This is a genomic window from Acidovorax sp. Root275 (genome assembly GCF_001428965.1).
GTDB lineage: Bacteria > Pseudomonadota > Gammaproteobacteria > Burkholderiales > Burkholderiaceae_C > Acidovorax > Acidovorax radicis.
Genome location: NZ_LMJH01000007.1, coordinates 1 through 115343, shown reverse-complemented (window position 1 = coordinate 115343; position 115343 = coordinate 1). Strand labels below are relative to the sequence as shown.

The 115343-nt window shown below is 64.2% G+C and carries 100 protein-coding genes and 1 riboswitch (1 of these 101 running past the window's edge); of the genes, 27 read left to right on the top strand and 73 right to left on the bottom strand.

Translation table 11 applies throughout. The features are described 5' to 3' along the window. On the top strand, positions 1 to 1326 hold the 3' portion of the coding sequence (locus tag ASE52_RS09890; protein WP_057225761.1) for an MATE family efflux transporter. 42 nt of this gene lie to the left of the window's left edge; only the last 1326 of its 1368 coding nucleotides appear in the window; the start codon falls outside the window, past its left edge; its stop codon occupies positions 1324 to 1326. Here the strand turns inward: ASE52_RS09890 and phoR are convergent. From phoR to pstS, 7 genes are all read right to left on the bottom strand, one after another. Next, positions 1280 to 2626 carry a phosphate regulon sensor histidine kinase PhoR gene (phoR, locus tag ASE52_RS09885; protein WP_057225760.1) on the bottom strand — a complete coding sequence of 449 codons (1347 nt, stop codon included), beginning with the start codon at positions 2624 to 2626 and terminating at the stop codon, positions 1280 to 1282. The two genes, ASE52_RS09890 and phoR, sit on opposite strands and share 47 nt — an antisense overlap. A gap of 116 nt (positions 2627 to 2742) precedes the next feature. Further along, on the bottom strand, positions 2743 to 3450 hold the full coding sequence (gene phoB, locus ASE52_RS09880) for a phosphate regulon transcriptional regulator PhoB (protein WP_029412769.1): 708 nt from the start codon (positions 3448 to 3450) through the stop codon (positions 2743 to 2745). 21 nt (positions 3451 to 3471) lie between these two features. Continuing rightward, positions 3472 to 4173, bottom strand: coding sequence for a phosphate signaling complex protein PhoU (gene phoU / locus ASE52_RS09875; RefSeq protein WP_010457902.1), 702 nt, complete (start codon positions 4171 to 4173; stop codon positions 3472 to 3474). Positions 4174 to 4184: 11 nt separating this feature from the next. Beyond that, positions 4185 to 4967: a phosphate ABC transporter ATP-binding protein PstB gene (gene pstB, locus ASE52_RS09870; protein WP_010457898.1), complete on the bottom strand. Its 783-nt coding sequence runs from the start codon at positions 4965 to 4967 to the stop codon at positions 4185 to 4187. A gap of 60 nt (positions 4968 to 5027) precedes the next feature. Further along, the gene (gene pstA, locus ASE52_RS09865) at positions 5028 to 5882 is read right to left on the bottom strand and encodes a phosphate ABC transporter permease PstA (RefSeq protein ID WP_010457896.1); all 855 of its coding nucleotides are present in this window, start codon (positions 5880 to 5882) and stop codon (positions 5028 to 5030) included. A 42-nt stretch (positions 5883 to 5924) separates the two neighbouring features. Then, positions 5925 to 6914, bottom strand: coding sequence for a phosphate ABC transporter permease subunit PstC (gene pstC, locus ASE52_RS09860; protein WP_241776971.1), 990 nt, complete (start codon positions 6912 to 6914; stop codon positions 5925 to 5927). Positions 6915 to 7025: 111 nt separating this feature from the next. After that, positions 7026 to 8048, bottom strand: coding sequence for a phosphate ABC transporter substrate-binding protein PstS (gene pstS / locus ASE52_RS09855; protein WP_057225758.1), 1023 nt, complete (start codon positions 8046 to 8048; stop codon positions 7026 to 7028). Between the two features lie 278 nt (positions 8049 to 8326). On the opposite strand from pstS, the gene ASE52_RS09850 reads away from it, so the two are divergent. After that, positions 8327 to 9805 carry a Ppx/GppA phosphatase family protein gene (locus ASE52_RS09850; protein WP_057225757.1) on the top strand — a complete coding sequence of 493 codons (1479 nt, stop codon included), beginning with the start codon at positions 8327 to 8329 and terminating at the stop codon, positions 9803 to 9805. A 57-nt stretch (positions 9806 to 9862) separates the two neighbouring features. Next, positions 9863 to 10396 (top strand): hypothetical protein, encoded by a 534-nt coding sequence (locus ASE52_RS09845; protein WP_057225755.1) that lies wholly within the window; start codon positions 9863 to 9865, stop codon positions 10394 to 10396. Positions 10397 to 10440: 44 nt separating this feature from the next. Here ASE52_RS09845 and ASE52_RS09840 read toward each other — a convergent pair whose 3' ends face one another. The 5 genes from ASE52_RS09840 to ASE52_RS09820 all read right to left on the bottom strand — a co-directional run bounded on the left by ASE52_RS09840 (position 10441) and on the right by ASE52_RS09820 (position 15900). Beyond that, on the bottom strand, positions 10441 to 10905 hold the full coding sequence (locus ASE52_RS09840) for a histidine phosphatase family protein (protein WP_029412758.1): 465 nt from the start codon (positions 10903 to 10905) through the stop codon (positions 10441 to 10443). After that, positions 10902 to 12989 carry a polyphosphate kinase 1 gene (gene ppk1 / locus ASE52_RS09835; protein ID WP_277814405.1) on the bottom strand — a complete coding sequence of 696 codons (2088 nt, stop codon included), beginning with the start codon at positions 12987 to 12989 and terminating at the stop codon, positions 10902 to 10904. The genes ASE52_RS09840 and ppk1 overlap by 4 nt, the downstream gene beginning before the upstream one ends. A gap of 120 nt (positions 12990 to 13109) precedes the next feature. Further along, a complete protein-coding gene (locus ASE52_RS09830) occupies positions 13110 to 14198 on the bottom strand; it encodes a glycosyltransferase family 1 protein (protein WP_057225754.1) in 1089 nt (362 codons plus the stop codon). Continuing rightward, positions 14195 to 15064 (bottom strand): UDP-2,3-diacylglucosamine diphosphatase, encoded by an 870-nt coding sequence (locus ASE52_RS09825; protein ID WP_057225753.1) that lies wholly within the window; start codon positions 15062 to 15064, stop codon positions 14195 to 14197. The genes ASE52_RS09830 and ASE52_RS09825 overlap by 4 nt, the downstream gene beginning before the upstream one ends. Continuing rightward, positions 15064 to 15900 carry a GNAT family N-acyltransferase gene (locus tag ASE52_RS09820; RefSeq protein WP_057225752.1) on the bottom strand — a complete coding sequence of 279 codons (837 nt, stop codon included), beginning with the start codon at positions 15898 to 15900 and terminating at the stop codon, positions 15064 to 15066. Before ASE52_RS09820 ends, ASE52_RS09825 begins: the two co-directional genes overlap by 1 nt. Before the next feature lie 243 nt (positions 15901 to 16143). Between ASE52_RS09820 and ASE52_RS09815 the strand changes: the two genes are divergently transcribed. After that, positions 16144 to 19056, top strand: coding sequence for an EAL domain-containing protein (locus ASE52_RS09815; RefSeq protein ID WP_057225750.1), 2913 nt, complete (start codon positions 16144 to 16146; stop codon positions 19054 to 19056). 145 nt (positions 19057 to 19201) lie between these two features. Next, positions 19202 to 21427, top strand: a complete 2226-nt coding sequence (locus tag ASE52_RS09810) for a bifunctional diguanylate cyclase/phosphodiesterase (RefSeq protein WP_010457881.1) — start codon at positions 19202 to 19204, stop codon at positions 21425 to 21427. Positions 21428 to 21662: 235 nt separating this feature from the next. Here ASE52_RS09810 and ASE52_RS09805 read toward each other — a convergent pair whose 3' ends face one another. The 6 genes from ASE52_RS09805 to ASE52_RS09780 form a co-directional block, all read right to left on the bottom strand. Next, positions 21663 to 22703, bottom strand: a complete 1041-nt coding sequence (locus ASE52_RS09805) for an amino acid ABC transporter substrate-binding protein (protein WP_010457880.1) — start codon at positions 22701 to 22703, stop codon at positions 21663 to 21665. Positions 22704 to 22728: 25 nt separating this feature from the next. After that, a complete protein-coding gene (locus tag ASE52_RS09800) occupies positions 22729 to 23289 on the bottom strand; it encodes a GNAT family N-acetyltransferase (protein ID WP_057225749.1) in 561 nt (186 codons plus the stop codon). 82 nt (positions 23290 to 23371) lie between these two features. Next, a complete protein-coding gene (gene glmM, locus ASE52_RS09795) occupies positions 23372 to 24706 on the bottom strand; it encodes a phosphoglucosamine mutase (protein WP_010457877.1) in 1335 nt (444 codons plus the stop codon). A 105-nt stretch (positions 24707 to 24811) separates the two neighbouring features. Then, a complete protein-coding gene (gene folP, locus ASE52_RS09790; protein WP_057225748.1) occupies positions 24812 to 25639 on the bottom strand; it encodes a dihydropteroate synthase in 828 nt (275 codons plus the stop codon). A gap of 116 nt (positions 25640 to 25755) precedes the next feature. After that, positions 25756 to 27678 carry an ATP-dependent zinc metalloprotease FtsH gene (ftsH, locus tag ASE52_RS09785; RefSeq protein ID WP_057225747.1) on the bottom strand — a complete coding sequence of 641 codons (1923 nt, stop codon included), beginning with the start codon at positions 27676 to 27678 and terminating at the stop codon, positions 25756 to 25758. A gap of 175 nt (positions 27679 to 27853) precedes the next feature. Continuing rightward, positions 27854 to 28516 carry an RlmE family RNA methyltransferase gene (locus ASE52_RS09780; protein WP_057225746.1) on the bottom strand — a complete coding sequence of 221 codons (663 nt, stop codon included), beginning with the start codon at positions 28514 to 28516 and terminating at the stop codon, positions 27854 to 27856. Between the two features lie 47 nt (positions 28517 to 28563). On the opposite strand from ASE52_RS09780, the gene ASE52_RS09775 reads away from it, so the two are divergent. Both ASE52_RS09775 and ASE52_RS09770 read left to right on the top strand, forming a co-directional pair. Next, positions 28564 to 29037, top strand: coding sequence for a YhbY family RNA-binding protein (locus ASE52_RS09775; protein WP_010457873.1), 474 nt, complete (start codon positions 28564 to 28566; stop codon positions 29035 to 29037). Continuing rightward, entirely contained in the window at positions 29037 to 29813 is a 777-nt protein-coding gene (locus ASE52_RS09770; protein ID WP_057225745.1) for a hypothetical protein, read from the top strand. Before ASE52_RS09775 ends, ASE52_RS09770 begins: the two co-directional genes overlap by 1 nt. A gap of 36 nt (positions 29814 to 29849) precedes the next feature. Here the strand turns inward: ASE52_RS09770 and ASE52_RS09765 are convergent, their stop codons facing one another. The 5 genes from ASE52_RS09765 to carA all read right to left on the bottom strand — a co-directional run bounded on the left by ASE52_RS09765 (position 29850) and on the right by carA (position 35861). Next, positions 29850 to 30299 carry a DUF4149 domain-containing protein gene (locus tag ASE52_RS09765; protein WP_010457871.1) on the bottom strand — a complete coding sequence of 150 codons (450 nt, stop codon included), beginning with the start codon at positions 30297 to 30299 and terminating at the stop codon, positions 29850 to 29852. Positions 30300 to 30310: 11 nt separating this feature from the next. Further along, positions 30311 to 30787 (bottom strand): transcription elongation factor GreA, encoded by a 477-nt coding sequence (gene greA / locus ASE52_RS09760; protein ID WP_010457870.1) that lies wholly within the window; start codon positions 30785 to 30787, stop codon positions 30311 to 30313. A gap of 181 nt (positions 30788 to 30968) precedes the next feature. Beyond that, positions 30969 to 34235, bottom strand: a complete 3267-nt coding sequence (gene carB, locus ASE52_RS09755) for a carbamoyl-phosphate synthase large subunit (RefSeq protein ID WP_057225744.1) — start codon at positions 34233 to 34235, stop codon at positions 30969 to 30971. Positions 34236 to 34245: 10 nt separating this feature from the next. Further along, on the bottom strand, positions 34246 to 34668 hold the full coding sequence (locus ASE52_RS09750) for a hypothetical protein (RefSeq protein WP_057225743.1): 423 nt from the start codon (positions 34666 to 34668) through the stop codon (positions 34246 to 34248). A 20-nt stretch (positions 34669 to 34688) separates the two neighbouring features. After that, complete coding sequence (carA, locus tag ASE52_RS09745) at positions 34689 to 35861, bottom strand: glutamine-hydrolyzing carbamoyl-phosphate synthase small subunit (RefSeq protein WP_057225741.1); 1173 nt, start codon at positions 35859 to 35861, stop codon at positions 34689 to 34691. Positions 35862 to 36152: 291 nt separating this feature from the next. On the opposite strand from carA, the gene ASE52_RS09740 reads away from it, so the two are divergent. Beyond that, on the top strand, positions 36153 to 36968 hold the full coding sequence (locus tag ASE52_RS09740; protein WP_057225740.1) for a hypothetical protein: 816 nt from the start codon (positions 36153 to 36155) through the stop codon (positions 36966 to 36968). Between the two features lie 59 nt (positions 36969 to 37027). On the opposite strand, the gene ASE52_RS09735 is transcribed toward ASE52_RS09740, so the two are convergent. The 16 genes from ASE52_RS09735 to rpsB all read right to left on the bottom strand — a co-directional run bounded on the left by ASE52_RS09735 (position 37028) and on the right by rpsB (position 52108). Next, positions 37028 to 37801, bottom strand: a complete 774-nt coding sequence (locus tag ASE52_RS09735; RefSeq protein WP_057225739.1) for an RNA methyltransferase — start codon at positions 37799 to 37801, stop codon at positions 37028 to 37030. Between the two features lie 12 nt (positions 37802 to 37813). Further along, positions 37814 to 38440 carry a ribonuclease HII gene (gene rnhB, locus ASE52_RS09730; protein ID WP_029412735.1) on the bottom strand — a complete coding sequence of 209 codons (627 nt, stop codon included), beginning with the start codon at positions 38438 to 38440 and terminating at the stop codon, positions 37814 to 37816. Then, positions 38406 to 39569: a lipid-A-disaccharide synthase gene (lpxB, locus tag ASE52_RS09725; protein ID WP_057225738.1), complete on the bottom strand. Its 1164-nt coding sequence runs from the start codon at positions 39567 to 39569 to the stop codon at positions 38406 to 38408. Before lpxB ends, rnhB begins: the two co-directional genes overlap by 35 nt. Before the next feature lie 10 nt (positions 39570 to 39579). Further along, on the bottom strand, positions 39580 to 40368 hold the full coding sequence (gene lpxA, locus ASE52_RS09720; RefSeq protein ID WP_057225736.1) for an acyl-ACP--UDP-N-acetylglucosamine O-acyltransferase: 789 nt from the start codon (positions 40366 to 40368) through the stop codon (positions 39580 to 39582). Between the two features lie 21 nt (positions 40369 to 40389). Continuing rightward, entirely contained in the window at positions 40390 to 40830 is a 441-nt protein-coding gene (gene fabZ / locus ASE52_RS09715) for a 3-hydroxyacyl-ACP dehydratase FabZ (protein ID WP_010457855.1), read from the bottom strand. A 16-nt stretch (positions 40831 to 40846) separates the two neighbouring features. After that, positions 40847 to 41830 carry a UDP-3-O-(3-hydroxymyristoyl)glucosamine N-acyltransferase gene (gene lpxD / locus ASE52_RS09710; protein WP_057225734.1) on the bottom strand — a complete coding sequence of 328 codons (984 nt, stop codon included), beginning with the start codon at positions 41828 to 41830 and terminating at the stop codon, positions 40847 to 40849. A gap of 24 nt (positions 41831 to 41854) precedes the next feature. Continuing rightward, entirely contained in the window at positions 41855 to 42376 is a 522-nt protein-coding gene (locus ASE52_RS09705; RefSeq protein WP_010457852.1) for an OmpH family outer membrane protein, read from the bottom strand. Beyond that, entirely contained in the window at positions 42376 to 44673 is a 2298-nt protein-coding gene (gene bamA, locus ASE52_RS09700; RefSeq protein ID WP_010457849.1) for an outer membrane protein assembly factor BamA, read from the bottom strand. The genes ASE52_RS09705 and bamA overlap by 1 nt, the downstream gene beginning before the upstream one ends. A 45-nt stretch (positions 44674 to 44718) precedes the next feature. Then, positions 44719 to 46083 (bottom strand): RIP metalloprotease RseP, encoded by a 1365-nt coding sequence (gene rseP, locus ASE52_RS09695; protein WP_057225732.1) that lies wholly within the window; start codon positions 46081 to 46083, stop codon positions 44719 to 44721. A 26-nt stretch (positions 46084 to 46109) separates the two neighbouring features. After that, on the bottom strand, positions 46110 to 47288 hold the full coding sequence (ispC, locus tag ASE52_RS09690) for a 1-deoxy-D-xylulose-5-phosphate reductoisomerase (protein WP_057225730.1): 1179 nt from the start codon (positions 47286 to 47288) through the stop codon (positions 46110 to 46112). Beyond that, positions 47288 to 48142 carry a phosphatidate cytidylyltransferase gene (locus tag ASE52_RS09685; RefSeq protein ID WP_057225728.1) on the bottom strand — a complete coding sequence of 285 codons (855 nt, stop codon included), beginning with the start codon at positions 48140 to 48142 and terminating at the stop codon, positions 47288 to 47290. The genes ispC and ASE52_RS09685 overlap by 1 nt, the downstream gene beginning before the upstream one ends. Before the next feature lie 27 nt (positions 48143 to 48169). After that, entirely contained in the window at positions 48170 to 48901 is a 732-nt protein-coding gene (gene uppS, locus ASE52_RS09680; RefSeq protein WP_057225726.1) for a polyprenyl diphosphate synthase, read from the bottom strand. A 23-nt stretch (positions 48902 to 48924) separates the two neighbouring features. Next, the gene (gene frr, locus ASE52_RS09675) at positions 48925 to 49485 is read right to left on the bottom strand and encodes a ribosome recycling factor (RefSeq protein ID WP_057225725.1); all 561 of its coding nucleotides are present in this window, start codon (positions 49483 to 49485) and stop codon (positions 48925 to 48927) included. A gap of 51 nt (positions 49486 to 49536) precedes the next feature. Continuing rightward, a complete protein-coding gene (pyrH, locus tag ASE52_RS09670) occupies positions 49537 to 50259 on the bottom strand; it encodes a UMP kinase (RefSeq protein ID WP_010457839.1) in 723 nt (240 codons plus the stop codon). A 59-nt stretch (positions 50260 to 50318) separates the two neighbouring features. Beyond that, on the bottom strand, positions 50319 to 51251 hold the full coding sequence (tsf, locus tag ASE52_RS09665) for a translation elongation factor Ts (RefSeq protein WP_057225723.1): 933 nt from the start codon (positions 51249 to 51251) through the stop codon (positions 50319 to 50321). 104 nt (positions 51252 to 51355) lie between these two features. Next, positions 51356 to 52108: a 30S ribosomal protein S2 gene (rpsB, locus tag ASE52_RS09660; protein WP_010457835.1), complete on the bottom strand. Its 753-nt coding sequence runs from the start codon at positions 52106 to 52108 to the stop codon at positions 51356 to 51358. Between the two features lie 194 nt (positions 52109 to 52302). Here rpsB and ASE52_RS09655 point away from each other — a divergent pair, with 194 nt between their 5' ends. The 3 genes from ASE52_RS09655 to ASE52_RS09645 all read left to right on the top strand — a co-directional run bounded on the left by ASE52_RS09655 (position 52303) and on the right by ASE52_RS09645 (position 56545). Further along, positions 52303 to 53661 (top strand): amidase, encoded by a 1359-nt coding sequence (locus ASE52_RS09655; RefSeq protein ID WP_057225721.1) that lies wholly within the window; start codon positions 52303 to 52305, stop codon positions 53659 to 53661. 49 nt (positions 53662 to 53710) lie between these two features. Next, positions 53711 to 54943 (top strand): FAD-dependent oxidoreductase, encoded by a 1233-nt coding sequence (locus ASE52_RS09650; RefSeq protein ID WP_057225720.1) that lies wholly within the window; start codon positions 53711 to 53713, stop codon positions 54941 to 54943. Between the two features lie 75 nt (positions 54944 to 55018). After that, positions 55019 to 56545, top strand: a complete 1527-nt coding sequence (locus ASE52_RS09645; protein WP_057225847.1) for a bifunctional ADP-dependent NAD(P)H-hydrate dehydratase/NAD(P)H-hydrate epimerase — start codon at positions 55019 to 55021, stop codon at positions 56543 to 56545. An 82-nt stretch (positions 56546 to 56627) separates the two neighbouring features. On the opposite strand, the gene ASE52_RS09640 is transcribed toward ASE52_RS09645, so the two are convergent. Further along, a complete protein-coding gene (locus ASE52_RS09640; RefSeq protein WP_057225718.1) occupies positions 56628 to 57368 on the bottom strand; it encodes an AraC family transcriptional regulator in 741 nt (246 codons plus the stop codon). Positions 57369 to 57466: 98 nt separating this feature from the next. Here ASE52_RS09640 and ASE52_RS09635 point away from each other — a divergent pair, with 98 nt between their 5' ends. Further along, positions 57467 to 58474: an alpha/beta fold hydrolase gene (locus ASE52_RS09635; RefSeq protein ID WP_057225845.1), complete on the top strand. Its 1008-nt coding sequence runs from the start codon at positions 57467 to 57469 to the stop codon at positions 58472 to 58474. Between the two features lie 120 nt (positions 58475 to 58594). On the opposite strand, the gene rnr is transcribed toward ASE52_RS09635, so the two are convergent. Next, a complete protein-coding gene (rnr, locus tag ASE52_RS09630; RefSeq protein WP_057225716.1) occupies positions 58595 to 60925 on the bottom strand; it encodes a ribonuclease R in 2331 nt (776 codons plus the stop codon). A 468-nt stretch (positions 60926 to 61393) separates the two neighbouring features. Continuing rightward, on the bottom strand, positions 61394 to 64156 hold the full coding sequence (locus ASE52_RS09625; RefSeq protein WP_057225714.1) for a DUF349 domain-containing protein: 2763 nt from the start codon (positions 64154 to 64156) through the stop codon (positions 61394 to 61396). Positions 64157 to 65103: 947 nt separating this feature from the next. On the opposite strand from ASE52_RS09625, the gene ASE52_RS09620 reads away from it, so the two are divergent. The 4 genes from ASE52_RS09620 to ASE52_RS09605 all read left to right on the top strand — a co-directional run bounded on the left by ASE52_RS09620 (position 65104) and on the right by ASE52_RS09605 (position 69135). Continuing rightward, positions 65104 to 65943 carry a lytic transglycosylase domain-containing protein gene (locus tag ASE52_RS09620; RefSeq protein WP_057225712.1) on the top strand — a complete coding sequence of 280 codons (840 nt, stop codon included), beginning with the start codon at positions 65104 to 65106 and terminating at the stop codon, positions 65941 to 65943. Between the two features lie 90 nt (positions 65944 to 66033). After that, a riboswitch (ZMP/ZTP riboswitch) is annotated at positions 66034 to 66189 on the top strand. Between the two features lie 35 nt (positions 66190 to 66224). Then, positions 66225 to 67469 (top strand): serine hydroxymethyltransferase, encoded by a 1245-nt coding sequence (glyA, locus tag ASE52_RS09615; RefSeq protein ID WP_010457815.1) that lies wholly within the window; start codon positions 66225 to 66227, stop codon positions 67467 to 67469. A gap of 21 nt (positions 67470 to 67490) precedes the next feature. Then, on the top strand, positions 67491 to 67940 hold the full coding sequence (nrdR, locus tag ASE52_RS09610; protein WP_010457813.1) for a transcriptional regulator NrdR: 450 nt from the start codon (positions 67491 to 67493) through the stop codon (positions 67938 to 67940). A gap of 292 nt (positions 67941 to 68232) precedes the next feature. Beyond that, the gene (locus ASE52_RS09605; RefSeq protein WP_010457811.1) at positions 68233 to 69135 is read left to right on the top strand and encodes a DMT family transporter; all 903 of its coding nucleotides are present in this window, start codon (positions 68233 to 68235) and stop codon (positions 69133 to 69135) included. Positions 69136 to 69173: 38 nt separating this feature from the next. Here the strand turns inward: ASE52_RS09605 and ASE52_RS09600 are convergent, their stop codons facing one another. Further along, positions 69174 to 70991, bottom strand: a complete 1818-nt coding sequence (locus ASE52_RS09600; RefSeq protein WP_057225710.1) for a bifunctional metallophosphatase/5'-nucleotidase — start codon at positions 70989 to 70991, stop codon at positions 69174 to 69176. Between the two features lie 193 nt (positions 70992 to 71184). Next, positions 71185 to 72282, bottom strand: coding sequence for a chorismate synthase (gene aroC, locus ASE52_RS09595; RefSeq protein ID WP_057225708.1), 1098 nt, complete (start codon positions 72280 to 72282; stop codon positions 71185 to 71187). A 169-nt stretch (positions 72283 to 72451) separates the two neighbouring features. On the opposite strand from aroC, the gene ASE52_RS09590 reads away from it, so the two are divergent. Then, a complete protein-coding gene (locus tag ASE52_RS09590) occupies positions 72452 to 74686 on the top strand; it encodes an EAL domain-containing protein (RefSeq protein ID WP_082606830.1) in 2235 nt (744 codons plus the stop codon). Between the two features lie 24 nt (positions 74687 to 74710). Here the strand turns inward: ASE52_RS09590 and ASE52_RS09585 are convergent, their stop codons facing one another. Continuing rightward, complete coding sequence (locus ASE52_RS09585) at positions 74711 to 75163, bottom strand: CBS domain-containing protein (RefSeq protein ID WP_057225702.1); 453 nt, start codon at positions 75161 to 75163, stop codon at positions 74711 to 74713. Between the two features lie 110 nt (positions 75164 to 75273). Here ASE52_RS09585 and ASE52_RS09580 point away from each other — a divergent pair, with 110 nt between their 5' ends. Both ASE52_RS09580 and ASE52_RS09575 read left to right on the top strand, forming a co-directional pair. Continuing rightward, complete coding sequence (locus ASE52_RS09580; protein ID WP_057225842.1) at positions 75274 to 76587, top strand: O-acetylhomoserine aminocarboxypropyltransferase; 1314 nt, start codon at positions 75274 to 75276, stop codon at positions 76585 to 76587. Positions 76588 to 76672: 85 nt separating this feature from the next. Beyond that, complete coding sequence (locus ASE52_RS09575; protein ID WP_057225701.1) at positions 76673 to 77491, top strand: alpha/beta hydrolase; 819 nt, start codon at positions 76673 to 76675, stop codon at positions 77489 to 77491. Between the two features lie 43 nt (positions 77492 to 77534). Here the strand turns inward: ASE52_RS09575 and ASE52_RS09570 are convergent, their stop codons facing one another. Beyond that, positions 77535 to 78785 (bottom strand): DUF418 domain-containing protein, encoded by a 1251-nt coding sequence (locus ASE52_RS09570; RefSeq protein ID WP_082606829.1) that lies wholly within the window; start codon positions 78783 to 78785, stop codon positions 77535 to 77537. A gap of 123 nt (positions 78786 to 78908) precedes the next feature. On the opposite strand from ASE52_RS09570, the gene ASE52_RS09565 reads away from it, so the two are divergent. After that, positions 78909 to 79244, top strand: coding sequence for an Mpo1-like protein (locus ASE52_RS09565; RefSeq protein ID WP_010457794.1), 336 nt, complete (start codon positions 78909 to 78911; stop codon positions 79242 to 79244). A gap of 96 nt (positions 79245 to 79340) precedes the next feature. Here ASE52_RS09565 and ASE52_RS09560 read toward each other — a convergent pair whose 3' ends face one another. Further along, entirely contained in the window at positions 79341 to 80636 is a 1296-nt protein-coding gene (locus ASE52_RS09560) for a YihY family inner membrane protein (protein ID WP_035198662.1), read from the bottom strand. A gap of 21 nt (positions 80637 to 80657) precedes the next feature. Between ASE52_RS09560 and ASE52_RS09555 the strand changes: the two genes are divergently transcribed. From ASE52_RS09555 to ASE52_RS09545, 3 genes are all read left to right on the top strand, one after another. Continuing rightward, entirely contained in the window at positions 80658 to 81107 is a 450-nt protein-coding gene (locus tag ASE52_RS09555; RefSeq protein ID WP_198928096.1) for a DUF2069 domain-containing protein, read from the top strand. A gap of 99 nt (positions 81108 to 81206) precedes the next feature. Beyond that, positions 81207 to 82631 carry an FAD-binding oxidoreductase gene (locus ASE52_RS09550; RefSeq protein WP_057225695.1) on the top strand — a complete coding sequence of 475 codons (1425 nt, stop codon included), beginning with the start codon at positions 81207 to 81209 and terminating at the stop codon, positions 82629 to 82631. 93 nt (positions 82632 to 82724) lie between these two features. Next, positions 82725 to 83192: a GNAT family N-acetyltransferase gene (locus ASE52_RS09545; protein WP_057225693.1), complete on the top strand. Its 468-nt coding sequence runs from the start codon at positions 82725 to 82727 to the stop codon at positions 83190 to 83192. A gap of 185 nt (positions 83193 to 83377) precedes the next feature. Here the strand turns inward: ASE52_RS09545 and ASE52_RS09540 are convergent, their stop codons facing one another. From ASE52_RS09540 to ASE52_RS09470, 15 genes are all read right to left on the bottom strand, one after another. Further along, on the bottom strand, positions 83378 to 83866 hold the full coding sequence (locus tag ASE52_RS09540; RefSeq protein WP_057225834.1) for a GNAT family N-acetyltransferase: 489 nt from the start codon (positions 83864 to 83866) through the stop codon (positions 83378 to 83380). Then, positions 83863 to 84141 (bottom strand): hypothetical protein, encoded by a 279-nt coding sequence (locus ASE52_RS09535; RefSeq protein WP_057225832.1) that lies wholly within the window; start codon positions 84139 to 84141, stop codon positions 83863 to 83865. The genes ASE52_RS09540 and ASE52_RS09535 overlap by 4 nt, the downstream gene beginning before the upstream one ends. Positions 84142 to 84213: 72 nt before the next feature. After that, positions 84214 to 85251 carry a PfkB family carbohydrate kinase gene (locus ASE52_RS09530; protein WP_057225692.1) on the bottom strand — a complete coding sequence of 346 codons (1038 nt, stop codon included), beginning with the start codon at positions 85249 to 85251 and terminating at the stop codon, positions 84214 to 84216. Positions 85252 to 85282: 31 nt separating this feature from the next. Next, positions 85283 to 86776, bottom strand: coding sequence for a xylulokinase (gene xylB / locus ASE52_RS09525; protein WP_057225690.1), 1494 nt, complete (start codon positions 86774 to 86776; stop codon positions 85283 to 85285). A gap of 147 nt (positions 86777 to 86923) precedes the next feature. Further along, positions 86924 to 87859, bottom strand: a complete 936-nt coding sequence (locus ASE52_RS09520) for an AraC family transcriptional regulator (protein ID WP_057225687.1) — start codon at positions 87857 to 87859, stop codon at positions 86924 to 86926. A 41-nt stretch (positions 87860 to 87900) separates the two neighbouring features. Next, positions 87901 to 89292, bottom strand: coding sequence for a D-arabinitol 4-dehydrogenase (dalD, locus tag ASE52_RS09515; protein WP_057225686.1), 1392 nt, complete (start codon positions 89290 to 89292; stop codon positions 87901 to 87903). 19 nt (positions 89293 to 89311) lie between these two features. Then, the gene (locus tag ASE52_RS09510; protein ID WP_057225684.1) at positions 89312 to 90046 is read right to left on the bottom strand and encodes an SDR family oxidoreductase; all 735 of its coding nucleotides are present in this window, start codon (positions 90044 to 90046) and stop codon (positions 89312 to 89314) included. Then, positions 90043 to 91095: an ABC transporter ATP-binding protein gene (locus ASE52_RS09505; protein ID WP_057225682.1), complete on the bottom strand. Its 1053-nt coding sequence runs from the start codon at positions 91093 to 91095 to the stop codon at positions 90043 to 90045. Before ASE52_RS09505 ends, ASE52_RS09510 begins: the two co-directional genes overlap by 4 nt. Positions 91096 to 91147: 52 nt before the next feature. Next, positions 91148 to 91996 (bottom strand): carbohydrate ABC transporter permease, encoded by an 849-nt coding sequence (locus tag ASE52_RS09500; protein ID WP_057225680.1) that lies wholly within the window; start codon positions 91994 to 91996, stop codon positions 91148 to 91150. 17 nt (positions 91997 to 92013) lie between these two features. After that, positions 92014 to 92877, bottom strand: a complete 864-nt coding sequence (locus ASE52_RS09495) for a sugar ABC transporter permease (protein WP_057225678.1) — start codon at positions 92875 to 92877, stop codon at positions 92014 to 92016. A gap of 150 nt (positions 92878 to 93027) precedes the next feature. Continuing rightward, complete coding sequence (locus ASE52_RS09490) at positions 93028 to 94359, bottom strand: sugar ABC transporter substrate-binding protein (protein WP_057225677.1); 1332 nt, start codon at positions 94357 to 94359, stop codon at positions 93028 to 93030. A 389-nt stretch (positions 94360 to 94748) separates the two neighbouring features. Continuing rightward, positions 94749 to 97232, bottom strand: coding sequence for a TonB-dependent receptor (locus tag ASE52_RS09485; RefSeq protein ID WP_057225675.1), 2484 nt, complete (start codon positions 97230 to 97232; stop codon positions 94749 to 94751). 306 nt (positions 97233 to 97538) lie between these two features. Further along, on the bottom strand, positions 97539 to 98624 hold the full coding sequence (locus tag ASE52_RS09480; protein ID WP_057225673.1) for a FecR family protein: 1086 nt from the start codon (positions 98622 to 98624) through the stop codon (positions 97539 to 97541). After that, on the bottom strand, positions 98621 to 99133 hold the full coding sequence (locus ASE52_RS09475; RefSeq protein ID WP_057225671.1) for a sigma-70 family RNA polymerase sigma factor: 513 nt from the start codon (positions 99131 to 99133) through the stop codon (positions 98621 to 98623). The genes ASE52_RS09480 and ASE52_RS09475 overlap by 4 nt, the downstream gene beginning before the upstream one ends. Positions 99134 to 99228: 95 nt before the next feature. Further along, a complete protein-coding gene (locus ASE52_RS09470) occupies positions 99229 to 99774 on the bottom strand; it encodes a hypothetical protein (protein WP_241776970.1) in 546 nt (181 codons plus the stop codon). Positions 99775 to 99871: 97 nt separating this feature from the next. Here ASE52_RS09470 and ASE52_RS09465 point away from each other — a divergent pair, with 97 nt between their 5' ends. The 4 genes from ASE52_RS09465 (at position 99872) to xth (ending at position 102784) form a co-directional block, all read left to right on the top strand. Then, positions 99872 to 100711 carry a thymidylate synthase gene (locus ASE52_RS09465; RefSeq protein WP_057225669.1) on the top strand — a complete coding sequence of 280 codons (840 nt, stop codon included), beginning with the start codon at positions 99872 to 99874 and terminating at the stop codon, positions 100709 to 100711. A gap of 103 nt (positions 100712 to 100814) precedes the next feature. Continuing rightward, the gene (locus ASE52_RS09460; RefSeq protein ID WP_010457758.1) at positions 100815 to 101426 is read left to right on the top strand and encodes a DUF4337 domain-containing protein; all 612 of its coding nucleotides are present in this window, start codon (positions 100815 to 100817) and stop codon (positions 101424 to 101426) included. 17 nt (positions 101427 to 101443) lie between these two features. Beyond that, the gene (locus ASE52_RS09455; protein WP_057225667.1) at positions 101444 to 101932 is read left to right on the top strand and encodes a dihydrofolate reductase; all 489 of its coding nucleotides are present in this window, start codon (positions 101444 to 101446) and stop codon (positions 101930 to 101932) included. A gap of 75 nt (positions 101933 to 102007) precedes the next feature. Beyond that, a complete protein-coding gene (gene xth / locus ASE52_RS09450; protein ID WP_010457754.1) occupies positions 102008 to 102784 on the top strand; it encodes an exodeoxyribonuclease III in 777 nt (258 codons plus the stop codon). A 205-nt stretch (positions 102785 to 102989) separates the two neighbouring features. On the opposite strand, the gene ASE52_RS09445 is transcribed toward xth, so the two are convergent. The 11 genes from ASE52_RS09445 to ASE52_RS09395 form a co-directional block, all read right to left on the bottom strand. Then, complete coding sequence (locus ASE52_RS09445) at positions 102990 to 103928, bottom strand: PA2169 family four-helix-bundle protein (protein WP_057225665.1); 939 nt, start codon at positions 103926 to 103928, stop codon at positions 102990 to 102992. Positions 103929 to 104118: 190 nt separating this feature from the next. Next, positions 104119 to 105759: a nitrogen regulation protein NR(I) gene (gene ntrC, locus ASE52_RS09440; RefSeq protein WP_057225663.1), complete on the bottom strand. Its 1641-nt coding sequence runs from the start codon at positions 105757 to 105759 to the stop codon at positions 104119 to 104121. A gap of 323 nt (positions 105760 to 106082) precedes the next feature. Then, positions 106083 to 107105, bottom strand: a complete 1023-nt coding sequence (glnL, locus tag ASE52_RS09435; protein WP_057225662.1) for a nitrogen regulation protein NR(II) — start codon at positions 107103 to 107105, stop codon at positions 106083 to 106085. A gap of 95 nt (positions 107106 to 107200) precedes the next feature. Further along, entirely contained in the window at positions 107201 to 107707 is a 507-nt protein-coding gene (locus ASE52_RS09430) for a hypothetical protein (protein WP_057225660.1), read from the bottom strand. 212 nt (positions 107708 to 107919) lie between these two features. Next, complete coding sequence (gene glnA / locus ASE52_RS09425) at positions 107920 to 109335, bottom strand: type I glutamate--ammonia ligase (RefSeq protein WP_057225658.1); 1416 nt, start codon at positions 109333 to 109335, stop codon at positions 107920 to 107922. Between the two features lie 174 nt (positions 109336 to 109509). Next, complete coding sequence (locus ASE52_RS09420; protein WP_057225656.1) at positions 109510 to 110331, bottom strand: molybdopterin-binding protein; 822 nt, start codon at positions 110329 to 110331, stop codon at positions 109510 to 109512. Next, entirely contained in the window at positions 110328 to 111266 is a 939-nt protein-coding gene (locus ASE52_RS09415; RefSeq protein ID WP_241776969.1) for an EI24 domain-containing protein, read from the bottom strand. Before ASE52_RS09415 ends, ASE52_RS09420 begins: the two co-directional genes overlap by 4 nt. Before the next feature lie 38 nt (positions 111267 to 111304). After that, positions 111305 to 112318, bottom strand: coding sequence for a sterol desaturase family protein (locus ASE52_RS09410; RefSeq protein WP_057225645.1), 1014 nt, complete (start codon positions 112316 to 112318; stop codon positions 111305 to 111307). Positions 112319 to 112396: 78 nt separating this feature from the next. Beyond that, positions 112397 to 113227, bottom strand: a complete 831-nt coding sequence (locus ASE52_RS09405; protein WP_057225829.1) for a polysaccharide deacetylase family protein — start codon at positions 113225 to 113227, stop codon at positions 112397 to 112399. After that, complete coding sequence (locus ASE52_RS09400; protein ID WP_057225644.1) at positions 113227 to 114210, bottom strand: beta-propeller fold lactonase family protein; 984 nt, start codon at positions 114208 to 114210, stop codon at positions 113227 to 113229. Before ASE52_RS09400 ends, ASE52_RS09405 begins: the two co-directional genes overlap by 1 nt. A gap of 241 nt (positions 114211 to 114451) precedes the next feature. After that, a complete protein-coding gene (locus ASE52_RS09395; RefSeq protein ID WP_057225643.1) occupies positions 114452 to 115204 on the bottom strand; it encodes a 16S rRNA pseudouridine(516) synthase in 753 nt (250 codons plus the stop codon). Positions 115205 to 115343: the final 139 nt, after the last annotated feature.

Here is a 115343-nt window from a genome sequence, read left to right as displayed (position 1 = left end):
CTGGCCGGGCAACTGGCTGTGATGGCGTTTGGCGTGACGGACACCATCGTCGCCGGGCGCCATGGAGAAGCCTCGCTCGCCGCATTGTCGGTGGGCAGCGCCATCTTCATCAGCGTGTATGTGGCGCTGATTGGCGTGCTCCAGGCGTTGCTTCCGGTATGGGCCGAGCAGCGTGGCGCCCGACAGACCGATGCCCTGGGCCGGTCTCTGCGGCAGTCGCTTTACCTGTGCGGCGTGGCCTCACTGGTGGGGATGGGCATCCTGCTGTCCCCCGGACCCCTGCTGCGCTGGGCCGAGGTGCCGCCGGCCCTGCGCACCGAGGTGGAAAGCTACCTGGCCGTGCTGGCCCTGGCATTGCCGCCTGCCCTCCTCTTTCGCATCTACAGCACCTTGAACCAGGCCCTGGGGCGCCCCCAACTGGTGACCTGGCTGCAGGTGGGCTCGCTGCTGATCAAGCTGCCCCTGTCGATCTGGTTCACCTTTGGCGGCGCAGGGCTGCCCGCGCAGGGCGTGGTGGGATGCGCCTGGGCCACCCTGGTGGTCAACTGCAGCATGCTCGCGCTGGCGATCTGGCTGCTGCGCACGCGGGAGATATATAGGTCCCTGCACATCTGGCGCCGCATGGAGCCCCCGCACTGGCCCACCATCGGGGGGTTTGCACGGTTGGGCATCCCGGCGGGGCTTGCCGTCATGGTCGAGGTGACGTCGTTCACACTGATGGCGTTGTTCATTGCACGCCAGGGCACCACCGCATCGGCGGCGCACCAGATCGCGGCCAATGTGGCGGCTGTGCTCTACATGGTGCCGCTGTCGCTGGCCATCGCCACCAGCGCCCGCGTCAGCTATTGGCTGGGTGCTGGCGATCCCGCACGGGCGCGCAATGTGGTTTTTATAGGTTTTAGGCTCTCTGCGCTTATTGGCATTGCGCTAGCAGCTATTTTATTGATAGCAAAAAATCACATTGGCGGTGTGTACTCCGCCCACACCGGCGTGGTGGCCCTGACGGGCGGGGTCATGGTGTGGGTCGCGGCGTACCACGCAGCCGATGCACTGCAGACACTGTGCGTGTTCGTGTTGCGCTGCTACCGCATCACCGTGGCGCCGCTGGTGGTGTATTGCGTGCTGCTGTGGGGGGCTGGCTTGGGGGGTGGCTACCTGCTGGCCTACCAGGGCCAGGGGCCCTGGGCAACGGAACCATCGCCCACCCCCTTCTGGGCCGCGAGTGCCGTGGCCTTGTGGGTGACCGCGGCGCTTTTCATGGCCATGCTCTGGACAGCCATCAGTCCGGCAGCAAGAACCCGCGCAGCCGGTTCGCCGGAAAGGTGACCGTGAACACCGAGCCCTTGCCCAGGGTGCTGGCAATGTCCAGCGTGGCACCATGCCGCTGCAGGACATGCTTGACGATGGCCAGCCCCAAGCCTGTGCCGCCGGTCTCGCGGGAGCGGCTGCGGTCCACGCGATAGAAGCGCTCTGTCAGGCGCGGCAGGTGCTCGGGGGCGATACCCGGCCCCGTGTCTTGCACCGAGAAAACTGCGCGGCCATCTTCCATGCGGTGCCACGCCACCGTGATCACCCCGCCCGCAGGTGTGTAGCGCACTGCATTGCTGATGAGATTCGACAACGCGCTTTGCAGCTCGGTGGGCACACCCGCAATGTCGCCTTCGGCCTGCAAGGCTTTCATCGGCGGAAAAACCATGACATGCTGGCGCGGCTGGTTCTGCGTGAGCAGGGACGACAACGCACGCCCCTCCTCTTCGCAGCGCTGCATCAGTGCCTGCACAGGTGTCCACTCTGCCATGCCGGGTGGCGGGCTGCCCTCCAGGCGCGACAGCGTCAAGAGGTCTTGCACCACGCTTTGCATGCGCAGCGCCTGTTGGGCCATCATGCCCAGGTAGCGAGACCGCTCTTCCGCGCTCAAGGGCAGCGTCTGCAGGGTTTCGACAAAACCGGTCAACACGGTCAGGGGCGTGCGGATCTCATGGGACACATTGGCCACGAAGTCACGCCGCATGGCCTCGGCCTGCTCCAGCGCCGTGACATCGCGCGACAGCAGCAGGGTGCGCCCATCGCCATAGGGGTGCAGATGCACCGAGATGCGCACCGGCCGCGAAGGCGTGCTGAAACGCCCCTCCAGCACCACATCGTGGGTGAAGTCCTGGGCGGCAAAGTAGGCGGTGAACTCGGGGTCACGCACCAGGTTGCCGATCGACTGCATCACATCGCGCTGCGCATCAAAGCCGAACTGGCTGGCCGCCATCTGGTTGCACCACTCGATGCGGCCTTGCGCATCCAGCAAGACCACTCCATTGGGCGTGGCCTGCAGCGCGGCCAGGATCTCCTGCAGCCGGTCCTGGCTGTCGCGGATCTGGGCCTCCTGCCTGCGCAAGAGGCGCCGCGCACGGTCTGCCGCCTCGCCCCAGATACCGCGCATGGCCGGGACTTCGGACAGATCCCCCGTGCGCAGCCAGCGCAGCACGCGCGCACCGCGCAGCAGGTCCCAGACAAACCAGGCCCACGCCGCCAGAGCGGCACCCAGGGCTGCGCCCCAAGGGCCGCCACCGTGCCACCACCCCAGCCCACCACCCGCTATCTGCCAGAGCAGGAAATACGAAATACGCCACAGCATGCGGTCAGCAAAGCCTTCTCAGAAAAGCAGGGGCGCATCCTGTGCGCCCCATCGACAACATCAGGCTTGCGCCCTCAGCACCTCTTCTCCCTATTGCAGGGGAAGTGAACAGGCGCTCACGCCTGCAACTGCACCTGGGGCTGTGCCGTGAGCCGGTAGCCCGCGCCACGCACGGTTTCCACCATCACGGAGGCGGCGCCCAGCGCTTCGCGCAGGCGCTTCACATGCACGTCCACCGTGCGCTCCTCGATGAAGACATGGTCGCCCCACACCTTGTCGAGCAGCTGCGAGCGGCTGTGCACACGCTCGGCATGCTTCATCAGGAAGTGCAGCAGCTTGAACTCCGTAGGACCCACCTTGAGCGGCTGGCCCTGGAAGGTCACGCGGTACGTTCCGGCATCGAGCACCAGCTCGCCAATGGTCACGCTGTCGCTGACCTGCTCGGGCGCACGACGGCGCAGCACCGCGCGGATGCGGGCCAGCAGTTCCTGCGTGGAGAACGGCTTGGTGATGTAGTCGTCCGCGCCAGCATCGAGCCCAGCAATCTTGTCGGGCTCATCGCCGCGGGCCGTGAGCATCAGAATCGGGATCGGTTTGGTGCGGCTGTCGGCCCGCCATTTGCGGGCCAGCGACAGGCCGCTTTGCCCGGGCAGCATCCAGTCGAGCAGGATGACGTCGGGCAGCACAGCGTCCAGCTCGCGCTGGGCCGAGTCGCCGTCTTCCGCCCAGAAAGGCTGGAATCCGTTGTGGCGCAGATTGACAGCAATCAGCTCGGCAATCGCGGGTTCGTCCTCCACGATGAGGACGCGTGGGAGCTTTCTCATAAATGTGCCAAAGCCCTTTCGCTACAAGACAGCCGACTCGATCTCGTCGAGGGCAGTGTGGCGCACATCCTTGCCCTTGACCAGATAGATGATGAGCTCGGCCACATTCTTGGAATGGTCACCGATGCGTTCGATCGCCTTGGCCAGGAACAACAGGTCCAGGCTGGGCGAGATGGTGCGGGGGTCTTCCATCATGTACGTGATGAGTTTGCGCACGAAGCCATCGAACTCCTTGTCGATCAGGTCATCCTCCTTGAGGATGGCCACAGCCGCCTTGACGTCCAGCCGCGCAAACGCATCCAGCGTCTTGCGCAACTGGCCGGAGGCCAACTCGGCGGCCACGCGCAAATCGCTGGAGGGAAGTGAACGCGGCGCACCGCCCTCAATGATCGAACGCACCATGCGGGCCATCTTGTTGGCCTCGTCGCCCATGCGCTCGAGGTTGGCCGTAGCCTTGGAGAAAGCCAGCAACAGGCGCAGGTCGCGCGCGGTGGGCTGGCGGCGGGCGATGATGGACGACAGCTCCTGGTCGATTTCGACCTCCATCGCGTTGATGCGGGTTTCCATAGAAGCCACAGTCTCCACGGCCTCCAGGCTGAACTGGGACAGCGCGTACACAGCCTGCCGAATCTGCGATTCCACCAGGCCGCCCATCTCCATGACTCGGGCGGACACGCTGTTGAGTTCGCTGTCGAACTGGGACGAAAGATGTTTATCGGGCATCTGCTGTCTCCTTAGCCGAAACGGCCGGTAATGTAGTCTTCGGTTTCCTTGCGCTCGGGCTTGAAGAAGATCTGTTCGGTGGCGCCGAACTCGATCATCTCGCCCAGGTACATGTAGGCCGTGTAGTCGCTGCAACGGGCTGCCTGCTGCATGTTGTGCGTCACGATGGCAATCGTGTAGTCGTGTTTGAGCTCGTCGATCAGCTCTTCAATCTTGGCGGTGGACAGCGGGTCCAGCGCCGAGGTAGGTTCGTCGAGCAGAAGCACCGAGGGCTTCACCGCCACACTGCGTGCAATGCACAGGCGCTGCTGCTGGCCGCCGGACAGCGACAGACCGCTCTGGTGGAGCTTGTCCTTGACTTCGGTCCACAGGGCGGCCTTGGACAGGGCCCATTCCACGCGGTCATCCATCTCGCTTTTGCTCAGCGTTTCGTAGAGCTTCACGCCGAAGGCAATGTTGTCGTAGATGGACATGGGAAACGGCGTGGGCTTCTGGAACACCATGCCGATGCGCGCACGCAGCAGGTTGATGTCTTGCTTGGCGTCCAGGATGTCCTGGCCGTAGAAGTTGATCGTGCCCTCGGCACGCTGACCCGGGTACAGGCTGTACATGCGGTTGAGGGTGCGCAGCAGGGTGGACTTGCCACAGCCCGAGGGACCGATGAAAGCGGTCACCTTGTGCTCGGCAATGTTGAGGCTGACGTTGCGCAGTCCCTGGAACTTGCCGTAGAAGAAGCTCAGGTTGCGCAGTTCCAGCGCATTTTTGCTGGGGGTGACGGTAGCAGTGGCGTTCATTGTCAAATCCTGAAAATGGAGGCGGTCTTGTCTGTGTGTGCGATGCGAGGGCGGGCAGGATCAGACGCGGTTTTTCTCGCGCAGGAACACCCGTGCCACGACGTTGAGAATGAGCACGGACAGCGTGATGAGCAAGGCACCGCCCCAGGCCAGGCGCACCCAGTTTTCATAGGGACTCAGGGCAAACTGGAAGATGACCACCGGCAGGTTGGCCATGGGCGCATTCATGTTGGTACTGAAGAACTGGTTGTTGAGTGCGGTGAACAACAAAGGCGCCGTCTCGCCGCTGATGCGGGCGACGGCCAGCAGCAGCCCCGTCATCACACCGCTGCGCGCAGCGCGCAGGGTGACCATGGTGGACACCTTCCAACGCGGCGCCCCCAAAGCGAAGGCCGCTTCACGCAGGCTGCCGGGCACTAGGCGCAGCATGTTCTCCGTGGTGCGAACCACCACTGGCACGGCAATGAGCGACAGCGCCAGGCTACCGGCCCAACCCGAGAAGTTGCCGACCGTCGCCACGGCAATGGCATAGACGAACAGGCCCAGCACGATGGAGGGCGCAGACAACATGATGTCGGTCACAAAGCGGGTGAGCTCGGCCGTTTTGCTCTGGTCGCCATATTCCGCCAGGTACACGCCGGCCAGAACACCAATCGGTGTGGATACCAGTACGGTAAAACCCACCATCATGAGACTGCCGACGATGGCGTTGGCCAGGCCCCCGCCTTCCGATCCCGGGGCTGGCGTCGACTGGGTGAACATGTTCCAGTCCAGCGCGGCAAAACCGTTGGAGAGCAGAACGCTCAGGATCCAGAGCAGCACGAACAGGCCCAGCACCATCGCACCCAGGGACAGGGTCAGGCCGATGGCATTGGAGCGCTGGCGCTTTTTGTAGAGTTGTTGGTTGAATTCCATGGAGCTTGTCTCAAAAGAGGTTCATGGTCAGGGCGGGCGGAGTCAAAGGCCCTTGGCCTTTTCGGCGCGCAGCATCATGATCTTGGCCGCCGAAAGCACAACGAAGGTAATCACGAACAGCAGAAAACCCAGCGCGAACAACGTGGAAAGGTGAAAGTCGGCAGCTTCGCCGAACTCATTGGCGAGCGTGGAGGCAATCGAGGTCCCCGGGGAGAACAGCGACGTGGGCATGCGGTTGGCATTGCCGATCACAAAGGTCACCGCCATGGTCTCGCCCAGGGCACGGCCCAGGCCCAGCATCACCCCGCCGATCACCCCCTTTTGCGTGTAGGGCAACACGACGCGGCGCACCACCTCCCAGGTCGTGCAGCCCAGGCCGTAGGCGGACTCGCGCAGGATGGGCGGAACAATCTCGAACACGTCGCGCATCACGGCAGCCACAAAAGGCAGCACCATGAACGCCAGCACAATGCCAGCCGCCAGGATGCCGAACCCGTTTGTGCTGCCGCCAAACAGAAACCCGACCAGTGGCATGGAGCCCAACAGCTTTTGCACCGGCATCTGGAAGTAGTCCGCGAACAGCGGGGCAAACACAAAGAGGCCAAACATGCCGTAGATGATCGAAGGCACCGCCGCAAGCAGCTCCACTGCCGTGCCCAACGGGCGCCGCAGCCACACGGGGCAGGTTTCCGTCAGGAAAAGGGCGATGCCGAAAGCGAGTGGCACTGCGATCAGCAGCGCAATGCCTGCACTGGCCAAGGTGCCGACGATGGCAATCGCGGCGCCGAACTCTTCGTTGATGATGTCCCATTCCACGCGCCAGATGAACTGGGCACCGAATTTGTGAAACGTCGGCCACGCGTAGACAAACAGCGAGACGATGATGCCCAGAAGCGCTACCAGCACCAGCAGCGAAAGACTTTGGGTGAGACGATGGAAAAAGATGTCCTGAAGACGCTGCCGCTTGGCAATCGATACCATCGACTCTGTGGGGGCGTCTGTCTTCTTGACGGACCCGGATTGCGAACTCATGGTGGTTCCCACGCTCATATTGACTCCCATCTGGCTTCTGGAGATCCCCACAAACCAGCACCCATCGGCCAGACCAGCCGGCCAATGGGGGGTATTCTGGGGCAGACTGGCTTATTTCTTGATCTGCGACCAGACTTTGGAGCGGATCTCGGCGGTCAGGGTGTCAGGCAGCGGGACATAGTCCAGATCCGCAGCCATACCCTTGCCGTTCTTGAACGCCCAGTCAAAGAACTTCAGCACTTCAGCCGATTGGGCTTTGTCCGCAGGGTCCTTGTACATCAGGATGAAAGAGGCCGTGCTGACGGGCCAGCTTTCGGCACCCTTGGCATTGACCATCGAGATGCCCATGCCCGGCACGCTGAACCAGTCTGCGCTGGCTGCTGCGGCGGCGAAGGTCTTGTCGTCAGGGCTCACATACTTGCCGTCCGCATTCTGCAGCTGCAGGAAGTTCATGTTGTTCTTCTTGACGTAGGCGTATTCCACGTAGCCCACTGCACCCTTCACCCGGGTCACATTGGCGGCCACGCCTTCATTGCCCTTGCCACCCACGGACGAAGCGGCTGGCCATTTCACGGCAGCGCCCTTGCCCACGGAATCTGCCCATTCCTTGCTGACGGCAGACAGGTAGTCGGTCCAGTTGAACGTGGTGCCCGAACCATCTGCGCGGTGGACCACGGTGATGTTCTGGTCTGGCAAGGTCTTGCCAGCGTTCAGTGCAGCAAGCTTGGCATCATTCCACTTGGCGATCTTGCCCAGAAAGATTTCTGCCAGCACAGGGCCGGTGACGCGCAGTTCGCCAGGCTTGAAGCCTTCCAGGTTGACCACGGGCACCGTGCCACCAATGATGGCGGGGAACTGCACCATGCCGTCCTTCTCCAGATCGGCACCAGAGACCGGCGCATCAGAGGCACCAAAGGCCACGGTCTTGGCGCGAATCTGGCGGATACCGCCGGACGAACCGATGGACTGGTAGTTCAGCCCTGTGCCGGTTTCCTTCTTGTAGGCTTCGGCCCATTTGGCGTACATGGGAAACGGAAAGGTTGCGCCCGCGCCGGTGATGTCAGCAGCAAAGGCACTGCCTACCGCCATGGTGGCGAGTGCTACAGCAACGGTTTTGAGAAATGTGCGTTTCATTATTCAGTACCTTTTGGCTAGGGTTATCAGGAACAGGATGAACTCTAGGGCCCCAAGATGACAATTCAGTGACACACAAACCCTCGTCGTAGCCAACTGCCACACGACCACCCGCCTTTACCCCATGCGGCTTGCATCGTCATGAATTTGTCATGCAAGCGGCAGACACTGGCAAAGATCACAGCCCGCCCTCCCACCGCCCTTGTGGCAACGTGCGTCGCGGGGGGCACACCAGATGGTCGCGGTACCATGCCGAACGAAGCTCCAACCAGAAAAACATGCAGAACGGCACACGCCTCGCCGCAGTCGACCTCGGCTCCAACAGTTTTCGCCTCGAAATCGGGCGCTATGAGTTCGGTCATATCCAGCGGGTGGAATACCTCAAGGAGACCGTGCGCCAGGGCAATGGCCTTGACGAAGATCGCAATTTGACACGCGACGCCATGGAGCGTGGCTGGGCCTGCCTGGCGCGGTTTGGCGAGCGGCTGGCCGGGTTTCCACGCGCCCAGGTTCGCGCCGTGGCCACACAGACGCTGCGCGAAGCACGCAACCGGGAAGAGTTTCTGTTGCGCGGCAGCGAAGTGCTGGGCTATCCCATCGACGTCGTCTCTGGCCCCGAGGAAGCACGGCTGATTTACCAGGGCGTAGCCCGCCTGCTTCCGCAATCCGACGAGCGCCGCTTGGTGGTGGACATCGGTGGGCGTTCCACCGAATTGATTTTGGGCCAGCAGTTCACACCCCACGCCGTGGCTTCGTACCGGGTGGGCAGTGTTGCCTGGTCGCAGCGCTACTTTGCCAACGGCGAGTTCACCGCGCAGGCCTTCCTGGCAGCCGAGATCGCAGCCAAGGCCGTGTTGGACGAAGCGCTGGAGACCTTCCAGCCCGACGCCTGGGAGATAGCCTATGGATCCTCCGGCACCGCCGGAGCCGTTGGCGACGTGCTGACGGCTGCGGGTGGGCCACAAGGCCTCATCACCCGCGAAGGCCTCCATTGGCTGCACGAGCGACTGCTGCGCGCCCAGTCAGCGGACCGCATACGCCTGGAAGGCCTCAAGGAAGAACGGCGCGCCGTCATCGGCGGAGGCATCAGTGTGTTGCGCGCCGTGTTTGACCTGCTGGACATCGAGCAGATGCATGTCGCCCAGGGTGCCTTGCGCCAAGGTGCACTCTACGATCTGCTCGACCGCGAACAACCTGGCACCGACCTGCGGACCACCACCGTAAATGGCCTGATGCAGCGGTTTGGTGTGGATATAGAACACGCGGAGCGTGTCGCACGCACTGCGTGTGCCCTGTTTGATCAGGCCATGCCTTTCGGGAGCGAGCGCGCATCGCGAAAACTCGATTGGGCCGCCCGGCTGCACGAGATTGGCTGCCTGATCTCCCACAGCGACTACCACCGCCACGGCGCTTACATCCTCGACAACACCGACGCCGCTGGATTTGCCGTCCCCGAACTTCACCGCCTCGGGATACTGGTTCAAGGGCAACGCGGCAAGGTGCGCAAACTGGAAGCGGACTTGCAAGACCCCGTCTTCGCGCTTCAGCTGCTCAGCATGCGCCTGGCCGTGGCACTGTGCCACGCCCGCCGCGACCCGGACACGGCCGGTCTTTCGTTGCAAGCAGAAGGCCAGCGTTTCATTCTGAGAGCCCGCGCCGGCTGGGCGGCGATCTTTCCACAATCTGCACACCTGCTGCGCGAGGAAATTCAGGCATGGCTAAAGACACCTTGGGAACTGGTGGTTGACCTACCGTGAGCATCAGGAATAAACTATATAAACTGTTTATACCGTTTATCGAAAAATTCCTTTGTCATGACCACATCCAGCACCACCACTACGCCAGCAGCCCTCGCACCGAACCCCACGCCAGCAACTCCGGCAAAGTCGGTCAAGACCACTGCTGCGGCTACCAAGACCTCGGCCAAAACAGCGGCTGCCGCCAAGCCACCGAAAAAATTGGCGGCAAAGCCCGCCACGGTTCCCAAGAAAAAAGCACCCAGCGCCAAACAGGTGACGCCCAAACAGCCCAAGGCACCCACGCCGGTAGCCACCCGGGACGTTAAGGCCAAGAAGCCCAAGCTGGTGCGCGACAGCTTCACCATTCCCAAAGACGAATACGCAGTCATCGAAACCCTGAAGCAGCGCTCAGCCGCTCTCGCCCAGCCTGTGAAGAAAAGCGAACTGCTGCGCGCGGGCCTCAAGGTCCTGGCAGCGATGTCCGACGCAGCGCTGCGCAGCGCGGTGCAGGCAGTACCTTCCATCAAGACGGGACGCCCGAAGGCAGACGCAGCACCGGCAACACCCGTGCCAGCCACAAAAACGACCGCCAAAGCCACGCGCAAGTAAGCCCACTGTTCTGCGCCGGGTGAGGCTCCTCGGCGCAACCGGCATCAAAGAAACTCGGGAGACTGGACCGTGATCAGCAACGTCTGGCTCTGGTCCAGCCGTTGCCGCTGTCTCAACCACCAGACAGCCCCCTTGCGCACGGCGCACTCCGAAGCCTGGAGCCCCATCAACTGCGCAATGGTCTGGCCCAGCACGGGTTGATGGCCCACCACCAGCACCGTGCCCTTGGCGCGTGGCCATTGCACAAGATCCAGCAGATCCTGCGGAATCGCACCAGGTAACAGCTCAGCGCGCATCTTGAATTTTCGCCCCAGAGCGCTTGCAGTCTGCTCCGTGCGCCGCGACGGACTGGCGAGCACACGCAAACCCTCGGGCAATTGCCGGTCCAGCCAGGCGGCCATGCGTGCAGCCTGCTTCTCCCCACGCGACGTCAAAGCTCTCGCCAGATCGTCCCCCCCCTCTGCAGGCTCTTCCGCCTCCGCATGGCGCCACAAAATGAGGTCCATCATGCCGTCCCCTGATCCACGTGCGCCACCGATGGGGCCGGACCATACCGGACCATCAGAGCGTTCTGTGCGCCCAAACCATCCTGGGGACGAGGAGCCCTGCCGTAGGAGCCATCTGCGTTCAGGGTCCAGGCATCCCGTTCATCATGCAGATAGGCGACCAGGCATTCATCGACAATCTGCTGGCGCAGGCGAGGGTCGGTCACGGGCCAGGCCAGCTCCACCCGCCGCATCATGTTGCGGTTCATCCAGTCGGCACTGGAGAGATACAGGTCTTCCTCATTCCCGCTGCGGAAATAGAAAACGCGCGTGTGTTCCAGAAACCGGCCAATGACCGAGCGCACACGGATGTTGTCGGTCACCCCAGGGACTTGGGCAGCCAACATGCAGGCTCCGCGCACGATGAGGTCAATGCGTGCCCCGCGCTGGCCGGCCGCAATCAGGGCGCGCATCAGGGCCTCGTCCGTCAGGGCATTCATCTTGGCGACGATGCGCGCATCCTCTCCCCTACTGGCGGCCAGCCCCACTTGTTCGATTTTTTCCAGCATGCGCCGGTGCAGATGGAACGGCGCCAGCATCAGCTTGCGCAGCTTGGGCGGACGGTTCTGGCTCGCCAGATGGTTGAACACCCCATCCATGTCAGCAGTGGTTTCCTCATCGGCCGTGAGGTAGCTCAGATCGGTATAGAGCCGCGCAGTACGCACGTTGTAATTGCCGGTGGAAAGGTGCCCATACCGCCGCAGTTTTCGCCCTTCCCTGCGCGTGACGAGCAGCATTTTTGCGTGCGTCTTGAGCCCCACCACACCGTAGACCACCTGCGCACCAATGGACTCCAGGGCCTCGGCCCAGTTGATATTGGCCTCTTCATCAAACCGGGCCTTGAGTTCCACCACGGCCATGACCTCCTTGCCGCGACGCACCGCCTCGGTGAGCAGATCCATGAGTTCGGAGTCCGCCCCGGTTCGGTAGATCGTCTGTTTGATGACGAGCACGTCCGGGTCATTGACGGCTTCGCGCAGAAAAGCGAGTAACCCATCAAAACTTTCGAACGGCTGATGGATCAGCACATCGTGCTTGCGCAGTTGCTCCAGAATGGACACGCCGGACTGCAATTGCCGAGGCCAGGCAGAGTTCCAGGGCGCAAACAGGAGGTCCGGGGCATCCACCAGATCCACGAGTTGTGTCAGTCGCACCAGATTCACGGGACCCTGCACCCGGAACAGGGCAGCTGCCGGCAAGGCAAATTGCGCCAACAGAAAATCCGACAGAAACTGCGAACATCCAGAAGACACCTCCAGCCGCACCGCTTGCCCGTAGTGCCGGTGCTGCAAGCCCTGGCGAAGTGCGGTCCGCAGATTGCGCACGTCCTCCTCGTCCAGTGCCAGGTCTGAATGGCGCGTGACGCGGAACTGCGAGAACTCCGTGACCTCGCGCCCCGGGAACAAATCCTCCAGATGCGCCCGGACAATGCTGGAAAGGCTCACGAAAAGCGCTTCCCCGGGAGCAACGCGGTCAGGCATGCGGATGAGTCTTGGCAGGGCCCGGGGCACCTTGACGATGGCGATCTCGTTCTCGCGGCCAAACGCGTCGTGACCTTTCAACCGGACGATGAAATTCAGCGATTTATTGGCTACCTGTGGAAACGGGTGTGCCGGATCCAAGCCCACCGGAATCAGCAGAGGCCGAACTTCGTCCAAAAAATAATCGTGGACCCACCGCTTTTGCGCGGGAGAACGCTCGCTGTAGCCCACGATGCGAATCCCGTGTGCGGCAAACGCCGGCACCAAGGAATCGTTGTACAGCGTGTACTGCCGCTCCACAAGGCTGTGCACCTTGGCGGCCATGGCTTCGAAGGACGCCGTTGAATAAAGCCCCTTGGTCTCGCCCTTCTGCGCCGCGGTGATGTGTGGCGCAGCGCGCACCTCAAAAAACTCATCGAGATTGGAAGACACGATGCACAGATAGCGCAGCCGCTCCAGCAAGGGGACATCCGTCCGCACGGCCCAGTCAAAAACCCGCTCATTGAAAGCCAGGATGCTGTGATCTCTGTCCAGAAACATCTGAGGAGGGTGGCTGGTGGATTGCACTAACGTACAGCTCGTGCCACTGTCATGCAACAGGGAGGTGGTGGCATGTGTGCCAGCATGATCGAAAGGCAAAGGCAACATGGGTACGCAAACGCGGCAAGTGCAGGATGCCTGCAGTATTTAACGCCCAGATGACAACGATGTGACAGGTTTTGTGACAGTCACACAAGATGCATCCTGCACACGGGCGGGGACCAGGTACTGTTCAAACAGCCGGGCGGCATGAGCCCAGGTGAAATCGAGTGCCCGCGCGCGTGCTTCGGACCGGGGAATCGCCAAGGCCTGCTGGCTTGCCAGGAGCAGATCATCCTGCAACACACCCCCTCTGGGGGCCTGGCCAGCATGCGCTCCCAGCACTTCCATGGGGCCATCCTCGGGATACGCTGCCACAGGCGTCCCGCAGGCCATGGCCTCCAGCATGACCAAACCAAACGTTTCTGACCGGCTTGGAAATACAAACACATCAGCGGCCGCATAGACCTCTGCCAAAGCCGCGCGATCCAGGATGCCCAGCCAACGAACCTGCGGGTACTTCGCCTTGAGACGCGCCTCCAGCGGCCCAACACCACAAACCACCTTGGAGCCCGGCATGTCGAGCCGGAGGAAAGCTTCGATGTTCTTTTCGTACGAAATCCGCCCCACATACAGCGACACCGGGTGCGCCAGAGTGCCCATGAGCGGGCTCTGGGTGGTTGCGCCATGGAACGGAAAAACCCGCGTGTCGACTCCATGGGTCCACGGGCGCAGATTGCGGAAACCCCGACGCTCCAGCATCTGCAGAACGCCTTGCGTGGGCACCATCACTCCCGAGGATGGACGGTGGAAATGCCGGAACAGCGCATACCCCCAACCAAGCGGCACACGCAGCGCCGCATGCAGTATTTCCGGAAAACGTGTGTGGAAAGCCGACGTGAACGCTAGGCCCTTGCGCAGGCAGTAGCGGCGCCCCGCCCAGCCCAGCGGCCCTTCTGTGGCAAGGTGGATGGCATCGGGCTGCATGGCGTCCAGTACCTCTGCCACGCGCTTTATCGGCCGCACGGCCAGGTCGATGCCGGGATAGCCAGGGCAGGGACGGGTTGCAAATTGACCGGGGTGCAGCACTTGCACCTCGTGCCCGGCAGTTTCAAGCGCCTGCACCAGTTCCAGCAGGGTGGTAACCACCCCATTCACCTGGGGAAGCCAGGCATCGGTCAACAAGGCAATTTTCATAACACAACAGCGGCCTCGGCCTGGGGGATATTTGCGAGCGGAGAAGCCGACCACTGCAGCAGTTCCAGTCGGCCGTCCATGTGCTCGACCAGGGCGGTGTGGCTTTCCACCCAGTCGCCGTCATTGCAATACAGGGTCCCGCCGATCTCCCGCATCTCAGCACGGTGGATATGGCCACACACCACGCCATCATGTCCCCTGCGGCGCGCTTCGGCTGCAACGGCCACTTCAAAATCAGTGACGTAGTTCAGTGCTTTCTTGACCTTGCCCTTCAGGTACGCCGACAGGGACCAGTAGGGCAACCCCACGCGGGCACGCAGGGTGTTGAGGTGCCGGTTGAGTTTGAGGGTGAACTCATACAGGTTGTCGCCCAGATACGCCAGCCACTTGGCACACTGAATGACCCCATCAAAATGATCTCCGTGCGTGACCCAGAGGCTGCGACCATCGGCCGTCGTGTGAACCGCATCGGCCCGCACCTCGATGCCACCAAAAGAGTGGCCTACGAACGCACGGGCGAATTCGTCATGGTTGCCGGGTACAAACACCACCCGACACCCTTTGCGCGCGCGGCGCAGGAGCTTTTGCACCACATCGTTGTGGGCTTGTGGCCAGAACCACTTGCGGCGCAGTTGCCAACCATCCACGATGTCGCCGACCAAGTAAAGGTGATCGCTGGGATGGTGCTTGAGAAAGTCCAGCAATGCGACCGCCTGGCAACCTGGAGTACCCAGATGCAGATCAGAAATAAAGACCGCGCGGTACCGGCGATGACCAGCGGCGGATGCCTGTGCGTCGTCGGCCGTGTCCTCGTGGCCCAAGGACGGTTCCATCCAGGGACCCAAGGCATCGAACGCGGTGCGCATCAGGCCCCCAGAAAATGCTTGCGATAGCGGGGATGAAGATCTGCCAGACGCATCAGCATCGGCAGGTCTGCGGTGTTGAAATCCGGGTCCCAGGCCGGAGCGCCCAACACGCGTGCCCCGAGCCGCAGGTAGCCTTTGATGAGTGCCGGGGGCTCTACCGTGATCGAGCCATCAAGCTGCTCCACGGGCAAGGGCAACCGGGGGAGCACGTGGTATTCGATGGGGGCCAGGTGCGTCTGGCGCACCTGCTGCCAGATGCTGGCGGCAGCATCGCCGCTCACAACGCCGTTGTAGAGCATGGGAATGCTCGCGCAGCCGATCATGGTGTCCAACTGGTTGCGCACCATGAAATCCGCCAACGCGCTCCACAAGGCCATGATCACGCCACCGTGGCGATGATCGGGGTGCACGCAACTGCGCCCCAGTTCCACCATGCGGGGACGCAGCGAACGCAGCCGCGTGAGGTCGAACTCGGTATCGCTGTAGGTACCACCAACGCGTCGGGCTTGTGCCGGAGTGAGCACCCTGTAAGTCCCAATGACTTGCTGGCTCTGGGCATCGCGCACCAACAGGTGTTCGCAGTAATCGTCGAACAGGTCCACATCATGGCCCGGGATGGGGGTCGTCAATCGAGCGCCCATTTCCGCTGCAAACACGTCGAACCGCAGCCGCTGCGCCTGGCGCACTTCGTCTTCATGGCGCGCCCAGGCCACCTGAATGGCGCCACGTTCCGGCACCAGACGCGCTGCGCCAGACAGAGTACCCGCACCACGAAGTCCCCTCGGAGAAGCAACTTCGGCTGGCAGGGGCGGTGTCAAGGTGGGCAATTCATTCATGGTGCAACATCTCCTTGCGTCAGGACGGTTTCGGCTGGGGGCCCCAACCATGGGCTGGGAACCGTTTTCCCCTGGGAGCGAGTGTGAAATTGGCACATGACGCAGCCATGTCGATGGCATGTCAATGCCGTGACATGCGTACCCTGGGAAGGCACCTACGCAGGCAATCGTTGGGCCTGCATAATTGGTCCAGGAACTCGTACCGTGCACGCCTCCTTCCCCGCCCGCCCCCGAAGCCCTGCCATGGGCGCGCTGGTCGTGTTTGTTCTGGCGGCACTGTGTGCAGGCGCTTTGGTGTGGGCGTTGGAGCGCCAGGAACAGGCACAGCAGCGCACGCAGGTGACAGACATGGCGGGCGACCATGTGCAGGCCTTGCAGCGCGCCATCGAACTGGCCCTGTCCGCCAACAACACCCTGGTCGCCTTGGTACGCCAGGGCAAAGGGCAGGTGACGCAGTTTGAAGAGATCGGCACCCAGATGCTGCCGTTCTACCCTGGCATTGCGGCCATGGGCCTGTCCCCCAACGGCGTGGTAAGGCACGTGGTGCCGCGCCAGGGCAACGAAAGCTCCATCGGTTTCGATCAACTCAATGACCCGCGTCAAGGTCGCGAATCCGCCAGGGCACGGGAGTCAGGCCTGCTGACCCTGGCTGGCCCCATGGAGCTGGTGCAAGGCGGGCTGGGGGTGGTGGGGCGCCAGCCGGTCTATCTGGAGGATGCCCAGGGTCACCGCACCTTCTGGGGCTTTACCTACGTCACCATCCGCCTGCCCGAGGTGCTCGCCGCTGCGCGCCTGCCGCAACTGACCCAGCGGGGATACCACTACCGGCTGTGGCGCATCCGGCCCGATACGGAAGAAGAGCAGACGATTGCAGCCTCTGCACCGCCCCCGGGCCCCGATGCCGTGGGCAGGTCGCTGACCTTGCCCAATGGACAGTGGACGCTGAGCCTGACCCCCATCAAGGGTTGGGGAGACCCGGGCGTGCTGGCCATGCGATGCGCGATCGCCTTGCTGTTTGCCTTGATGATGGCCTACGTGGCCCGGCTGCTGTTCGAGCTGAAAGAGCATGAGCGAGGCCTGGCCTACCAGGTGGCGCAGCGCACCTCGGAAATCCAGGCAACCCAGCAGCAATTGCACGCCACCATCGACGCCATACCGGATCCGCTTTTCGAGCTCGACCAGGATGGTTTTTACTGCAGCGTGCACAGCCCGCGCGCGGAGCTGCTCATGGCCCCCGCCGAAACGCTGGTGGGACGCAACGTGGCCGATGTGATGCCTGCGCTGGCGGCCTTGTCAGTGATGGACGTGCTGAATGAAGCCCAGGCGCAGGGCTGGTCCACCGGGCGGCAGATCATGCTCGACCTGCCCCGCCTGGGCGCCACCTGGTTTGAGTTGTCTGCGGCGCGCAAGGCGACTTCCCCCAACGCAAAACCGCGGTTCATTGTGCTGTCGCGCGACATCACCGAGCGCAAGCGGTCCCAGGAGCAGTTGCAACTCACCGCGCAGGTGTTTGACCAGAGCAGTGAAGCCATCGTGATCGCCGATGCTGCCCATACCATCGTGCGCATCAACAGGGCGTTCACGCGGATCACGGGGTATGCAGAAGCCGAAGCGGTAGGACAGTCAGTGCGTCTACTCACCGTCGCGGGGTCCGGCCACGACTTCGATGCGGATACCGTCTATGCACAGCTGCCGCAGGGCGGAAGCTGGGAAGGCGAAGCCCTGGGACACCGCAAAGACGCCTCCACTTACCCCCAGTGGCTGTCGGTCAGCAGTGTGCGAGACGGCAATGGTGTGGTCACCCATTCCATCACGCTGTTCCGTGACATCACCCAGCAGCGCGAGGCCCAGGACCGCATTCAACGCCTGGCGCACTTCGACCCGCTCACGAACTTGCCCAACCGCGCGCTGCTGGCAGAACGCGCCCATCGCCACATTGCCGATGAGCAGGCACGGGGTGGCACACTGGCGATGCTGTTTCTGGACCTGGACCACTTCAAGAATGTCAATGACTCACTGGGCCACAGAATTGGCGACATCCTGCTTGTGGCGGTGGCACAAAGGCTTCAGTCCCTCTTGAGGCCCCATGACACGGTCTCGCGCCTGGGCGGTGACGAGTTTCTTCTGTTGCTCCCATCCACCACAGCAAGCGCTGCCGCCGAAATGGCCATGCAGCTGCTCGCGGCCGTGGCCCAGCCGTTTCAGATCGACCCCTACGAGCTCACCACCACCTTGTCGGTCGGCATTGCGATGTATCCGGCCGATGGCGAATCGTTCGACACGCTGTACCAACGGGCGGATGCCGCCATGTACCGCGCCAAACAAAACGGGCGCAACCGGTACGGATTTTTTACCGCCGATATTGAAGCGCGCACGGCCCGCGCCTTGCTGATAGAAAACGCACTGCGCCGTGCACTGGAGCGCAACCAGTTTGAGCTGCACTACCAGCCACAGGTTTCGCTCTCCACGCGCCAGGTGGTAGGCGCGGAGGCCCTGCTGCGCTGGCGCCACCCCGAGCTGGGCCTGGTGTCACCGGCAGAGTTCATCCCCGTCGCCGAAAGCAGCGGCATGATCGTGGCGATTGGCGAATGGGTCATCCACACGGCGGTGACCGACATCAAGCGCTGGCTGGATCTGCACCTGCCCCTGCGGGCCGTCTCCGTGAACGTTTCTGCCGTGCAATTCAGGCACCCTCAACTGCCCGAGATGGTGACCCGCTGCCTGGAACAGGCCGGCCTGCCTGCCCGCAGGCTGGAGCTGGAGCTGACCGAAGGTGCCGCCGTGGACGACCCTGCCGCTGCACTGGCGATGATGGACCAGTTGCACGACCGGGGCGTGCGCCTGTCGATGGATGACTTTGGCACCGGGTACTCGTCGCTGAGCTATCTCAAGCGCTTTCAGATCTACAAGCTCAAGATCGATCAATCGTTCGTACGCGATCTTGAAGAGGATGCCAACGACCGCGCCATCGTCAGCGCCATCATCCGCATGGCGCAGGCTCTGGGCATGCAGACCACGGCCGAAGGGGTGGAAACCGACGGACAGCTCGAGTTTCTGCACGCGCAGGGCTGTGATGAAGCCCAGGGCTTTTACTTTAGCCGCCCACTGCCGGCCGACGCCTTCGAGGCCTACCTGCGCGGACAGCAGGCACGCTAAGGCTGGCTAAGATCGTGAACACGTTCTTACTTGGTGCTGCGACGGTGCGGAAGGTGCGGGAGGGGCGCCGGCGGCTGTAAGGGAGCACTGCTACACTTTGGTACAAATTACCAAGGCCGCCAGGCCCTACGCCCGTACCGGTCTCATGTTTGCGCCGTTCAGCACTCCAGAATTGCAGCGTCCTGGAGTTGCCACCGACACTCCCCTGCAACGCGCGCTGCGCGAACAACAAACCCTGCTCGACAGCGCAGGCGTGGGCATTGTGTTCCTGCGCCAGCGCAGTGTGGTGCGCTGCAACCAGCGGTACGCCGAGATTTTTGGCTATGCCAGCCCCGAGCGGTTGGTGGGACTCAACACCGAGGCGTTCTACCCCTCGCGCGAGGCGTTTCGCGATCTGGGCCGCACCGCCTATCCCGTGCTGGCCCAGGGCCAGGCATTCCGCGTCGAGCGCCAACTGCGCCGATGCGATGGCAGCTTGTTCTGGGGCAGCCTGACGGGGCGGCTCATCAACCCACAGGACACGACAGAAGGCTCTATCTGGATCCTGGACGACATCGATGAGCAAAAGCGCGCCCAGGCGGCGCTGGGTGCGGCAGTGCGTGAAAAGCAGTTGCTCTTCGACAGCGCGATGGTGGGGATCGCGTTCCTGCGTGACAGGCATCTGACCCGCTGCAACCACCACTTTGAACAGATGCTGGGCTACCAGCCGGGAGAACTGGCAGGCAGCCCCTCGCGCCAGTGGTACGCCAGCGATGCCGCCTGGGAAGAAGTCGGCCGCCGGTGCTATCCGCAGCTGGCCGCAGGCCACTCCTACGAAGGCGAGCTGGAGCTGTGCCGCAAGGACGGGACCCCCGTGATCTGCGAGGTGCGCAGCAAGTCCATCGACCCTGCCGATCCGTCCCAGGGCTCCATCTGGATCACCATGGACATCACGGAGCGCAAGCAGGCGCAGGCCCTGCTTGCCAGCACCCACGAAGACCTGGAAAGGCAAGTGCAGGACCGCACCCGCGAACTGCGCGAAACCGTGGACAACCTGCACCGTGAGATTAACGACCGCAAGGCCGATCAGGAGCGCATCTACTGGCTGGCCCACTACGACGCCCTGACAGGCCTGCCCAACCGCACGCTGCTGGCCGAACGGGCACAGCAGGCCATCCGCGTCGCCCAGGAAGGCAACACGCCGCTGGCCCTGATCTTCCTGGACCTGGACCATTTCAAGCATGTGAACGACTCCCTGGGCCACCGCGTGGGCGATGCGCTGCTGGTGGAGATCGCCAAGAGGCTTCGTGCAGTGGTGCGCGACAAGGACACGGTGTCGCGTCTGGGCGGTGACGAGTTCATTTTGCTGCTGCCCGGTGCCAACGCGCACGGTGCCGCCCGCGTGGCCGGCAAACTGCAGGAGGCATCGCGCCAGCACTACCAGATCGACCACCACGAGCTGACCATGGCGCCATCCATGGGCATCGCGCTGTTCCCGCAAGATGGCGCGGACTTCGATACGCTGACCCAATCGGCCGATGTGGCCATGTACCGCGCCAAGCTGGATGGCCGCAACACCTTCAAGTTCTTCACCCCCGAAATGCAGGCGCAGTCGGTGCGCGCGCTGCAGCTCGAAAACGCCCTGCGCCGTGCGCTGGAGCGCAACCAGTTCCACCTGCACTACCAGCCGCAGATGAGCCTGACCAACGGCTCCGTGCGCAGCGTGGAAGCGCTGCTGCGCTGGCAGCACCCGCAGCTCGGCGGGGTGTCGCCGGCAGAGTTCATTCCCATTGCCGAAGACAGCGGGCAAATCCTGCAGATTGGGGAATGGGTGCTGCGCACCGCGCTGGCTCAGCTCAAAACCTGGCGCACCAGCGGTTTTCCCAAACTGACGATGGCCGTGAACCTGTCTGCCATCCAGTTTCGCCAGCCCCAGCTGCCAGAGCTGGTGAGCCGCATGCTGGCCGAATTCGATCTGCCGCCCGACTCCCTGGAACTCGAACTGACCGAAGGCGTGGCGGTGGACGACCCGCATGCCGCGGTGGCCACCATGGACCAATTGCACGCGCGCGGCGTGCGCATGTCGATGGACGACTTTGGGACCGGCTACTCATCGCTGAGCCAGCTCAAGCGCTTTCAGATTTTCAAGCTCAAGATCGACCAGTCGTTCGTGCGCGACCTGGGCGATGACGGCAACGACCGCGCCATCGTGAGCGCCATCATCCGCATGGCCCAGGCGCTGGGCATGCGCACCACGGCCGAAGGCGTAGAGACCGAAGGCCAATTGGCCTACCTGCGTGAGCAAGGCTGCGACGAGGCGCAGGGTTACCACTTCAGCATGCCGCTGTCTGCACCAGAACTGGAAGTTTTCATGCGGCGGCAACTGCATTGAACAACGTTTGCCGACAGGACCATGCCCAGACCAATGGCTCCTGAAAGAGCCACGGGAGCCACAGGCAACCGCATCGGGTGGAACAATTAGATAAAATGGCCTCTGGCGCTTGATACACAAGCGTTAACAGCTATTTATTTAATAGCAAACAAAATTCAAGCCGCCGGAAGACCGAACATCCAGCGCCTCACCGCCCAAGTTGACCCCAACCCACCGAGATCAGCGGATCAGCGGATCAGCGGATCGGGAAGGCGTACATCAGGCCCTGCTTGTTCCACAGATTGTTGAGACCACGTGGCAGCGCCAGAGGCGACTTCTGACCGACATTGCGCTCAAAGATCTCGCCATAGTTGCCCGTGGTCTTGACAGCGCGCAGCAGCCAATCACGGTCCAGCCCAAGCAGCTTTCCGGTGTCTTCCGAGGAGGTCCCCACGATGCGCTGCACCACCGGCTGGGTACTGCTGGCCTTCAGCTGGTCCGCATTGGCCTGCGTCACGCCGTGCTCTTCGGCTTCGATGAGGCCGTAGATCACCCACTTGACCACGGCAAACCACTCGTCGTCACCCCGCCGCACCAAGGGCCCCAGGGGCTCCTTGGAGATCAGTTCCGGCAAGATGGTGTGTGTTGCCGCGCCTTGCGGAACACCACTGCGCAGGGATGCCAGACCCGATGCATCGGTGGTGAACGCGGTGCAGCGGCCTGCCAGATAGGCGGACGTTGCAGCATCCACCTTCTCGAACATCACGGGCTTGATGTCGAGGTCGTTGGCACGGGAATAGTCAGCCAGGTTCTTTTCGGTCGTGGTCCCCGACTGCACACACACGGTCTGCCCCTTGAGCTGGCGGATGTTCTTGATCTTGCTCTTGGCAGGCACGATGAAGCCCTGGCCGTCGTAGTAGGTCACGGCCGTCTGGTGCAGGCCCAGCGATGCGTCACGTGCCAGCGAGAACGTGGTGTTGCGCGACAGCACATCCACCTCACCGGATTGCAAGGCGGTGAAGCGTTGTGGCACGTCCAGCGGCACATACTTGACCTTCTGGCCATCGCCCAGCACTGCGGCGGCAAGCGCCCTGCAGACATCGACATCGAGGCCTGACCACTTGCCGCTGGAGTCCGCCATCGCAAACCCGGCCAGCCCGGTGTTGACGCCACACACCACCTGCCCGCGCGCCTTGATGCCATCGAGTGTCTTGCCCGCATGGGCGGCGGGCGCCGCGAGCAACCCCGCCAATGCAGTGGCGCCCACCGCGGCGATCTGGCTCAGAAATGTCTTCATACGGTCTTGTCTCCCGGAAAATGATTCAGAGTGCCGCAGGTGGCGCAGCCTCTGCCCCATCCAGCATCTTCTGCAGGAACTGGGCTTGCCCCATGCTGGGGTCGAGCGTGTAGGCGGCAAAGCCTTCCCGTTCATATGCGCGCAGGGCACTGTGGTTGCCTGAAAGCACTTCCAGCGTGAGCTTGCAGGCACCACGCTCGCGCGCCAGTGCCTCCACCGACTGCAGCATGCGCTGGGCAATGCGGTGACCCCGCCAGCCGGGCGCCACCACCACGTCATGCACGTTGACCAGGGGCCGGCACGCAAAGGTCGAAAAACCCTCCAGGCAATTGATCAGGCCCACGGGCACCTCGCCATGCAGCGCCGAGGCGTCAGCCGCCCATGCGATCACGCTGAAAGCCTGCGGCCGCTGGCGCAGCGCCTCGGGCAAGCCGCGCTGGACCTCGGCACTGAGCGGAGCGCCGCCACCCGCCACGTCCCTTGCATAGCCGTCGAGCAACTCAACCAACGCCTGGGCTTCCCGGGCGTTGCCATAGTCCACGGGGCGGACGGTGATGGCGGAGGGTGTGTCAGTGTTTGAAGGCATCAATGGTTCGGGGCTGGCGGTAAAGACATCAGCGTAGCGGATCGCACGGCGTGCCCACCGGTTGAGAGGGCCTGCGGAGCCATCAGCCGGCACGGGCCGCGTCGGCCAGCTTCTGCGCACAGGTGCTGGCCTGCTGCGCGTCGCGCGCTTCCACCATCACCCGCAGCAGCGGTTCGGTGCCGCTCGCGCGGATCAACACACGGCCCGATGCGCCCAGCTCCTGCTCAACCGCCTGGGTGGTGTCTGCCAGCAAGCGGTTGGCTTTCCAGTCCTGGCCAGGGGCCAGGCGCACATTCAGCAGCACCTGCGGATAAAGCGTGATGTCGGCCAGCAACTGCGCCAATGTGCGGCCGCTGCGCACACAGGCCTGCAGCACCTGCAGTGCGCTCACCAAGCCGTCACCGGTGGTGTGGCGGTCCAGCGCCAGCAGGTGGCCCGAACCCTCGCCGCCCAGCACCCATTTGTGCCGTGCCAGTTCTTCGAGCACATAGCGGTCGCCCACCTTCGCACGCACAAACTTCACACCCCGGGCCTGAAGCGCCACCTCCACGGCCATGTTGGTCATCAGGGTGCCCACGACACCCGGCACATGTTCATCGCGGCCCATGCGGTCCGAAGCCATGAGGTACAGAAGCTCGTCGCCGTTGTACAGGCGCCCCGTGGCATCGACGATCTGAAGGCGGTCCGCATCGCCATCGAGCGCAATGCCATAGTCGGCGCGGTTGGCGCGCACGGCCCGCACCAGTGCATCAGGGTGTGTGGCCCCTACCTCGTGGTTGATGTTGAGGCCATCGGGCGAGCAGCCTATCGACAACACCTCGGCACCCAGTTCGTGGAAGACCTTGGGCGCCACCTGATAGGCCGCACCGTGTGCCGCATCGACAACGATCTTGAGGCCCTTGAGGGTCAGGTCCTGCGGGAAGGTGCTCTTGCAGAACTCGATATAGCGGCCAGCGGCATCATCGAGCCGCCGCGCCTTGCCCAGGCTGGCCGAATCGGCCCACACCGGTGGCTCGCCCACAGCGGCCTCTACGGCCTGTTCCCAGGTGTCAGGCAGCTTGGTGCCCTGTGCGCTGAAAAACTTGATGCCATTGTCGGGATAGGCGTTGTGGCTGGCGCTGATGACCACCCCCAGGCTTGCACGTTGCGCACGGGTCAGGTAGGCCACGCCTGGGGTGGGCAAGGGGCCCAGCAGCACCACGTCCACACCGGCGGAGTTGAAGCCTGACTCCAGCGCACTTTCCAGCATGTAGCCCGAAATGCGGGTGTCCTTGCCGATCAGCACGGTGGGTCGGTCCTCGGTCCTGCGCAGCACACGCCCGACGGCATGGGCAAGGCGCAGAACAAAATCCGGGGTGATCGGTGGCTGCCCGACGGTGCCACGAATCCCATCGGTTCCAAAGTATTGGCGCGTCATGTTCTAGCGTCTCCTCGTATGAATCTCATTGTTTGTTATCCACGGCCAGAGGGCCTGGCATGCGCTCATTCATACAACGCCCCAGACCACCCAAGACCGAATCCATCAGGCCGCTTGCATCGCGCGCCACACGGCGAGCGCCTCCACCGTTTCGCGGACATCGTGCACGCGCACCACCGAAGCGCCCCGCTCCACGGCCAGCACGGCGGCCGCCACACTGGGCACCATGCGCTGCTCTACCGCCAAGCCCGTCACCGCGCCCAGCGATGACTTGCGGGACCAGCCTGCCAAAAGAGGATAGCCCGCAGCCCGCAACGCCGACTGGTGCGCCAGCAGCGCAAAATTCTGCTCCACCGTCTTGCCAAAACCAATGCCCGGGTCCAGCACAATTCGAGGCTTATTGACCCCTCGCGCTTGTATATCAAGCGCAGAGCGCTCCAAAAAGTATAGCACCTGCGACACCACATCGCCCTCCATCGGGGCCGCCTGCATGGTCTGGGGATCGCGGTGCATGTGCATGAGACAGACCCCGCATTGCGGGTGCGATGCCACCACCTCCGCCGCCCCCGGCTGGCGCAGCGCCCAGATGTCATTGACGACGTCGGCGCCCAGGTCCAGCACCGCGCGCATGACCTCGGGCTTGTAGGTGTCGATGGAAATGGGCACCCCCAGGGACACCGCGCCCTCCACCAGCGGCACCACACGCGCCAGCTCTTCGTCCAGAGGCACCGCCGGGCTGCCCGGGCGCGTGGATTCCCCGCCAATGTCCAGAATGTGCGCGCCGTCGCGCAACAACTGCTCGCAATGCCGCAGGGCCGCCGCAGTAGAGCCATGGCGCCCGCCGTCGGAGAACGAGTCCGGTGTGACATTGACGATGCCCATCACACGGGGCTCTGTCAGGTCAATGGAGAAACGGGAGGTCTGCCAGATCATGAGAGCATCGAGAAAAGGTCACGGGCACCTTCCTTTTGAAGATCAGGAAGCAGCACGACACCGGCCATGAAAAACGGGGCACAAGGCCCCGTTTCAACGAATGGACCGGCCAGCACTCAGGCGGCCGATGGCGCGGTGTCCGTCGTCACCGCAGGCGTGCCACCGCTGGAATTGTCACCGCCCGATGAGGGAGGCGTGCGTGGCGTCCAATCCTTCGGAGGACGGGGCTCCTTGCCAGCCATGATGTCGTCCAACTGCTCGGTATCGATGGTTTCCCATTCGAGCAAGGCCTTGGCCATGGCGTGCATCTTGTCGCTGTTCTCCTCGATCAGGCGGCGGGCCAGGTTGTACTGCTCGTCGATGATGCGACGCACTTCCATGTCCACCTTTTCCATGGTCTGCTCGCTCATGGTGGTGGTCTTGGTCACCGAACGGCCCAGGAACACTTCGCCTTCGTTTTCTGCATAGACCATGGGGCCCAGCGCATCCGTCATGCCGTAGCGGGTGACCATGTCGCGCGCAATGTGCGTGGCACGCTCGAAGTCGTTGCTGGCGCCGGTGGTCATCTGGTTCATGAACACTTCTTCGGCAATACGGCCACCGAACAGCATGCTGATCTGGTTGAGCATGTACTCGCGGTCGTAGCTGTAGCGGTCTTGTGCAGGCAGGCTCATCGTCACGCCCAGGGCACGGCCGCGGGGAATGATGGTGACCTTGTGCACCGGGTCGCACTTGGGCAACAGCTTGCCGATCAGGGCGTGGCCAGACTCGTGGTAGGCCGTATTGCGGCGCTCTTCCTCGGGCATGACCATGCTCTTGCGCTCGGGGCCCATCAGGATCTTGTCCTTGGCCTTCTCGAAGTCCTGCATTTCCACGGTGCGGGCGTTGCGGCGCGCAGCCATCAGGGCCGCTTCGTTGCACAGGTTGGCCAAGTCGGCACCGCTCATGCCGGGCGTACCGCGGGCGATGATGCTCGGGGCCACGTCCTGCCCGATCGGGATCTTGCGCATGTGCACGTTCAGGATCTGCTCGCGGCCACGGATATCAGGCAGCGTCACGTAGACCTGGCGGTCGAAACGGCCGGGGCGCAGCAGCGCAGCGTCCAGGATGTCGGGGCGGTTGGTCGCAGCCACCACGATCACGCCCAGGTTGGTCTCGAAGCCGTCCATCTCGACCAGCATCTGGTTCAGGGTTTGCTCGCGCTCGTCGTTGCCACCACCCAGGCCCGCGCCACGCTGGCGGCCCACGGCATCGATTTCATCGATGAAGATGATGCAAGGGGCGTTCTTCTTGGCGTTGTCGAACATGTCGCGCACACGGGCCGCGCCCACGCCGACGAACATTTCCACGAAGTCCGAGCCCGAGATGCTGAAGAACGGCACCTTGGCTTCGCCCGCGATGGACTTGGCCAGCAGGGTCTTGCCGGTACCTGGAGGGCCCACCAGCAGCAGGCCGCGGGGAATGCGGCCGCCCAGCTTCTGGAACTTCTGCGGGTCCTTCAGGAAGTCCACAACTTCCTTGACTTCTTCCTTGGCCTCGTCGCAACCCGCAACGTCCGCGAACGTGACCTGGTTGTTGTTCTCGTCGAGCATGCGTGCCTTGCTCTTGCCGAAGCTGAAGGCACCGCCCTTGCCGCCGCCCTGCATCTGGCGCATGAAGTACACCCACACGCCGATCAGCAGCAGCATGGGGCCCCAGCTGACCAGCAGGGTCATGAGCAGGGAGCCTTCTTCGCGGGGCTTCACATCGAACTTGACGTTGTTGTTAATGAGGTCGCCCACGAGGCCACGGTCGAGGTAGGTGGCCGTCGTGCGGATCTTGCGGTCGTCATTGGTGACGGCCACGATCTCGGTGCCGCCCTGGCCTTCCTGGATGGTCGCGCTCTTGATGCGGTTGCTGCGGACTTCCTCCAGGAATTCCGAGTAGCCGACGTGGCCTGCGCTGGCGCCAGAACGGGTGTCAAACTGTTTGAACACCGTGAACAGCACCATGGCAATAACGAGCCACACGGCAATTTTTGAAAACCACTGATTGTTCAAGCGGGGCTCCAGTTGCGGAAAACAGAAAACGGACACACTGCCGTCATGGCACGCATGTGCGGCCCATTTTAGGTGTTTCAAGCCATCCGGCCATCCCTATTCCCCCTAGCGGCCATGGAAACAGCACGGGCTTTGGGGTCGGATTTCACAGATTCTTGACTTGAGGCAAGCCTCTTCAGGGGGCCTTCTTGAGGCCCATGCCCACCAAAAAGGTTTCGGACGATTTATCGCGCGAGGCCTTGGGCTTCAACGGTTTGACCACTTTGAAGGTCTGCTTGAACAGCGTGACGAGATCACTGTAACCACTGCCGTGAAAAAGCTTGACAACGAGGGCCCCATCCGGTTTCAAATGGTTGCAAGCAAACTCCACGGCCAGCTCGACCAGGTGGGCAATGCGCGCCGCATCGACCGATTCGATACCGGACAGATTGGGGGCCATGTCCGAAACCACCACATCCACCACCTTGCCATCGAGCGCTGCCTCCAGCCGCCCCAGCACGTCGGCCTCTCGAAAATCTCCGTTGATATAGGTGACGCCCTCGATGGGTTCCATGGGCAGGAGGTCCAGCGCAATGATGGTGCCATTGAGCTGGCCCGCTGCAGCCCCAGCCGGCGACATGCGCCTGCGCAGGTACTGGCTCCAGGCGCCAGGCGTGGAGCCCAGGTCCACCACGGTATACCCAGGCTTGATGAGACCCAGTTGTTCGTCGATTTCCTTGAGCTTGTAGGCTGCGCGGGCCCGAAAACCCTCTTTGTGGGCCAACTTGACATAGGTGTCGTTGACATGGTCATTCAACCACGCCTTGTTGACCTTCTTGCTTTGGGTTTTGACTTTCATACAGCTCCATTGTCTCTCGACAATCCGCACCGTCGATAATACGGCCCATGCCCCAAATTCAACTGACTCCCGCCGAGCGCCGGGAACAACGCGCCAACGCCCACCACCTGGACCCCGTCGTCCTGATCGGCGGCGATGGCCTGACGCCTGCCGTTCAGAAGGAAATCGACGCTGCCCTGAATGCCCACGGGCTGATCAAGGTGCGTGTTTTCAACGACGACCGCGTGGCCCGGGAACTGATGTACCAGCAGCTCACCGCAGAACTCAACGCTGCACCGATTCAGCACATCGGCAAGCTGCTGGTGCTCTGGCGCCCTCAGCCGGTCAAGGAGCGCACGGTCGATGAAGACCGCATGCCCGGCCCGCGCGACGTCAAGGTCCTGAAGTACAGCAAGCGCGGCGGCCAACGCCCCGAGATCAAGCAACTGCGCGTGCTGGGCAACCAGCGCCTCACTTCGGGTGGGCAGATCAAGCGCGCCAAGCCCAAACAAAAATCCATCAAGAAGCGCCAGGCGGACTGATGAGCCCTGAAGCAGTCCCTGCAACCTTTGCAGCACCTGCCGGCACGGCGCCCGCCCGCCACGTCCTCTGCATGAAATGGGGCACGAAATACGGCCCCGAATACGTCAACCGGCTTTACGCCATGGTGCGCCGGCACCTGAGCGGGGACTTTCACTTTGTCTGCCTGACCGATGACAGCGCCGGTATCCGCAGCGAGGTGCAATGCCTGCCCATCCCGGCGCTCGATCTGCCGCCGGGCATTCCCGAACGGGGCTGGACCAAGCTGGTCACTTTCAGCAAGGACCTGCACGGACTCCGGGGCACGGCCTTGTTCCTGGATGTAGACGTGGTCATCACCGGCCGCCTGGACGATTTCTTTACTAGGCCGGGCGAGTTTCTGATCATCCACGACTACAAGCGCCCCTGGCGCGTCACGGGCAATTCATCGGTCTACCGGTTTGAACTCGGGGCGCACCCAGACGTGCTGGAGCACTTTCGCGCGCATTTCGCAGAAATCCGCGAACAGTTCCGCAACGAACAGGCTTATCTCTCGGATTTTCTGCATCGGCAAGGCAAGTTGCAGTACTGGCCCGAAGCGTGGTGCCCGAGTTTTAAATACCACGGCATACCGACTTGGCCGACCAACTACTGGCGCGCCCCGTTCGTGCCAGCCGGTGCGCGCATCGTGATTTTTCATGGGGAGTGCAATCCGCCCGATGCACTGACCGGGCGGCGCAACCGGCGGTTTCGCTACATCCGACCCGCGACCTGGGTAGCAGAGCATTGGCGCGAATAGGTGGCCCTACCTCGGACTGAGAGCCCAGGCCACGACTCAAGCGCTGTCTGGCCCATCGGCGGCAGATGAAGGCTTCAGATCGTGGCGCAGCGTGTGCCACAGCACGGCCAATGCGCAGCACCACTGAAGCACATACATCACCGTCCCCACGCTGTGCCACAGGCGCAGATCCTGCCGCGCCACAATGCGCGGTGCTACGCCAAACTGCGTGAGCAGCGCCAGCAGCAGACCGCCAAGTATGAAAACCATAGCAGCTTGTGCCCATGGATACTGCGCTACGGCCTGTTTTGGCCTTGAAACCAGCAGCAAAACCAGGCAACAAGCCACCGCTACCCACGTCTGCGCCGCGAACAGCTTGGCCGCCATGTTGCCCGCCACCATGGGCGACGGAAGGTGGGCAAACAGCATCGGAACCACCAGAAACCCAATGGTGGTCAGGCTGCCCCACCAGAGGGCAGCCACCAAAGCGGGGAGGCGATGGAGCATGCCGCGCCTGTTCACTGGTAGCTGACCGCCACCACTTCGTAGCGACGAACGCCGCCGGGCGCCTGCACTTCGGCAGTGTCGCCCTCCTCTTTGCCGATCAGTGCCCGGGCAATGGGGCTGGAGATATTGATCAGGCCGAGCTTCAAATCTGCCTCGTCTTCGCCCACGATCTGGTATTTCACCATATCGCCAGACTCTTCGTCCTCCAGTTCGACCGTCGCGCCGAAAACGACCTTGCCACCGCCGTCCACACCGCTCGGATCAATCACCTGGGCCACCGAGAGTTTGCCCTCGATCTCCTGAATACGGCCCTCGATAAAGCCCTGGCGGTCCTTGGCGGCGTCGTAGTCGGCGTTTTCGCTGAGGTCGCCTTGAGCGCGCGCTTCGGCAATAGCCGTGATCACGCCCGGGCGCTCGACGGTCTTGAGGCGGTGCAGCTCTTCCTTGAGCTTTTCAGCGCCGCGCTTGGTAATCGGAATGGTGGCCATCGTGTTGCGTCTCCAAAAGTCAAAACGGTGAAAGCGCCAAGAGCACTTCCACCGGTCAGTCACCACATCACGCCCGGGCTGCGCAGGGCGATACAAATGGCAAGTCTACAAAAGGAAACCGCCGCACGTTGCCGCGCGGCGGTGTCTGTTCAGGCGAAGATTATGCCGCTTTTGCCGGGGCTCAGGCGGCCAGTTGGGCGTGCAGCTCCTGCACCGAATAGACGTCGAGCTTGTCCAGGTACTTCATGCCTTCCACCGCCGCCTCGGCGCCAAAGATGGTCGTGAACGTGGTCACCCGGGCCAGCAGCGACGAGGTACGGATGGCACGCGAATCGGCAATCGCATTGCGGCGCTCTTCCACGGTGTTGATGACCATAACAATTTCGTTGTTCTTGATCATGTCCACGATGTGCGGGCGGCCTTCGGTGACCTTGTTGACCACCTTGACCGGCACGCCGGCCGCTTCAATCGCAGCGGCCGTGCCCTTGGTGGCCACGAGCTCGAAGCCCAGGGCGACGAGCTGGCGTGCGATGTCGACAGCGCGCGGCTTGTCCGCGTTCTTCACGGTCAGGAACACCTTGCCCGACGTGGGCAGCTTGGTGCCCGCGCCGAGCTGGCTCTTCACGAAGGCTTCGCCGAAGGTCTTGCCCACGCCCATGACTTCGCCGGTGGACTTCATCTCGGGGCCGAGGATGGTGTCCACGCCCGGGAACTTCACGAAGGGGAACACGGCCTCCTTCACGCTGAAGTACGGGGGCGTCACTTCCTTGGTGATGCCTTGCGATGCCAGCGTCTGGCCGGCCATGCAGCGCGCGGCCACCTTGGCCAGCTGGATGCCGGTGGCCTTGCTCACGAAGGGCACCGTGCGCGAGGCGCGCGGGTTCACTTCCAGCACGTAGATCACGTCCTTGCCGTCCACTTCCTGGATGGCGAACTGCACGTTCATCAGGCCGACCACGCTCAGGCCTTGGGCCATGGCGGCGGTCTGGCGCTTGATCTCGTCGATGGTCGGCTGCGACAGGTAGTACGGCGGCAGCGAGCAGGCGGAGTCGCCGCTGTGCACGCCCGCCTGTTCGATGTGTTCCATCACGCCACCGATGAAGGTGACGCCGGCCGAGTCGCGCACGCAGTCCACATCGCACTCGATGGCGTTGGAGAGGAAGCGGTCCAGCAGCACGGGCGAGTCGTTGCTCACCTTGACGGCTTCGCGCATGTAGCGCTCCAGGTCACGCTGCTCGTGAACGATTTCCATCGCGCGGCCACCCAGCACGTAGCTGGGGCGCACCACCAGGGGGTAGCCCAGGGCGGCGGCCTTTTCCAGGGCCTCGGGTTCGGTGCGCGCAGTCGCATTGGGCGGCTGGCGCAGGCCGAGCTCGCCCAGCAGCTTCTGGAAGCGCTCGCGGTCTTCGGCGGCATCGATCATGTCGGGGCTGGTGCCGATGATCGGCACGCCAGCAGCTTCCAGGCCGAGAGCGAGTTTCAGAGGCGTCTGGCCGCCGTATTGCACGATCACGCCGACCGGCTTTTCCTTGTCCACGATCTCCAGCACGTCCTCGAGCGTCACAGGCTCGAAGTACAGGCGGTCGGAGGTGTCGTAGTCGGTGGAGACAGTCTCGGGGTTGCAGTTGACCATGATGGTCTCGTAGCCGTCCTCCCGCATTGCCAGCGCCGCATGCACGCAGCAGTAGTCGAACTCGATGCCCTGGCCGATGCGGTTCGGACCACCGCCCAGCACCATGATCTTCTTGTTGTTGGTGGGCTCCGACTCGCATTCCGCGACGCCGCCGTGCGTGGCAGCTTCGTAGGTGGAGTACAGGTACGCCGTGTTGGTGGCGAACTCGGCCGCGCAGGTGTCCACGCGCTTGTACACCGGGCGCACCTTCAGAGCGTGGCGTGCTTCGCGCACGGCCTTTTCGGTGGTCTTGAGCAGCTTGGCCAGACGGCGGTCGGAGAAGCCCTTTTGCTTGAGCGTGAACAGCGTGCCCGCGTCGAGCGCCGCCAGGGCGCCCTCGCCTTTTTCGGCCACCAGCTTGTCGATGTCGAGCTCGATCTTCACGATCTGCTCGATCTGCACCAGGAACCACTTGTCGATCTTGGTGAGGTCAAAGACTTCGTCCACCGACAAACCCATGGCGAAGGCATCGCCCACGTACCAGATGCGCTCGGGGCCGGGCTCGCCCAGTTCCTTTTCGAGCACTTCGCGGTCCTGGGTTTTCTCGTTCATTCCGTCCACGCCCACTTCCAGGCCGCGCAGGGCCTTCTGGAAAGATTCCTGGAAGGTACGGCCCATGGCCATGACCTCGCCCACGGACTTCATCTGCGTGGTCAGGCGGCTGTCGGCCGTGGGGAATTTTTCGAACGCGAAACGCGGGATCTTGGTGACCACGTAGTCGATGGAAGGCTCGAACGATGCGGGCGTGATGCCGCCCGTGATCTCGTTGCGCAGCTCATCGAGCGTGTAGCCCACGGCCAGCTTGGCTGCGACCTTGGCGATCGGGAAGCCCGTGGCCTTGGAGGCCAGCGCCGACGAGCGCGAGACGCGCGGGTTCATCTCGATCACGACCATGCGGCCGTCTTGCGGATTGATCGAGAACTGCACGTTGGAGCCGCCCGTGTCCACACCGATCTCGCGCAGCACTGCCAGGGACGCATTGCGCAGGATCTGGTATTCCTTGTCGGTCAGCGTCTGCGCGGGGGCCACGGTGATCGAGTCGCCGGTGTGCACGCCCATCGGGTCGAGGTTCTCGATGGAGCAGATGATGATGCAGTTGTCCGCCTTGTCGCGCACCACTTCCATCTCGTACTCCTTCCAGCCGAGCAGCGACTCTTCGATCAGGAGTTCGTTGGTGGGCGAGGCTTCCAGGCCGCGCTTGCAGATGGTCTCGAATTCTTCGGGGTTGTAGGCAATGCCGCCGCCCGTGCCGCCCAGCGTGAAGCTGGGGCGGATCACGGTGGGAAAGCCCACGCTCTTTTGCACAGCCCAGGCTTCATCCATGCTGTGGGCGATGCCCGAGCGCGCGGATCCCAGACCGATCTTGGTCATGGCGTCCTTGAACTTCAGGCGGTCTTCGGCCTTGTCGATGGCCTCGGGCGTGGCGCCGATGAGCTCGACCTTGTACTTGTCGAGCACGCCGTTGTGCCACAGGTCCAGCGCGCAATTGAGCGCGGTCTGGCCGCCCATGGTGGGCAGGATGGCATCGGGGCGTTCCTTGGCGATGATCTTCTCGACCGTCTGCCAGGTGATGGGCTCGATGTAGGTCACGTCGGCCGTGGCCGGGTCGGTCATGATCGTCGCGGGGTTGCTGTTGATCAGGATGACCTTGTAGCCCTCCTCGCGCAGCGCCTTGCAGGCCTGTACGCCGGAGTAGTCGAATTCGCAGGCCTGGCCGATGATGATCGGGCCAGCGCCGATGATGAGAATGCTTTTGATGTCTGTGCGTTTTGGCATGGTGCGTCGATCAGTCGATCGTGGGTTCGGCTGCCTGGGGGCTGGAGGTAGGGGCAGAGGCTGCTGCGTCTGCGGGCAAACGCCGCTGGGTCAACTTGGCAAGCAGCGCCTGCACCCGTTCGGGAGGAAGGTTCTTCTGCATCAGTTGCAGCAGGCCGTCGCCCTGAATCAGCGGGCGCAGGACCTCTTCTTCCGCGTCATAAAACGTCACTTCCCACTCCTGCAGCAGTTCTGCAAAGGCGGCATCGTCCTGGGTCTTGCCCTTGGCCACGAGCGTGACGAGAGGCATCGCCTTGTTCTCGATAAACGCTTTTTTGTAGGGCTTTTGCGCCCAGCGCTCGGTGAACCACTCACGGTGGGGCGATGGCAGGGTCAGGACACGCTTGTGGACCGCCTTTTCCAGCGATGCGAGAGGGAAGCTGAAGAGTTTCATGGCGCTGTTTCCTCCCGTGCTCAACCGGCTTTCGCCGCGCGCATGGCGTCGGTGAAGCGGTCGAAGAGATATGCAATGTCGTGCGGCCCGGGGGAAGCTTCAGGATGCCCCTGGAAGCAAAATGCCGGCTTGTCCTTGTGGACCAGCCCTTGCAACGTGCCGTCAAACAGGCTGACGTGCGTGGCGCGCAGATTGGCAGGAAGCGATTCCATGTCCACCGCAAAACCGTGGTTCTGGCTCGTGATGCTCACGCGGCCGGTGTCCAGGTCCTTCACCGGGTGGTTGGCACCATGGTGGCTGTGCGTCATCTTGAAGGTCTTGGCGCCTGCGGCCAGGGCCATGATCTGGTGACCCAGGCAGATGCCGAACGTGGGCATGCCACTGTCCACGATGGTGCGGGTCGCTGCGATCGCGTAGTCGCAAGGCTCCGGATCGCCAGGGCCATTGGACAGGAAAACGCCATCGGGCTTGAGTGCCAGCACGTCGGCGGCAGGCGTCTTCGCGGGTACCACGGTGACCTTGCAGCCGCGCTCTGCCAACATGCGCAGAATGTTTTTCTTCACACCAAAGTCATAAGCCACCACGTGGAACTGCGGCGCTGCCAGCTCGCCGTAGCCAGAGCCCAGCTTCCATTCGGTCTGCGTCCACTCATAACGCGATACCGTGGTCACCACCTGGGCCAGGTCCAGCCCGGCCATGTTGGGGGCCGCCTTGGCCTTGGCAATGGCTTCGTCGATGAGCGCCTGCGTGACGGCCTGGCCGGCGGCGAGGCCGATGATGGCGCCGTTTTGAGCACCCTTGCTGCGCAGCAGGCGCGTCAGCTTGCGGGTATCGATGTTGGCGATGGCAACGGTCTTCTCGCGCACCAGGTACTGCGAGAGCGTTTCTGTGGAGCGGAAGTTGCTGGCCAGCAGGGGCAGGTCTTTGATGATCAGGCCTGCAGCATGGACCTTGTCGGCTTCGATATCCTCCACATTGACGCCGTAGTTGCCGATGTGCGGATACGTGAGGGTCACGATCTGCTGGCAGTAGCTCGGGTCGGTGAGGATTTCCTGGTAGCCGGTGATGGCAGTGTTGAACACCACTTCGCCGACGGTGGTGCTGGTGGCACCAATCGAATTGCCGATAAAGACCGTGCCGTCTGCGAGCGCCAGGATGGCGGGCGGGAAATTTCCCTGTAGAGACAAAAGCACTGGGTTCTCCGGATGGTTACGGTCGCCCGGCGCCTGCAGGCCGCTTGCAAAGGATATTTGCAATCGAGTGCCAGCGGCTGCTCTCAGATGGGTTGTTGCTTTGGGTGCGGTCGGGCGACGCTGTTGCGAGAAAAGCTCCCGATTATACCCTTCGGGGGGCAATCAACGGCAAATGCATGTCTTGCATAACCTTGTTACGTAAGCAAGTGTTCCAGGCATTTCAGGGAACAACAGCCGCCCTAGACTTCGGCCGGTTTCCATCCCTCACACCCACACCAAAGGCTGCCTCCGATGCGCGTTTTTCTCCGCCCCCTCGCCCTGTCCCTGGCCAGCCTCTGTGCCGCCATGGCAGCCCATGCCCAGGAATTGGCCAAATACCCCCAGGTCTTCGTGGCCCCCCAGGGGGTTGAAGTCGTGCTGGCACCCACCGTGGACGGGAAACAGGCCCTGGTGCGCGTGAGCGGCATCAACGACCCCATCGACCAGGTTGTGTTTCTGAGCCAACTGAAGCAGCAGGGCTCGGCGCGCGAGGTGTACGCCACCACGCTCGACGGCCGCAGCTACGGCCTGCTGCAAAAGCAGAGCCAAGCCTATCGCAATGGTGAACACTATGTGGTGTACCTGCCCGGCAAACGCGATGGCGTGCCACTGGCCTTCAGCGAAGAAAAGAGCAAGGCCTTCAAGCTGGCCGACCTGCAGGCCAGCTACAAGAGCCAGCAAAAACAGGGACTGCAGGAAAAGCTGGCCCGCTTTGACCGCAACAAGCGCCTGGCGGGCGTGCAGGCCGAACTGGCCAAGGCCGACCAGGATGCCACGGCAGCATGCGGTACCTCAGTGAAAACCAACGTTGACTGGGCCACGATTGATGACGAGAAACTCCAGACACTGAGCATCGGCAGCTTCTGCGGCGTGGTGGCATCAGAGCTGGAATCCATGTGCCGCAACACCCCCGCCTTCAAAAGCACGGCGTCCGGCGTGGGCTTGGTGCAATGCAAATTCGCACCGCAGCTGAAGATCCGCGTGGAGAACCAGCAAGTGCTGTTCAGCACCGAGAAAGATGCCGCCAACCAGGGTGAATTCGTGCGCCAGTTCCTGCGCAATCTCTAAAAAGGCAAAGGACAGCAGGCAAATCCAGCCTGCTGGAGGCAGCCCCAAAAGACGGGGTTTCAGCGCCCAGCGCCGCTCGCATGCAGGCAAATCGCTGCAGCGGCCGCCACATTCAGCGACTCCTCGCCGCCAGGCTGCGCGATGCGGATGTGCATCGCGGCCCGCGCCTCCAGGGCTGGGGAAACGCCCTGCCCTTCGTGGCCCAAAACCCAAGCGCAAGGCCAGGGCAAGGCGGCACGGTGCAGCCAGTCTCCGGCGTGCGAGCTGGTCACCAGCATCGGTACCTCCAGCGATTGGAGTTCGCCGTGCTCCACGCCTTCGATCAGGTCCAATGCGAAATGCGCGCCCATGCCTGCGCGCAACACCTTGGCGGACCACAACGCGGCGCTGCCCTTGATGGCGACCACTTGGCGGAATCCAAATGCCGATGCACTGCGCAGGATGGAGCCCACATTGCCGGCGTCCTGCACGCGGTCCAGCACGACGGTCGCCGCACCCGGGCGCAAGGCGGCAGGCGACGGCAGGTCAATGATGAAACCCATGCGCGCCGGTGATTCCAGGCCACTGATGTCGGCAAACAGCGAGTCGGCAATTACTACTATTTTCATAGCAGCCTGCGCCCACTCCACTTGCGCCAGGGGCCAAAAAGACTCAGAAAACACCGCAATCGATGCACGCTGTCCCCGTTCCACGGCCGCGCGACAGAGGTGATCCCCCTCCAGCCAGACCCGGCCCTGCTTGCGGTAGGCCGTGGTGTCCTGCGCAAGACGGCGCAGGTCTTTCACGAACGTGTTATCCCGTGAATGGATGGTGGTGACGGAGGAAGATGTCATGGGTGGGCAGGTTCAGCCGCGCAGGTTCTGCGCCACGGGTGCAAAGGAACGCCGGTGGTGAACGCAGGCCCCATGCTCTCGCAGGGCCGCCATGTGCACGGCCGTGCCATAGCCTTTGTGGCCGGCAAATCCGTATTGGGGAAATTCTTCATGCACTTGCACGCACCAGCGGTCGCGGTGCACCTTGGCCAGGATGGATGCGGCCGAGATGGCTGGCACCAGCGCATCGCCCTTGACGATGGCCTCGGCCTGGATGCCCAGCGTAGGCAGCCGATTGCCATCGACAAGCACCATGACGGGCTTCAGGCGCAGCCCCATCACGGCCCTCCGCATGGCCAGCATGGTGGCCTGCAGGATGTTGAGCTGGTCGATCTCCTCCACGCTGGCCTCGGCAATGCTGCAGCACAGCGCCTTGGCACGGATTTCGTCATAGAGCCTCTCGCGCCGGGCCGGCGTGAGTTTCTTGGAGTCTGCAAGACCGGCAATCGGGTTCAGGTCATCCAGGATGACAGCTGCAGCCACCACGGGCCCCGCCAGCGGGCCACGGCCCGCTTCATCCACGCCGGCCACAAGACCTTCCGGGTGCCATGGCAGGCAGGCCTGTTCAGGCAGCGGGATGGAGGATTTTCTGGATCGCATCGGCTGCCAGTTGGGGAGTGTTGCGTAACAGGCTTTCATGCAGCACGGTAAACCGCTGCTCCAGGGCCGTGATTTTCTCGGGATGGTGCTGGCGCGCATCCAGCCATTGCAGCGTTGCCGCACAAAGCGCCTGGGGTGTCGCGGCATCCTGAATCAGCTCGGGCACCACGAATTCACCACACAGGATGTTGGGCAACCCCACCCAGGGCTGCAACTGTTTGCGCCGCATGAGCCACCAGCTCAGCGGGTGCATGTGGTATCCGATGACCATGGGACGCTTGAACAGGGCAGCCTCCAGCGTGGCGGTACCGCTGGCGATCAGCGTGGTGTCGCAAGCTGCGAGCACGGCGTGGGACTGCCCGGATACGACTTGCACCGCACCACCCAATCCAGCGGCCTGCGCTGCCTGCACGATGCGGTCGCGCAGCGCTGGAACGGCTGGCACTATCAATTTAATAGCTGGGCGCGCTTGAAGAATAAGCGCTGCAGCCTCAAAAAATGGCCGAGTGATGTAGGCGATCTCCGAGGAGCGGCTGCCCGGCAAAATGGCCAGCACTTCATCTGAATCCTGCAGTCCGAGCTGAGCACGGGCGGCAGCGCGGTCCGGCACCATGGGAATCACACCGGCAAGAGGATGCCCTACATAGGTCGCAGCAATGCCATGGCGCGCCAGCAGTTCAGGCTCGAACGGAAAGATGCACAGCACATGGTCGGCGCTGCGGCGTATCTTCTCGACACGGTCCGCGCGCCAGGCCCAGATCGACGGGCACACGAAATGCACGGTCTTGATGCCCGCCGCGCGCAAGTCGGCCTCCAGTCCCAGGTTGAAATCAGGGGCATCCACGCCGATGAACACATCCGGACGATCCTTGAGGAGCCGCTGGCGCAACTGCTTGCGAATGCCAAGAAGCTCGCGCAACCGGCGCAACACTTCCATGCTGTAGCCATGCACAGCCAGCTTCTCGCTGGGCCACCAGGCAGCGAATCCGCGGCGCTGCATCTGGGGGCCACCAATGCCGCAGGACTGCAGGCCCGGCCAATGGGCCTGCATGCCGTCGATCAGCAGGCCTGCGAGCAGGTCACCCGATGTTTCGCCCGCCACCATGGCGATGCGGGGAGGCGTCTTCACGGTGATCGCCTCAACGCACGATGCCGCGCGTAGCGTCGGCCAGGAACCGCTCCATCATCGCCACATCGCCACCGGCATCGGGGGCGGTTTGAGCCAGCTCGCCAATGGCCGCACGTGCGGCTTCCAGTGTGAGGCTCTGGCGATAGATCAGCTTGTGCATCTGCTTGACAGCACCAATGCGCTCGGGCGAGAAGCCACGGCGGCGCAGCCCCACCACGTTGTAGCCCCGCACGGCCAGCGGGTTGCCATCCACCAGCATGAAAGGGGGCACGTCCTGTGTCACTGCGCTGGCAAAGCCCACCATGGCATGGGCTCCGACCTTGACGAACTGGTGGATGCCCGTGAGCCCTCCCACCGTCACCCAATCGCCCAGGTGCACATGGCCCGCCAGCGTGGTGTTGTTGGCCAGCGTGGTGTTGTTGCCCACATGGCAATCATGGGCGATGTGGGTGTAAGCCATGATCCAGTTGTCGTCTCCCACCGTGGTGACGCCGCCAGCCTGGGGCACACCCAAATTCAGGGTGCAGAACTCGCGGATGGTGTTGCGGTTGCCGATGACCAGTTTGGTGGGTTCACCTGCGTATTTCTTGTCCTGCGGGATGGCGCCGATCGAGTTGAACTGAAAGATGCGGTTGTCGGCACCAATCGTGGTGCGCCCTTCGATCACACAATGTGCACCGACCGTCGTGCCCGCACCGATGGACACATGCGCGCCGATGACCGCATACGGCCCGACCGTGACCGTGGGGTCCAGGTTGGCGCCGTCCGCAACGATGGCTGTGGGATGGATATTGCTCACGATCCAACGGGTCTGGGCCGATCAACCCACGCTGCGCATGGTGCACATGAGTTCGGCCTCGCAAGCCACTTCCTCGCCCACGCTGGCCACACCTTTGAATTTCCAGATGCCACCACGTACACGGTCAATCGTGATGGACAAGATCAGTTGATCCCCCGGCTCCACAGGGCGCTTGAAGCGTGCACCATCAATGCCCACGAAGTAGTAGATATTGTTCTCGTCGGGCACTTTGCCCATCGCATCAAACGCCAGCAAGCCTGCTGCCTGGGCCAGCGCTTCCAGGATCAACACGCCAGGCATCACAGGGCGGCCAGGGAAATGGCCCATGAAATAGGGCTCATTGAACGTCACGTTCTTGATGGCCTTGATGCGAGTGTTGCTCTCAAGCTCGATCACTTTGTCCACCAGCAGGAACGGGTAGCGGTGGGGCAGTTGCTTGAGAATTGCGTGAATATCCATCATCGAGTTGTTCTTCCGTTCATGCTGCTTTGAGGGCCTGCTCCAGCGCCTTGATGCGCTCTCGCAAGCTGTGCAGTTGTTTGAGTGTTGCAGCGTTTTTTTCCCAGCGCGCATTGTCGTCGATGGGAAACATGCCCGTGTATTGCCCAGGCCGGGTCAGCGAGCGTGTGACCACCGTGGCTGCCGAGATATGCACGTTGTCTGCCAGCTCCAGGTGGCCCAGCACAATGGCCCCGCCCCCCACCGTGCAGTGCGCGCCAATGGTCGCACTGCCAGCCACACCCACACATCCAGCCATGGCCGAGTGTTTTCCGATGCGTACGTTGTGGCCGATCTGGATCAGGTTGTCGAGCTTGACGCCATCTTCGATGACAGTGTCCTGCAGCGCACCCCGGTCGATGCAAGTGTTGGCACCGATCTCGACATGGTCACCAATGCGGACGGCTCCGAGCTGTTCGATCTTGACCCATTGCCCATGATCGGGCGCAAAGCCAAAACCATCCGCCCCGATCACGACACCGGCATGCACGATGCAGTGCGCGCCGATATGGCAATCCTCGCCCACGGTCACACGCGATTTGAGCACTGTCCCTGCGCCCACGTGCGCGCCACGTTCCACCACACACAGCGGTCCAATGGTCGCAGTGGGATGCACCTGTGCCGTGGGATCGACCACCGCGCTGGCGTGCACACCGGCTTGGCGCGCGGGCGCATTGCGCTGCCGCCACAGTTGGGTAGCTCGCGCAAAGTACACGTAGGGGTTGTCCACCACGATGCAGGCACCACGCGCCACCGCCACATCACGCATGGCAGGCGCCACAATGACACAGGCCGCCCGGGAGGCGGCCAGTTGCTGTTGGTAGCGGGGGTTGCTCAGGAAACTGAGATCTCCCGGCCCGGCAACCTCCAGGGGCGCAATGCGGGAGATGACGACATCCTTTGCCACACCTCCTTCCAGCGAGCCACCGAGCGCATCAACTATGTGCCCAAGAAGCAAGCTCACGCGCCACCTGTCCAGCGCTGTGGCTTACTTGCCTGCAGCGGCATTCAGCGCCTTGATCACCTTGTCGGTGATGTCATGCTTGGGGTTGATGTAGACCGCCTCTTGCAGGATCACGTCGTACTTCTCGGCTTCAGCCACTTGTTTGACCACCTTGTTCGCACGTTCGAGGACCTGGGACAGTTCCTCGTTCTTGCGGGCGCTCAGGTCTTCCTGGAACTCGCGGCGCTTGCGCTGGAATTCGCGGTCCTGATCCACCAGCTGGCGCTGGCGGGTGGTGCGCTGGCTTTCAGCCATCGTCGGCGCTTCACGCTCGAACTTCTCAGTAGCGGTCTTCAGGGTATTGCCCATGTCCACCAGTTCTTTCTCGCGGCGGGAGAACTCCTGCTCCAGCTTGGCCTGTGCAGCCTTGGCCGTGCTGGCCTCACGGAAGATGCGGTCTGTATTGACAAAACCGGCTCTGAACGACTCTTGCGCTTGCGCAGGGGCTGCCACGGCCAGGGAGCCAAGCAGCAGGGCCAAAGAGATATGGCGAGAAATGGATTTCATTAGAAAGACGTTCCAATCTGGAATTGCAGTTTCTGGATTCTATCGCCAGCGAACTTGCGCACCGGTTGCGCAAAGGCGAGACGCAAAGGACCGAGCGGAGAAATCCAGCTCAAGCCCAGCCCCACGGAGGAACGCATGTCACTGAAGGTAACCTTTTCGTTTTCTCCGTACACATTACCCACGTCAAAGAATGTGAATACGCGCAGTGTCCGATCGTTCCCTGCGCCTGGGAACGGAGCGATCAGCTCCGCGTTCAGTGTCACTTTCTTCGGCCCCCCCAAGGAGGCACCCGTTACGTCGCGCGGGCCCAAGGTCCCTTGATCGAAGCCACGCACCGAACCCAGCCCCCCCGAATAGAAGTTCTTGAACACCGGGAATGGCCTGCCATTCATGCCTTTGCCGATCCCCACCTCGCCATTGAAGGCGACGGTAAAGCGCTTGTTCAGAGGTACGTACTGCTGGTATTGGTAGTTGGCCCGCACATAACGCGCGTCTCCGGCCACCGACCATTCGGAGTTGAGGCGCTGATAGCGGCCGGAATTGGGTGCCAGGGCACTGTCGCGATCATCCCGCGACCAGCCGATCGTCAAGGGAATGGATGTGCTGCTGTAGCCAAACTGATCCGCGTAGGCCAGGTAGGTCGCGGGAATGTTCGTGCCGGCCTTGATCTTGGTCTGCTCCAGGCCTCCACCAAAAAACACGGTATCGGTCTCACTGAACGGCACCCCGAATCGCACCGATGTTCCGGTGGTCACCAGCTCATAGTTGCCACCCTGGTCTTCATAAGGCTTGTCCGTGCGGTAGTACACATCCAGCGTCCGCGAAATGCCGTCCGGCGTGAAATACGGATTGGTGGTGCTAAACACCAGCGTACGGCGGTATTTGCTGGTATTGACATCAATGCCCAGGTAATTGCCGGAACCAAAAATATTCTCTTGCTTGATACCGAATGACAGCGAGACCTTGTCGGCACTGGAAAAGCCCACGCCCATCTGCAGCGAGCCCGTGGGTTTTTCGGCCACATTGATCACCAGGTCCACCTGGTCGGGAGAGCCCGGAACCTCCTGGGTCTCCACATTGACCTCGGTGAAGTAGCCCAGGCGGTCCACGCGGTCGCGCGACAGGCGGATCTTCTCTCCGTCATACCACGAGGCCTCGTACTGGCGGAACTCCCGGCGGATCACTTCGTCGCGCGTGCGGTTGTTGCCGCTGACGTTGATGCGGCGCACATAGGCTCGGCGCGACGGCTCCACCTGCAGGACAAAGGCAACGCGGTTGTTTTCGCGATCAATCTCAGGCACGGCTTCTACCCGCGCGAATGCAAAACCAAACCGCGAGAAATACTCCGAAAAGGCCTTGGTTGTTTCAGTGACCTGGTCGGCGTTGTAAGGCTCGCCCGCGCGAATCGTGACCAGGGATTTGAACTCGTCTTCCCGGTCCAGGTAGTTGCCTTCCAGCTTCACGCCGGAGACTACATAACGCTCGCCTTCCGTGACATTGACGGTGATGGAAATGTCCTGCTTGTCCGGCGAGATGGCGACCTGGGTGGAATCGACACGAAACTCCAGATAACCGCGCTGCAGGTAGTAGGAGCGCAGGGTCTCCAGGTCGGCGTTGAGTTTTGCGCGTGAATAGCGATCGGACTTCGTGTACCAGCTGAGCCAGCCGCCAGTGTCCTGATCGAACAAGCCTTTGAGGGTGGACTCGCTGAAGGCCTTGTTGCCAACAATGCGCACATCCTTGATGCGGGCGGGATCACCCTCGACCACGGTGAAGGTCAGATTGACACGATTGCGTTCAATCGGGGTCACCGTCGTGACGACCTCGGCACCATACAGGCTCTTGTTGATGTATTGGCGCTTGAGCTCTTGTTCGGCCCGGTCGGTCAGCGCCTTGTCGTAAGGACGGCCTTCGGTCAATCCAACATCGCGCATGGCCTTCTTGAGCGCATCCTTGTCAAACTCACGGGTCCCGGCGAAATCCACATCAGCCACCGTGGGTCGTTCTTCCACCACGACCACCAGCACATTTCCAGCCGCCTCCAGGCGCACGTCCTTGAACAGCCCCAGACCGAAAAGTGAGCGGATGGCCGCAGCGCCTTTTTCGTCGTTGTAGTCGTCACCCACCCGCAGTGGCATCGAGGCAAACACGGTGCCGGGCTCCACACGCTGCAGGCCCTCGACGCGAATATCTTGCACCTTGAAAGGCTCCAGAGCCCATGCCGCGTTGGCGACAAAAATCATGGCTGCAACGGCCGATGCGGTACGCACGCCCAGGCGATTGATGTGTTTTTTCATGAATGAAGCTGGCGCCGCAGTTGCATGGCAAGCGCGGCAAAAGTGTTAGCCAAAGAGCCGGGTGATATCGTTGAACAGGGCAATGGACATCATGAGAAGCAAGACTGCAACACCTCCGCGCTGCAGGCGCTCCATCCATGCATCTGACACCCCCCTGCCCGTGACACCCTCCCAAAGATAATACATCAGGTGCCCTCCGTCCAAGACGGGGAGCGGCAGCAGGTTGAGCACGCCCAGGCTCACGCTGATCAGGGCGAGGAATACGAGGTACTGCGTCAGCCCCAGGCTGGCCGAACGTCCGGCATAGTCTGCGATGGTCAAGGGGCCACTGAGGTTCTTGAGGGATGCCTCGCCGATCAGCATGCGCCCCATCATCCGAAGCGTGAGGATGGACACGTCCCACGTCTTGACCACGCCAGCCCAAGCCCCCTCGAACAGACCGTATTCGACCATCACGAATTCGGGGGGTGCTCCGACATAGGCGCCGATGCGCCCGACTGTCGCACCCAGCTCAGCTTTGGCCTCAGGCAAGACCTCCATGGTCAGCACCTGTCCCGATCGATCAACGCGCCAGGACTGGACCAGCGGCTCATTGCCCCGCACGGAATGGCGGATCAACTCGCGCAACTGCTGCCCATCCACCACATCGCTGGCACCGATCTTGAGGACCACATCCCCCTGGCGCAATCCGGCTCGGGCAGCAGCGCCATCAGGCATGACCTCCCCGAGCACGGGGCGCGTCCACGGACCCAGGATTCCTATTTTTCGAAAAAGCTGGGCATCCGCCTCGCGGCTGTCGATCTTCGACATGTCCAGCAGGATTTCCCGGTGCACGGCGCCCGACTGCGGCTGCACGTCCAAGCGAACGGCCAGACCCTCGAGGGCCCCGCGCGTGAGCAGCCAGCGCAGGTCTTCGAAAGACCGCACGGGTTCCATGTCGTCCGAACCCAGCGCGGCCTGCGCCACCAGTTCACCGCCGCGCAAGCCCGCACTCTGCGCGACGGAGCCAGCGACCGGACTGGCGAGAACCGCCTTCGGCTCCTCCACGCCATTCCAGTTGACGATCGAATACAGCAGTACAGCCAGCAGCAGGTTCGCCACAGGACCTGCTGCAACAATGGCCGCGCGGGACCGCAGAGGCTGTGTGTTGAAGGCCAGATGCCGCTCTTCGGTCGCCACAGGCGCCTCCCGCTCGTCCAGCATGCGCACATAACCACCCAGCGGAAACGCGCCCAGCACAAACTCCGTGGGCGAACCTTCGGGCTGCCAGTGCAGCAGCGGTTTGCCAAAGCCCACCGAAAAACGCAACACCTTCACCCCACATGCCACTGCCACCCGGTAGTGGCCGTATTCGTGCACGGCAATCAGGAGGCCCAGGGCCACGATGAAGGCAACGATGGTAAGGAGCATGTACGGGTCCGTGGTGCTGTGAGAACTCAGGCAGCCAGGCGGCCTGCGGCGTGCTCGGCAGCATTGCGGGCCTGGGCATCCAGGTCCAGCAGGGCTTCGAGCGAATCGGGCTTGGAGGGCAAAACCGCATCCAAAGTTGCAAGATTCACGGCATGAATATGGTCAAAACGCAGACGACCGGACAAAAATGCCCCGACGGCCACCTCGTTCGCGGCATTCAATACGGCGGTTGTCCCTTCGGCCGCCTTCAGCGCCTGCCAGGACAGGTGCAAACCCGGAAATCGATGAGCATCGGCGTCTTCGAACGCCAGCGCAGTCATGGCCGAAAAATCCAGTTTGCTCGCGCCGCTAGCGATGCGTTCTGGCCAGGCCAGGCCGCAAGCAATGGGAACCCGCATGTCGGGCGTTCCCAGCTGCGCCAGGATGGACGCATCCTTGAACTGCACCATGGAATGGATGATCTGCTGCGGGTGGATCACCACCTTGATCTGGTCTGGAAGCAGATCAAACAGCCAGCGCGCCTCGATCACTTCGAGCGCCTTGTTCATCATCGTGGCCGAATCCACCGAGATCTTGCGACCCATCGAAAAATTGGGATGCGCACAGGCCTGGGCCGGCGTGATCTGTGACAGCGTCGCCGGATCACGCTGGCGAAATGGCCCCCCCGAAGCGGTCAAAAGGATGCAGTCGATCCGGTCGGCCCAGGTCACTGGATCTTCTGGCAGGCATTGAAAAATTGCGGAGTGCTCGCTGTCGATGGGCAGCAGCGTCGCCCCACCGTCACGCACCGTCTGCATGAACAGCCCACCACCGACGACCAGGGCTTCCTTGTTTGCCAGCAGCAGCCGCTTGCCCGCGCGCGCCGCAGCCAGACAGGGCGCCAGGCCGGCCGCACCCACGATGGCCGCCATCACGGCATCCACATCAGCGTGCGACGCTATCATTTCAAGAGCATCTTGCGCTTGAAGGACTTGCGTTGGAAGGCTATTTGCCGCTAACTTTTCAGAAAGAAGCGCCGCATGGGGAGCACTCGCCATCACTGCATAACGGGGGTGGAATTGCGCGCACTGCGCAAGCATCAGATCCACCTGCGTTGCAGCACTGAGCGCAAACACCTCAAAGCGCTCAGGATGGCGGGCCACCACGTCCAGCGTGCTGGTACCAATGGAACCGGTGGAACCCAGGACAGTCAGTCGTTGTTTCATCATTGTGTGGTCAGACTCGTGAGCATCATCGCCAGGGGCAGCGTCGGCAACAAGGCATCCACCCGATCCAGCACCCCGCCGTGCCCGGGCAGCAGGCCGCTGCTGTCCTTGACACCGGCGCTGCGCTTGATGAGCGACTCGACCAGGTCACCCGACACACTCATGGCCACCATGAACAGCGCCGCGATCACCAGCAGCCACCAGCCCTGTTGTGCCATGCGGCTGTAGAAGCTGGGCACGGTCGCCTGCCAGTGGGCATCGGCCGCCACCCAGAGGAAGGCCATGACCATCACGCCCGCCAAACCGCCCCACACGCCCTCCCAGCTCTTGCCAGGGCTGATGGAGGGGGCCAGTTTGCCTTTGGTGAAGCGCAGGCCAAAAGCCCGGCCTGCAAAGTAGGCAAAGATGTCGGCGACCCACACCAGGAGCAGCACCGACAGCAAGAAGTTGATGCCAACATTGCGCGCTTGCACGACTGCCAGCCACGCAAGCCACAGGGCCAGGACCCCAGCCACCAACCGCACCGCCGCAGGAATCTGGGGCCAACCGGGCACGCCAGCCTTGAGCAACCAGGCAGTCGCCAGCACCCAGAGCCCCCCACCGACGACCCAGAGAGCGGTCAACGGACGGTTCACCCAGCCCAGGGCCCACGATCCAGCGCACAAAGCGACACAGGCGCCCCCCACAGCCAGGGAGCCTGCCTGTCCAAACCCGCTCAAGCGGCCCCATTCCCATGCACCGGCCGCCATGAGTACCAGCACAACCACGGTGAAGGGCACGGTGGATGGGTAGAAAAGCGCCGGCAACAAAATGGCCAGCAGGACAAGGGCTGTAATGACGCGCTGCTTGAGCATGGGGCCTTTCAGAACCTGTGCAGGTTCTCAGCCCGGCATCGGATGGGGATGCGCGGACAGGATTTGTTCGGAGGTTTTGCCAAAACGGCGCTCGCGACCTCTGAAGGCTGCAATCGCCTCGTCCAGTGCCGACTCGTCGAAATCCGGCCACAACCGGTCGCTGAAGAAAAACTCGGAGTATGCGGCCTGCCACAGCAAAAAGTTGCTGATCCGCATTTCCCCGCCGGTACGAATCACCAGATCCGGGTCGGGCACGTGGGCCATGCCCATCGCACCATGCAGGCTGGCCTCGGTGATGGCTTCACCACGCGCTGCCAGAGATGCCGCAGCCTGGGCAATGTCCCAGCGGCCGCCATAGTTGAAACACACGTTGAGCACGAGGCGGGTGTTTTCGGAAGTGGCCGCTTCTGCCTGCACCAAGCCATCACGCACCTTCTGCGAAAGACCGGCACGCTCACCCACGAAGTACAGGCGTACCCCATCCTTCTTGAGCTGCGGCACTTCGCGCGCCAGCGCCATCGCCAGCAGCTCCATGAGGCCAGAGACCTCATCGGCCGGCCGGTTCCAGTTCTCGGAAGAAAAGGCAAAGACGGTCAGCACACCCACGCCGCGCTCCACACAAGCGCGTGCGCAACGTCGCAGTGAGTCAACCCCTTGCTTGTGGCCTGCCAGGCGCGGCAGAAAGCGGCGCGTGGCCCAGCGGCCGTTGCCATCCATGACGATGGCAATGTGGTGTGGCACCACCGGAGATACAGACATGTGAACGTTCAAGCCCTTCGGGCTTAAACCGCCATGATTTCCTGCTCTTTGGCAGCCACCAGCGCATCGATCTCGGCGATGTGCTTGTCGGTGACCTTCTGCACGTCGGTTTCGGCGCGCTTCTGGTCGTCTTCGGACGCCAGCTTGTCCTTGACCAGCTTCTTGACGGATTCGTTCGCGTCACGGCGCAAGTTGCGCACGGCAATCTTGGCGCTCTCGCCTTCGTTGCGGGCCAGCTTGGTCATTTCCTTGCGGCGCTCTTCGCTCATCGCGGGCATCGGAACGCGGATCAGATCACCCATCGATGCGGGGTTCAAACCCAGGTCGCTTTCGCGGATCGCCTTTTCAATCTTGGCACCCATGCCCTTTTCCCAGGGCTGCACACTGATGGTGCGCGAATCGATCAAGGCCACGTTGGCAACCTGGCTCAATGGAACCAGAGAGCCGTAATACTCGACCTGCACCGTATCGAGCAGCGCGGGGTTGGCGCGGCCAGTGCGGATCTTTTGCAGATTGTTCTTGAAGGCCGAGATGGACTGGTCCATCTTGGTTTCAGCATTCTTCTTGATGTCGGCAATCGTCATGTTTTCTCCTCAGGGCCGACCTGCATCCAATGCAGGCCGCAGCCATCGTCGTCAAGCGTAAACCAGCGTACCTTCGTCTTCACCCATCACCACGCGCTTCAGGGCGCCGTGCTTGATGATAGAGAACACCCGCACAGGCAACTTCTGGTCGCGGCACAGGGCAAACGCGGTCGCATCCATGATGCCCAGATTGCGGGACATGGCCTCGTCAAAGCTCAGCTTTGTGTAGCGCGTGGCGGTGGGGTCCTTCTGGGGGTCGGCAGTATAAACGCCGTCCACCTTGGTGGCCTTGAGCACCAGTTCGGCGCCAATTTCGGCACCACGCAGCGCAGCTGCAGTGTCGGTGGTGAAGAACGGATTGCCCGTGCCAGCAGCAAACACGACGACCTTGCCCTCTTCGAGATACTGCAGCGCCTTGGGGCGTACGTAGGGCTCGACCACCTGCTCGATGGCAATGGCAGACATCACGCGGGCCACCAAGCCCTGCTTGTCCATCGCATCGGCCAGGGCCAGTGCGTTCATCACGGTAGCCAGCATGCCCATGTAGTCAGCGGTGGCACGGTCCATACCGACCGAGCCACCCGCGACACCACGGAAAATATTGCCCCCACCAATCACCACGGCCACCTGGACACCCAGGCGGGTCACTTCGGCGATCTCCTCCACCATGCGCACGATGGTGGCGCGGTTGATACCGAAGGCGTCGTCCCCCATCAGCGCCTCACCAGACAGCTTGAGCAGGATGCGCTTGTGGGCTGGTGCAGCGTTGGACATGGGAAATTTCTCCGGTAGGTGGTGCTGGGCTTTGGTGGTTTTTTTGCCGGAAACGGCGATCAGGCAGCGGCCTTGGCGGCTGCAACCTGGGCGGCCACTTCGGCAGCGAAGTCGTCCACCTTCTTCTCGATGCCTTCGCCCACGACGTAGAGCGTGAAGCCCTTCACCGTGGTGTTGGCGGCCTTCAGCATTTGCTCGACGGTCTGCTTGCCGTCCGCAGCCTTCACGAAGACCTGGTTGAACAGCGAGACTTCCTTGAGGAACTTCTGCACACCACCTTCGATGCGCTTGGCAACGATTTCGTCGGATTGCACAGGCTTGCCTGCGGCCACGGCCACAGCGGCATCTTCGGCGGCCTTGGCGGCTGCCACCGAACGCTCTTTGGCGATCAGGTCGGCAGGCACATCAGCACTGGTCAGTGCCACGGGCTTCATGGCTGCGATGTGCATGGCCACGTCCTTGGCAGCGACTTCGTCGCCTTCAAATTCCACGACCACACCAATGCGCGAGCCGTGCAGGTAGGAAGCCAGCTTGCTGCCGCTGCCACCGAAGTGCTTGAAGCGGCGGAACGACATGTTTTCGCCGATCTTGCCGATCAGGCCCTTGCGCACGTCTTCCAGCGTGGGGCCAAAGCTGTCTTGCTCGTAGGGCAGTGCACCCAGCGCCACCACGTCGGCGGGGTTGTGCTTGGCCACGAGTTCGGCAGCAGCCTTGGCCAGGGCCATGAAGCTGTCGTTCTTGCTCACGAAGTCGGTTTCGCTGTTCACTTCGATCAGGCCACCGGTGGTGCCGTCGATGTAGCTGGCCACCACGCCTTCGGCGGTGATGCGCGAGGCGGCCTTGCCAGCCTTGGTGCCGAGCTTGACGCGCAGCAGTTCTTCAGCCTTGGCCATGTCGCCGTCAGCTTCCGTCAGCGCCTTCTTGCATTCCATCATCGGTGCATCGGTCTTGCCACGCAGTTCGGCAACCATGCTTGCGGTAATTGCAGCCATCTTTATTCCTTCAGTATTCAGTTCAATCGATTCAGATTCCGCCTAAAAAAAAGGGGGCTCACCAGGGCCCCGCTTTTTTTCGCGACGGATCGCGCAGCCGGGTATCAGGCGGCAGCTTCTTGCACTTCCACGAATTCGTCGGTGCTCTCGGCGGTAGCAGCCTTCACAACTTCGTTCACGGCGTTGGCGCGGCCTTCGATGATCGCGTCAGCGATGCCACGGGCATACAGCGTCACGGCCTTGGCCGAGTCGTCGTTACCAGGGATCACGTAGTCGATGCCTTCAGGCGAATGGTTGGTGTCAACCACACCGATCAGCGGAATACCGAGCTTCTTGGCTTCGGCCACGGCAATCTTGTGGAAGCCCACGTCGATGACGAAGATGGCGTCGGGCAGTGCAGTCATGTCCTGGATGCCGCCGATGTCCTTTTCGAGCTTTTCGATTTCGCGGGAGAACGTCAGTTGCTCCTTCTTGCTCAGGCTGTCCAGACCAGCTTCTTGCTGGGCCTTCATGTCCTTGAGGCGCTTGATCGAGGTCTTGACCGTCTTGAAGTTGGTCAGCATGCCGCCCAACCAGCGTTGGTCCACGAAAGGCACGCCAGCGCGCAGGGCTTCGGTGGACAGGATTTCACGGGCTTGGCGCTTCGTGCCGACCATCAGGATCGTGCCGCGGTTGGCAGCCAGTTGCTTGGCGAACTTTTGGGCTTCCTGGAACAGTGGCAGCGACTTTTCCAGGTTGATGATGTGAATCTTGTTGCGATGGCCGAAGATGTAAGGGGCCATCTTGGGGTTCCAGAAGCGGGTTTGGTGACCGAAGTGGACACCGGCTTCCAGCATTTCGCGCATGGTAACGGACATAAAAATACTCCAAAGGTTAGGTCTAAAATCAGCCCCAATATTTGCAGCGCCGTGATCTTCACGAACGCCACAACACCTTGACAGGGCTGGTTTGCGATTGGTCTTGCCGCAGCTGCCACACTCACGATGCATGCACTGTGCACACACTGCTTGCGCCACAGCACCCAGCAAAACCCAAAGATTCTAGCACACCCATGCACCCTGACCTGACCGCCGTCCGCGACCAACTGCGGGACGGCACCACCACCGCAGTGGCCGAGCTGGAACGCTGCATCGAAGCAGCCCAGGCTCCCGCCAATACCCACAGCTTCGTGCGCACGCTGTTTGACGCGGCGCGCACCACAGCGGTGCAACCGGGTCTGGCCCACCTGCCACTGGCTGGGCTGGCGGTATCGGTCAAAGACCTGTTTGACATTGCCGGACAACCCACCCCAGCGGGCTCCACCGCCCTGTCAGGGGCTCCCGCAGCAGTTGCCGACTGCCCCGCTGTGGCCCGGCTGCGCGCGGCAGGCGCCAGCCTCATCGGCCGCACGAACATGGTGGAATTCGCCTTCTCCGGGGTGGGCGTCAACCCTCACTTCGACACACCTGCCGCCTGGGACGCCCGCTTTGGTGCCCTGCCCGGCGCACCCCGCGTGCCCGGGGGGTCTTCCTCCGGCGCCGGGGTTTCGGTGGCCACCGGAGCCGCGTTCATAGGACTGGGGTCCGACACGGGGGGGTCCATCCGCATCCCAGCGGCGCTCAACGGTATCGTGGGCTTCAAGAACACTGCCCGCCTGGTGCCCACGGCCGGCGCCGTGCCGCTGTCTACCACCCTCGACACCGCTTGTGCCATGACACGCACGGTGCGCGACGCCATCGTGGTGCACGAGGTGCTGGCCGCCCGGCGCGTCACGCGCAGTCCGGCACCGCTGTCGCAGTACCGGTTCGCGGTTCCCTCCACGCTGTTTCTGGAGGCGCTGGACGCCACCGTGGCCCGCGCGTTCGAACGCAGCGTGGATGCCTTGCGCCAGGCCGGCGCCCAGATCGACACCATTGCCCTGCCCGCTGTGCTGGAGCAGCCGGCCTACGGCTTTGCAGCCCCCGAAGCCTACGCCTGGCACCGCGAGCTGCTGCAGCGCGCAAGCGACCGCTACGACCCCCGGGTGCGCATGCGCATTGAAAAAGGCGCCACCCTGATGGCCTGGGAATACATCGATCTGCTCCAGGCGCGCCAGCAATGGATCGCACGCATGCTCGCCGACATGGAGGACTATGACGCCCTGCTGTCCCCCACCGTGCCCATCGTGGCCCCGCCCATTGCCGACGTGGCACCGGCCGACGGGGTGGACACAGCGCAAGACGCCGCACGCGACGCCGAATTCTTCCGCGTCAACAACCTGCTGCTGCGCAACACCAGCGTGGTCAACCTGCTGGACGGCTGCGCGCTGTCCCTGCCCTGCCACGTGCAAGGGGAACTCCCGGTCGGCCTGATGGTCTGGCACGGGGCCCTGCGGGATGACACGGTGCTCAATGCAGGCCTGCAGATCGAGCAATTACTACAAAAACAATAGCTACCAGCGCTTTTTCATCAAGCGCTAGACGCCAAAAACCATCAAATTCATGAAGATTGCCATCGTGGGCGCCGGCATCATCGGCGTCACCACCGCATACGAGCTGGCCAGCGACGGCCACGAAGTCTCCGTTTTTGAACAACGCAGCGCAGCCGCCGAAGAAGCGAGCTTCGCCACCGCAGGCCTCCTGGCCCCCCACCTGCTCAGCCCCTGGTCTGTGCCCGGGTTTGGCCATGCCTTGAGGCTGCTAGGCCCCCACGCCACCGTGCGGCTGGCTGGAGGGCTGAACCGCGCCAACTGGACGTGGCTGCGGCGCTGGCGCAATGCCACACGCGCCCACAGCGCCCCGGCGGCCACGCTGGAACGCCTGGCCCAATACAGCCAGGCCCGCCTCCAGGCCATTGCCAGCCAGCACGAACTTGACTTTGAAGCCTGCGCAGGACGGCTCGTGCTGCTGCGCACCGAGCAAGAGCGCACACAGATCCAGCCTGCGCTGCAGGTGCTGCGCGACTGCGGCGTGGCCCTGCGCGAAATCGACGCCCAGGTGGCGCGCCAGATCGAACCCGGCCTTTCGCCCGAGGCACCGCTGGCAGGCGCCATCCACCTGCCCGACGCCAGCGCGGGCAACTGCCGCCTGTTTGCACAACTGCTGCGCCAGGGCACCCAGGGCTCGGGCGTGCACTTTGTGTTCAACACCCGCGTGGATCGCATCAGCAGCAGCCCCACCGGCGTGGCAGTGCAGGGCGAATCGGACGTGCACCGCTTTGATGCCGTGGTGCTGTGCGCCGGCATGGCATCGGCTGCACTGATGCCTCCCCTGGGCCTGCGCTTGCCCATGGCGGCGGTCTATGGCTACTCGGTCAGCGCCCCGCTGCGCGAATCCACGCATGCCCCTCTTGCCAGCGTGGTGGACGCGTCCCAGCAGATCTCCATCACCCGCCTGGGGCAGCGTGTGCGCATTGCCGGGGGCGCCGAACTGGCGGGCGCCGATGCCGAGCACCACACAGCCACCTTGCAGCGCCTGTACCGCACGCTCAACGACTGGTTTCCAGGCGGCGCGCAGCTTTCGTCGGGCGTGCAGATCTGGCGCGGCGCACGCCCCCTGCTGCCCGATGGAGCCCCCGTGGTGGGCGCCAGCGGCGTGCCAGGCCTGTGGCTCAACACCGGCCACGGCGCGGGCGGCTGGGCCCTGGCCTGCGGCAGCGCCCGGGCCGTGGCGGACCTGATCGCCCAGCGCGAGCCCGAGGTATCGCTGGACGGATTGGGCATGCGGCGGTTCTGAGCCAGTCTGCGCTTTCACCGCACCGGGCTGCGGCGCACAATGGCGGGCGCCCTGCCCTATGCAGCGCATCTCCCCATGCACCGCATCACTGCCCACGAGCCCCACGCCCTGTTCAACACCGCCGCCACGCGCCGCATGGAGCGGGCCGCAACGGCCACCCTGCCACCGCACACCCTGATGCAACGCGCGGGCCTGGCCGTGGCGCAGCTGGCCCAGGCGTTGGCGCCCCACGCACGCACGGTGTGGATTGCCTGTGGCCCTGGCAACAACGGCGGTGATGGACTGGAGGCTGCGATGCACCTGCAGCGCAGCGGCCGCCAGGTGATGGTGACCTGGCTGGGCCAGCCCGACACGGCCCCGGTGGATGCCAAGGCTTCGTGGCAGCGCGCGCGGGATGCCGGCATCGTGTGGGCCGAGACCGCTCCGCACGACCTCAGCGCCAATGACCTGTGCATCGATGCGCTGCTGGGCATCGGCATCTCTTCTGCACCCAGCACAACCGCCCGCACGCCCGATGCCCGGTTGCGAGCCTGCCTGCATGCGCTGCGGCACAGCCCTGCCCCCGTGCTGGCCGTGGACCTGCCCAGCGGGCTGGATGCCGACACCGGCCAATTCGCACCGGGCTTTGCCCCCGACACCGCAGCCCCCCACAACCACCACCCGCGCCCGGCGCACCACACGCTGAGCCTGCTCAGCCTCAAGCCCGGCCTGTTCACCGCCGCCGGGCGCGATGCCGCGGGCCAGGTGTGGCTGGACGACCTGGGCGTGGCGCCAGGGCATGAGCCGCCCAACGCCTGGCTCTCCGGCCCGGCGCTGGCCGCCCCCCGCTCCCACGCCAGCCACAAGGGCAGCTACGGTGACGTGGCCGTGGTGGGCGGTGAGGGGCTGGCCGAGCGCGGCCTGGGCATGGCCGGTGCGGCCCTGCTGGCCGCATCGGCCGCCCTGCACGGCGGCGCAGGACGGGTGCTGGTGGCCTTGCTCGACAACGGGCATCTGCAACTGGACCCGCAGCAGCCCGAGCTGATGCTGCGCCACTTCGACGCCCTGGCGCTGGAGCAACTCACGGTGGTCTGCGGCTGTGGCGGCGGCCAGGCCGTCGCACGCGTGCTGCCCGAGGTCATCACCCGCGCGGCCCGCCTGGTGCTGGATGCCGATGCGCTCAACACCATTGCCACCCAGGCCGCGCTGCACGCGCTGGTGGTGGCGCGCGGCCAGCACGGGCAACCCACGGTGCTGACGCCCCACCCGCTGGAGGCCGCCCGCCTGCTGGGCCTGACCACCGCCGAAGTCCAGGCCAACCGGCTGGGCGCTGCACAGCAACTGGCGGACCAGTTCAATTGCGTGGCCGTGCTCAAGGGCTCGGGCACCGTGATTGCCGCGCCCGACCGCGTTCCTGCCATCAACCCCACGGGCAACGCACGGCTGGCCACGGCCGGCACGGGCGATGTGTTGGCGGGCATGGTGGGCGCCCACTTGGCAGCAGGCGCCAGCGCCTTGCGCGCAGCCAGCGAAGCGGTGTACCAACATGGCCAGGCCGCCGATGCATGGCCAACGGGCCAGGCGCTCACCGCCAGTGCGCTGGCGCGGGGCGTGGGCGGCTGACCCGCGCAGGCGCAGGTGTCAATGCGCGTCACTGGCTCTGCGGCAGAGGGCGCAGCACCGCCCCCAGCACTACGCGTGAACCTCACGCCAGCAACGTCACTTCCTTGAGCGGCTTGAGCACGCTCGATGGCGTCATGCCAAAAGTCTGCCGAAACATGCGGCTGAAATGGGCCGAGTCAGAAAACTCGCCATGCAGCGCCGCGTCGGTCAGGCGCGGGCTCACGGCCAGCCCCGCCATGGCCAGCCGCACCTGCGACCACACACGATAACTGCGCAGGCTCACCCCCATCTCCGCGCGAAACAGGTGGTTGAAACGCGAGGCCGACAATTGCACGCCGGCCGCCAGCCCGGCGCGCGCCAGCCGCCCCTCCTGAGGATGGCGCAGGGCGTGCAAGCTGCGCGCCACACGTGCGTCCAGCAAGGGGCCTTCGTCGTCGCATGGGCAGTGCAACAAGGCCGACAGATCAAAGTTGCGCAGATAACCCTCCATGGCGCTGCGCGCGGCGACAGGAATCGCCACATCCAGAACCACCCCACCCCGTTGCCGGAATGGACCAAGCAAGCTGCGCGCCTCGCGCGAATCGGGCTCCAGGTACACCAGGGCCACCGTTTCGCTGCGGGGGTCAAACAGATGCTCCACACCCGCAGCCACCAGCGCGCTGTGGCACGTCTCCATCTGCCCCAGTCCCCAGTGCAGGGCAAACCGGCCTGACAGGCCCATCAGCAACACCGGCGCCGCATGGCAGTGCCAGCCCGTGGCCGGGATCTCCCCCACATAAAGCGCCTTGTCAGTGCCAAGGGTCAGTGTGTTGCGTGCTGGCATAGCCCAAACCTACAAGTTTTGTCATCGCGTTCTCGATAGCCTTGCCCGGCACGTACCGCCGCAGCGGCAATGAACACCCATTTTTTGGAGACTGGCTCTTGAAACGCATCGCTCTTTTGTCTGCCGCAGCCACCTTGGCCTTGGGCGCCACCGCGCTCTACTATGGCGCGCCCTCGCTGTTCAAGGAGCCCTTGCTCAGCCTCAACCGCAGCCTGTCGGGCATGGAAGAAAAAACCATCTCTGCGGCGATGCACACCGTCCACTACCTCGACAGCGGCACAGCCCAACGCCCTACACCGGGCGGCAGCAACGTCACGCCCATCGTTCTGCTGCACGGCATTTTTGCGGAGAAGGACCATTGGGTGGATTTTGCGCGCCCCCTCACCAGCCAGTACCGGGTGATTGCCCCAGATATCCCGGGCTTTGGCGAGAGCACGCGGCGCGACGACCAGGCCTACGACTACGCCGCCCACGTCACGCGCCTGGCCGCGTTTCTGGACGCCCTCGGCCTCCCGCGCGTGCATCTGGCAGGCAACTCGATGGGCGGCACCATCGCTGCCCTCTTTGCCCTGCAGCACCCCGAACGCGTGGCCAGCGTGGCTTTCATCGGCGCACCCCACGGCATCCGGTCACCCCAGCCGAGCGCCATGGACCGACTCATCGACGCCGGGCAACGCCCGCTGGTGGCCCACGATGCCGCCGCCTTCGACGCCATGATGGCCCTGGTGTTTGAAAAGCGCCCCTTCCTGCCCCACCCCATCCTGTACGCGTCCGAACAGGATGCGCTGCGCAACGCCACCTCCAACGCGCGCCTGTGGGACGCGCAGCTGAAAGACCGCTACCTGCTGGAGCAGCACCTGAGCAAGCTGCAGCACCATCCCACACTGGTCCTGTGGGGCGAGAGCGACCGCGTGTTCGACCGCTCTGGGCTTTTGCCGCTGCAAAAGCTGTTGCCCCAAGCCCAGGCCGAAGCACTGCCCGGCATCGGTCACCTGCCCATGATGGAGGCGCCTGCTGAGACGGCACAGCAGTACGCCCGCTTTTTAAGCCCCCTTGCCCACCCCGCGGAGTCGGACCACAAGGGTTCCAGCGCAAGTATTCAATAAAAATAGCTGCTAGCGCTTGTGTATAAAGCGCTAGCAGCTATCAATTAGTGAGCAATTAATCTTACAAGCCTGCGCGTCGGCGAGCCCCTCTTCGTGGGCTTTGCCGTGGTTTCGTCCTGGTCAGCCCCGGCGAGGCTTGCGCGCCTTGCCCTTGCTGGACTTGCCTGCGACCGCCTTCTTAACCGAGGCTTTCAGGGACTGAATCGGCGAACGCGCCGCCCGCTCACGCGAGAGACCCGCTTGCTCTGTGGCGGACGGGGCTGCGCCCTTGTCGGCCTTGCGTCCGCCGGACCGGCCACCCGCCTTGCGGGCGCCACCGCCTGCTCCGTCGGAGCCCACGCCCTTGTCCTTGAGCGCGCGGCCGAGCAGTTCCTCGCCTTCACGCACCAGGCGGAAGTCGATCTTGCGGCCATCCAGGTCTACGCGGCTGACCTGCACCCGCACGCGCGCGCCGATGGCGTAGCGGATGCCGGTGCGCTCGCCGCGCAGTTCCTGGCGTGCCTCGTCGAATTTGAAGTACTCGCCGCCCAGCTCGGTGATGTGCACCAGCCCTTCCACATACATCGCGTCGAGCGTGACGAAGATACCAAAGCTCGTCGCTGCGCTGACCACGCCGCTGTATTCCTCGCCCAGGTGCTCGCGCATGTACTTGCACTTGAGCCAGGCTTCCACGTCGCGGCTCGCCTCGTCGGCGCGGCGCTCGTTGGCACTGCAGTGCAGGCCTGCGGCCTCCCAGGCTTGGGTGTCGCGGCTGGGCGGTGCCACATCCTTGCGGGGCTTGGTGCCGGGCGCTGCCACGCGGGCCGCCAGCCGTTTGGCCAGCTTGGCATGGGCTTCGCCGGGTGTGGGCAAGGACGGCAGCGCGTACTTCGTCTTGCTCAGGATGGCCTTGATGACCCGATGCACCAGCAGGTCGGGGTAACGCCGGATCGGGCTGGTGAAGTGCGTGTAGGCATCGAACGCCAGGCCAAAGTGGCCACTGTTGACGGGCGTGTAGATAGCCTGCTGCATGGAGCGCAACAGCATGGTGTGGATCTGCTGCGCGTCAGGCCGCTCTTTGGTGGCCTGGGCAATCGCCTGGAACTCGGCGGGCTTGGGATCATCGCCAATCGTCATGCCGACGGCCATGGCCTTGAGGTAGTTGCGCAGGATCTCCTGCTTCTCGGGCGTGGGGCCTTCGTGAACGCGGAACAGGCCAGGCTGTCCGCCCTGGGCGATGAAGTCGGCACTGCACACGTTGGCGGCCAGCATGGCCTCTTCGATGAGCTTGTGCGCATCGTTGCGGGTGCGTGGCACGATTTTTTCGATGCGGCCGTTTTCGTCGCAAACGATCTGTGTTTCGGTGGTTTCAAAGTCCACCGCACCCCGCTGCTGGCGCGCAATCAGGAGGGCTCGGTACACATCGTGCAGGTTGAGCAGGTCCTTGACGCGGTCCTTGCGCTTGCTGGCCTCGGGGCCGCGCGTATTGGCCAGGATGGCGGCCACTTCCGTGTACGTGAAACGCGCATGGCTGAACATCACGGCCGGGTAGAACTGGTAGGCGTGCACTTCGCCCTTGGCGGTGACCAGCATGTCACAAACCATGCACAGGCGCTCCACCTCGGGGTTGAGGGAACACAGGCCGTTGCTCAGCTTCTCGGGCAGCATGGGAATCACGCGGCGCGGAAAGTACACGCTGGTGGCGCGGTCGTACGCGTCGATGTCGATGGCGCTGCCGGTCTCCACATAGTGGCTCACGTCGGCAATCGCCACCAGCAGGCGCCAGCCCTTGCTGCGGCCCACCTTGGCGGGCTCGCAGTACACGGCATCGTCGAAGTCGCGGGCGTCTTCGCCATCGATGGTGACCAGGGGCACGTCGGTCAGGTCCACGCGGCGCTTCTTGTCCTGCGCGCGCACCTTGTCGGGCAACTCTTTGGCCTGCGCCAGGCACTCGGCCGAGAACTCGTGCGGCACGCCGTACTTGCGCACGGCGATCTCGATCTCCATGCCGGGGTCGTCCACCTCGCCGAGCACTTCGGTGATGCGGCCCACGGGCTGGCCAAACAGTGCGGGGGGCTCGGTCAGTTCAACAACGACAACCTGCCCAGGTTTTGCGGCGCCGGTGGCGCCTTTGGGGATCAGTACATCCTGGCCGTAGCGCTTGTCTTCTGGCGCCACCAGCCACACACCGCTTTCCTGCAGCAGGCGGCCGATGATGGGTTGCGGCGGGCGTTCGATGATCTCGGCCACGCGGCCTTCGGGACGACCACGGCGGTCCTGGCGCACGATGCGCACACGCACGCGGTCCTTGTGCAGCACCGCGCGCATTTCATTGGGGGGGATATAGATGTCGCCTTCGCCATCGTCGCGGATAACGAAACCGTGTCCATCACGGTGCCCCTGCACGCTGCCTTCAATCTCGTCCGACAAATGCGCGGACTGCGCGCCGGGGGTGGTTTTTTTGATATACAATCTTAGACTTTCCTGAAATNCGCACTAGTTTCAGGTACTAGCGAGTAACATCGTGGAGGTTCGAGTCCTCTCCTGGGCACCAAGTTTAACGACAACCTGCGAAGGTTTTCAAAATATCGAAGCCGCTGCAAACACAGCGGCTTTTTTATTTTCTGCATGCAGTTGTCCAATCCGACCCCAGGAAGCCGAACAGACACATTTTTGAAAATTCTTTGGCAACTTGCCAGAAGCCTCAATTACTTGTTCTATAATTCGAGGCTGATCTGAAANCGCACTAGTTTCAGGTACTAGCGAGTAACATCGTGGAGGTTCGAGTCCTCTCCTGGGCACCAAACATATAAAAAGCCGTTGCAATCGCAACGGCTTTTTTGTTTTTGGAATTCCTTTGGCGGACAACTCCTCCAGCAAGCACGGCAACCGCCGAGCCTCAAGGGCATGCGCGCAAAAGCGCGCACGCCCCCATTCACATCACTTGCGCAGCAACGTCTTCAGCACATTCTGCAAACGGCGTGCACTCACCGCATCACTGGCACTGGCCAGCACGCGCGCCGCATCCTGACCCCAAGTCTGGGCAGGCGCAGGATCATTGCGGCGCGTGAGCAATTGCAATTGCAGCATGCGCCGGGCAGCAATGTGCTCAGCTGGCGTGGGAGCCTCGGCTGCCATCTCCAGACGCAGCAGCGCCTCGGACGCATCTCCCTTGGGAGCAGACGACAGCGCTTGCGCCCAGGCGCTGCGCACCGATGCAGTCACACCCGAGCCCAGATCCTGCGTACCAGGCACAAGCGCCGCATCGCGCTTCTCCCATGCCGTCAGCAGCTGAGTCAGCGCCTCTCCATGGGCCTGCGCCGCCAGCTTCTTCAAAGCCAGCTGGGCGTGCTCCATGGCTTCGCGCTGGGCTCGGAACGCCGTGTCACCCAGGCGAGGGCCTCGGTCCTCGAACGCCGGGCGATCGCCAAAACGGCCACCCCGGTCCGCGCGATCGCCCATGCGGCCATCGCTGCGAGGACCCCTGGCACCGTCGCGGTCGCCGGGACGGGCATCACGACGCTCACCCGGGCGACCTCCACGGCCAGGAGCTGCAGGCGCGTCCTTCTTCATGCCAGGACGGTCATCACCACGCACCGCCACCACGGGTCGCGCTGCGGGCTTGGGCGCTGCAGGTGCCGTTGCGGGGGCCTCGACTGCCGCACCGTCACCACCATCGGGTGTTTCCGCAGATTCAGTCGATCCGTTTTCGACAGCAACAGGGGCAGAATCCGCCTGCGCGTCTGCATGCGACTGTGCATCCTTGTGCGCCGTGGCAACGGCTTCCGCCGCCTGCGCCTGACCGCGCAGCGCGGCCTCCAGCGCCTGCATGGCCGAACGGATCTGTTGCGCATCGCCGCTGGCGTTGGCGGCCTCCAGCGCCTTGGACGCCTCCAGCACCACGCGATCACGTGCGCTCAATTCGGTGACAGCACGCTCGCGGTCCGCCGACTTGCGGTTGAAGGCTTCATCAATGGGTTTACGGAAGGCATCCCACAGCTTCTGCTCGTGCTTGCGGTCCAAAGGCACCCCCTGCGCCTCTGCCTGCCAGCGCTGCTGCAGCGCCTTGACCGCATCGATGCGCAAGGTGGGCGCCGCACCGAGGGCCATGGCCTCGTCGATCATCGCGTGGCGGCGGGCCAGGCTTTCCTTCTGCGCAGTTTCGAGTGGAGCTGCTGCCAGGGAAATCGCCTGCTTCCAAAGAGGTTGCAACTCCGCAAAAAGCTTCTCCCCCACATGGCCGCCTTCGCGCCAGCGATCACCAAACTGGTGGAGGGCACGGTTGATGGCCTTCCAGTCGCCGGAGGCAGCATGCTCGTGCGCCCATGCCTTGACTTCTTCGATCAGCGCCAGGCGCTGGGCCTTGTGCTCTGCCGCCTCGGTGCGGATCTTGTCCAGCCAGGCCTCGACGACCTTGTGCGCGGCATTGCAGGCTTCGTCGAATTTCTTCCACAAGGCGTGGTTGGGGGCGCCGCCCTGGTCCGCCTGTTTCCATTGTTCACGCAGGTTGCGCAGGGTTTCCTGCATCTTGCGGCCGCCCAGGGCCTGCCCTTCAGGGCGGTTGAGCAAGGCCTCAGCCTTGGCCACCAGGTCTTCACGCACCTGGTCCGCACTCCAGCGTTGCCAGCCTTCCAGTTCACCCGCCGCCACCAGGGCTGCGTGGACCTGCTGCTCCAGGGCATTGTCGATGTGTTTGCCGTGCACCTTCAGCGCAGCGCGCAGTGCGGCTGCAGCACCGGCACTGGCCTTGCCATGGCCCTCGGCAGTTTCCTTCTCGAGGACTGCCAGGGCTTCGCGCACGCCCTGCACAGCCTTCTCAACAACTTCGGGCGCCACCTTGGGCTTGGCCGCACGCGCAGGCTTGGCTGCCGCCGCTGCAGCAGCGGCCTCGGTAGGCAGGCCACGCGCTGCACGCAGCTCATCAGCCCAGACAGGCACAGGAGGCAACGGCGCGCCAGCATCCTCAGAAGCCGCCACAGCCTGGGCCACCGCGGGTTGAAATGCCTCCCATACCACCAACAACTGGGTGCGTGACGCATCGAGCAGCGGTGGAAACCGTGCTTCTACGCTTACCCAGCTGGCATCGCCGGTCAATTCCTGCGCCTGTTCCTGCCAACGCGCCACATCGGCACGCAGCAGTTCGAGCGCAGCCTGGGCGTCGCGCCAGGGCTTGGTGGAGAGCACTTCGATGCGCTGGGCCAGCAACACGGCCGCCTCTCGCTGCACTTGGACTCGGTGCTGCAGATCCTCAATGACCTTCACGCGGTCCGCGACCTGCACCTTGAGCAGCGACAACGGCTCGCGCGACAGCGGCGCGCCCGCCTTGGCGGCGTCGCGTTGCCATGCCAAGGCATCGGCAATGTTGAGTTTGGGGGCTGACAGCAGCGCCTGCGCCTTTTCCGCCCACTCGGCGGCAATGGCCTCCTGGCCCTTGGCGCGGCGGATTTCATCAAGGCGCTCACGCACCGCGCGCGCAGCGCCCTTGTCACGCCCGCTCAGTTCTTTGAAAACCTCCTGCAACTGCTCATGGGTCGGCTGGGTTGCCAGCCAGTCACGAATGCGGGAGGCGCGCTCGCCGGAGGTGGCGGCAGAAAAAGCGCCACCGGTCAACGCATCAAGCGGATGCGGCTCATGGGTTTTGGCCGGGGCCGGATTCACTTCAGGTGCGTCGGACATTTTGCTGCGGGAAAAAAATGGAAACATGGATCCAATGGATAACAAAGGCGGCCCCGGGCGCATTGCCTGAAGGCCTGCCCCGGCAACTGCGCTGCACGCGCGCCAGGGCAACAAAGAAGCTATTTTCACCGGGTTTGGCAAACAGGCCGCAGCATGGCGGTGTGCCAAGCCCCGGGGGTGATCTGGCACAAGGCTTTGCCAGACGGGCTGACATGCTGCGGCCCCGCCAGGGTGCCGCCCGCTACTGCGGGCGAACTGCCGCTGCTCTAGGGAACAGCCCCCATTATCTATATATAAGGGCCAGGGGCCCAAAAAGCACGCCACACCGCCAATAAGAAAGCCCGGCAGACAGTGCCTCATGGACTGCCTGCCGGGCTTGACGGCTGACACAACGGTCTTTGCCATCGGTCGCAATGCGGAGATGAAGGTCCACATGGCGAGGAGGCAAGGTATTGCCTCCAGGGGTTTGCCGTGGAAGCCGCATCTGCTGCACCAGGGCACTGCGTGCCCTCGGAGGGAGACTTGTCTTCGTCTGGCGATGCCTGAAATCTACAGGCAACGCAACCTTACCAAAGCTGCCGCTGCAACTCAAACTGGATTCTCAATGGCGAAAAGACCGGCGATTGAATTTGACACGTCCATGTAACAGGCATCCCCACAGACCTGGGCGCCAGACACGCACACACCTCCCAAAAGCTGTGATTTTTCACATGTTTTTCATAACTTAATGATCTTAAAAATTAATTTGTTAGTATTGACTAAGCATTTAGTGAACTTCTAGAATCCGCCAGCCACGAAAACAGGCTAGTAAAAACCCCAACCTCGCTGCCGAACCCGGCTAAGTCAAAGCAGGCCCCAAGCACACCCAAGACGTGCGGCCTCACTTGATGGCGTACCAATCCAGGCGATCCGCCGAGACGAGACAGTCCCCGATGACTGCCCGGCTCACTGCGGCGCCTCAGAAAGGAAGAGCTATGACAGCGTCAGGAAAAATGATCTCCGGCGTACGGACCTTTGTGGCCGACGTGACCGAAGGTTTTCTTGAAATCACCCACAACAGCTTCGCCCTCATCGGCCTGGCTGTCGCCTTTGTCGTGATCACCCTCACGGCCCGCCCGGACTTGCGCCAGGCTGGCGAAGCGCAATTGATGAACTGGCTGCAGGCCCGCCAGGTGGAAGTGCTTGGCATGCCCATCGAACCGGAAGCCAGCGAGCGCGCCACGGCAGGCAACCCCAAGGACCTGCCCAAAGAGCAGGCCGCAGTCGCCTTCTGGCTCAGCAAGAAGTACCGCGTGGCCCCCGAGCCGCTGAGCGTGCTGGTGGCAGAGGCCTATGAAATTGGCGCGAAGTCCAAGATTGATCCCACGCTGATCCTTGCCATCATGGCCATCGAGTCCAGCTTCAACCCGTTTGCACAAAGCGCCGTTGGCGCTCAAGGGCTCATGCAGGTGATGACCAATGTGCACACCGACAAGTACCAGAATTTTGGCGGGCACTTTGCAGCCTTTGACCCGGTGAGCAATCTGCGCGTGGGCGTGAAGGTCCTGCAGGAGTGCATTGCACGCGCCGGCTCGGTGGAAGGTGGACTGCGCTTTTACGTGGGCGCGGGCAACCTGGCCGACGACGGCGGTTATGCGGCCAAGGTGATGGCTGAGCATTTCCGCCTGCGGCAGGTCGCAGGCGGCCGCACCATGCCCACCACGCCACCTCCAAGCCTCTCCACACAAGCTCCCGTACAGGCCATTCCTGTCTCTGCACCGCCCACAACGCCAGCAGCCAGCGGCGACAAGGTGGCCCTGCTCTCCGCGCTCTGACCTGGGCTTCTCGCACCGGGGGAAGCACACCTCCCCGGGGCACGCTCCTCAGCTCCCCGACACATTTGCGCACGCCACGTCAGCTACACTAGCGGTGTACGCGACTGGCGATAGGCGCGGCATCTGGACACAGGGTGCCGCCGCTGACGTGGAAACCGACAAGGGCTTGCCTCTTGTGAACCACTGGGAAGCGTGCCGCACGGGGTTCATCCCTTCTGCGTTCAGCCGTTCGCCTGGGCAGCCCTTGTTTCAAGGGACACAAGTTCATAGGACTGCCAATCATGTACGACCGCAATATTCTTGTCGAACAAACCGACCCCGAGCTGTTTGCCGCCATCCAGGCTGAAAACGCCCGGCAAGAGCACCACATTGAGCTGATCGCCAGCGAGAACTACGCCTCCCCCGCCGTGATGTGGGCGCAGGGCACGCAACTGACCAACAAATACGCCGAAGGCTACCCTGGCAAGCGCTACTACGGTGGCTGCGAGCATGTGGACGTGGCCGAGCAGCTGGCCATCGACCGCGTCAAGCAAATCTTCGGCGCCGAGGCCGCCAACGTGCAGCCGCACTGCGGCGCCTCCGCCAACGAGGCCGTGTTCCTGGCCTTCTTGAAGCCCGGCGACACCATCATGGGCATGAGTCTGGCCGAAGGCGGCCACCTGACGCACGGCATGCCGCTGAACATGTCCGGCAAGTGGTTCAACGTGGTCTCCTACGGCCTGGATGCCAACGAAGCCATCGACTACGAAGCGATGGAGAAGAAGGCGCACGAAACCAAGCCCAAGCTCATCATCGCCGGTGCCTCGGCCTACAGCCTGCACATCGACTTCGCACGCTTTGCCAAGGTGGCCAAGGACGTGGGCGCGATCTTCATGGTGGACATGGCCCACTACGCCGGCCTGATCGCCGCGGGCGTGTACCCCAACCCCGTGCCGCACGCCGACGTGGTCACTTCCACCACCCACAAGAGCCTGCGCGGCCCCCGTGGCGGCATCATCCTGATGAAGGCCCAGCACGAGAAGGCCATCAACAGCGCCATCTTCCCTGGCCTGCAAGGTGGCCCACTGATGCACGTGATCGCGGCCAAGGCTGTGGCGTTCAAGGAAGCGCTGCAGCCCGAGTTCAAGACCTACCAGGAACAGGTTGCCAAGAATGCCAAGGTGGTGGCCGAGACGTTGACCGCACGCGGCCTGCGCATCGTGAGCGGTGGCACGCAAAGCCACGTGATGCTGGTGGACCTGCGCGCCAAGGGCATCACCGGCAAGGAAGCCGAGGCCGTGCTGGGCGCCGCCCACATGACCATCAACAAGAACGCGATCCCCAACGACCCTGAAAAGCCGATGGTCACGAGTGGTGTGCGCATCGGCACCCCTGCCATGACCACGCGCGGCTTCAAGGAAGAAGAAGCCCGCATCACCGCCCACCTGATCGCCGACGTGCTGGACAACCCGCGCGACGAAGCCAATATCGCTGCGGTGCGTGCCAAGGTCAATGCGCTGACCGCACGCTTCCCCGTCTACCGTTAAGCCAGGGACTCGGCAGCCACCATGAAGTGCCCCTTCTGCAGCCACCTCGAAACGCAAGTCGTTGAAACGCGGGTGTCTGAGGATGGGGTCTTCATCCGCCGCCGCCGCCAGTGCGGCGCGTGCGACAAGCGCTTTACCACCTACGAACGGCCGGAAGTGAACTTCCCGGCCATCGTCAAAAAGGACGGCCGGCGCATCGAATACGAGCGCGGCAAGCTGCTTGCCTCATTCAACCTGGCGCTGCGCAAGCGCCCGGTCAGCACCGACCAGATCGACAGCGCCATCGAGCGCATCGAGGAAAAGCTGCTCAACCTGGGCCAACGCGAAGTGATCTCCAGCCGCATTGGCGAGCTGGTGATGCGCGAACTCAAGAAGCTCGACAAGGTGGCCTACATCCGCTTTGCCAGCGTGTACCGCAGCTTTGAAGACATCGACGACTTCCGCGCCATGGTCGATGAAGTGCGCAAGTAACCGGCACCTGCATTCGTATCTGCACCGGTGTTCGCCCCAGGGCCGGGCGATTTCAAGGATTTTCGCAATCCAGCGCTTCACCAGCAAGCGCCAGCAGCTACAAATAAAATAGCAAACAAGCATCCACAGAAGATGGGTGTACGCCGGAGTGGGCCACCGCTGTCGCGTATGCCACACCGCAAAATACTCCTGTATTGATAGCTGCCAGCACTTTCTCAATAAGCGCTAGAGGCCAATTTGACTTAAAAATTGGCTTGGCGTCCGCCGGTGCGCACCCCGCCAGTGCCCGACAATGCGCCCGGTGAAAACCCGCCACTTCCTGCAGCTGGTGCTGCTGTCCGCCCTGTGGGGCGCCTCGTTTCTTTTCATCCGCATTGCCAGCCCTGTACTGGGGCCCAACGTCATGGCCGCGCTGCGCATTGGCCTGGCCACGCTGACGCTCATCGGCATCATGCGGGTCGCCAACGAATCGTGGCCGTGGCGCCATTGGCGGGAGCTGCTCGGGCTGGGTACGCTCACGGTCGCGGTGCCCTTCCTGCTCTACTCGTGGGCCGCCCTGCACCTGCCGGCGGGGTACAGCTCACTGCTCAACACCATGGCCGTTCCGTTCAGCGTACTGGCCGCTGCGTGGATGAAGGAGGACACGCTGAGCCTGCGCAAATGGCTGGGCTGCCTGTGCGGCTTTGCGGGCGTGGCCCTGATCGTGCAACTGGGCCCCATGGAGCCCACGCCAGCGCTGCTGATCGCGGCCCTGGGCTGCATCGTCGCTTCGGCCTGCTACGGCGTCTCGACCACCTGGATGAAGCGCGCCACCACCCGCATGTCGCCCCTGTCGATCGCCGCCGGCATCCACGCCGCAGCGCTGGTGTTGCTGCTGCCGGGTGCGGCCTGGAGCCTGCCCGAAGCGCACTTCACACCGGGCGCGCTGGCCGCTGTGGCGGTGATGGGCGTCGTGACCTCGGGCCTGGCCTACTGGCTCAACCTGCGGGTGCTCCAACATGTCTCGCCCGTGGCGGCCATGAGTTCGGCTTTCATGATTCCGCTGTTCGGCGTGGCCTGGGGCCACATCTTTCTGGACGAGGCATTGGGCACCGGGATGGTGTGGGGCGGAGCGCTGGTGCTGGTGGCCACCGGTCTGGTGACCGGCTTCAACCCATTGCGCTGGTTGGCGGCACTGCGCCCAGGGCGCAGCTAAGTGCCGGACAACACCGCCCAACCACCCGAACGGGCAGTTCAGCGGGCCACGCGGGAAATACGGTCGATGGCGGGCACGGGCACCGGACTGTGGGCGCGGAAGTAGGCCTCCAGCGCGTCCAGGTCCAGCCCACCCACCAGGCGGTCACGGCCTTGGGCCAGCACCGTGAAGTTGTCGCCACCGCTATCGAGGTAGCTGCTCAGCACCACGCGCACCAGCGCATTGTCCTGCAGCGGTGTGCCGTTCAGCGCCATGTGGCTGATGCGCGCACCCGCTGGCTGGGTGAGGTCGTAGCGGTACGAAAACCCTGCCGACGCCGACAACACCCGGGGCCGCTGCACGGTGTTGCTGCCGCTGGCGAACTGCTGTTCCAGCGCCGCCTTGACCTGCGCTCCCGTGAAGGTCTTGACGACCAGCTGGTTGCCGAATGGTTGCACCGCAAACAACTGGCCGTAGCGCACCAGCCCCTGTCCGTCGGGCACCAGGTCAGCGCGCAGTCCACCCGGGTTCATGAACGACAGCTGCGCCCCACCCTGCTCCGGTGCACGCGTGGCATGGAGCTGCGCATCGGCCACCAGGTTCCCCAGCGCACTTTCTAGCGATGGAGCCGGCGTGCGCCGCAGGGCCGCAACGGCCTGCCCCACGGGACGCTGGGCCAGCGGCACGGCGGCGGCGCGGTAGGTGTCGATGACCTTCTGCACCTGCGGATCGGCCGGAAAGATCGGCACGGCCGAGGTGAGCGGCACCTGCCCCTGGCTGCCGGTGAAAGCCTCGCCCTGCACCACCACGTTGCGCGCCGCCTTGTGCACCACGCGGCGCGTCCGGGGGTCTACCCGCAATTGAATGTCCGTGAGCAGCGTGCCGTACTGCCCGGCGCTGGTCAGCAGAAAGGGTTTGGCAGGGTTCACGCGGCTGTAGTCGCAGACATAGGCCTGGTGCGTGTGGCCCGAAACCACCACGTCCACGGCCGGGTCCAGCCGCTCCAGAATGGGGACGATGTCGCCGGAGAGGCCCGCGCAGCTCGTCTCCTGCACACCCGCCGTGGTGCTACCGCCCTCGTGGATGACGACGGCGATCACATCGGCGCCCTGGGCCCGCAGCTGCGGAATCAGGGCATTGGCCGTGGCCGCTTCGTCCTCAAAGCGCAGGCCCGCAACGCCCGAGGGGCTGACCATGGTGGGCGTGGCCTGCAGCGTAAGCCCGATCACGCCCAGGGTGACCGTCACCCCACCCTCCGTGAAGCGCTTGAGCCCGGTGGCGGGCAGCAGCGTGCGCCCATCCTCGGTGCGCACGGTGTTGGCGGCCAGAAAACCGAACCGTGCGCCCGCAAAGGGCTGGCTGATCTGGCAGGGCTGGCGCGCGGTGAACTTCTCGCAACCCCCGTGCTGCAGGCGCAGCAGTTCGCGCCAGCCCCGGTCGAACTCATGGTTGCCCACGGCATTGAAGTCAATCTGCATGAGATTGACGGCCTCGATGGTGGGCTCGTCCAGGAAGAGCGAGGACACCAGTGGCGACGCACCCACCATGTCCCCTGCCGACACCACCGCATGGTGCGGCCCCCGGGCCTTGAGCGCCGCCATGGCACTGGCCAGGTAGGCCATGCCTCCTGCAGGCGCGGCCACGGGCCCTGACGGCCCCTGTACCCTGTGCGCCATGTGGGGCGGCTCCAGGTTGCCATGCAGGTCATTGAAGCCAATCAGCGTGATGTCGATGTACTCGGGCCCCTGCCCGCCCGCGAACGGCACGGCCGTGCCGCAACCCGCCAGCAGAGCCCCGAGCGCGCCCACCGCGGCAAGCGCCGACCCGCTGCGAGCCCAGCCCGATCCATTGAATGCCTGTGCCAACAACCTGTGCATGGGACTGCCTTGTTCAATCAAATAGGACTTACGCAAATCTGGATGCAACAGCCGCCTGGCCATGGAGCGAGCCGCATGCCTGAACCCAGTTTTTGCATAAGTCATGTCAAAGAAAAAAGGGCGCACATCGCTGCACGCCCCGCCATCACCTGCTTCAGCGCGCCCGGGCCCGCCCCGCAGCGCGCTGCACCCGCTACAGAAACGAGGCCTGGATGGGCGGCACCGGCGGCACCACATCGCCGCATTGGGCACGGTGGCGCAGGGCATGGTCCATGATGACCAGCGCGAGCAGCGCTTCGGCAATCGGCGCGGCACGGATGCCCACGCAGGGGTCGTGGCGGCCCTTGGTGATGACTTCGGTGCTCTTGCCATGCACATCGATCGATTCGCGCGGACTGATGATGGAGCTGGTGGGCTTGATGGCGATGCTCACCTCCAGGTCCTGCCCGGTGCTGATGCCACCCAGCACACCGCCCGCGTTGTTGGTGCGAAAGCCCTGGGGCGTCATCGAATCACCGTGCATCGTGCCCCGGTGGGCCACGCTGGCAAAACCGGCGCCAATCTCCACCCCCTTCACGGCGTTCAGCCCCATCATGGCGTGTGCGATATCGGCGTCGAGCTTGTCATAGAGCGGCTCGCCCAGCCCCACAGGCACGCCGGTGGCCTGCACGCGGATGCGGGCACCACACGAATCACCGGCCTTGCGCAGGGCGTCCATGTAGTCCTCGTACTGCTGCACGTCGGCCACGGGGGCGAAGAAAGGGTTGCTGCGCACATGGTCCCAGCTCTCGAACGGGATGGCCAGCTCACCCAGCTGGGTCATGCAGGCGCGGAACTGGGCGCCGTACTGCTGGGCCAGCCACTTCTTGGCCACCGCACCGGCGGCCACCGTGGGCGCAGTGAGCCGGGCCGAAGAGCGGCCACCGCCGCGCGGGTCGCGGATGCCGTACTTGTGCCAGTAGGTGTAGTCGGCATGGCCGGGGCGGAAGCTCTCGGCGATGTTGCTGTAGTCCTTGCTGCGCTGGTCGGTGTTGCGGATCAACAGCGCGATCGGTGTGCCGGTGGTCTTGCCCTCGTACACGCCGGAGAGGATTTCCACCGCATCGGGCTCGTTGCGCTGGGTGACGTGGCGGCTGGTGCCGGGGCGGCGCCGGTCCAGGTCCGCCTGGATGTCGGCCTCGGTGAGCGGCATGCCGGGCGGGCAACCGTCGATCACGCAGCCAATGGCCGGGCCGTGGGATTCACCAAAGTTGGTGACTGCGAATAGGGAACCGAAGGTATTGCCGCTCATGGCGATGGATTATCCCAGAGCGGCGACCACCACCGGCTCGGCACACGCGATGGAGCACCCTGCATCAAGGCCGGGGTGCGAAATGTGGTGCAGACAAACACACGCCACAAACGCGCTTGGCATTGCAACGCGCGCTTGCTAGCATCAGTACCCGATCTTTGGGACGTTCATGCCCGTTTCAGCCCCGCACTCTTCCGATTCCCCATCCCACCCCGGCACCCCGCCGCCAGCCCCCCTGGCCGATGCCCCGTTGCGCCGGGCATTGGACGCCAGCGACAACGCCATTGTGATGAGCGACAGTGCCAAGCACGTGGTGTATGTCAACGAAGGGTTCACACGCCTGTTCGGGTTCAGCCCCACCGAGGTCCTGGGCAAATACCTCAGTGATGTGTTGCTGGGCCCGCACTCCGACCCGGGGCTGCTGGGGGAAATCCGTGACGGCATCCACAAGCAGGGCGTCTTCCATGTCGAGACGCTGCTGTACAGCAAGGCCGGCCAGCCGCGCTGGGTGGCGATGATGATCAATGCCTCGGACGAGGCCTCGGGCGGGCCGGGCGGCACCATCACGGTGCTGACCGACATCACGCTCACCAAAATGCACGAAGTGCTGCAAAAGCGGGTGCTCGAGGGAATGGTCAACGAACTGCCGCTGGCAGACCTGATGACCCTGGTATGCCGCGAAGTCGAACGCATCGCCCCCGAAGTCACGGCGTCCATCCTGGCCGTGGACGAGCGGGGCCTGCTCCGCCCGCTGGCGGCGCCGGGGCTGCCGCTTGCCATCAGCCAGGCGCTCGACGGAGCTCCCATCGGGCCCCGTGCAGGCTCCTGCGGTGCCGCGGCCTTCCGGGGCGAACCCGTGGCGGTCACAGACATCGCCACCGACCCCCTGTGGGCCGACTACCGCGCCCTGTTTGAGTCCAGTGGCATGCGGGCCTGCTGGTCCAGCCCGATCTGTGACCATACGGGAAAGGTGATTGGCACCTTTGCGTTCTACTTTCGGGAGCCGCGCGGCCCGGACGCGCTGCACCACCGGCTGGTGGACGTGTGCCTGCACCTGTGCGCGCTGGCCATTGAGCGCAACGCCACACGCGAGCGTATTCACCAGCTTGCCTTCTTTGACGAACTCACCGGGCTGCCCAATCGCGCCATGTTCCGCAGCAGTGCCGCACGGGCGCTTGTCAGCCTGCGGCAGGACAACCACCCCGGCGCGCTGCTGTTCATCGATCTGGACCGCTTCAAGCAGATCAATGACATACAAGGCCATGCCGCAGGCGACGCACTGCTGTGCGAGGTGGCCAAGCGGCTGACGCAATGCCTGCGTGCGCGCGATCTGATTGGCCGCTTGGCGGGTGATGAATTTGTGCTGCTGCTGTCCGAATGCACCACCGAGCAGGCCGTGCAGACAGCCCACCGCATGCTGCAGGAAATGGCACGCCCCATGGACATCCACGGGCAGGCCCATGTCTGCCACGCCAGCATTGGCATTGCGATGTTTCCGGAAGATGGCGATGCGATCGACACACTCCTGCGCCATGCCGACCAGGCCATGGTCCAGGCCAAAAGCGATCACCGACACAGCCTGCAATTGTTCAGTGCCGAAATGAACCGGCGCGCGCAGGAGCGCGCCGCCCTGGAGCGCGCCTTGCGCCAGGCCCTGACCGACCGCAGCCTCAGCCTGCACTACCAGCCCCAGGTGCTCAGCAGTGCACCTGGCACCCTGCACGGCGTGGAAGCCCTGGCGCGCTGGCAACACCCCGAATGGGGCATGGTGCCCCCCACCCGGTTCATCCCCGTGGCCGAAGAAGCCGGGCTCATTCACCAGCTGACCCTGTGGCTGCTGGACGAAGCCTGTGCACAGCTGTCCGCATGGCGTGCGGCCGGCCACAGCGTGCCCTGCGTGGCCGTGAACCTGTCGGGGCGCAGCTTTCACCAGGCAGAGTTTGCACAGCAGGTCTGTGATGCCCTGGAGCGCCACGGCCTGAGCACGGACGATGTGCTGCTGGAGATCACCGAAAGCGTGATGATGGACGCGCGACCGGTGACGCTGGCCAACATCGAGGCGCTGCACAACAAGGGGTTCAAGCTCTCGCTGGACGATTTCGGCACGGGTTACTCCAGCCTGAGCTACCTGCACCGCCTGCCCATCAGCGAACTCAAGCTGGACATGGCGTTTGTGCAAGACCTCACCACCAGCCCCACCGCACGCGCCCTCACGGTATCGGTACTCAGCATTGCCCACAGCCTGGGCATGGTGGTAGTGGCCGAAGGGGTGGAAACCACCGGCCAGCAGCAATGGCTGCAGGCCCATGGGTGCCCTGTCATGCAGGGCTATCTGTTTGGCAGGCCCATGCCGCCCGATGAGCTGGAGGCCTGGCTTTGCGCGCAGGCGCAGGACCTGCGCTGATGCCCCTTGCGGGCAATGCGGCGGTCAGCCGCTGCGGGATTCGTCTTCCGGCCAGTCGCGGATGTAGGCCTTGAGCATCTTGTTCTCGAAGTTCTGGCTGTCCACCACGGCCTTGGCCACGTCGTAGAAGCTGATCACGCCCATGAGCATCTTGCGGTCCATCACGGGCATGTAGCGCGCATGGCGGTCCAGCATCATGCGGCGCACTTCGTCCATGTCGGTTTCGAGCGTGCAGGTCAGGGGTGCATCGTCCATCGCCGTGCGCACCAGCATCGTTCCCACGCTGCCGCCGTTCTTGACCACGGCCTGGATCACCTCGCGGAAGGTGAGCATGCCCACCAGGTCTCCATGCTCCATCACCACCAGGGAGCCGATGTCGCGTTCGGCCATCAGGCCCACGGCACCTGCCAGCGGCTCGTCGGGCGAAGCGGTGTACAGGGTGTTGCCTTTGACGCGAAGGATGTCGCTGACTTTCATGGTGCTGGGTCTCCGAGAGGGCAAGAGCAGCGCGGCAGGCGCTGTAGACAATTTGCTACCAAATATAGCCCACAATGCCCGGCTGAATTGACAACATGGGAGACACACAGATGCCCGGTTACTCCGACCCCGGCTTTGACACGCTGGCCCTGCACGCTGGCGCCAGCCCCGACCCCGCCACCGGCGCACGCGCCACCCCCATCCACCTGACCACGTCGTTCGTCTTTGAATCGAGCGACCATGCGGCCTCGCTGTTCAACCTGGAGCGTGGCGGCCATGTCTACAGCCGCATCAGCAACCCCACCAACGCGGTGCTGGAGCAACGCGTGTCGGCCCTGGAAGGCGGCGTGGGCGCCATCACCACCGCCAGCGGCCAGGCAGCGCTGCACCTGGCCGTGGCCACATTGATGGGCGCCGGCAGCCACATCGTGGCCAGCACAGCCCTGTATGGCGGCTCGCAGAACCTGCTGCACTACACGCTCTCGCGTTTTGGCATCGAGACCACCTTCGTGAAGCCCGGCGACATCGACGCCTGGCGCGCCGCCGTGCGGCCCAACACCAAGCTGTTCTTTGGCGAGACCGTGGGCAACCCGGGCCTGGATGTGCTGGACATCCCCACCGTGAGCGCTATTGCCCACGAGGCGGGCGTACCGCTGCTGGTGGACTCCACCCTGACTTCGCCCTGGCTCATGCGGCCGTTGGAACATGGCGCCGATCTGGTCTACCACTCGGCCACCAAGTTCCTCTCGGGCCACGGCACTGTGGTGGGGGGCATCGTGGTGGATGGCGGAAGTTTTGACTGGGACGGCCCCAAATCCGCCGGCAAATTTGCCGAGCTGACCCAGCCCTACGACGGCTTTCACAACATGGTGTTCACCGAAGAAAGCACTGTGGGCGCCTTCCTGCTGCGCGCACGCCGCGAGGGCCTGCGCGACTTTGGCGCCTGCATGAGCCCGCACACGGCCTGGCTCATTCTGCAGGGCGTCGAGACCCTGCCGCTGCGCATGGCGCAGCACATGCGCAACACCGAGAAGGTGGTGGAATTCCTGGCCGCGCAGCCCTTTGTGTCGCGCGTGGGCCACCCCATGCTGGCATCGCACGGGAGCCATGCGCTCGCGCAAAAGTTGCTGCCGCGCGGCGCAGGGTCGGTGTTCAGCTTTGACCTCAAGGGCAACCGCGAACAGGGCAAGAAATTCATCGAAACCCTCAAGGTCTTCAGCCACCTGGCCAATGTGGGCGACTGCCGCAGCCTCGTGATCCACCCAGCCAGCACCACCCACTTCCGCATGACCGACGAGGCCCTGGCCAGCGCGGGCATCACCCAGGGCACCATCCGGCTGTCCATTGGCCTCGAAGACGCCGATGATCTGATTGATGACCTCAAGCGCGCGTTGAAAGCCGCCGAGAAAGCAGTAAACCCATGAACCCCCACGCTCATCACTTCGTGTATTCGTTGCCCCCCAAGGGGGCGCAGGCCTCCCTTGGGGCGGCCCGGCGGGAGTCCTGACCATGCACCTCCAAGTCAACGGCGCTGCCATCTATTGCTACACCGGCGGCAAGGCATTTGATGCCGCCAAGCCCACGGTGGTGTTCATCCACGGCGTACTCAACGACCACAGCGTGTGGGCCCTGCAAAGCCGCTACATGGCCAACCATGGCTGGAACGTGCTGGCCGTCGACCTGCCGGGCCACTGCCGCAGCGGCGGTGAAGCCCCCGCATCGGTGGAACAGGCGGCCGACTTCATTGGCGCACTGCTCGATGCCGCAGGCGTGCAGCGCGCGGCGCTGGTGGGGCACAGCTGGGGTTCTCTCATCGCCATGGAAGCCGCCGCGCGGCTCAAGGACCGCGTCAGCCACCTGGTGCTGGTGGGCACGGCCTTCCCGATGAAGGTGTCGCCCGCCCTCATCGAGGCCTCGCAGAGCGACCCCGAAAAGGCCCTGCGCATGGTCAACGTGTTTTCGCGCAACACGCTGGCGGCGCCCCCGTCGGCGCTGGGGCCGGGCACCTGGGTGTTTGGCGCCAGCATGGCGCTGGGCCGCAAGGTGCTGCGCAGCAACCCGGCCGTCAACGTGTTCCACCGGGGGTTTGTGGCCTGCGACAGCTATGCGGGGGGCGAGGCCGCCATGGCGCAACTCACCTGCCCAGTGCTGTTTGCGCTGGGCGCGCAGGACCAGATGACCGCGCCCAAGGCCGCGCAGGGTTTGATCAGTGCTGCACGTGCAGCGGGCAAATCGGTGCAGGTGGCAAACCTGCCGGTGGGCCACCACCAGATGACCGAGGCACCGGAAGAAACGCTGTTCGCGCTGCGCGATTTCCTGGCCCGCTGATCCCGCAGAGGCAATACACGCCGCTGGCCTGCCGCACCGCAGGTCAGCGTGCGCCACGCCGCCAGACAGGCCACTGCCAGAGCGTGAAGGCCCGCAGCAGCCACTCCACCGGGCCATAGGCATGCATGGCCATCCAGCGGCGGCTCCACGCCAGCTGGGTGGCGTACAGCACCAGCACGCCCAGCACCACCCACCCTGGCGACACCTGGCCCACCAGCGCCAGGCCATAGGCCGTGAAGACCAGCGCCCCCACCAGCGACTGCAGCAGGTAGTTCGACAGCGCCATGCGTCCCGCAGGCTCCAGCACCGCGCCCAGCCGCTGCCCGGCAGGGCCGCGCTGCAGAAGCCACAGCAGCAGCGCAACATAGCCGAAAGTAAGCAGCGGCGCGGTGGCCAAATCCACCGCCAGCGCGGCCAGGCCCACCTGCTCGGGCTGCTGGGCCCCGCTGGCCCCAGACTGCACCGAGGCATAGAACAACGCGCCCGCCACACCCACAGGCAGGCAGCACGCCATCCAGCGGCGCAGCCGCGCAGGCTGCCGCGCCACGGTGGCCAGATAGCCGGTGCGGTGCGCAGCCAGCCCCAGCAGAAACATGGCCAGCGCACACGGGCCCTGCACGAATACCAGCACAAACCACACGCCCTCGGCCATGTCCCGCCCACGCTGCGCAATGGCCTCCAGGGCACTGGCGCGATACGCCTGCGCGGCCTGCTGCGCCTTCGCGTGCAGCTCGGCCAGGGGCAGGTCCATCGGCGGCACCTGTGCCACCAGCCAGGCCAGCAGGCCCCAGCCCCCGGCAGTGGCGCCCAGCAGCGCCAGTGCCAGCACCACCGCCGTGGCCGGACGCACGCCCCGCCACACGAGCAGCAGTAGGCCCAGCAGCGCGTAGGTGACCAGGATGTCGCCCGCAAACAGCAGCCACGCATGCCCCAGCCCCAGCAGCAAGAGCCCCAGCAGGCGCCGCAGAAAGCGCGGAACAAAAGCGCTGCCGGCGCGCTGGGCGGCGTCCATCTGCAGCGCAAAGCTGTAGCCGAACAGCAGCGAGAACAGCAGGTAGAACTTGGTCTCGAAGAGGAAGCTCACCAGCCACCGCACAGCGTGGTCCACGGGCCGCGAGAAGGCCGGGTCGGACACCCCCACGCCAAAGTAGGTAGAGGCAAAACTGCCCGCATTGACCATGAGGATGCCCAGCAGCGCAAAGCCGCGCAGTGCATCGATGGCGTGCTCGCGGCCCACTGACGGGGCACTGCCAGGTGGGGTGGTGGTGGATTCAATGGAAGTCATCATGGCCATAGTGGCAGAACCTGTTCAAGGACAGCCCGCAACAACCCCTGTCCATCACGGCACAGCATTTTTTGGGGCCTGGGCGTATAAAGCGATTGGCACCGGGGCAGTCCCGCCCACAAGGAGACAACGATGGACATCAGTGCACCCCACACCCCCACCGACCCGCGCACCTTCAAGCGCTTTGCCGACTTCTACCCTTTCTACCTGAGCGAGCACAGCAACCGCATCTGCCGCCGGCTGCATTTCGTGGGCTCCACGCTCACCCTGGTCTGCATGGCCATGCTGCTGGCCACGGGCAAGCCGCAGTACCTGCTGTACGGGCTGCTGTGCGGCTACGGCTTTGCCTGGGTGGGTCACTTCGGCTTTGAGAAGAACAAGCCCGCCAGCTTCAAGCGGCCGCTCTACAGCTTCATGGGCGACTGGGTGATGTACAAGGACATCTGGACGGGGAAGGTGCCGTTCTGAAGCGGTGATTCGCCACAGCTGCCACGGCGATAAATTCAAGTAAAAACAGGCCCTAGCGCTTATCCAACAAGCGCAAGCAGCTATATTTTCGATAGCTTACACCGACCCTGCCCGCAGCGCGCCCTGGGCGGGGTCAGCGCCAGCACCCGGCTGCAGCACATCCTCCAGCAGCAATCCGTCCAGCCGGGCCTGTGACCACAGCGGCTGTAGGCTCTCGGCGCGCTCCAGCAGCAGGCGCTGCACCAGCGGTGCGAGGGGTGTCGCGCCCGGGTTGGCCAGCAGCACATAGCGGGGCTCGGGCACATCCGATGCGTCCACGGCCGCATCGTTGACCTGGCCCACCCAGTCCAGCGCGGTCAGCGCCTCCAGCACCGGGGCCAACTGCAGCACGTCCACCCGCAGCAACTGGGCGAGCTGGCCGGGGCGCAGGCCTTTGAGGGGCTGGTGGCGCACGCGGTGCAGCTGCTGCAGCACCTCCACCGCCAGCTGAAACGTCCAGCCCGCCACCGTGCTGCGCCGCGCCACACCGGCCAGCAAACTGGGCAAGTAGGCCGTGACCACCGCCCCCAGCAGCACGATGACCCAGGCCACATAGATCCACACCAGCAGGATAGGCAGCGTGGCAAACGCGCCATACACCACCGAATAGGTGGGCACCTTGCCCAGGTACAGCGCCAGCACCTTCTTGGCCAGCTCGATGCACACCGACACGAACAGCCCGCCCGTCCAGGCATGCCGCCACTTGACCGGCGTGTTGGGCACATAGTGGTACAGCGACGCCATGCCGCCCGCGAGCACCACGAACTGGATCGAATCGAACAGCAGCTGCACACCATCGGGCAGGCGCTTGACCAGCCCGCCCGAGGCCGACATCACATACGACGTGAGCGCCAGGCTGGCCCCCATGAGCAGCGGGCCGAGCGTGATGGCGGCCCAGTAGATCAACACCCGCTGCCCCAGCGGCCGCAGCCGCTGCACGCGCCAGATGTCGTTGAGGGTGCGGTCGATGGTCAGGATCAGCGCCAGCGCCGTCGCCAGCAAGATGCTGAAACCGGCCACACCCAGGCTGCTGGCCTTGGCCGCAAACTGCGTGAGGTAACCGAGCACCTGGCGCGAGATGCTGTCGGGCACCAGGCTGTTCACCAGCCAGCCCTGCAGCGCATCCTGCAGCTTGCCGAAGATGGGGAACGCCGTGAACACCGCCAGTGCCACGGTGAAGAAGGGCACCAGCGCCAAAATGGTGGTGAAGGTGAGGCTGCTGGCGGTCAGGCCCAGGTGGTCTTCACGGAACCGCTCGCGCAAGGTCTGCGCAGTGGTCCGCCAGGGAAAGTGCGACAGCTCGGTCATCAGCGCTTCGGTGCGCGACGCTACTGTCTGTAAGGAAAAGGGCATGGCCGATATGATGCCACCCCAATGACTGCCTCCCCCGCCGCCCCAGCCGCCGCTTCCGTGCCCGCGCTCCCCTCCGACAACTCCGTGGCCGCCACGCGCTGGGTGGCCACCGGCTGCCTGCTGGCGCTGATCGCGCTGTGCCTGGCGTGGGAGCTGGTGCTGGCACCGCTGCGCCCCGGCGGCTCCTGGCTGGCGCTCAAGGCGCTGCCGCTGTGCATTCCGCTCGCCGGCGTCCTCAAGAACCGCATGTACACCTACCGCTGGGTCAGCCTGGTGATCTGGCTGTACTTCACCGAAGGCGTGGTGCGCGGCTGGAGCGACAAACCGCCCTCGCAATGGCTCGCCTGGGCCGAGGTGGCGCTGTGCCTGGTGCTGTTCACCGCGTGCACGCTGCACGTGCGGCTGCGCCAGCGCAATGCGAAGGCCGCGGCAGCAGCAGCGGCAGTCCCTGCGGCCACATCGGCGCCCTGATGGCTGTCAATGCATGTTGATGCCATCGATGCCGTGAACACCCTGGATGCTGCTGCCACCGCTGCCACACCCTTTTCCTGACTTTGAAAAAGCTCTGCCATGACCACTTTGCTTGACACCCTGCGCACCCTTGTCGGCCCCGCCCATGTGATCACCGAAGGCGATCTCTCTGCCTGGGAGCAGGACTGGCGCCGCCGCGTGCGCGGCAAGGCCCTGGCCGTGGTGCGCCCCGCCAGCACGCAGGAAGTGGCCGCCGTAGTCAAGGCCTGTGCCGCAGCGGGCACCTCCATCGTGCCGCAAGGCGGCAACACCGGCCTGGCCGTGGGCTCCACACCCGACGACTCCGGCACACAGATCGTGCTGAGCCTCACGCGCATGAACGCGGTGCGCAGCGTGGACACCGACAACCTGACCATGACCGTGGAAGCCGGCTGCATCCTGCAGAACCTGCAGGACGTGGCGCAGAACGCGGGTGTGCTGTTTCCCCTGTCGCTGGCGGCCGAGGGCAGCTGCACCATCGGCGGCAACCTGGGCACCAACGCGGGCGGAACGCAGGTGGTGCGCTATGGCAATGCACGCGACCTGTGCCTGGGCCTCGAAGTGGTCACCGCCCAGGGCGAGGTGTGGGACGGCCTCAAGGGCCTGCGCAAGGACAACACCGGCTACGACCTGCGCGACCTGTTCATCGGCAGCGAAGGCACGCTGGGCATCATCACCGCCGCCACGCTCAAGCTCTACCCCGAGCCCGCAGCACGCCTCACGGCCTGGGCCGCCGTGCCGTCGATGGAACACGCCGTGGCGCTGCTGGGCCTGGCGCACAAGCAGCTGGGCGCGGGCCTCACGGGCTTTGAGGTGATGGGGCAGTTTGCGCTGAGCCTGGTGGGCAAGCACATGCCACAACTGCGCGTGCCGTTTCTGGGCGACGAGAACGCGCCCTGGTGTGTGCTGCTCGAAAACTCCGACAGCGAATCCGAAGAACATGCCCGCGCCCGTTTCGAAGCGGTGCTGGAAACCGCGTTCGAGCTGGGCTGCGTGACCGACGCCGTGGTGGCCGAGAACCTCACCCAGGCCAGCCAGCTCTGGCACATCCGCGAAAACATTCCGCTCGCGCAGGCCGAGGAAGGCCTGAACATCAAGCACGACATCTCCATCCAGATCTCGCGCATCCCCGCCTTTGTGGCGCACACCGATGCGGTGCTGCAGCGCGAAATCCCCGGCGTGCGCCTGGTCAACTTCGGCCACCTGGGCGACGGCAACCTGCACTACAACGTGCAGGCGCCCGCCGAGGGCGACCCCAAGGCCTTTCTGCGCGAGCACGAGGCGCATGTGAATCACCTGGTCTACGAAGCCGTGGCCGAGTTCGGCGGCTCGTTCTCGGCCGAGCATGGCATCGGCGAACTCAAGGCCGACAAGCTGGAGAAGTACCAGTCGCCCGTGGCGCTATCGATGATGCGCGCCATCAAGCAGGCGCTGGACCCGCAGGGGATCATGAATCCCGGGCGGGTGCTGCAGCCACGCGCCTGACAGACGGTGGCCCCACAAGGCCACAGCCCCCGCACATCCCTTGCGCCCCCTGTTCACCGCCCATCCGCAACCCTTTCCAGGAAGGCCCATCCCATGACCGCTACCGTTTCCGTGCGCCCCGTTCAGTCCGAAGACTACGCCGCATGGCGGCCGCTCTGGGATGGCTACAACGCGTTTTACGGCCGCTTTGGCGCCACTGCGCTGCCCGAACACATCAACGCAACCACCTGGCAGCGCTTGCTGGACCCGGCAGAGCCCGTCTTCTGCCTCGTGGCGCAGGACACTGCGGACGGCAAGATCCTCGGGCTTGCGCATTACCTTTTTCATCGCAGCACGACACGCATCGATCCGATCTGCTACCTGAGCGACCTGTATACCCACGAAGCCGCACGGGGCCGGGGTGTGGGGCGTGCGCTCATCGATGCCGTCTACGACGCGGCACGCGCGGCCAGATCGTCCCGGGTGTACTGGCAGACCTACGAAACCAATACCACCGCGCGAGTGCTGTACGACAAGATGGCCAAGCACCACGGGTCCATCGTCTACGCGCAGGAACTCTGATCAACGCCTGCCAGCCACGCCGAGATTTACTATTAAAACAATAGCTACTTGCGCTTACGCATCAAGCGCCAGAGCCATTTTTTATCAAAATTCTCACTTCCAACGGCGACCACAACCCTGATGAACAGGGCACTCGGCGGGGTCGTGGCTCTGGGCATCGCGGTCCACGCGGCCCAGAGCGCTCTTCAGAACACCTTGCGCATCGGCTGCGCCTGCAGCCCTGCCCAAGACTGCACTGCACCTGCGGGTTCATAGCCATTGCGGCGGTAAAAAGCCTCCGCCGTGCGCGTACTCTCCAGCTCCAGGGCCGCCAACCCCAACTCTCGCGCACGGGCCTCGGCCTCACGCAACAAGGCGCGGCCTACGCCCTGGTGCAAGGCCTCTGGCACCACATAGCAAAGCGCCAGCGTGGTCCGCGTCAAAAGGGCAAAACCCACCATCGCCTCCCCGCAGTACGCAGCCCACGCCGTTGCATCGGGTGCGGTGATCCACGCGGCCACGTTCTCTGGGGTCTTGTTGGCCAGCCATGCGGCGAGGATGGTGGGGTCGCTACCGTGGTCGGGCGCGCAGCAGTGGGTGATGGATTGACGGACGACGGTGCAGGCGGCCTGTGCTGCATCGCAGCCGACCGGTACGACGCATAGTGCGTGGGGCGCCTCACCAGAGGCCGTCATGCTGCTGAGCCCCATCGCACCACACTCACCAGCCCCACCGCCAGCACTGCATAGAACAGGAAGCCCGCGATGTACACCCCGTTCGCGGTCACCACACGCTGGCCGTCACGCCGAAACGACAACGCCCCTGCGGGTGCAAAGATGCGGGCTTCCTTGTTGCGCGCGTTTTCCGTGCGCCAGCGGCCCAAGCTGAGAACGCGCACCAACAGCGCACCGGTATACACCAGCAGCACCTCCACCACCGACCACAGCATCGCAACCACAAACTCTGTCATCTGCATCCTCCGCAAATTTGCGAGGGGAAATGATAGATGGCCCGAAGATAGGAACGTCTGCGGTCCCCTTACTCAAGCTGGGTCTTGGGCTGCCGGATGCAGCCGACTCCACTCGTTCGCAGCCTCCCACCCCGGTGGAACACAACCCTGCTCCATCACGCACAGGCTCGCGCTGGCCAGCGCGTGGCGCAGCGCGTGCTGGCACGTTTCAGCCGTCAAGCTTGCGACGAAATGCGCAAAACTCTCCGCGCCACCGGCAGTCTGCGCCTGCCGCAGCAGGTGAGCCAATAGCCCCGCCAGAAAACTGTCGCCCGCGCCCACGGTGTCCACCACCTGCAGCGGCTGGGCCTCCTTCGCAAAACACTGTGTACCGTTGCGATGCAGCAGCCACGCACCATCCCCGCCCAGCGTCAGCGCCAGCAGATGGGCCTGGGGGTTGGCGGCCAGCAGGTGGCGGGCGCGGGCCAGGGCGTCAGTGCCGGGCACGGCAAGGTGGTCCAGGTCTTCGTCGCTGGCCTTGATGATGTGGGCGTATGCCAGCGCGGCGTGCACCGTCGTGCGGTAGGCAACCAGGTCGGGCATGACGGAGGGGCGCAGGTTGGCATCGGCCACTACGCAGCGGCCTGCTGCGCGCTGGGCTTCGAGCCAGGGCAGGTAGATGGCGGTGTCGCATGCGTCCAGCGCCAGCGCGCCGGTGCAGACCAGTTGCAGTGCGGGCAAGGCGGTGCAGGCATCGTCCAGGCCTTGTGCCGACACGGCGCGGTCCGCCACGCCTTCGCGGTAGAAGGCGTAGTCGGGGTGGCCGTGTTCATTGAGGTTGACCACGGCCAGTGATGTGACTTGTTGCACCGGCTCGGGCTGGGCGAGCAACACGCCGTCGGCGACCAGCTGCGCGGCCAGCTCGCGGCCAAAGCGGTCGCGCGACAAGGGGTTGAGGTACTGCGTGCCCACGCCCTGCCGGGCCAGCGCGCGGCACAGGTTGTACAGCGCACCACCCAGGCACGGCAGGTAGCTGCCGTCGGGGCGGCGGATGAGATCGATAAGGGCCTCGCCTGCTATGGCGGCCTGTATGGGAGCCGTGGCCTGGGAAGTGTTGTGTACCGAAGTCATGGTGGATGTGAAGAGGATGCGGACAGCAGCGTCAGAACTGCGATTGCAGTGCCGGGTATAGCGCGACAAAGCGGGCGTAGCGCTCGGCCAGCAGGGCTTGTTGTGCGGGCTGGGGGCTGAAAGTGGCGTCGGCGGGCAGGGGCTGACACCAGTGGGCTTCGTCGCCACCGCAGGCCATGGCAGCCAGGCGGGCGGCGCCCAGGGCAGCGGCGGCGTGTGCGCCCTGGGGGCGCTGCAGCGGGCAATCCAGCGCGCTGGCCAAGAGCTGCGCCCAGGGGTTGCTGCGGGCTCCGCCGCCGACCAGCGCCAGGGCGGCATCGCCATGCCCCGCAACAGCGACGACACTGCCCTGCCCCACCCCAGCGGCGCGCATGGCGTTGAGGCCATCCAGCAGGCCAAATCCCACGCCTTCCATCACGGCGTAGGCAAGGTCGGTGGCGTCGTGCTCGGCGCGCAGGCCCATGAAGACACCGGTCGCAGCCGCATTGTTGTGCGGCGTGCGCTCGCCGCTCAGGTAGGGCAAGAACAGCGGTGCCTGTGCCTGCCGGCTGGCGGGCATGGCGCCCACGGCGTCCGACAGTTGTGCCTCATCACCCCGTCCTATGAGCCGCGTGACCCAGCCAAACGCACTGGCTGCGCTGAGCATGACGGACATGTGGTGCCAGCGCTGCGGCAGCGCATGCGCAAAGGCGTGCACGGCGCGTTCGGTGGCAGGTGCAAAGGCATCCGTCACACGAAAGACCACACCCGAGGTCCCCAGCGACACAAAGCCCTGGCCCGTGGTGCGGGCGCCCACACCCACGGCGCTGGCGGCGTTGTCGCCCGCGCCTGCCGCCACCACCACCCCATCACCCAAGCCCCAGCGGCGCGCCACATCGCCGCGCAAGGTGCCGGTGGCCGCGCTGCCCTCGGCCAGCAGCGGCATGTGCGATGCATCGAGCCCCGAGGCCTGCAGCATCGCCGGGCTCCAGGCGCGGGCCTGCACATCCAGCCACAGCGTGCCGGATGCGTCGGACATGTCGCTCACCGCATCGCCGGTGAGCTGCAACCGCAGCCAGTCCTTGGGCAGCAGCACGGTGCGGATTTGTGCAAACACCTCTGGCTCGTGCGTGCGCAGCCACAGCAGCTTGGGCGCGGTGAAGCCGGGCATGGCGAGGTTGCCGGTGATCTGGCGCGAGGTGGGCACAGCCTGCTCCAGTGCGGCGCATTCCGCACTGGCGCGGCCGTCATTCCACAGGATGGCGGGGCGCAGCACGTTGGCCTGCGCACCCAGCACCACGGCGCCGTGCATGTGGCCCGACAGCCCCACACCACGCACCTGCGCCCACGCGGCAGGCGCCTGCGCGCGCAGCTGCGCCACGGCGGTTTCTACCGCGGCCAGCCAGTCTGCCGGGTGCTGCTCGCTCCAGGTGGGCTGGGGGCGGTATTGGGCCACGGCAGCGTCGGCAGTGGCGATCACGGTCTGCGTTTCGTCGAGCAGCAGGAGCTTGACACCCGAGGTGCCTAAATCGATTCCGAGGTACATGGATGATGGGCAAATGTCAGTGAATCAAAGTTAAAGCAATGCCTCAGCCGCTTGCAACGGGAGCGCTCCAGGCCAGGGACGCCCAGCGAGGGCTACTTCGCAGCAAGGGCGTCGGCCCCTTTTCAGGGGGAAGGCGCTGCAAGCGACTCAGGGGGACTTTCCATACCGCCCCACACCCTGCTTGCGGTACTCGCTCGGCGTCATGCCCTTGATGTCCAGAAACCGGCGGTTGAAGTTGGCCATGTTGTTGAAGCCCACGTCGTACGCAATGTCGGTGATGTAGCGGTCCGTTTCCATCAGCAGCTGGCACGCACGGTTCACGCGCACCAGGTTCACAAAGTCGGTGAAGGTGTTGCCCGTGGCGCGGCGGAAGAAGCGCGAGAAGCGGCTTTCGGTCATGCCCAGCTCCTGCGCCAGGTCGGCCGCCGAGAGCGGGTCGGCGAGATGGTCGGTGATGCGGCTCACGATGGCGTTGATCTGGTCGAGCTGGGTGTCGTTGTCCTCGCTTTGCAGCTGCGTGCTCGACAGCAGGCGAAAGTCGGTGCAACGGGCCAAGTCGCTCATGAATTCGCAGAACGCACCGAACCGGGCCAGCCCCTGGCGCGCCTTGATGCGGTGCCAGTGGTCTTGGGCCTGCGCTTCCATGCCAAAGAACTCCACGCCGTGGCGCGCGCGCTCCAGCAGAGGCAGCACCTCGCGCAGCTCGGGGATGGTTTCGCTGCTGGCCACCAGCGGCGCGTGCGAGAACTGGATCACCAGGTCGCGCAGCGGCACGCCCCCTTCGGGCAGGTCCATGCTGATCCAGTTGTGCGGCAGGCGCGGCCCGGTCAGCACCAGGTGGCCGGGCTGGAACTGCCCGATCCAGTCGCCCACGAACACCTTGCCCGACGTCGCGGTGATGAGGTGCAGCTCGTACTCATCGTGGTAGTGCCAGCGCGCCAGCGGCGTGGGAAACCCGTGTGACAGGCAGCGGATGAAGCCCGCCGTCTCGGGCGACTCGTAGCCCAGCGCGGGCGAGCGCACATAGTCGTGCTCCAGCTCGGGTTTGGTCTGGCGCGGGGCAATGGGCGTTTTCACGGTCATGGCAGTGGGTAGGCGGACAGTCCGTTGAAGTTACACCAGCATCAGGCCTGCGCACGGTCCGCCACAAAAACCAACACGCGGGCGTAGGCTTTGCGCAGGGTTTCCACCAGCTTCGGATGGCTGGCCATCTCGCCCCACAGCGTCGTGTCGGCCGCAAACGCGGCGACCGGGTCGGCGACGTCGCAAATGGCGTGCGCCACGGCCGGGTCCATGGCCTGGTCCTGGTAGGTGTAGGGGATCTGCCCCGCGTGCCAGCGCTGCAGGTAGGCCAGGAACAGCGCGGGCAGCATGGCCACGCTGTCGAACGGCGCATTGCGCGCCAGCTTGTCGCGGATGGTGGGCGCGATCATGCCGGGGATCTTGGAGAACGCGTCCATCGCCACGCGCTGGTTGGTGTCGGCGATGGCAGGGTTGCCGAAGCGGTCCAGCACCACGTCGCGGTAGGCCTGCAGGTCGATGGGGCATGGCAGCAACACGGGGATCGCATCGTCGGTGACGTAGTCGTAGGCCATCTGGCGGATGGCGGCATCGTGCGTGCCTTCGTGGATGTACTGGTAGCCCGCCAGCGTGCCGGCCCAGGCAATGCAGCTGTGGGTGGCGTTCAGCAGGCGGATCTTGGCCTCTTCGTGCGCCTGCACCGACTGCACCATTTCCACGCCCACCATCTCCCAGTCGGGCCGGCCGGCGATGAAGTCGTCTTCGATGACCCACTGGATGAAGCTCTCGCCCATCAGCGCCGCCTTGTCGTCCCAGCCGGTGGCTGCGCGCACGCGCTCGGCCACGTCGGGCGTGGGGCGCGGGGTGATGCGGTCGACCATGGCGTTGGGGCTGATGGTGTGCTGCACCACCCAGGCCTTGAGCTCTGCGTCGCCCAGCGCGTCGATGAACTGCAGCAGGCCACTGCGCGAGCGGTCGCCGTTGTGGCGCAGGTTGTCGCAGTTCATCAGCGTGACGGGGCCGGCGCCCGAAGCCATGCGCGCACGCAGGATGCTGACGAGGCCGCCGTAGATGGTGTGGCCTGCCTGGCCGGCTTTCACGGCCGCGAGGTCGGCGCGCAGGTCGGCAAACGTGGGCCAGTCGAGCTGGTTCTGGGCATCGAGGTAGTAGCCCGCCTCGGTCACCGTGAAGCTGATGATGCGCGTGGCCGGGTCGGCGCCTGCAGCGATCAGCGGGGCCAGGTCGTCCTGGTAGGGGATCACGCGCTGTATGGATTCGATGACGGTGTAGCTGCGCTCGCCCTGGGGCGTGACGGTTTCGAGCGTGTAGCGGCCGCCCTGCGCCTGCAGGGCCGCGATGGTGTCGGCCATGTCGGGGCGCAGGTTGCCGCCTGCGATGGCCCAGCCCGTGTCACCTTGCTGGCGCAGCTGGTGAACGTAGACGGCCTGGTGGGCACGGTGGAAGGAGCCCAGGCCCAGATGCAGGATGAAATTCATGGTGCGTGAAGACGGGTATTCAGAGATCAAAATTTGTGGGCATCATCACGACGTCGCGGATGGTCATGCCGCGCGGGCGGGTGAGCATGAAGAGCACCACGTCGGCCACTTCGGAGGCCTCGATGAGGCTGCCGCTGGCCTTGGCCTCGGCGAGCTTTTCCGCGGGCCAGTCGGCCAGCAGCGAGGTGATGACGGGCCCGGGCGAGATGGAGCCCACGCGGATGCCGTGCTTGAAGACCTGGCGGCGCACGGTCTGCACGAAGCAGTTGACCGCCCACTTGGACGACGCGTAGACGGGCTCCCACGGCGTGGGGAAATGCGCGGCCAGCGAGCTGGTGACGATGATGTCGCCCCGGCCGCGCTCGATCATGTGGGGCAGCACGTTGTGCACGTTCTTCATCACCACGTTGACGTTCAAATTCAGCATGCGGTCGATGGCATCAGGGTCGGCATCCACCAGGTCGCCGCCCACATACAGCCCGGCGTTGGCGTGGAAGATGTCGAGCTGCCCCGCGAGCGCCAGCGTGCGCTGCAGCAGGCTGGCGCACTGCCGGGCATCGAGCAGGTCCAGCACCAGCGGCAAGGCGCTGGGGCCGATGGCGGCGCATGCCTTGGCCAGCGCGGCCTCGTCGCGGTCGATCAGCACCACGCGCGCGCCGGCATCGGCCATGGCTTTCGCACTGGCGAACCCGATGCCCGAGGCAGCGCCGGTGACCGCCGCCACCTGCCCTTGCAAGGTCTGCGTGGCACTCATGCTGCGTGGCCCGCCACGACACGGCCGGCGGTGTCGAACCAGTGCGCGTGCGATGCGTCGATGTCCAGGCTGACCGCATCGCCTGCGCGCAGGCCCGTGCGGTCGTTCTGGCGCGAGACGAACTGCGCGCCGCCGGGCGTGCTGACGTAGATCAGCGTCTCGGCGCCCAGTGCTTCGATCAGGTCCACCTGGCCGCCCACGGGCGTGGCGCCGGTGTTGCGCACGGTGATGTTCTCGGGGCGCAGGCCGATGGCGCCCACAGCGGCGCCATCGGGGGACGTTGGGGCCTGCTGCTGCACGGGCTGCGGCAGCTTGTCGACGGGCACCACGTTCATCTGCGGCGTGCCGATGAACTGGGCCACGAACTGGTTGGCGGGCTTGTCGTACAGCTCCAGCGGCGTGCCCACCTGCTCGATCACGCCGTCGCGCAGCACCACCACGCGGTCGGCCAGCGTCATGGCCTCGACCTGGTCGTGCGTCACGTAGATGGTGGTGGCGCCCAGGTCGCGGTGCAGCTTGGCGATCTCCACCCGCGTCTGGCCGCGCAGCGCTGCGTCGAGGTTGGACAGCGGCTCGTCGAACAAAAACACCTTGGGCGCGCGCACGATGGCGCGGCCGATGGCCACGCGCTGGCGCTGGCCGCCCGACAGCTCCTTGGGCGTGCGCTGCAGGTAGCTGGTGAGGTTGAGGATGCGCGCGGCGTTCTGCACCTTTTCGTCGATCACCTGCTTGTCGACCTTGGCGAGCTTGAGCGCGAAGCTCATGTTCTCGTACACGCTCATGTGCGGGTACAGCGCGTAGCTCTGGAACACCATGGCCAGGTCGCGCTTGCTCGACGGCTGGTCGGTGATGTCGCGGCCGTCGAGCATGAGCGAGCCGCCGTCGATGGCTTCGAGCCCCGCGATCAGCCGCAGCAGCGTGGATTTGCCGCAGCCCGACGGGCCGACGAAGACGATGAACTCGCCCTGCTGGATGGTGAGGTCGATGCCTTTGATGGCGCGGTGCTCGCCGAAGAATTTTTCGATGCCGCGCAGTTGAAGGTAGGCCATGGAATCGGGTTCCTGAAATCTTGAAAAACTGTGGGAAAGACAGGCTGCGGATTTACTTGACCGCGCCGAAGGTCAGGCCCTGAACGAGCTGCTTCTGGCTGAACCAGCCGAACACCACGATGGGCGCAATGGCCATCAGCGACGCGGCGGACAGCTTGGCCCAGAACAGGCCTTCGGGGCTGGAGTAGGACGCGATCAGCGTGGCGAGCGTGCCGGCCTTGGCGGCGCTGAGGTTCAGGCTCCAGAAGGCTTCGTTCCACGACAGCACCAGGCACAGGAGGCCGGTGGATGCCAGGCCACCCATGCCCAGCGGCAGCAGCACCAGGCGCACCTCTTGCCACAGCGTGGCGCCGTCCATGCGCGCGGCCTCCAGGATCTCGTGCGGGATGTCCTTGAAGTGCGAGTACAGCATCCAGACCATGATGGGCAGGTTGGACAGCGCGAACACGATGATCAGCGCGAGCTGCGTGTCGAGCAGGTGGCTCTTTTGCGCCAGCACATAGATGGGCACCAGCGCGCCCACGGCGGGCATCATCTTGGTCGAGAGCATCCACATGAGGATGTCCTTGGTGTACTTGCCCTTGAAGAAGGCCATGGCGTAGGCCGCAGGCGCAGCCAGCATGAGCCCCACCAGGGTAGAGACCACGCTGGTGATGACCGAATTCTTGGCGTACAGCAGGTAGTCGCTGCGCTCCTGCACCTCGTGGAAGTTTTCGAGCGTGGGGACAAAGAACAGCTGCGGCGGCACGGCGATGGCCTGCAGCTCGGTTTTGAACGCCGTCAGGAACAGCCAACCCAGCGGAAAAAACAGCAGCAGGGCCACGCCCCAGGCGGCAGCGGTGCGCAGGGCCAGCAGGCCCAGCGGAAAGTTGGAACGGCGTCGTGTGGTGGTTGCAGTCATGTGCGTTGCCTGGGGTCTTATTTGTCGAGGTTCTTGCCGACCATGCGGATCAAAAATACGGCTGCGATGTTGGCCAGCACGACTGCGAACAGCGCCCCGGCCGAGGCCACGCCCGCGTCGAAGTTGAGCAGTGCCTGCTTGAAGATCAGGAAGGTGACGTTGGTGCTGGCATCGCCCGGCCCGCCGGCCGTGGTCGTGTAGATCTCGGCAAAGATGCTGAGCAAAAAGATGAGTTCGATCATGACCACCACGGCCACCGAGCGGCCCAGGTGCGGCACGTACAGGTAGCGCAGCTGCTGCAGGTAGTTGGCGCCGTCCATGCGCGAGGCTTCCAGCTGCTCGTGGTTCATGCTTTGCAGCGCGGTCATGAAGATCAGCGTGGCGAACGGCAGCCATTGCCACGACACCATGACGATGACCGAGAACAGCGGGTGGTCGGTGAGCCAGTCCACCGGCGCTGCGCCGAAGAAGATCCACACCTGCGCGAGCACGCCGTAGATGGGATTCATCATCATGTTCTTCCACATCAGCGCATTGACCGTGGGCATGACGAAGAACGGCGAGATCAGCAGCACCCGCACGATGCCCCGGCCCGGAAACGGATCATTGATGAGCAGCGCGATCGCCACGCCGAAGAACACCGTGATGAGGATCACGCTGCCCAGCAGCAAGACGGTGTTGACCACTGCGGCCCCGAACGATGGGTCGGTGACGAAGTACTCGAAGTTCTCCAGCCCCGCAAAGCCCGTCTGGTCGGGCTGCATGAGGTTGTAGCGGATGAGCGAGAAGTAGATCGTCATCACCAGCGGCACGATCATCCACAGGAAGAGCGTGGCCATGGCTGGCGTGAGCAGCAGACGGGGTAGCAGGCGGCGGTTCATGGGAGCCTCAGAAAAAAGTCCAGCGGAAATAGGCGTTCAGTCGGCGTAGCGAGCCGCCCGAGGTGGGGGTGCTGTACCGTAGTCGTACTCCCGTACGGCGAGGAACACCGCCCCCAGATCGGGCCGCGCAGTAGCCCAATGGGTGCTTGCCTATTTGTAGTAGCCGGCCTTCTTCATTTCGCGGTCAGCCGCCACCTGGCCGGCCTTGAGTGCCGCGTCCACCGTCGTCTTGCCTGCCAGCGCAGAACTCATCTGCTGGCCCACGGCGATACCGATGGCCTGGAACTCCGGAATGGCCGCGAACTGCACGCCCACATACGGGCTCTTGGGCAAGGTCGAATCCGTGGGGTTGGCCGAGTCGATGGCGGTCTTCTCTGCGGCGGCAAAACGCGCGGCCTTCTGGAATTCCGGCGAGGCGTAGGTGCTCTTGCGCGTGCCGGTGGGCACGTTGGCCCAGCCGTTGGTCTTGGCCACCAGCTGGATGTAGTCCTTGCTGGTGGACCAGGTGATGAACTTCTGCGCGGCGTCGACCTTTTTGGAACCAGCCGGGATGGCCAGATTCCACGACCACAGCCAGTTGGCGCCCTTGGGCGTGTTCATGGTGGGCGCCTGGGCAAAGGCCATCTGGTCGGCCACCTTGGACTGCTTGGGGTCCGCCACGAACGATGCCGCAATGGTCGCGTCCACCCACATGCCGCACTTGCCCGAGTTGGTCAGCGCCAGGATCTCGTTGAAGCTGTTGGCGGCAGAGCCGGGCGGGCCGTAGTTCTTGAGCAGGTCGACGTAGAAGTTGATCGCGTCCTTCCAGGGCTTGGACTCGAGCTGCGGCTTCCACTGCATGTCGAACCACTGGCCGCCGAAGGTGTTGACCAGCGTGGTCAGGAAGGCCATGTTGTCACCCCAGCCCGGCTTGCCGCGCAGGCAGATGCCGTACACCCCGTTCTTGGGGTCGTGCATCTTGGCGGCCAGGTCCTTGATCTGCGGCCAGGTGGGACGCTCGGGCACCTGCACGCCCGCCTTGTCGGCCAGGTCCTTGCGGTACATGAGCATGGAGCTTTCGCCGTAGAACGGGGCGGCGAACAGCTTGCCGTCGATGGACAGGCCGTTGCGCACGGCGGGCAGCAGGTCGTCCACGTCGTAGGCGGCGTCGGTCTTGAGCTCCTGCAGCCAGCCCTTCTTGCCCCAGATGGGCGCCTCGTACATGCCGATCGTCATCACGTCGAACTGGCCGCCCTTGGTGGCGATGTCGGTGGTCACGCGCTGGCGCAGCACGCCTTCTTCCAGCGTGACCCACTTGAGCTTGATGTCGGGGTTGGCCTGCTCGAAGTTTTTGCTGAGCTTTTGCATCTCGATCATGTGGCCGTTGTTCACGGTGGCAATGACCAGCTCGGTCTGCGCGCTGGCGGCGCCGCACAGCGACAGGGCCAGTGCAGCGGCCAGGGCGAGGCGCTGAGGAGCAAAAACACGGGGGGAATGTGGCATCGGAATGTCTCCTTCGTAATTGGTATGGGATCGACCGTTCAACGCCAGTGCAGGCATACGGCATTGACGAACTGAACGATACCGATGCTGCAATGCTCGATTGGTACTCCAGATGCCTCCACAAATACTAATTTGCACCAGATACTCAGGATTTATACCTATAGGTGTCAACAGGGTATCTAACCGACCAAGAGGAGAGGGGCCGGACCCCCAGCACGGTTAGTCGCGGATGCCCCAAATCACTATCAAATCAATAGCTTTTGGCGCTTATCTATCAAGCGGTAGAGGCCAATTTAATTCATATTTCGTGCCCCAAGGCCCACTGGGGAAGACACCACTACCCCCTCCTCCATCCATTTGCCCGTCCGCCCACAGCAGCACTGCTCCCGTCAGAAATCCACCGTGGCAGAGAGAGTCACCGTGCGAGGACTTCCCACATACAGCCAGTTGCCGGAACCGCTGGACCAATAGTTGCGGTTGAACAGGTTGTCCACGCCCGCGCGCAGCACCAGCGGCCGGCTCCAGGCCTGGGTCTTGTAGCGGGCCCCGATGTCCCAGCGCGTCCAGCCCGGGATGCGCCGAAGGTTGGCGGCGTCCACATGCTGAGCGCTGCTGGCGATCATGCGGGCCGACAGCGTCAGCCCCGGAACGGCAGCCACGTCGTGGTCGCTGCCCAGGTTGAGCTGCCAGCGCGACACATTGGGCGCGGCGTTGCCGTTGTAGGTGCCGCCTTCGGTTCGGGTCAGCCGGGCATCGTTGAAGGTCACGCCGCCCAGCAGGCGCGTTCCCCGGGCCACCTCGCCAAAGACATTGAGCTCGACCCCGCGGTTGCGCTGCTCTGCACCGACCTGGTAGGTGAATGTGCCATCGCCGTTGGACGCCACCAGCCCGCTCGGCTTCTGGATGTGGAACAGGCTCGCTGTGGTGCTGAAGCGGCCCCAATCGGCCTTCACGCCCACCTCGCGCTGCTTCGTCCGGACCGGCGGAAACACCTGCCCGGCGTTGGTGGTGCCCAGCGGTGCTGAATCGCCCTGGACCAGGCCTTCGATGTAATTGCCGTAGAGCGACACGTGCGGCTGTAGCTTGAACACCGCCGCCAGCGCCGGCGTCACCGCGTGCTCGTCGTATGCGGTGCTGCCGGCCCCGGTGGCGGTGTCGTACTTGACGACCTTCACGCGCTGGTAACGGGCACCCAGGGTGACGGCCAGCCGGTCTTGCCACAGCGAGACGGTGTCGGACAGCGCCACGGACGGCAACTGCAAGGAATCGGTCTGTGGCGGCCGCGATGAGAAACCGTCGATGGACGGACGCGCGGTGGCCGCGGGCGCATACATGTTCGTGGCGAAGCTGTCGAAGCCGTAGTACTGCGCCGTGAAGCCGCTGTCCTTCTTCAGGTACGACGCATGCAGGTGGATGCGGTGCGTGAGCTCGCCGGCATGCACCGTGCCCTGCAGGCCGCCTTGCACGGTGCGGTAGTTCGTCCAGTTGGGCCAGAAGTACGTAGTGGCCTGCGCATCGCCCTGCACGCTGGTCACGAACACGTCGGTGGCGAGGTAGCGGGACCGCGTGTGGCTGCCACCCGCGGCTGCAGAGAGCGTCCAGTCCGGAGTAACGTCGTACTCGGCTTTGGCCAGGAGGTAATTGCTGCGCGACCTGGCGAACTCCCAGTCCTGCGCGATGCGATGGCTGGCCCGGGGCGGCCTGGGGATGGCAATGGCGTCGTCGATGCCAAAGCCCGCGGCGCCTTGCGGCGCTTCGTTGTTCATCGTCTGGTGGCCGGCATCTACCGAGGCCCGCAGCTGGCTGCCCCGGTAGTCCACGGCCAGCGCCGCAGCCCCCAGCTCGACGGACTGGCCCTGGGTGGCGGTCTTTCCGTCGCGGTAGACGCCGTTGAAGCGCACACCCCACTGGTGGTCGTCGCCGAACCGGCGGCCCACGTCCAGGTGGCCGCCCAGGTTGCCTTTGGACAGGTAAGTGGTGGTCAGGCGGGTCAGCGGCACGTCACCCGCGCGCTTGGGCACCAAATTGATGGCGCCGCCCACCGCGCCGCCCGCCCCGGGGGCCATGCCGTTGAGCAGAGCGTTGGGGCCCTTGAGCACCTCGACGCGCTCAGCCGCTTCGACCGCCACGGCACGGTTGGTGGCGATGCCGCCGATGCCGTCGAAAAGCACGGAGTCCTGCACCGAGAAGCCGCGGATCAGAAAGATGTCGCCCCCCGCAGCAGCGTTGGTCAGGCTGTAGGACACCGTGCGCACGGACGGGTCGTTGGCCAGCACATCGGCTACGGTGATCGCCTGCTGGTCCTGCATGAGTTCGGCCGTGTAGCTGGTGATGTGAAACGGCGTGTCCATCAGGCTCTGGTGACCCAGCAGGCCGACCCGGCTGCCCGTGGCAACCTGGCCGCCGGCATAGGCGGGCGGCAAATCGCCGGGCGCTGCCTCGGCGCTGGCCGTCACGGTGACGGCGCCCAGGGTGGCGGCATCGCTGAGCCGGGGTGCCTGCGCTGCAGGGCGCGATGCCTCGCGCAGCGTGAAGACGCCGCCCGTGGTCTGCCGCAGCTCCAGCCCCGAACCCGCCAGCGCGCGGCGCAGTGCCTCGGGTGCATCGAAGCGGCCCCGCACGGGCGCCGCGTTGCGGCCTTCCACCAACTGCGCATCGGCGGTGAGCGCCAAGCCTGCATCGCGCGCGATGCGGTTGAGGGCGGCTCCCAGCGGCCCGGCGGGCAGGTCGTAGTCGCGCACGGCCGCAGCGCTGGCCGTGGCCGCAGGGGCCTGCACCGTGGCTGGCTGTGCGGCCACGGCAGAGGCCGCCAACGCGAGCAGCAGCGCAGTAGCGCAGGGGTTCAGCGGAAAGGGGAGAACAGCAGAGGGCATGGGTCAGGCTCCTAAACGGTCACGTCAGAAAAGAGGGGTAGCCGCGCCGATGCACGGTCTCTGTCTGATTGCCGAACGGGTACCGAAAAGTGAGAGGGGGCCGGGGCAATTTCTTTTTCGGGCCGGCATCGTTGGTGTGTGGGATGCCAGCTGGCAGGGGCGATCTGGGTTGATCTGCTTCGGCTGGTGGATCTGGGTTGAACTGAATGGAACCGTCGATCAGCCGAACCAAGTCACTCATCTTTTGATAGCTGCCAGCGCTTGCCCATCAAGCGGTAGCGGCCGATTTTCTTCAAACTTTCATCCTCAAGGCGCAGCACGCGGCTTGAGCGTGACCCACCAGCGCGTGGTCCAGACCACCTCCACCGGCACGGCCGCGGTCAGCGCCAACAGGGCCTGGTCGGTGTCCGCCAGGGGCAGCGTGCCCGTCACACGCAACCGGGCCACACGGGGGTCGACACCCAGGTGGCCGACCCGGTGCCGCGCGAGCATGGCCACCACCTCGCCCAAGGGTTGGTTGTCCACGACCAGCATGCCGTCCTTCCAGGCATCGGCATCGGGCGGGGCCACCCACGGGTCCACCCGCCCGCCCTCCAGCCGCGCGCCCTGCCCGGCCGACACGATGCGCTCGGCACTGCACGGCTCGGACGCTGCTGCCGCACAGGTCGCCGGGCGGGCCGCGACGGCCGACTGGGTGACGGCGACCTCGGTGGCGGGCGCGCCACGGCCCTGAGCCCCATCGGTGCCAGTGGCGTGCGCCTGCGGCCAGCGGCGCACGGTGAAGCGGGTGCCCAGGGCGCGCAGGCTGCCGTCCTCGGTCAGCACGACGAACGGGCGCCGCTCGGCCGGGTCGGCATGGCTGGTTTCCACGGCCACCTCGCCCGCGCGCAGGTGGATGGCGCGCTGGTCTTGGCTGAACACGATGTCCACAGCGCTGCGGGTGTTCAGGTGCAGCACGGTCTGGTCGGGCAGCACGATGGTGCGGCGCTCACCGGTGGCGGTGCGGTGGTCGGCCAGCAGTTGGCCCACGGGCTGGTAGCGGTCCAGCACCAGCGCGCCGCAGGCCACCACCAATGCCAGGCCCAGCACGGTGCTCGCCACACGGGCAGGACGGCGCTGGCGCGGTGGCAGCAGCAACGCTGCGCGGGCTCCGGGACCTGCGGCGGCGCGGGCCAAGTGCTGGTCGATGTCGCCCAGCTGGCGCCAGGCGCGGGCATGGTCGGGGTGTGCGGCCAGCCAGTCGGCCAGGGCTTGGGCGTCCGCCGGCGAGATGGCGCCCTCTCCCTGGCGCAGTTGCCAGCCGATGGCGACCTCCAGCACGGCAGGCGGCACGGGGTGGTCGTCGCCTGCACCACCAGGTGGACCGCCCGTGGTCCAACCCGCACTGCTCACGCCGCGCCGCCAAAACGCAGGTGGTAGGCGTGGCGCATGGCGTTGGCCAGGTACTGGCGTACGCGGGGCACCGACACTTGCAGCTGCTCGGCAATCTCTGCATGCGTGAGACCATCGAGCCGGTTCATCAGCCACGCTGCGCGCGTCTTGGGCGTCAGGCCCTGCAGCAATGCATCGACCGCGTGGAGCATCTGCACGGCGGCCAGGCGCTCTTCAGGGGATGGCTGCAGCACCTGGGGCTGCAGGGCCAGATCTGCCAGGTAGGCGCGTTCCAGTTCACCCCGGCGCCAGAAGTCCACCAGCAGCCCGCGTGCCACCGTGGTCAGGTAGGCGCGCGGCTCGCGCATCGCGTCGGGGGCGATGGCGGTGGGCCGTGCGAGCAGGCGCACGAAGGTGTCCTGCGCCAGGTCGGCCGCATCGTCGGCACAACCGAGCCGCCGGCGCAGCCAGGACTGCAGCCACCCGTGGTGGTGGCTGTAGAGCGCGTGCAGGGGATGAGCGGCAGGCATGGCGTGGCGGCCTTTTTGAGAATGATTCTTGATTATAGAAACACATTCCCGCCCAGGCTGTAGGCGCTCTGCCACCCGGCAGACGGGTGGTGCGCTCAGCGGCGCGCGTTTTCCATCATCGTGGCGACGTCAGCGGGCAGGGTTTTGGGGGTGCCGCGGTCCTGCACATCCCACTCTTCGCCACCGGTCAGCAGCCACACGCGCACAGCGTCCGCTGCGGGGTGGATCACCACGGCTGCCGCCTCGGTACCGCCCTCGTGCAGACGGTTGCCTGTGATGTAGAGCAGCGCGCCCTCTTGCCGCAAGGGGCTGCTGACGCCCATGTTGTCGAGCAGCACGGGGTAGTTGGTGGGCCCGAGCAGGCCGCGCAGCCGGTCTGCCAAGGGACCGGTGCGCAGGTAGTCGCCACCGTCCGCCGGCTGACGGCCAACCTGTGCCTGCAGGCCAGCCCAGGGGTTGACAGCCTTGGCAGCTGTGGCCGGCGCTGCGGGGCTGGCCCAGGAGCCCGCTGGGGTGCGCGCGGCGGGCACGGTAGGTGCAGTGCCCCCGCAACCCGGCAGCAGGACCGCCAACGGCACAGCAGCCAGCACAGCGCGGCACAGGAAAGCTGAAGGAACCAGGCGCATGATCGTGGGTTTCATTCTGAAACGGCAGCAGGGCAAAAGGTTTGCGAGCTTATCCTGTCCGCCGCCGACGGGCGGCACGCCCTAAAATCGCGTCTTTCGCCTTCCAACCGCCATGACCGAACACGCCCGCCCCGTCCGCTCGCAATACGAAGACTTCATGCGCCACGTGTTCACCCATGGGGTGCACAAGTCGGACCGCACGGGCACGGGCACGACCAGCGTGTTCGGCCACCAGATGCGGTTCGATTTGAAGGAAGGCTTTCCGCTCGTCACCACGAAGAAGGTGCACCTGCGGTCCATCATTCAGGAGCTGCTGTGGTTCCTCACGGGGTCGAGCAACAACAACTGGCTGAAAGAACGCGGCGTCACCATCTGGGACGAATGGGCGCGCGAGGATGGCGATCTGGGCCCGGTGTACGGCGTGCAGTGGCGCAGCTGGCCCACGCCGGACGGCGGGCACATCGACCAGATCAGTGACGTGATCCAGACGCTCAAGACCAACCCTGATTCGCGCCGCATCATCGTGAGCGCCTGGAACGTGGCCGAGCTGAACAAGATGGCGCTGATGCCTTGCCACGCGTTCTTCCAGTTCTACGTGGCGCCAGCGCAGGAGCCCGGCGGGCGCGGCACGCTGTCCTGCCAGCTGTACCAGCGCAGTGCGGACATCTTTTTGGGCGTGCCGTTCAACATTGCCAGCTACGCCCTGCTCACCCACATGGTGGCGCAGCAGTGCGACCTGGATGTGGGCGACTTCATCTGGACCGGTGGCGACTGCCATATCTACAGCAACCACCACGAGCAGGTGCAGACGCAGCTGGCGCGCACGCCCTACCCGTACCCGGTCTTGAACATCCAACGCAAGCCCGACAGCATCTTCGACTACCAGTACGAAGACTTTGAAGTGGTGGACTACCAATGCCACCCGGCGATCAAGGCCCCTGTCGCCGTTTGACCAGCCAACAGCCCTCTTTGGCACCCCACACCTCTTGAGCCCCAGGGGCAGGCGCAACAGCGCCTTGCCCGCATCCACCCACCACCACCACGAGCTTTTATCCATGTCTTCCGGCGGATTTCACGTACACGGCCCCCACGACCACGCAGTGGAGCATGCCACCCACGGCCACGGCGACCACACATCGGACCATGGCGCTGAAGGCGGCAACGGCTCGTCCATGAACAAGATCGCCATGTTCACCGCCATCGTGGCGACAGTGGGCGCGATCTTTTCGTACATGGGCGGCGCCACGCAGGCCAACGCCGGGCTGCTCAAGAACGACGCGGCCATCAAGAAGACCGAGGCCTCCAACCAGTGGAATTACTTCCAGTCCAAGAGCACCAAACAGTCCCTGGCCGAACTGGCCCGCGACCTGGCGCCCGATGACCGCAAGGCCGGTTACCAGACCAAGGTGGAGCGCTACGAAACCGAGAAAAACGAGATCAAGGTCGTGGCCGAAAAACTCGAAGCCGACGCCCACGAATTCGACCGCAAGAGCGAGGCGCAAATGCACCAGCACCACCGCTGGGCACAGGCCACCACGGCGCTGCAGGTGGCCATTGCTCTGGCCGCCATCGCGCTGCTGACCCGGAAAAAATGGCTGGAATACGGCATGTACGGCGTGGCCGCCGTGGGCCTGGGCGTGGGCGCCCTCGCCGCCTTGCACATCTGAAGCCAGGAGGCCCCACCATGCCCGTGCACCTCATCTACGCCCGCGCTGCCAATGGCGTCATCGGCAAGGACAACCGCCTGCCCTGGCACATCCCCGAAGACATGGCGCATTTCAAGCAGCTCACCCAGGGCTGCCCGGTGGTGATGGGCCGCAAGACCTGGGACTCGCTGCCCCCGCGCTTTCGCCCCCTGCCCGGCCGCACCAACATCGTGGTCACGCGCCAGGCCGACTGGCAGGCCGACGGCGCCGTGCGCGCTGCCAGCCTGCAAGACGCGCTGCAGCAGGCCACGGCCGGCCAGACTGTGTGGGTGATCGGCGGCGCTCAGATCTACGCAGAGGCCCTGCCCCTGGCCGACTGCCTGGAAGTGACCGAGATCGACCAGGACTTCGACGGAGATGCCCACGCGCCCACGCTGGGCGCGGAATGGGCAGAATCTGCACGCAGTCGCCACGTCAGCACCAACGGGCTGCCGTTCAGCTTTGTGACCTATGTGCGTGCGGGTTGATGCTGCATTTGGCTCAAGTAGCTCATTAATTAATAGCAATTAGCGCTTGCCTATCAAGCGCTGGAGGCCAAAAACATGCAAATCTCGACCTGGAACGTCAACTCCCTCACCGTCCGGCTGCCCCAGGTGCTGGCCTGGCTCGCGGCCAACCCGGTCGATGCACTGTGCCTGCAGGAGCTCAAGCTCACCGACGACAAGTTTCCGCACGACGCGTTCAAGGAAGCGGGCTACGACACCGTGACCTTTGGCCAGAAAACCTACAACGGCGTCGCCATCCTGAGCCGCCACCCGATGCGCGACGTGGTGCGCAACATCCCCGGGCACACAGATGAGCAGGCCCGCGTCATCGCAGCCACGCTGGACACCCCGGACGGCGCGCTGCGCCTGGTGAACTGCTACTTCGTGAACGGCCAGGCCCCGGGCACGGAGAAGTTTGCCTACAAGATGCTATGGCTTGCAGCCCTGCACCGCTGGCTGCGCGAAGAGCTGCTGGCCCACCCGCGTCTGGCGCTGCTGGGCGACTTCAACGTGGCGCCCGAAGACCGCGATTCGTTCGACCCCGTGGGCCTCAAGGACACGATCCACCACACGGTGGAAGAGCGCCAGCACTTCCAGGACCTGATTGGCCTGGGCCTGACAGACACCTTCCGCATGTTCGAGCAGCCTGAGAAAAGCTACTCGTGGTGGGACTACCGCATGCTCGGGTTTCAGAAGAACCGGGGGCTGCGCATCGACCACATCCTGGTGAGCGATGCGCTGCGCGCCAGCGTGACCGCCTGCACGGTGGACCGCGCCCCACGCAAGAACCCGCAACCCAGCGACCACGCGCCCGTGGTGCTCACCATGGCGTAACGGCCCCTGGCGACGCAACCCGCGCGGCAACCAGCTGGAAGCCCGGCCTACACAAAAGGCTGCAAGGAAAATCCTTGCAGCCTTTTGTTTTTGGGGAATCGCCGCGCAAGCAAGCTGCGCCCAGAAATCCCTATGACCTGTGACCTACGACTTGCGACACGCCGCGAGCTCCTGAACGGAACCCCAGCGCGCAAGCCGTGCCCGATCAGCTGTTGGCGAAAGTGTCGCGCAGGCCACGTACTTCATCGTGGTTGCGCTGCGCGCCCTGGGATTGGCGCTCCACCAGGGCCCGCACATCCAGCGGCAGGGTGGCCTTCAGGGCCTTGCGGTAGCGGGCCACGGCAGCGTCCTCGCCGCGTTCGCATTCCTGCAGCACGGCCTTGTCGTCGTGCACAGACAGGGCGGACTTCACCGACACCCAGCCGCGGTGCAGCGCGCCCGCCACGGTGCCACCCGACGCGGGTTCTCCACCCAGGCGGCGGACCTCGTGCTCCAGTTCCACGGCAGCAGCCGCACATTCACGCGCATGGCGCTGGAATACGCCCTTGAGTTGCGCAGAATCTGCGTGCTCGGCGCAGGCGGTGAAGCCGTATTCGCCATCGCGGGACGACTCCAGCAGGTCGTTGAGCACATCGACCACGTCTTCGTTGTCCACGATATCCATGGGGCGGTCGTCGTTCAGGCTGGAGCGTGCTACCCGTTCCCACGCAGCGCGGGCTGCGGGGCGGGCATCCGTCCAGGCCAGGCCATCCGAATGGCGCGCACGCCAGTCATCGGCAAGGCGGGGTTCCACCGCCTCGAAGTCGCCTTCGTAGCGGCTCACCGAAGACCAGCCCAGCTCGTAGGCGGGGCGGTATTGTTCATAGGTGCGGCCACCCACGTAGTAGGGCTCGCGGTGGAAACTTTCGCGCCAGTAGGCATCTTCCTCGGTGGGGTTGACCGCCTCGGCGGCAGCCTTGCCCGCCAAGCCCCCGGCGACAGCACCAGCCACGCCGCCAATGGCTGCGCCGACCGGGCCGCCGAAGGCTCCCGCAGCGGCACCCGCAGCCGCGCCACCCAGGGCAGCACCCACCCCGGTGCCGACGGGATGGGAACCCGGTTCGTTGGTCAAAGGGTCACGGTTGGCATCGTTGAAATCCGACATAGAAGCTCTCCGGTTGGTTGACAGTGCCTTCATTGTTGAAGTCACTTCCGGAGGGCTGGGTCGGCCCATGGAGGGCCTGCTTGTAGGACATCGGGAGATCGGCCTGCCCCGCATCCACCAGAGCAGTCGCACCCGAAAACTACAAATTTAATAGCTGCTAGCGCTTTACCACCAAGCGCCAGGTGCCATTTCAGGCTTCATCGGGGGCATCCAGCCCCAGTTCCTGGATCTTGCGTGTGATGGTGTTGCGGCCAATGCCCAGGCGCTGCGCGGCTTCCATACGGCGCCCGTGCGTGGCGGTGAGCGCCGTGCGGATCAGGCGCGACTCGAACCGCCGCGTGAGGGCATCCCACACCTCGGGCTGCCCACCCGCCAGCAGCTTCTGCGCCTCGGTCTCCAGCGCCTGCTCCCAGGTAGCAGCGGGGCCAACGGCAGCACCCATTCCCGCAGCCACAGGAACCTCGGCGGAGGGCCAGTGTGGCGCAGCTCCAGGGGCAGGCACGCCGCCCACCGGTGGCTGCGCGGTGGCAAAGGCTGGTTGCAGCCCCCCGACCATTTCCACGGGCGGTGCAGGCACCGGGGCAGGAGCGGCCTGCACGGCGACCGCCGCAGCAGCCGGCTCGCTGCCGGGTCGCGGTGCAGGCTGGTAAAGGGGCGCTTCCAGCACCTCGGGCGGCAGGTCCTGCAGCGAGATGACCTGGGCGGGCGCCATCACCGTGAGCCAGTGGCAGATATTCTCCAGCTGGCGCACATTGCCCGGAAACGCGAACTGCTCCAGCCGTGCGATGGCCGAATCGGCAATGCGCTTGGGCTCCACGCCGAGCTGCCGCGCGCTTTGCTGCAGGAAGTGGCGCGTGAGCACGGGCACGTCTTCATGCCGCTCGCGCAGCGCGGGCAGCCGCAGGCGGATGACGTTGAGGCGGTGGAACAAGTCCTCGCGGAACCCACCCTCCTTCACGCGTTTTTCCAGGTCCTGGTGGGTGGCGGCGATCACGCGCACATGGGCCTTCACGGCCGCATGGCCACCCACACGGTAGAACTGGCCGTCAGACAGCACGCGCAGCAGGCGCGTCTGCAGGTCGAACGGCATGTCGCCGATTTCATCGAGGAACAGCGTGCCGCCCTCGGCCTGCTCGAAGCGGCCGCGCCGCTGCGTCTGCGCACCGGTGAAGGCGCCGCGCTCGTGGCCGAAGAGTTCGGATTCCAGCAGATCCTTGGGGATGGCTGCGGTGTTGATGGCGACAAAGGGCCCATCGGCGACCGGCGAATGCTTGTGCAGCGCACGCGCCACCAGTTCCTTGCCCGAGCCCGATTCGCCGGTGATGAGCACCGTGACCTGGCTTTGGCTCAGCCGGCCGATGGCGCGGAAAACATCCTGCATGGCAGGCGCCTGGCCCAGCATTTCCGGGGCTTCCGCCTGGCGCTCTTCGGTCACTTCCTCGCGCTGGCTTTCTTCCACCGCGCGGCGGATCAACTCCACCGCCTTGGGCAGGTCGAAGGGCTTGGGCAGGTATTCAAAGGCGCCCCGCTGGAAGGCCGACACGGCGCTGTCCAGGTCGGAGTACGCCGTCATGATGATGACGGGCAGGCCGGGCTGCAGTTCGCGGACTTTCTCCAGCAGTTGCAGGCCCGAACCGCCAGGCATGCGAATGTCGCTCACCAGGACCTGGGGGCCCTGCCGCGCAGGGTCGCCGGGGGTGATGTCGGCCAGCGCATCGAGCACTTCGCGGGGGTGCGTGAAGCTGCGCGTGGGCAGGTTCTCGCGGGCCAGGGCCTTTTCGAGGACGAAGCGGATCGAGGGGTCGTCATCTACTATCCAGATCGGCTTCATATGTTTTTCTTACCTTCCCTGTGGTTGCGTGTCAGGGACCATCGTGCGCTGCCAAGAACCTGTTCAATATCTTTTTGGAGTCGCACAAGTGCTTTGCCGGGATGGAATGCTAGGCGCGGTGCGCCGCCGATAGCCCGTGCTATCGGCAAACTCCGCAACGCCGCAGACCGCCCGGCAAGGCACTTGCCCGAAGGGTTGGAGTGCAATCGGGCGATTGGAAGCCTCGACTGCTTGCATGGGCTTGAGCCCATGCGGCGCATTCGAAGCATCCACTCATCCCGATTGCACTCCAATGCGACCTCCAAAAAGATATTGAACAGGTTCTAGGGCAAGGGAATCAGGATGCGGAAGTCGGTGCGACCCGGTACGCTGTCGCATTCGATCAACCCATGATGGCGCTGCACGAAGGTTTGTGCCAACGTGAGCCCCAGCCCTGACCCGCCATCCCGACCCGACACCAGAGGGTAAAAAATACGCTCCTTGATCGCGTCGGGCACGCCCGGTCCGTTGTCGATGACATGCAATTCCAGTGCCAGCCGATAGCGCTGGCGACCAAACGTTACTTGTCGGGCCACGCGGGTGCGCAGTGTGATCGTCGCCGCCCCCTCAGCAATGCGCTCGGTCAGCGCCTGGGCCGCGTTCTGCACGATGTTCAACAGCGCCTGGATGAGCTGGGCACGGTCACCCCGGAACTCGGGGATCGAGGTGTCGTAGTCGCGCAGCACCTTGAGGCCCTGCGGGTATTCGACCAGCACCAGGGACCGCACCCGCTCGCACACCTCATGGATATTGACGTCGCCCACGAGGTGCGGGTGGCGGTGCGGCGCCAGCAACCGGTCCACGAGGCTTTGCAGGCGGTCGGCCTCGTGGATGATGACCTGGGTGTATTCCGTCAGTTCGCGGCTTTCGAGTTCCATCTCGAGCAGCTGTGCAGCGCCGCGAATCCCGCCCAGCGGGTTCTTGATCTCATGGGCCAGGTTGCGGATCAGCTCCTTGTTGGCCTGTGCCTGGTCCAGCAAGCGCTCTTCACGGTCCTGGCGGGCCTGCTGCTCCAGTGGCCACAGCTCCACCAGGATTTCGCCAACCTGCTCGGCGTCGGCCACGCTCACATGCACGGGCACCGGGTCCTGGTGCTGGCGCTTGAGGCTTGCTTCATACCGCAAGGCCGCAAAGTCCTTGCCCCGGGCACCGGCGAGTGCCGTCTGCAGCAAGGCGGGGTCGGTGAAGAAGGTGGAGAAGTCCACGCCCTCCAGGGTCCGGCGCGACAGGCCCAGCGCATTCTCCAGCGCCGCATTGGCGAATTGCACTGCGCCATCGGCGCGCAACACCGCCACCAGAGTGGACATGAGGTCCAGCGAATGAAAGCGCCCCGTGTCGGAGGTCGGGGCTTCAGTAAAGGGCGAGGAACTCACAAGCGTGCCAGGCTAGTAAAAAAGGGGGGTCAGTTGGCCGGAAGACGGGCGATTTCGCGCTTGATGCCTGCGATATCACTCTCGCTGCGTGCCACGCTGGCCTTGAGTTCTGCCGTACGTTCCATGTAGCGCTGGGGGTTGCGCAGATCCAGCGCATTGCGCTCAGGCGCGCCGCCGTTGTATTCCTTCACCAACTCGGCATGGCGTGCCTCGGCCTTGCGCAACTCGGATTCGAGAATGGCCCGGGCATCGGCATCGCGGGCCTTTTGGTCGTTGTTGTTGACGCGGGGCGCAGACGGTGGCGACGCCGGGGACGCTGTACCCGCCCCCGCTGCAGGGGCTGCCGCAGGGGCGCCTGCGGGCCGGGTGCCCTGGACCACGGTGACATTGCCCCCCTCTACCAGCTTGCAGCCGCGCTCCTTGGCCTGCTGGGCATTGTTGGTGTATTCATTGCCACAGCGGTAGATGCGGTCTTGCGCCCACGCGGCGGGAGCCGTCGCGGCGATCAGTAACAGGGTGATGAGCGTTTTCTTCATTCGGTTTCCTCGCACTGCCATGCAGGGGTTCGGGGGAGTATCCCCCAATCGCCACGCATCGCCAATCCAACACCAGCGGCCCCGGCTGGGCCTTTGTACAAGGATGCAACGGCCCAGCCACTGGTTCCGTTTCAAAAGCCCCAGGTCCTTGTGCGCAATAAAAAAGGCGGCCTGGGCCGCCTTTTGGAGAGTAATTGCCTTCTGGCAGGCAATTACAGGGAGTAGTACATGTCGTACTCGACAGGGTGAGGAGCCATGCGGAAACGCGTGACTTCGCCCATCTTGAGCTCGATGTAGGCATCCAGCATGGAGTCGGTAAAGACGCCACCCTTGGTAAGGAAACCACGGTCCTTGTCCAGATAGTCCAGCGCTTGGTCCAGGCTGTGGCACACGGTAGGCACCAGCTTGTCTTCTTCGGGTGGCAGATGGTACAGGTCCTTCGTGGCGGCTTCGCCCGGATGGATCTTGTTTTCCACACCATCCAGGCCGGCCATCATCAGGGCTGAGAAGCACAGGTAGGGGTTGGCCGATGGATCGGGGAAACGCGCTTCGATGCGGCGGCCCTTGGGGTTGGCCACATACGGAATACGGATCGAGGCCGAGCGGTTGCGGGCCGAGTAGGCCAGCTTCACAGGGGCTTCGAAACCGGGCACCAGGCGCTTGTACGAGTTCGTACCTGGGTTGGTGATGGCGTTCAGGGCACGTGCATGCTTGATGATGCCGCCGATGTAGTACAGCGCGAAGTCCGACAGGCCGGCATAGCCGTCGCCTGCGAACAGGTTCTTGCCGTCCTTCCAGATGGACTGGTGCACGTGCATGCCGGAGCCGTTGTCGCCAGCGTAAGGCTTGGGCATGAAAGTGGCAGTCTTGCCGTAGGCGTTGGCCACGTTCCAGACCACGTACTTCAGGACCTGCGTCCAGTCGGCGCGCTCGACCAGCGTGCTGAAACGCGTGCCGATTTCGTTCTGACCAGCGCCGGCCACCTCATGGTGGAACACTTCGACCGGAATGCCCAGGGATTCGAGGATCAGGGACATTTCAGCGCGCATGTCTTGCGTGCTGTCGACGGGAGGCACGGGGAAGTAGCCGCCCTTGACGGTGGGACGGTGGCCGCGGTTGCCGCCTTCGAGCTTGGCACCCGAGTTCCAGGGGGCTTCGTACTCTTCGATCTCGAACATGACCTTGCCAGGTTCGTTGGACCAACGCACGCCGTCGAAGATGAAGAATTCTGGCTCTGGGCCGAAGAACGCGGTGTCGCCCAGGCCGGAGGCCTTCAGGTAGGCTTCAGCGCGCTTGGCGATGGAGCGTGGATCGCGGTCGTAGGCCTTGCCGTCACCGGGTTCGATCACGTCGCACTGCAGGAACAGCGTGGTTTCTTCAAAGAAGGGGTCGATGTTGGCGGTGCTGGGGTCGGGCATGAGTTGCATGTCCGAGGCTTCGATGCCCTTCCAGCCGGCTACCGAGGAACCATCAAATGCATGGCCGGACGTGAACTTGTCTTCGTCGAAGTGGGAAACTGGCACGGTCACGTGCTGTTCCTTGCCACGGGTATCGGTGAAACGGAAGTCAACGAACTTGACTTCGTTCTCCTTCACCATCTTCATCACGTCTGCAACGGTCTTGGCCATCAGGTTCTCCTGGATAAAGCGCTTGTTGAAAAAAGGAATTTGCCGAAATAAAAGCAGTTTGCGTGCCAGCCGGGTGCAGCCGCCGCACTATGAAGGAGCACTACGGACTGCGAGCCGATGGGGCATCCATCGGATTGCACCAATACAGTGCAATCCGCCCATTGAGACCAGGCATCACAAGTTGCGCACCAATTCAGGGCCACAGTTCGCACCAAATTCGTGCAGTCCGTTTTTCAGATCCAGCCATGCGGCCGGAACCAGGGAAGCAGGACCTTTGACGCCCAGTTCGATGTGCCGCCCGTATTGTGGATGATCCACGCTGGGCAAACTGAACACCCGGACCTCGGGGTGCGTTTTTTCGATGTGCTCCATGAGGGGTGTCAAAGCCGCCTCCATCGCCCCATAGACCACCACCGACTGCTCGGTCTGCGGTGTGCGATTGAAAAACGCCGCGTAGTGGTGGTCCAGCACCCCTTCGATCATGGGCCAGGCCATGACGGGGAAGCCGGGCACGAAATGCACCGTTCCACCGCCCTCCCCATTGCAGCTGAAGCCGGGGATCTTGTTGTAGGGGTTGGGAATGATGCGGGCGCCTGCTGGAAACACCCCCATGTTGAGCCGGTGCACGTTGTCAGCGCGGTCCGGTTCGTACAGCACACCCTGCTCCCGCGCGACGTCCTGCATGCGTTCACGGATCAGCGCCTCAGCTTCAGTGTGCAGTACGAGCTCCCGGCCCAGCGCGCGCGCCGCGCACTGGCGTGTGTGGTCATCCGGCGTGGCCCCAATGCCGCCGCAGGAAAACACCACATCGCCCGAAGCGAAGGCGCGCTGCAAGGTGGCCGCAATGCGATCCGGGTTGTCGCCCACATAGTCGGCATAGGCCAGCGAAAGCCCGCGCGCTGACAGCAGTTCGATGACCTTGGGCATGTGTTTGTCAGCGCGCTTGCCGGACAGGATTTCATCACCCACGATGATCAAGCCGAAGGTAGGGGTCATGGTGTAGGGGTTCCGTTGACAGGAGACTCTGGGGCGGGAAGATGAGCTGGTGCCGGAGCCACAAGCGCCTGCGTGGCATGCACCGGCTGCTTTGTTTCGACAGCCGCTACGGTAGGGACGTCAGCGGGAGCCCTGCTGTCGCCCTCTGCCCGCAAACGTTCGAGTGCCGCCAGACAATAGTGCGTGAACCACAGCGACGAAAAGGCAAAAACCAGGGTGTAAATCCAGATCGCCAGTGGCACGAGAACAAAGAACGCTGCGGCAAAAACCACGCCCGAGGCCCACACGATGCTGGGAGCAGCCCCCAGATAGCCCGTCAGGATGCCAATGCCCAGCAGGCTGCTGCGATGGCGGCGGAAAAGCTCCTGCCGCTCCTCCTTGCTCGCATGCTCGGCCAGCGCATCAAACGCCATCACGCGGTAGGTCAGCCAGCCCCAGATCAACGGGGGCAGAATGAGCACCAGCGGCGGTACCAGCCACAGGGGCACCGATACCACCAGGGCAATCAATGCCAGCACCGTGGAGCTGACCGACCAGGCGACGCTGGCGATGAACGACCCACCCTTCTTGCGCTCCAACATCGGGAAACGCCGATCGGCCACCAGGGCCACCAGTGCAGGTGTCATGAGCACCGCCACCACCAGCAGCGAGACCACCACCAACGCGGGCGCCACGGCCAGAACCACCATGAGGGGAGCCACGACCGAGGTGATATCCCCCAGCCCCCAACCCTGCAACCAGTTCCAGAAGCTGGCCAGGAGCGAAGAAGCATCCAGCAGCGTACGCATGCCCTGCACGGCCCCATCCCAGTACAAATAGCCCAGCCCCAACGCCAGCGCCACCATCAGCAGCAACGGCAAGACGGACAAGGCCACCACGCGGGGCCGCAGGCAATAGGCGGCGGCGCGCCAGAAAGAATCGAGCAAGAGTCCCATGCCGGCAAGCATACCTTCTTGACTGCGGGGAGGGGCTTTCAAGCCTTGCCCAGCAGCCTCAGCACCCCCCGCCATTGCTGGGACCAAAAGCCCCCGCCATAGTCCCGCAACCGCCCGTCCGGCCCCGGCTCCACCTGATCGCGCACCCCCGTGGGATCAAAGCGCAATTCAAAATTGGCAGTGCGCATCAGCATGTCCCACCAGGGTAGCAATACGCCAAAGTTGTGTCCCCCCAGGACCACGCGGTACTTGGCACCTTGCGCCGCGGCAGCCTCCCCCGACAGTGGCTTGACGGTTTCGTGGCCTATTCCAACGCTGTGGTGCAGCCGGTGAAAACGCGGGCTGATCCACAGCCGCTCGCCCCAGTGGCCAAACCAGAGCCGCACATTGGCGTGTTGAAAGCTCTCGCTGAGCTGCGTAATGGCCACAATTGCGATGAACTGCCCAGGCGCCACCCCGATGAGCTGCGCCACCACCACCAGGATGGTGTCGCGCAACAGGTCATCCAGCAGATGGTTGCGGTTGTCGCTCCACATGGTCATCTGGCGCTGCGCATGGTGCAAGGAATGCAGGCGCCACCACCATTCAAAGTGGTGCTGCCCACGGTGAATCCAGTAGTCCACAAAGTCAAACACCACCAGGTACAGCAGCAGACTGACCCAAGGCACGTCGGTGAAGCCGGGCCAGAGGCCATCCAGCTGGAAGGTGCTGACGCCCGCCACCCGCAATGTACCGAAGAGAGAGTCCGTCAATGGGTCCACAGCGAGGAAGAGGCCCAGGCGGAACAGCCCCAGCCGGTGAATCAGCGTGTAGAGAATATCGGTGCGAATCGTTGCGCGGTCGGTCACGGCCTCCACCGGCCGCCAGCGCTGCAAAGGACCGATCACCGCAGCGATCACCACCAATTGCAGCAGGCCCACAAGAATCCAGCCCGCGGCCTCATAGCCGCTTTCCAGCTGGTTGCCCAGCCCCATGGTGAACATCACTGGCTGCAACAGGCTTTCAAAAAGCCACTGCTGAGCCGCATCAAAACCGTTGCCTAGCCAACCCATTGCATCATGCTCCGTCTATCTCACCACACATGCCCGCGCCCCGGGCGGCATTCGCGACCATGTACTGCGCCAACCCTGTCAACGGCCTGCCAAAGGCGCGTAATCGGGATGCTCTCGCAGTGTCCGAAAGCAAAATCCTCGCTCCTTGAGTCCGGCGATCAGCGGCTCCAGCACTGCTGGCGCCCAGGGGTCCTTGCGCGACCAGATCCCCAAATGTGCAAGCAGGATGTCGCCACTGCGCACATCCCGCAAAGCCTTGCTCAGCAGCGCCGTATTGCTGGCCTTCTCACTGGGCAATTCATCCCCCAGAAATCCTGCCGGTGACCACCCCACATGCGTGTACCCACATGCATGGGCGCTGGCAAGCAACTGCGGCGAAGTCTTGCCACCCGGGGCGCGAAACAAGGGCAAGGGTGTCTTGCCGGTCACGAGCTTCAACCGATCCGCTGCCCGGGCAATCTCCTTGCAATACCCGGCCGCTGTCAGCACAAAATCCTGCCCCTCGCGCGGTCCGGCCGAAGGTCGAACCCGGAAAGAGGGGGCCTGCGCTGTCCCCAGATCGGCTCGCCAGTAGGTGTGATCCCAGGTGTGCGATGCAAACTCGTGGCCCTCTGCAGCCCGAGCCCGCCACCAGGAAGCCCAGTGTTCTCCAAGGCTGCCATCCCCTTCCTGGGTACGCTCGTTGGCAGCGAAGAATGTCACACGGACTTGCTGGCGCGCCAGAACGTCTGCCACCAAAGGTGCCACGGCCATGTGGCCGGTGTCGAACGTCAGGTAAATGGGCTTGTTACAGTCTTTTTGGGCACTAGCGCTTGATACAAAAGCGCTAACAGCTACAAAACATATAGCAAAACGAGCTCGCCAAGCCTTTTCCTGGCAATGTGCGGGTGCCCCGACACCGTGGCCCATCAACGGGGCGCGTGCTGCAGCGTCCATACGCCATGGGGGGACTTGCCCACCGTGACTTGCCGCACGACCTTCTTGGCCTCCGTGTCCACTACAGAAAGCTTGCGCGCCCAGCGGGAGCTTACGTAGATGAAACGGCCGTCGGCCGACACTTCCATACAGTCTGGCCCACCGGGCACGGGGTAAGTTTCGACCACCTGCTGGGTGGTCATGTCGATCTTGCTGATGGAGTTGGCGACCCGGTTACTGACATACAGATGCCGCCCATCACCCGCTGCACGAAAGGCGTGGGCGCCGTTACCCGTCTTGATCTTCTTGATGCTCAAGGGCTCACGCCCCGAGACATCAAACACCTCGACGCTGTCACTGCCGGTCAGGCCCACAAAAAGGCGCTTGTCGTCTGCGCTGCCATATACGTCTGCAGGCATGGCACCCGTTTTGGTGCGCCACTTGATCGTCTGTGTTGCGATATCGATGGCCACCAGCTCATCGCTGTCCTGCATCGTGGAATACACCGTGGTGCTGCGGCTGTCGATCCACAAATGGCTGGGTGTCCGGGAGGTAGCCACCCGCTGGACGAGGTTCAACTCCTTCCCATCCCAGCGGTAGAAATCCACGTGATTCAAGCGATTGGCCGCTGTAATGAGCCACTTCATGTCCGGAGTAAACCGCAGATGGTAAGGGTCCACAATGCCCCGGACCGTGCGTTGAACCTCTGCGGTGCGCGGGTCCAGGAACGTCAGAGTGTCCCCCAGCGCGTTGGCCACAATGATCGACTTCTCATCAGGCGTGAGGTAGAGATGGTGGGGCTCCTTGCCAGTCGGGATGCGGGCCGTCTCGGTCCAGGTCACCGGGTCAATGACACTGACACTGGCTTCGAGGGAGTTCAGCACAAACAGTGGAGGGGCGGCAGCCAGCGCCCCCCCTATCGAGATCCACAACCCACCCAAGACAGCGCACGTACGTGCAATCGAGAAAATCTTCACAGAACCACTTTCAACAGAGCCCAAGAGTGTAGCTCTGCCCCTGCCAATGCCCAGCGGAAGAACACGTAACATCCTTGACGTAGCGCGGATTCCGATCTGTCAACAGGGTTCGAATCGCCTGATGGAGTGCCCAGTCCATCCCATCGAGCAGTCAGCATCTAGGTTTCTGCCATCTTCGGCGCATGCGGTGGTCTCGTATCGCCCCCCGACACTCGGTGCGGTGACGGCTTAGCCCAATCCCTCAACTCGACTGGGTCAGCAAGCTCAAATCCTCGTGGCTGAGCCACTTCCATTCCCCGGGCTGCAGATTGGCGGGCAACTCCATGGCCCCGATCCGCGACCGATGCAGGCCTTCCACACGATTGCCCACAGCAGCCAGCATGCGCTTGACCTGGTGGTACTTCCCTTCTGTCAGCGTGAGATTCAGCTGATGGCTCGCTGTCTGTTCACAAGCGGCCGCTTTCACCGGTTTGGGGTCGTCGTCCAAAACCACCCCCGCCAGCAAGCTCGATATCTGCTTTTCGTCCACCGGATGTTTCGTTGTGACCTGGTACACCTTGGGTACGTGTTTCTTGGGGGAACTCATGCGGTGGATGAATTGCCCATCGTCGCTCAACAGCAGCAGTCCCGTGGTGTCCTGGTCCAACCGCCCCACCGCCTGCACCCCTTGCACCGCACTTTTTGTAGGCCGCTGCCGCAAAGGTGCTGGCAGCAAGGTGTAGATGCTGGGATAGGTCGAGGGTTTTTGAGAGCACTCTGTGCCTGCCGGCTTATGCAACAGCACATAGGCTTTGGAGTAATACGGCCAATCAATACCCTGAACGCGCAGTTGAAGACCTTCGGGCTCCAACTCAGCCGTCGCATCAGCACATGGCACGTATTCCTGCGTATCGGATTGCGACTCACACACAAACACCCAGCCCTGCTGAACCAGCCCTGCGCAGACACGGCGAGTGCCAAAACCTTGGGAATACAAAATATCTTGGAGCTGCATAGCAATGGGCAGAAAAAGAAAATTCTTGAATCACAAAGCAAAACGCCCTTCTACTCGAACGAGTAGAAGGGCGGTTTGGGCTGTAAGAGCCTGACGATGACCTACTTTCACACGGGAACCCGCACTATCATCGGCGCAA

Coding starts and splice junctions, on each gene's coding strand:
- phoR (WP_057225760.1), bottom strand. CDS start 2,626: ATGCTGTGGCGTATTTCGTATTTCCTGCTCTGGCAGATAGCGGGTGGT.
- phoB (WP_029412769.1), bottom strand. CDS start 3,450: ATGAGAAAGCTCCCACGCGTCCTCATCGTGGAGGACGAACCCGCGATT.
- phoU (WP_010457902.1), bottom strand. CDS start 4,173: ATGCCCGATAAACATCTTTCGTCCCAGTTCGACAGCGAACTCAACAGC.
- pstB (WP_010457898.1), bottom strand. CDS start 4,967: ATGAACGCCACTGCTACCGTCACCCCCAGCAAAAATGCGCTGGAACTG.
- pstA (WP_010457896.1), bottom strand. CDS start 5,882: ATGGAATTCAACCAACAACTCTACAAAAAGCGCCAGCGCTCCAATGCC.
- pstC (WP_241776971.1), bottom strand. CDS start 6,914: ATGAGTTCGCAATCCGGGTCCGTCAAGAAGACAGACGCCCCCACAGAG.
- pstS (WP_057225758.1), bottom strand. CDS start 8,048: ATGAAACGCACATTTCTCAAAACCGTTGCTGTAGCACTCGCCACCATG.
- ASE52_RS09850 (WP_057225757.1), top strand. CDS start 8,327: ATGCAGAACGGCACACGCCTCGCCGCAGTCGACCTCGGCTCCAACAGT.
- ASE52_RS09845 (WP_057225755.1), top strand. CDS start 9,863: ATGACCACATCCAGCACCACCACTACGCCAGCAGCCCTCGCACCGAAC.
- ASE52_RS09840 (WP_029412758.1), bottom strand. CDS start 10,905: ATGATGGACCTCATTTTGTGGCGCCATGCGGAGGCGGAAGAGCCTGCA.
- ASE52_RS09830 (WP_057225754.1), bottom strand. CDS start 14,198: ATGAAAATTGCCTTGTTGACCGATGCCTGGCTTCCCCAGGTGAATGGG.
- ASE52_RS09825 (WP_057225753.1), bottom strand. CDS start 15,064: ATGCGCACCGCGTTCGATGCCTTGGGTCCCTGGATGGAACCGTCCTTG.
- ASE52_RS09820 (WP_057225752.1), bottom strand. CDS start 15,900: ATGAATGAATTGCCCACCTTGACACCGCCCCTGCCAGCCGAAGTTGCT.
- ASE52_RS09815 (WP_057225750.1), top strand. CDS start 16,144: ATGGGCGCGCTGGTCGTGTTTGTTCTGGCGGCACTGTGTGCAGGCGCT.
- ASE52_RS09810 (WP_010457881.1), top strand. CDS start 19,202: ATGTTTGCGCCGTTCAGCACTCCAGAATTGCAGCGTCCTGGAGTTGCC.
- ASE52_RS09805 (WP_010457880.1), bottom strand. CDS start 22,703: ATGAAGACATTTCTGAGCCAGATCGCCGCGGTGGGCGCCACTGCATTG.
- ASE52_RS09800 (WP_057225749.1), bottom strand. CDS start 23,289: ATGCCTTCAAACACTGACACACCCTCCGCCATCACCGTCCGCCCCGTG.
- glmM (WP_010457877.1), bottom strand. CDS start 24,706: ATGACGCGCCAATACTTTGGAACCGATGGGATTCGTGGCACCGTCGGG.
- folP (WP_057225748.1), bottom strand. CDS start 25,639: ATGATCTGGCAGACCTCCCGTTTCTCCATTGACCTGACAGAGCCCCGT.
- ASE52_RS09780 (WP_057225746.1), bottom strand. CDS start 28,516: ATGAAAGTCAAAACCCAAAGCAAGAAGGTCAACAAGGCGTGGTTGAAT.
- ASE52_RS09775 (WP_010457873.1), top strand. CDS start 28,564: ATGCCCCAAATTCAACTGACTCCCGCCGAGCGCCGGGAACAACGCGCC.
- ASE52_RS09770 (WP_057225745.1), top strand. CDS start 29,037: ATGAGCCCTGAAGCAGTCCCTGCAACCTTTGCAGCACCTGCCGGCACG.
- ASE52_RS09765 (WP_010457871.1), bottom strand. CDS start 30,299: ATGCTCCATCGCCTCCCCGCTTTGGTGGCTGCCCTCTGGTGGGGCAGC.
- greA (WP_010457870.1), bottom strand. CDS start 30,787: ATGGCCACCATTCCGATTACCAAGCGCGGCGCTGAAAAGCTCAAGGAA.
- carB (WP_057225744.1), bottom strand. CDS start 34,235: ATGCCAAAACGCACAGACATCAAAAGCATTCTCATCATCGGCGCTGGC.
- ASE52_RS09750 (WP_057225743.1), bottom strand. CDS start 34,668: ATGAAACTCTTCAGCTTCCCTCTCGCATCGCTGGAAAAGGCGGTCCAC.
- ASE52_RS09740 (WP_057225740.1), top strand. CDS start 36,153: ATGCGCGTTTTTCTCCGCCCCCTCGCCCTGTCCCTGGCCAGCCTCTGT.
- ASE52_RS09735 (WP_057225739.1), bottom strand. CDS start 37,801: ATGACATCTTCCTCCGTCACCACCATCCATTCACGGGATAACACGTTC.
- rnhB (WP_029412735.1), bottom strand. CDS start 38,440: ATGCGATCCAGAAAATCCTCCATCCCGCTGCCTGAACAGGCCTGCCTG.
- fabZ (WP_010457855.1), bottom strand. CDS start 40,830: ATGATGGATATTCACGCAATTCTCAAGCAACTGCCCCACCGCTACCCG.
- ASE52_RS09705 (WP_010457852.1), bottom strand. CDS start 42,376: ATGAAATCCATTTCTCGCCATATCTCTTTGGCCCTGCTGCTTGGCTCC.
- bamA (WP_010457849.1), bottom strand. CDS start 44,673: ATGAAAAAACACATCAATCGCCTGGGCGTGCGTACCGCATCGGCCGTT.
- rseP (WP_057225732.1), bottom strand. CDS start 46,083: ATGCTCCTTACCATCGTTGCCTTCATCGTGGCCCTGGGCCTCCTGATT.
- ispC (WP_057225730.1), bottom strand. CDS start 47,288: ATGAAACAACGACTGACTGTCCTGGGTTCCACCGGTTCCATTGGTACC.
- ASE52_RS09685 (WP_057225728.1), bottom strand. CDS start 48,142: ATGCTCAAGCAGCGCGTCATTACAGCCCTTGTCCTGCTGGCCATTTTG.
- uppS (WP_057225726.1), bottom strand. CDS start 48,901: ATGTCTGTATCTCCGGTGGTGCCACACCACATTGCCATCGTCATGGAT.
- frr (WP_057225725.1), bottom strand. CDS start 49,485: ATGACGATTGCCGACATCAAGAAGAATGCTGAAACCAAGATGGACCAG.
- pyrH (WP_010457839.1), bottom strand. CDS start 50,259: ATGTCCAACGCTGCACCAGCCCACAAGCGCATCCTGCTCAAGCTGTCT.
- tsf (WP_057225723.1), bottom strand. CDS start 51,251: ATGGCTGCAATTACCGCAAGCATGGTTGCCGAACTGCGTGGCAAGACC.
- rpsB (WP_010457835.1), bottom strand. CDS start 52,108: ATGTCCGTTACCATGCGCGAAATGCTGGAAGCCGGTGTCCACTTCGGT.
- ASE52_RS09655 (WP_057225721.1), top strand. CDS start 52,303: ATGCACCCTGACCTGACCGCCGTCCGCGACCAACTGCGGGACGGCACC.
- ASE52_RS09650 (WP_057225720.1), top strand. CDS start 53,711: ATGAAGATTGCCATCGTGGGCGCCGGCATCATCGGCGTCACCACCGCA.
- ASE52_RS09645 (WP_057225847.1), top strand. CDS start 55,019: ATGCACCGCATCACTGCCCACGAGCCCCACGCCCTGTTCAACACCGCC.
- ASE52_RS09640 (WP_057225718.1), bottom strand. CDS start 57,368: ATGCCAGCACGCAACACACTGACCCTTGGCACTGACAAGGCGCTTTAT.
- ASE52_RS09625 (WP_057225714.1), bottom strand. CDS start 64,156: ATGTTTCCATTTTTTTCCCGCAGCAAAATGTCCGACGCACCTGAAGTG.
- ASE52_RS09620 (WP_057225712.1), top strand. CDS start 65,104: ATGACAGCGTCAGGAAAAATGATCTCCGGCGTACGGACCTTTGTGGCC.
- glyA (WP_010457815.1), top strand. CDS start 66,225: ATGTACGACCGCAATATTCTTGTCGAACAAACCGACCCCGAGCTGTTT.
- nrdR (WP_010457813.1), top strand. CDS start 67,491: ATGAAGTGCCCCTTCTGCAGCCACCTCGAAACGCAAGTCGTTGAAACG.
- ASE52_RS09605 (WP_010457811.1), top strand. CDS start 68,233: ATGCGCCCGGTGAAAACCCGCCACTTCCTGCAGCTGGTGCTGCTGTCC.
- ASE52_RS09600 (WP_057225710.1), bottom strand. CDS start 70,991: ATGCACAGGTTGTTGGCACAGGCATTCAATGGATCGGGCTGGGCTCGC.
- aroC (WP_057225708.1), bottom strand. CDS start 72,282: ATGAGCGGCAATACCTTCGGTTCCCTATTCGCAGTCACCAACTTTGGT.
- ASE52_RS09590 (WP_082606830.1), top strand. CDS start 72,452: ATGCCCGTTTCAGCCCCGCACTCTTCCGATTCCCCATCCCACCCCGGC.
- ASE52_RS09585 (WP_057225702.1), bottom strand. CDS start 75,163: ATGAAAGTCAGCGACATCCTTCGCGTCAAAGGCAACACCCTGTACACC.
- ASE52_RS09580 (WP_057225842.1), top strand. CDS start 75,274: ATGCCCGGTTACTCCGACCCCGGCTTTGACACGCTGGCCCTGCACGCT.
- ASE52_RS09575 (WP_057225701.1), top strand. CDS start 76,673: ATGCACCTCCAAGTCAACGGCGCTGCCATCTATTGCTACACCGGCGGC.
- ASE52_RS09570 (WP_082606829.1), bottom strand. CDS start 78,785: ATGGCCATGATGACTTCCATTGAATCCACCACCACCCCACCTGGCAGT.
- ASE52_RS09565 (WP_010457794.1), top strand. CDS start 78,909: ATGGACATCAGTGCACCCCACACCCCCACCGACCCGCGCACCTTCAAG.
- ASE52_RS09560 (WP_035198662.1), bottom strand. CDS start 80,636: ATGCCCTTTTCCTTACAGACAGTAGCGTCGCGCACCGAAGCGCTGATG.
- ASE52_RS09555 (WP_198928096.1), top strand. CDS start 80,658: ATGACTGCCTCCCCCGCCGCCCCAGCCGCCGCTTCCGTGCCCGCGCTC.
- ASE52_RS09550 (WP_057225695.1), top strand. CDS start 81,207: ATGACCACTTTGCTTGACACCCTGCGCACCCTTGTCGGCCCCGCCCAT.
- ASE52_RS09545 (WP_057225693.1), top strand. CDS start 82,725: ATGACCGCTACCGTTTCCGTGCGCCCCGTTCAGTCCGAAGACTACGCC.
- ASE52_RS09540 (WP_057225834.1), bottom strand. CDS start 83,866: ATGACGGCCTCTGGTGAGGCGCCCCACGCACTATGCGTCGTACCGGTC.
- ASE52_RS09535 (WP_057225832.1), bottom strand. CDS start 84,141: ATGACAGAGTTTGTGGTTGCGATGCTGTGGTCGGTGGTGGAGGTGCTG.
- ASE52_RS09530 (WP_057225692.1), bottom strand. CDS start 85,251: ATGACTTCGGTACACAACACTTCCCAGGCCACGGCTCCCATACAGGCC.
- xylB (WP_057225690.1), bottom strand. CDS start 86,776: ATGTACCTCGGAATCGATTTAGGCACCTCGGGTGTCAAGCTCCTGCTG.
- ASE52_RS09520 (WP_057225687.1), bottom strand. CDS start 87,859: ATGACCGTGAAAACGCCCATTGCCCCGCGCCAGACCAAACCCGAGCTG.
- dalD (WP_057225686.1), bottom strand. CDS start 89,292: ATGAATTTCATCCTGCATCTGGGCCTGGGCTCCTTCCACCGTGCCCAC.
- ASE52_RS09510 (WP_057225684.1), bottom strand. CDS start 90,046: ATGAGTGCCACGCAGACCTTGCAAGGGCAGGTGGCGGCGGTCACCGGC.
- ASE52_RS09505 (WP_057225682.1), bottom strand. CDS start 91,095: ATGGCCTACCTTCAACTGCGCGGCATCGAAAAATTCTTCGGCGAGCAC.
- ASE52_RS09500 (WP_057225680.1), bottom strand. CDS start 91,996: ATGACTGCAACCACCACACGACGCCGTTCCAACTTTCCGCTGGGCCTG.
- ASE52_RS09495 (WP_057225678.1), bottom strand. CDS start 92,877: ATGAACCGCCGCCTGCTACCCCGTCTGCTGCTCACGCCAGCCATGGCC.
- ASE52_RS09490 (WP_057225677.1), bottom strand. CDS start 94,359: ATGCCACATTCCCCCCGTGTTTTTGCTCCTCAGCGCCTCGCCCTGGCC.
- ASE52_RS09485 (WP_057225675.1), bottom strand. CDS start 97,232: ATGCCCTCTGCTGTTCTCCCCTTTCCGCTGAACCCCTGCGCTACTGCG.
- ASE52_RS09475 (WP_057225671.1), bottom strand. CDS start 99,133: ATGCCTGCCGCTCATCCCCTGCACGCGCTCTACAGCCACCACCACGGG.
- ASE52_RS09470 (WP_241776970.1), bottom strand. CDS start 99,774: ATGAAACCCACGATCATGCGCCTGGTTCCTTCAGCTTTCCTGTGCCGC.
- ASE52_RS09465 (WP_057225669.1), top strand. CDS start 99,872: ATGACCGAACACGCCCGCCCCGTCCGCTCGCAATACGAAGACTTCATG.
- ASE52_RS09460 (WP_010457758.1), top strand. CDS start 100,815: ATGTCTTCCGGCGGATTTCACGTACACGGCCCCCACGACCACGCAGTG.
- ASE52_RS09455 (WP_057225667.1), top strand. CDS start 101,444: ATGCCCGTGCACCTCATCTACGCCCGCGCTGCCAATGGCGTCATCGGC.
- xth (WP_010457754.1), top strand. CDS start 102,008: ATGCAAATCTCGACCTGGAACGTCAACTCCCTCACCGTCCGGCTGCCC.
- ASE52_RS09445 (WP_057225665.1), bottom strand. CDS start 103,928: ATGTCGGATTTCAACGATGCCAACCGTGACCCTTTGACCAACGAACCG.
- ntrC (WP_057225663.1), bottom strand. CDS start 105,759: ATGAAGCCGATCTGGATAGTAGATGACGACCCCTCGATCCGCTTCGTC.
- glnL (WP_057225662.1), bottom strand. CDS start 107,105: ATGTCCACTCTGGTGGCGGTGTTGCGCGCCGATGGCGCAGTGCAATTC.
- ASE52_RS09430 (WP_057225660.1), bottom strand. CDS start 107,707: ATGAAGAAAACGCTCATCACCCTGTTACTGATCGCCGCGACGGCTCCC.
- glnA (WP_057225658.1), bottom strand. CDS start 109,335: ATGGCCAAGACCGTTGCAGACGTGATGAAGATGGTGAAGGAGAACGAA.
- ASE52_RS09420 (WP_057225656.1), bottom strand. CDS start 110,331: ATGACCCCTACCTTCGGCTTGATCATCGTGGGTGATGAAATCCTGTCC.
- ASE52_RS09415 (WP_241776969.1), bottom strand. CDS start 111,266: ATGGGACTCTTGCTCGATTCTTTCTGGCGCGCCGCCGCCTATTGCCTG.
- ASE52_RS09410 (WP_057225645.1), bottom strand. CDS start 112,318: ATGGGTTGGCTAGGCAACGGTTTTGATGCGGCTCAGCAGTGGCTTTTT.
- ASE52_RS09405 (WP_057225829.1), bottom strand. CDS start 113,227: ATGGGCCACGGTGTCGGGGCACCCGCACATTGCCAGGAAAAGGCTTGG.
- ASE52_RS09395 (WP_057225643.1), bottom strand. CDS start 115,204: ATGCAGCTCCAAGATATTTTGTATTCCCAAGGTTTTGGCACTCGCCGT.